Source organism: Nonomuraea sp. NPDC049725 (genome assembly GCF_040674795.1).
Taxonomy (GTDB): domain Bacteria; phylum Actinomycetota; class Actinomycetes; order Streptosporangiales; family Streptosporangiaceae; genus Nonomuraea; species Nonomuraea ceibae.
In genome coordinates, this window is sequence record NZ_JBFANJ010000012.1 from 165,672 (window position 1) to 268,081 (window position 102,410).

Genomic DNA, 102,410 nt, shown 5'->3' on the forward strand with positions numbered 1-102,410 from the left:
GTAGCGCGCCCCCGGGTGCCCCACCCGGCCGGCCCCGGGGGTAGCGGGCCGGCCGCTCGCGGTGTGGGCCACTCGGCGCCACGAGGTCGCCGCCGGCTCTGTAAGGGGCTGCTCCACAAGCGCCCGCCAACCACCCGCCCCGTCGGTCCCGCCCAGGCTCATCCGGGGAGGGGGTGCCGTCGAGAGCGTCCCCTTCGCCGGGCCGGGGCGGTGGGTGGGTGCGCTGTGGGCGAATCTGGGTGGGTTTGGGGTGGGTGGGGTGTTTGGATGGCGGAATGGAGATCTTGGTATTGGGCGGGACCGCCTGGGTGGGGCGGGAGCTGTCGCGGCAGGCGATCGAACGCGGGCACCGGGTGACGTGCCTGGCGCGCGGCGAGAGCGGGCAGGTGGCCGACGGGGCGACGCTGGTGGCCGCCGACCGGCGTGACCCCGCGGCGTACGAGCGGCTGGCCGGGCGTGACTGGGACGCGGTGGTCGAGGTGTCGTGGCAGCCGGGCTTCGTGCGCGGGGCGCTGGACGCGCTGGCGGGGCGGGCGCGGCACTGGACGTACGTCTCCTCCGTCAACGCGTACGCCTCCCACGCCACCCCGGGCGCGGACGAGTCGGCGGAGCTGCTCGCGCCCACCGACCGGGACGAGGTGGACCGTGAGCTCTACGGCGAGGCGAAGGTCGCCTGCGAGCAGGCGTCGGCGGCGGCGGCCGGGGACCGGCTGCTGGTCGCCCGCGCGGGGCTCATCGGCGGGCCGGGCGACCACAGCGGGCGTTCCGGCTACTGGGTGGCGCGGGCGGCCCGCGACCCGCTCGGCCCGATGCTGGTCCCGGACGAACCGGACAGCCCGACGCAGGCCGTGGACGTGCGTGACCTGAGCGCGTGGCTGCTGGACTCGGCCGAGAAGGGCGGTACGGGCACGTTCGACGCCGTGGGGCCGACGGTGCCGTTCGGAGAGTGGATCGAGCTGGCCCGTACGGTCGGCGGCCACACCGGTCCGGTCGTCACCGCGAGCTCCGACTGGCTGGTGGCCAACGGCGTGGGCCAGTATATGGGGCCCGAGTCGCTGCCGATGTGGCTGCCGGAGCCGGGCTGGGAGGGCTGGTCGGCCCGCACGGGGGCGGCCGCGCGCGCCGCCGGGCTCAGCCACCGGCCGCGCGCCGAGCTGCTGGCCGACACCCTGCGCTGGGAGCGTGAGCAGGGCCTCGACCGCGAGCGCCGAGCCGGTCTCAGCGCCGCCCGCGAACAGGAACTCCTGGCCGCCCTCGGCTGACGTCCCTCCCGGGCCGGCGCTTTACGGGTGGGCGCCTGCCGTAGAACGGCGCCTTCCGGGTCCGTGCCTGTCGTGGGACGGCGCCTCCCGGGGCCGGCCTGCGGTGGGTGGGCGGGCCTCCGTGTGGGGAGGGCTCGGCGTGGCGGGGTCAGCTCAGGACGAGGTCGCGGGTGAGGCGGAGGGAGGGCTCGTCGCGGGGGCCCATGACCAGCAGGGTCGTGACGGGGGACTTGTGCCAGGGTTCCAGGCGTTCCTTGATGCGGCCCGGCGGCCCGACCAGGGAGATGCCGTCGGCGAGTTCGTCGGGAATGGCGCGGAACGCCTCGTCCTTGCGCCCGGCGAGGTAGAGCGCCTGGATGCGCTCGGCGGCCTCGGCGTAGCCCATGCGGCCGATGATGTCGGCGTGGAAGTTGCGCTGTTTGGCGCCCATGCCGCCGATGTAGAGGGTGAGCATCATTTTGACCCCGTCCAGGGCGGACCGGACGTCGTCGGAGATGACGACCATGACCATGGCGGCGATGTCGAAGCCCGGGTCGCGGCCGGCGAGGGCCGGGCCGTACATCTCCTCGATCTTGCCGGGCAGGGCGAACAGCGGGAGCCAGCCCTGGCCGAGTTCGGCGGCCAGGGCGACGTTCTTGGGGCCTTCGGCGCCCAGGTAGACGGGGATGTCGGGGCGCAGCGGGTGGGTGATGGGTTTGAGCGGTTTGCCGAGGCCGCCCGGCAGGGGGAGCGGGTAGTGGGGGCCGCCGGAGGTGACCGGGTGCTCGCGGCGCCACACCTGGCGCATGATGTCGACGTACTCGCGGGTCCTGGCCAGCGGCTTGGCGAACGGCTGGCCGTACCAGCCCTCGACGACCTGGGGGCCGGAGGCGCCGATGCCGAGCAGCAGGCGTCCGCCGGTGAGGTGGTCGAGCGTCATCGCGGTCATGGCGGTGGTGACCGGCGGCCGGGCCGACATCTGGGCGATCGAGGTGCCCAGTTTGATGCGCGTGGTGCGCGCGCCGTACCAGGCCAGCGGGGTGAACACGTCGCTGCCGTACGCCTCGGCGGTCCACACCGAGTCGTAGCCGAGCCGCTCGGCGGCGAGCACCGAGTCGGTCGCGTCGTCGGCGTGGCGTTGCCAGTAGCCGAGGTTCAGGCCGAGCTTCATGAGGCGCCTCCCGAATCAAGTTCCATTTACGGGTGGCGCGGGGGCGGGTGTCAATGCGGGATCATCCGGGGACGAGTGCTTTCGTGCTCAAGGGTCTGCGGCATGTGGTGTGCGTCCTGCTTCTCCTGGTGCCTGGAGCCGAGCCGGTGGTCGTTTCCGGCGGGTCGCAGCCGAACATCGTGTTCGTCATGGCGGACGACCTCGAAGCGGGAAATCTGGCGCAATTTCCCAATATTTCGCGCCATATCGTGCAGCAGGGCGCGTCGTTCGACCGGTTCTTCGTGACGAACTCCTGGTGCTGCCCGTCACGCGCCTCGATCCTCAGATCCCAGTACGTCCACAGCCACGGCGTCTGGACGAACACGCCACCCGAGGGCGGATTCGAGCGCTTTCACGAGCTCGGCCGGGAACGCTCCACTGTCGGCACCTGGATGCGCGATGCCGGATATCGCACCGCGCTCATGGGCAAGTACCTCAACCACTACCCGGACAAGGCGGCCCCCGACGACTACGTGCCGCCGGGCTGGGACGAATGGCATGTCCCGGTGCGCAACCTGTACGACGAGTACGGCTACCGGCTCAACGCCAACGGCGACCTGGCCGAGTACGGCTGGGGCGAGCAGGACTACCTCGCCGACGTGCTGGCCGACAAGGCGCGCGACTTCATCACCGGCTCCCGGGGGCCGTTCTTCCTGTTCCTCAACCCCATCGCGCCGCACCTGCCGGCCAACCCGGCGCTGCGCCACACCGACGCCTTCGCCTGGGCCAGGGCGCCCCGGCCGCCGTCGTTCAACCAGGAGGACGTGAGCCGCGAACCCCTCTGGCTGCGCTCCCGGCCGCCGCTGGACGAACGCGAGCTCGCCGCCGTCGACCGGCGCCACCGCAACCGGATGCGCGCCATGCTCGGCGTCGACGACCTCGTCGGCGCCGTGGTCGCCGCCCTGGAGGAGAGCGGCAAACTGGACAACACGTACCTGTTCTTCGGCTCCGACAACGGCTTCCACCAGGGCACGCACAGGCTCGCGCAGGGCAAGACCACGCCGTTCGACGAGGCCATCAGGGTGCCGCTGGCCGTACGCGGGCCCGGGGTGCGCCCCGGGACGACGATCAGCGAGCTGGGCGCGACCGTGGACCTGGCGCCGACGTTCGCCGAGCTCGGCGGGGCCGAGGTGCCGCCGTTCGCCGAGGGGCGCTCGCTGGCGCCGCTGCTGCGCGGCGAGCGGCCCGCCACGCGGCGCAGGAACGTGCTAGTCGAGTTCGCCCGCCCGGCCAAGCGGTCCTCGGCCGCGCAGACCCCGGTGCCGCCCTACCAGGCGTTGCGCACCGAACGCCACACGTACGTCAGATATGCGACGGGGGAGGAGCAGCTGTACGACCTGCGGACGGACCCGTACCAGCTCCACAACCTGGCCGCGGACGCCGACCCGAGGCTGGTGGCGCGGCTGCGCGCCCGGCTCGACGGGATGCGCGCGTGCTCCGGGGCGTCGTGCCGGGTGGCCGACTCACGCGGCTGAGCACGGAGCCGGCGCGGGCAGCCGGCCCGCCCGGTAGGCGCTCGGCGGCACCCCCATCACCGCGCGGAACTCGGCGGTCATGTGCGACTGGTCGTAGTAGCCCGCGTCGGCGGCCAGCGCCGCGGCCGGCCGGCGGCACACCTCGCCCAGCACCCGACGTACCCGGTCGATCCTGGCGAACCGCTTGGGAGCCACCCCGACGCCCGCCGTGAACACGTCACGCAGATGCCGCTCGCTCACCCCCAGCTCGCCCGCCACCGCCCGCACACCGGCCCGAGACAGCAGCCTCGCCGCCGCGTCCACCAGGTGCGCGCGGTCCAGGCCGGCGCGCGGCTGCCCGGCCAGCCGCTCCAGGAACGCCGCCTCGATCCGCTCCCGAGCCCGCCGCTCCCAGCCGTCGCCGCCCGCCTGCCCGGCCAGCTCGTCCGCCAGCCGGTCGGCCCGTCCACCCCACAGCTCCCGCAGCGGCACGACCCGGTCGGCGAGCTCGTCCAGCGCCACCCCGAGCAGCGGCCGGGCCCGCCCCGGCCGCAGCCGTACCGTCACGCAGTGCGGCACCAGCTTGGGCTCCAGGTACGAGGCCCGGGTGCGGGGGCCCAGCGCGTACAGCTCGCCCGCACCGTCGGCGCCCGTGCGGAAGGCCACCGTGGCCGCCGTGTCGGGCTCGCGGACGTGGAACGAGAGGTGAGCGGAGGCGGCGTCCTTCATATGCCGATTCTTCCTAGAGTCGCGGGCGGGTGCGGCGGCACGGTGAACCCATGATCCTGATCACGGGTGCCACGGGCACCATCGGCGGCCACGTGACCCGCCTGCTCACCGGCCGCGGCGAGCCGGTCCGCGTCCTGGTCCGCGACCCGGCACGCGCCCCCGCCGGGGCCGGCGTCGTCCGCGCCGACTACGCCGACCCCCGCTCGCTCGCCGCCGCCTTCGACGGCGTCACCGCCGCGTTCCTCGCCACCGCGTTCGGCCCCGCCCTGCCCGCCCACGACCTCGCCCTGGTCGAGGCCGCCCGCGCGGCGGGCGTCAAGAAGGTGGTGAAGCTCTCCACCATCTCCGTCGCCGCGACCGGCGGCGCCGACCCCGGCGCCTGGCACCGGCCCGGCGAGCGCGCCGTCGCGGCCGGCGGCCTGGCCTGGACGCTGCTGCGGCCCGCCGGGTTCGCGTCCAACTCGCTGGCCTGGGCCGAGGCCGTACGGACGGGCGCGCCGATCCCGAACTTCACCGGCGGCGGCACGCACCCCGTCGTCGACCCGCGCGACGTGGCGGCGGTCGCCGTCGCCGCGCTCACCTCACCAGGCCACGAGGGGCGCTCCCACGACCTGACCGGGCCCGCGATGGTGAGCGTCCCCGACCAGGTCGCGACCCTGGCACGGCTGCTCGGCCGCCCCCTGGAGACCGTCGACGTGCCGGCCGCCGCAGCCCGGGACCAGATGGTCGCCGCCGGCGCCGACCCGGTGCTGGCCGACCTCGCCGCCTCGGGCTGGGCGATGCTCCGGGACGGCGGCTCGCCGGGCGTCACCGACACGGTCCCGCGCATCCTGGGCCGCCCCGCCGCCACCTACGCCACCTGGGCCGCCGACCACCTGACCGCCTTCACCGGTAACTGATCGCCGTACGTCCCGCCCGAGGAACGACCTCCCCGGCCCAGTCGAAGGCGGCCTCCTGGTCGTCCTGGGGGATGGCGGCGGTGAAGTGGACGGGCGTCCCCCCACCGGCGGGCCGCACCACCCAACCGCCCCTCTCCCTGCTCAACACCCACCGCTCGACCGCCGGGGCCGGGACCGGACGCGGCCGGACCAGCTGCCGGGCCGCCGCCGGAAGGGCCGCCCACCGCGACCCGGGCGCCGGAGCGTACCCGGTCACCCCGGACCGGGTACGGCCGGAAAGACACCACCGCAGCACCCCGGCCAAGTGCCCGAACGCTTCCCGCCGCCGCCTCCACGAGTCAGCCGATCCCGCATTCATCAGCGGACACCAGCCTCTCCGCGCTGTCCTTCTGGGCGGGCTCGAACTCCTGCACCCGCCCGTCGTCCGCCCGCAGGGCGCCCACCGCCGTCCCACGGGCCCGCCACAGCCCGGGAAAACACGGCACTGCGACCGTCAGCGTCTGCGGCTCCGGCACGGGCACCCTCCTGTCGGTCCTCTCGTCCATTGTCACCCAACGGCCGTTGGTGTCCCGGGTCTGCAGGCGAAGGGAGATCCGGTGCCGGACAGGTGGAAGGTCGCACCAGTACTTCAGGGTGGCGCCGATCCCCGCCGCGGACACGCTGACGGTCTGATGAAGCACCTCCATGAAGCACCGGGGCTCGGACACGCGCCCCCTCTCACCGGTGCGGTCCTGCTCGTCGCATCTGGCGGGCGCGGTCATGAGCGTGACCATCGCGCATGCCGCAAGCTGCGCTCGCACCAAGCTGAAGAGCATCGAGGCCGGCCTCCGATCCGTGGGTGCGCCCCGGCGGAAACGGTAGTGCTCGTCAGTCGGTGGAGGCGGGGGTTTCGGCAGCGAGGGTGAAGTGCCAGATGATCATGGTGGGGCGGTCGGTGTTGGCGGCCTGGGTGGCTTCGGGGACCACGGCGGTGAGGATCCAGGGCCAGACGTCCCACCGGGCGACCGCCTCCGAGGTGGTGAGGGGTTCGTCCGGGGCGGGAGCCGGGGGGAGGCGGGGTTCCTCGCAGGCGCGGAGCTGGAGGCCGGCGGCCAGGGCGGCGCGCAGGTAGTCGCCCACCGGGTGGTGGTAGGTGGCGATCCGCCCGGGTCGTCCGTCGGGCAGGCGCACCGTGGGGACGAAGCCGCGCGCGACCCCCTCGGGGTGCATGTCGGAGATCACGAGGTGGCCGCCGGGCCGCAGCACCCGGGCGAACTCCGCCATCGCGGGCCCGAGCGACGGCACGTGCGTCAGCGCCAGGGAGCAGGTCACGAGGTCCACGGCGTCGTCGGGCACCGGCAGCCGGTCCAGCTCGCCGTGGCGGAAGTCGCCCTGCGGCACCCGTTCGCGGGCCAGGGCGAGCATGTCGGGCGAGCTGTCCACGCCGATGACCCGGTGGCCGCGCCCGGCGAGGGCCGCCGCCATCCGGCCGGTGCCGCAGGCGGCGTCCAGGGCGGCGCCCGGCGGCAGCTCGCCGACGATCCCGGCCACGAGGGGCTCGTCGATGTCGAACAGCCCGTTCGGCCCGTCGTAGGTGTCGGACCAGATGCGGTATCCCTCGGCCGACTCGACCCGCGCGACCTCGACGGCGGCGTCGGCCAGCGCCTCGTCGGCCAGCAGCCTGCGGATCTCGGCGATGCGGGCCTCGACGAACGCGCGGTCGTGCCCGCCGGTGAAGGACCGCAGCAGGGCGGTCCCTTCGATGCCCAGCAGGTAGGCCAGGGGGTTCTCGTGGATCACCCGGGCGAGACTAGCCAGGACGTTCCGGACGTCGCCAGCTATTTACGCCGTCAGAGCGAGGGGTAGGCGCGGGCGAGGTGGTCCGTGACCGCCCGTTCGGCCTCGCCGGGGTCGCCGCCGGTGATGGCGGCGAGGATGCGCGCGTGGTCGGCCTGGAGCGCCGCGGTGTCGCCCAGCCGTTCCACCGCCTCGACCGCGTAGCGCCGCATGGAGTCGCGCAGCGACCGCATGATGGCCCCGGTCAGCCGGTTGCCGGAGGCGTCGGCGAGCGCGCAGTGGAAGGCGGTGTCGTGCTCCACGAACTCCTCCGGCGTGCGCGCCGCCGCCATCCCTGCGTAGGCGGCGGCGAGGGCCGAGGTGTCGGCGCGGGCGGTGGCGGCGTGGCCGGCGGCCCAGCGTTCGATCATCAGCCGGGTGTCGACGACCTCGCGCAGCTCCAGGGCGGCCAGGCCGAGGTGCAGCCGGAGCAGGTCGGTCAGCGCGGTGTCGGGACGGGAGACGAGCACGGCGCCCGCGTCGGGGCCCCGCCCGGCCTGGGAGGACACGACGCCGAGCGTCTCCAGCACGCGCATCGCCTCGCGTACCGACGACCGGCTGACCCCGAGCTGCTCGGCGAGCTGCCGCTCGGCGGGGAGCCGGTCGCCGGCGGTGAGGCCGTCCTCGGAGATGCGGTGCTCGATCTGCGCGAGCACGTCCTCGAACGTGCGGGTCCGCTTGACGGGACGCCAGCGGGTGTCGGTCAACGAGGCCCCCTCGGAGCGTGGCGGGGATGCGGTCCGCCGATGCCATCGGATATGGTCTGACCATACTGTGGTCCGACCATACCTGAAGGAGAGGCGTGCGAGTCGCCCTGTTCATCACGTGTGTGAACGACACGCTCTTCCCCGGCACCGGCAAGGCCGTCGTGTCGCTCCTGCGCAGGCTGGGCTGCGAGGTCGACTTCCCCGCCGCGCAGACCTGCTGCGGGCAGATGCACGTCAACACCGGCTACCGCGCGGACGGCGTACGGCTGGCGCGTCACTTCACCGAGGTGTTCTCGGGGTACGACGCGGTGGTGGCGCCTTCCGGTTCGTGTGCTGCGATGGTCCGCGAGCAGTACCCGAAGCTGGTGCGGCCCGGCAGCAGGGGAGCGGCGGCCGTCGCGGAGGTGGCGCCGAAGGTGTACGAGCTGTCGGAGTTCCTGGTGGACGTCCTGAAGGTGGAGGACGTCGGCGCATATTTCCCGCACCGGGTGACATATCACCCGACGTGCCACTCGCTCCGCGGCCTGCGCCTGGGCGACCGCCCGGCCCGGCTCCTGAGCCGCGTGCGCGGCCTGGAGCTGGTCCCGCTCCCGGCCGCCGACGAGTGCTGCGGCTTCGGCGGCACGTTCGCGGTGAAGAACCCGGCCGTCTCCGCCGCCATGGGCGCCGACAAGGTGCGCAACGTGCTCGGCACCGGCGCCGAGGTGCTGTGCGCGGCGGACAACTCCTGCCTGATGCACCTCGGCGGCACGCTCGAGCGGCAGAAGGCGGGCGTACGGGTCATGCACCTCGCCGAGATCCTGGCCACGACGGAGGCGACGGGATGAGCGGCACTTTCCTCGGCATGCCAGGCAATTTCCCGAAAAATGCCGAAAAGGCGGTCCAGAACTCGCAACTTCGCTTCAACCTCCGCAAGGCCACGCACACCATCCGGGGCAAGCGCGCGAGCGTCGTGGCCGAGCTGCCCGACTGGAAGGAGCTCCGCGCCGCCGCCAAGGCCGTCAAGGACGAGACCCTGCGCCACCTCGACCGCTACCTCGTCCAGCTGGAGGAGGCGGTCACCCGGGCGGGCGGCCACGTCCACTGGGCCCGCGACGCCGCCGAGGCCAACCGCATCGTCACCGGCCTGGTCCAGGCCACCGGCGAGAGCGAGGTCGTCAAGGTCAAGTCGATGGCCACCCAGGAGATCGGCCTCAACGAGGCGCTGGCCGAGCACGGCATCACGGCGTACGAGACGGACCTGGCGGAGCTGATCGTGCAGCTCGGCGACGACTTCCCGAGCCACATCCTGGTCCCGGCGATCCACCGCAACCGGGCCGAGATCCGCGAGATCTTCCTGGAGAGGATGCCCGAGACGCCCGACGGCCTGACAGATGAGCCCGCCGCGCTGGCCGAGGCCGCCCGGCTTCACCTGCGCGAACGCTTCCTCAGGAGCAAGGTCGCGATCTCCGGCGCCAACTTCATGATCGCCGAGACCGGCACGCTGGTCGTGCTGGAGTCCGAGGGCAACGGCCGCATGTGCCTGACGCTGCCCGAGACGCTGATCAGCGTGGTCGGCATCGAGAAGCTGCTGCCCTCCTGGCGCGATCTGGAGATCTTCCTGCAGTTGCTGCCCCGCAGCTCGACCGGCGAGCGGATGAACCCGTACACGAGCATGTGGACCGGAGCCACCGAGGGCCAGGAGTTCCACCTGGTGCTGCTCGACAACGGGCGCACGGACGTGCTCGCCGACGAGGTGGGCCGTCAGGCGCTGCGCTGCATCCGCTGCTCGGCCTGCCTGAACGTGTGCCCGGTCTACGAGCGTGCGGGCGGCCACGCGTACGGGTCGGTCTATCCGGGGCCCATCGGCGCGATCCTCACCCCGCAGTTGCGCGGCATGGGCTCGGAGCTGGACGCCTCGCTGCCGTACGCCTCCAGCCTGTGCGGCGCGTGCTTCGACGTGTGCCCGGTGGCGATCGACATCCCCGAGGTGCTGGTCGACCTGCGGGCCAAGGCCCCGCACGGGGCCGCGGAGCGGGCGGGCATGCGGGTGGCGGGCTGGGTGCTCGGCGACGAGGCGCGGCTGGCGAAGGCGCAGCGGCTGGCCGCGCGCGTACGCGGGCTGGTGCCGCGCAGGCTGCCCGGCCCGCTGTCGGCCTGGACCGACACGAGGGATCTGCCCGAGATCCCGGAAGAATCGTTCAGAGACTGGTGGGAGCGGCATGAGCGCCCGTGAGGAGATCCTCGGCCGGATCAGGCGGGCCGTCCGTGACGCGCCCGAGGTGGAGATCCCGCGCGACTACCGGACGAGCGTCCCGGTGGACGACCCGGTGGGGCTGTTCGCCGAGCGGGTGGACGACTACCGGGCCGTGGTGCACGTGCTGCCGGCGGCCGAGGTGCCGGCCAAGGTCGCGGAGCTGGTGCGGGGCAGGCGGATGATCGTCCCCGACGGGCTGCCGGACGAATGGACGGGCGGCGCGGCGGGCGGGGCCGAGCTGAGCGGCGCCGACGGCGTGGTCACCGGCTGCGCGGTGGCGATCGCCGAGACCGGCACGATCGTGCTGGACGCGGGACCCGGCCAGGGCACCCGCGCCCAGACGCTGGTGCCCGACTACCACCTGTGCGTGGTGCGGGCGGACCAGGTCGTGGCGAGCGTCCCGGAGGCGGTCGCCCGGCTCGACCCGGTCCGCCCGCTCACCTGGATCAGCGGCCCGTCCGCCACCAGCGACATCGAGCTCAACCGGGTGGAGGGCGTGCACGGCCCCAGGACGCTCGAAGTGATCGTCAGTATCTGAGCACCGCCGCGACGTCCGCCACGTCGTCGCAGAACCAGAGCTCGGCGTCCGTCATGGCCGCCGCCCTGGCCAGCGCCGAGTCGGCGCGCTCCTCGACCGGCTCGGCCACGCCCCAGGCGCGCACCTCGCCGGCGTCGGTGGAGATCTGCGTGGCGCTCTCGCCCGTCCAGACGCGGCCGGGCAGCTCGCCCGGCAGGAGCAGGGCGTGCACCCGGCCGTCGCGCAGGGCCTGGGCGACCCTGGCGAGCCCGGTGGGCCCGTTCTGCTCGCGGTGTCGGTTGAGCAGCTCGGCCCGCCTGCGGTCCAGCCAGCTGTCGAGCGCGCTCTGCACGTCGCGCTCGAAGCCGCCGTGGTCGCCGCGGTGGCCGTGCTCGACCATGAGCATCCGGTCGGCCGACTTGGTGCCGAGGTGGTCGCCGAGCAGCGAGCGCGACTTCGGCTCGCCGGCGACCAGGACCAGCTCCGCGCCGATCCGCCGCACCTGCTCGTCGATCTCGTGGGCGACGGCCGTGGCGTTCTTCTCCCAGGTCTCGTCGACGGCCCGCTCGTAGCGTTTCTGCGACCAGCCGCCCTGCGCGGTCTTCTGCAACGGCCAGGACTCGGCCTCGATGGTCGCGGTGCGCGGCGAGCCGTTGGCGTACACGCTCACCTCGGCGCCCGCGTGGTCGATGATCACGCGCAGGTGCGGCACGCTCTCGCCGCGCCGCATGAGCATGGGCGTGACCAGCGGCAGCGGCGAGACGTGCGCGAGCGGCACCGGCTGCCCGCTGAACGTCTCGGCCAGCACCACCTCACCCCCGGCGCAGAACACGGCCCGCCCGGGCGCCGGGCGCAGCACCTCGTCCTCCAGCGCCGCGGGCGGGTTCACCCCGGCCTGCTCCAGCTTGTCGCGCAGGCTCGTCCACTGCGTCGACCTGTCCCGCTCGGTGATCGCGCCCACGTACACGGACGCGTACGGCCCGCTGCGCTCATAGAGGGGACGGATGAAGTCGAGCCGCACCGGTCACCACCTCCGCTTCTCCACGCCGAGCCCGAGCGCCCGCGCCACCTCCGCGATGTTGGCGAAGCGGCGTTCCGGCAGGGCGTGCAGCATCTCCGTCACCTTGTCGGGGGCGTCCATCTCACGGGCGTGCCGCAGTAGATCGCCCTTCTTCGCCGGGAAATTGGTGTCACTGAGCCATTTGGCCAGATCGCTGCGGACATCCACCCCTTCGGCGGTGATGCCTTCCGCCGTTCCCGGCTCGCGTCCGGGCGCGTAGCTGCGGACGGACTCCTCCTCGCCGGGCGCGGGCATGGGCTCGGGCTCCTTCCACTCCTCGGCGTGCGAGGTGCCCCCACCTCGGACCAGGCCCTCGGTCTCCTGCTTCTGATGCTCATCGATGCGAGGACCGTGCTTCGAGCTTCCGCGTTCCATAGATGTCACTCCTCCCCAAAGCGCCCCTACCCCCGCTTTGGTGGACAAACATCACCAGTGTGTACGCTGCCGAGCGTGTTCGACGCTGACGCCGACATCGCCACCGAACGGCTGGTGCTCCGGTCGTTCGGCCCCCACGACGAGCGCCGGATCCGCTCGATCGTCGAGGCGCGGGTCCCCTTCCTGCCGCCCGGCGCCCCCGGCCACCTGTCGGGCGTGCGGCAGTGGCTCACCCACGGCGTGCACGAGCTGCACCGCTCCGGCCAGGGCAGGCACCTGGCCATGACCGACGCCGAAGGCCGCATCGTGGGCGCGATCAGCCTGTTCAGGACCTCCTGGGGCGCGGGCACCACCGAGGTCGGCTACGGCGTCCACCCCCTGCACCGGCGCCGGGGCTACGCCACCGAGGCGCTGCGCGGCCTGACCGGCTGGGTGTTCGGCACCACCGACCTGCGCCGCATCGACCTGACCGCCAACCTGGACAACCTGGCCTCGCTGCGCGTCGCCCAGAAAGCGGGCTTCACCTGGGAAGGCGTGCTCCGCGCCGCCGTGCTGGAGGACGACGGGCCGCACGACCTGGTCATGTTCGGGCTGCTGCGCGGCGACTCCCGGCTGCCCTCGGACACCCTGCCCCGCGCCGAACTGAGCACCGTGCGCCTCCTGCTCAGGCCGCTCGCCGAGCAGGACGTACCGGATCTGGCCGCGACCGGCGCGGACCCGCTCACCCAGGCCGGCACCGGCGTCCCGCGCGGCTACACCGAGGACGACGCCCGCGACTGGGTCACCGCCTCCGAACGGATGAGGCTGCGCGGCCACGGCGCCGCCTGGGCGGCGACGGACCGGACGACCGGCCGGTTCCTGCTCAGCCTGGACGTCAGGGACGTCGACTGGATCAACCGGACCTGCGAGGTCGGCTACATGGCCGCGCCGTGGGCCCGCGGCCACGGCTACACCGCCGAGGCCGTCGCCGCCGTCGCCCGCTGGCTCTTCGCCGAGCGGGGCTTCCAGCGGCTCCGCCTGCGCGCCGCCCCCGCCAACACCGCCTCCCTCCGCGTCGCGGAGAAAGCCGGGTTCGTCCGCGAAGGCGTCGAACGTGCCGCGCTGGGCGGCCAGGACCTGGTGGTGTTCAGCCTCATCCCGGCCGACCTGCCCTGAAGCGCCCCGCCTCCCTGTGGTGAAAAGCCGGGAGAACCGTCACTCTGGGTACGAGGGGACGGTGAGGCGCATGATCACAGTGGTCGGGTGGGACGGATCCGAGCTGTCGGCCCAGGCGGTCGACCGGCTGCGCGAGGCGACCCTCGTCGTCGGGCCCGCGGCGCTGCTCGGCAGGCTCACGCTGACCGCCGTGACCGTCCCCGACGACGCCCTCCTCGACACCCTCGACCTCCACCTCGAACAGGGCTCCGGCCCCGCCGTGGTGCTCGCCCCCGGCGACCCCGGCTTCTTCGGCGCCGTGCGCGCCCTGCGCGGCCACGGGCTCAAGCCGGACGTGCTGCCCGCCACCTCCCTCGTCAGCCGGGCCTTCGCCCGCGCCGGCCTCAACTGGGAGGACGCCCTCGTCGTCGCCCCCGCCGGGGCGCACCAGCTCAACCGCGTCGTCAACGCCTGCCGCGCGCACCCCAAGGTCGCCCTCGTCGTCGCGCCCGGCGTCGGCCCCGGCGACGTCGCCCGCGAGCTCGCCCCGACCACGCCGCGCTCCCTCATCGTCTGCGAGGACCTCGGCGGCCCCGGCGAGCGCGTCACCCACAGCCGCATGGGCGAGGCCACCACGCGCCCCTGGAAGGACCCCGACGTGGTGCTCGTCCTCGACCCGCTGCACCGGCCCAAGGAGCCGAGCTGGGTGGCGGGCGCCCGCCCCGGCCCCGCCGAATGGGCGCTGCCGCTGGAGTCCAGGCTGCCCGCGGAGGTCAGGGCGTACGTGCTGGCCAAGCTCGGCCCCCGGCTCGGCGACCTCGTCTGGGACGTGGGCGCGGGCGGCGGCGAGATCGCCGTCGAGTGCGCCAGGCTCGGCGCGGCCGTCGTCGCCGTCGAACGCGACGCCGCCTCCTGCGACCGGCTGCGCGCCAACGTCCTCCACTACGGCGTCAAGGTCGCGCTGACCAGGGGACAGGCCCCGCCCGCCCTCGAACCGCTGCCCGACCCCGACGCCGTGTTCGTCGGCGGCGGCGGCCCCGACGTGGTCGCCGCCTGCGCCGCCCGCCGCCCCCGCTCGCTCGTGTGCGCGCTCAACTCCGTCGAACGCGTCCCCACCGTGCTCGGCCTGCTGCGCGAGCAGGGCTACCGCGCCGAAGGCAGCCAGATCCTGGCCGCCAGGATCGCCCTCGAACCCGACGGCTCCCACAGCCTGGCCGCCGCCGACCCCGTCTTCGTCGTACACGCGACACCCGCGCACACAGCGTGACCTGTCGCCCACCGGCGCCCATCGGTTATCCTCGCGTGTCTTCCTCTACGCACCGGAGCACCTTCCCATGAAGCCCCCGCTCCTGCTCATCGGGCAGGGATCGAACGACGACGCCGACTCCGCGGAGTTCGGCCGGTTCGTCCACCGGCTCCGTTGCCGGCTCGACCAGACGGCCGCCGACGTCTCGGGCGGCTACCTGGAGCGTGCCACGCCCCGCCTCAGCGAGTCCGTCGCCTCCCTCGTCGCCCGCGGCCACCACCGGCTCGTCGCCATGCCGCTCAGCCTCAACCGGCTGAGCGAGGAGCTGCCCGCCGCCCTGGAGCAGGAGCAGCGCCGCCACCCCACGCTCATGTACGACTACGGCAGGCCGCTCGGCCCCGACCCCCGCGTGCTCTCCCTGCTCGCCGAACGGCTCAACGACGCCGCCACCGACATCCCCCGGCTGCGCCCGCTGGAGCTCGTCGGCGCCCGGCCCCGCCTCCGCGCCGTCGACACGCCCCCCGCCGACGGCCTCCAGACGCACGTCGAGCCCGGCGAGACCGCCGTCGTCCTGGTCGGCGAAGGCGCCACCGACCCCGTCGCCAACGCCGAGGTCCACCGGGTGTCGCGGCTGTTCTGGGAGACGCACGCCTACGACTTCATGACCGTCGAGACCGCGTTCGTGTCGCTCACCCCGCCCGGCGTCCCCGGCGGCCTGGAGCGCTGCCGCCGCCTCGGCGCCAAGCGCGTCATCGTCGTGCCCTACCTGCTGTTCGCCGGGGCCACGCTGGAGCGCGTCTGGGCGCAGGCCCTCGCCTACGGAGCCGGGCACCCCGAGCTCGACATCCGCTGCGCCGAGGTGATCGGCGACTGCGAGACCCTCGCCGACGTCGTCATCGACCGCTACGAGGAAGCACTCCAGCTCGTCCCGTGACCGGAGGTAGTGCAGTGCCCGCCGACACCGAGCCCGGCCAGTCGCCCCTCTCCGGGGTCCTCGCCGCCATCCGCCCCGCCGACCCCGCCGTCCTCGCCGACGCCCGCGCCCACCAGGACCGCCTCACCAAGCCCCGCGGCTCGCTCGGCGCCTTGGAGGACGTCGCCGTACGCCTCGCCGGCGCGGCAGGCGTCACCCCGCCGCCCATGCCCGAGCCCGCCGCCCTGGCCATCTTCGCCGCCGACCACGGCGTCCACGCCCAGGGCGTCAGCCCGTGGCCGCAGGAGGTCACGGTCCAGATGGTGGCCAACTTCCTGGCCGGCGGCGCCGTCGCCAACGCCTTCGCCGCCCAGGCCGGCGCCACCGTCACCGTCGTGGACGTCGGCGTCGCCGCCGACCTCCCGGACGATCCCCGCCTGGTCAGGCGCAAGGTCGCGTACGGCACGGCCGACCTGTCGCAGGGGCCCGCGATGACCGTTGACCAGGCCGTCCAGGCGCTGGAGACCGGCATCGCCGTCGCCCGCGACCTCGTCGCCCGGGGCGCCCGCTGCCTCATCACCGGCGACATGGGGATCGCCAACACCACGGCCTCGGCCGCCCTCATCTCCGCCTTCACCGGCCGCGACCCGGCCGACGTCACGGGGCGCGGCACCGGCATCACCGATGAGACCCACGCCCTCAAGGTCCGCACCGTCCGCCAGGCCCTCCACGCCAACGCCGTCCCCGTCGCGGGTGCGCGGCTTCCCGGAGAGGGCATGGAGGCGGTCGAGCCGGTCGAGGCGGTCGAGGCGTTGCGGGTGCTCGCCGCCGTCGGCGGGTTCGAGCATGCCGCGATCGCCGGGTTCATCCTGGGCGGCGCGGCCCTGCGGGTCCCGGTGATCCTCGACGGCGTGATCGCCGGCGCCGCCGCCCTGGCCGCCGCCGCGCTCGACCCCGCCGCGACCGACCACTGCGTGGCGGGCCACCGCTCGGCCGAGCCCGGCCATTCGGCCGCCCTCGACCATCTGGGCCTGCGCCCCCTCGTGGACTTGGAGCTCCGCCTGGGCGAGGGCACCGGCGGCCTGCTGGCCCACCCGCTCGTGTGCGCCGCCGTACGGGTGATGCACGACGTGGCCACCTTCGACGCGGCGGGAGTGACCGAAAAGCCCGTGTGATGATGGGGACACGGCAACGACCACGTGAGGTGACCAGTGTCCCGATACGGCCCGATGTTCGGTCCCGACATCACGTTCCTCGGCGTCGAGCGATGCGACGTCGGCGATCCCGCCACGTACGCGGACGCCGACGTGGTGATCATCGGAGCGCCGTTCGACGGCGGCACCTCCAACCGTCCGGGTGCCAGGTTCGGCCCGATGGCGCTGCGCCAGGCCTGCTACCTGCCGCACGACGGCTCCCGCCCGAGCCTGGCCCTGCGCGTCGACGCGCTGCGCGACCTGCGCGTGCTCGACGCCGGGGACGTGGAGTGCTACTCGGGGGACGTGGAGGTTCGCTGGCCGCGATCGAGGACGCGGTGCACCGGGTGGCGTCCTCGGGCGCGATCCCGCTGGTGCTGGGCGGCGACCACACGGTGGCGCTGCCGGACGCGCGCGGCACCGCGCGGGCCCACGCCCCCGGCCGCACCTCGATGATCCACTTCGACGCGCACGCCGACACGGGCAACATCTCGTTCGGCCACCTGTACGGTCACGGGCAGCCGATGCGCCGCCTCATCGAGTCCGGGGCGATCCGCGGTGACCGGTTCCTCCAGATCGGCCTGCGCGGCTACTGGCCCGATCCGGAGACGCTGAGCTGGATGGCCGAGCAGAACATGCGCTCGTACGAGATGACCGAGATCGTGGCGCGCGGCCTGGAGACGTGCCTGACGGAGGCGTTCGGCATCGCGCTCGACGAGTGCGACCGGATCTTCCTGTCGGTCGACATCGACGTGTGCGACCCCGGGCACGCGCCCGGCACCGGCACCCCCGAGCCGGGCGGGCTGACCGCCAGGGAGCTGCTCGACGCCGTCCGCCGGATCTGTTACGAGCTGCCCGTGGCCGGGATGGAGGTGGTCGAGGTCGCCCCGCCGTACGATCACGCCGACGTGACCGCGTTCCTCGGGAACAGGGTTATCCTTGAGGCGCTCTCCGCGATGGCCAGACGCCGTAAGGACGACGAAGGCGGGCCGCGCTGGGACCCTCGGCAGCCCCTTCTCGACGGGCGTTGACCCATGCGAAACGAATGACGCGATGAGACCCGGTAGGTTTACGTCCTAGCACACCAACCTTCGCGAACGGGAGATTCCCGACAATGGGTCCCTACCTCCTCGGCCTGCGGCTTTCCGGCCGCCGGGTCCTCGTCGTGGGCGGCGGGCGCGTCGCTCAGCGGCGGGTGCCGGCGCTGCTCGCGGCGGGTGCGGAGGTGACCGTGGTCTCGCCGAGCGTCACCCCCGCTCTCGACGATCTCATCGCCGCCGGCCGCATCACCTGGCACGCCCGCCCGTACGAGGTGGGCGACTGCGACGGCGCCTGGCTCGTGCAGGCCTGCACCGACGACCGGTCGGCCAACACGGCCGTGGCCGCCGAGGCCGAGGCCAAGCGGATCTGGTGCGTGCGCGCCGACGACAAGGACGCCTCCGCCGCCTGGACCCCCGCCTCCGGCCGGGTCGACGAGGTCAGCGTGGCCATCACCGCCGGCGGCGACCCGCGCCGGGCGGCCGGCATCCGCGACGCCGTCGTGGACGCGCTGCGCGATGGCACCGTCGACGCCCGCCGCAACCGCACCAAGCCCGTCGGCGTCGCCCTGGTCGGCGGCGGCCCCGGCGATCCCGGCCTCATCACCGTGCGCGGCCGCCAGCTCCTGGCGCAGGCCGACGTCGTGATCGCCGACCGGCTCGCGCCCCGCGCGCTGCTCGACGAGCTGGCCCCCGACGTCGAGCTCGTCGACGCCGCCAAGGTCCCCTATGGCCGCTCCCTGTCCCAGGACACGATCAACGAGCTGCTCGTCGACCGGGCCAGGGCGGGCAAGTTCGTGGTCAGGCTCAAAGGCGGTGACCCGTTCGTGTTCGGGCGCGGCGGCGAGGAGATGATCGCCTGCGCCCGGGCCGGCATCCCGGTGACGGTCGTGCCCGGCATCACCAGCCCCGTCGCCGTCCCCGCCGCCGCGGGCGTCCCGGTGACCCACCGAGGCGTGAGTCAGGAGTTCCACGTCATATCGGTGCACGTCGCCCCGGACGACCCCCGATCCACCGTCGACTGGCCCGGCCTGGCGCGCTCCCGTGGCACCCTGGTGCTCATGATGGCCGTCGAACGGCTCGCCAAGGTGGCCGAAACGCTCGTGCGAGACGGACGTCCGCCGGAGACTCCCGTAATGGTGGTGCAGGACGGTACCCTTCCGACCCAGCGGGCGGTAAGCGCCTCGCTTTCCACCGTGGCCGACCGCGTGTCCGCGGCTGGGATACGGCCACCGGCGATCGTCGTCGTCGGCGACGTCGTAAAGGTCGGCCAGGAGGTCGAGATGGTTCGAGCGGAGCGCTTGCCGTGAACACGGCCATGGATGACGGGCGCATGGATGACGGGCGCGAGGAGTCGCCGGGGGAGCAGACCCTGACCTTCCGCGCCATCACTGACGTGCCCCCGTCCGACACCGCCCCGGCGGTCCCCGACGCCCCCGGCCCCACGCGGCCCTCCCCTCCGCCCGCGGCGGAGGCCGACGCAGGCGACCAGGACGAGGCGCCCACATCGGTGTGGGACGTCCCCGTACGCCGCCCGCCCGCCGCGCCGACCTCCGTATGGGAACGCCCGTCCCGCCCCGCCCCTGCCGCCCCGCCCGCCTCCCCTGAGAGGGACGAGGATCTCTTCACGGAGACCGCCGCCGCCTCCTCCGACGACGAGGACCTTCCCGACAGCGCGGACGCTCCCGCCGAGAGCGACCACGCCCCTGAGGACGCCACGGCTGCCCTCGCCGACGAGGACGACTCCGACGAGGACGCCGACAGCGCGTGGCTGTGGGGCGACGACGAGAGCGACGACGCCCCCGACGCCGCCCCGTCCGACGAGACCCCGTCCGATGAGGCGCCGTTCGACGAGATCCCGTCCGACGCCGTCCCATCCGATGAGGACGATGCCCCGTCCGACGAGGCGGACGTGGCTGGTGACCTCGCCGGAGCCGACGCCGACGCCGACGACGGCGCTTCCGACGTCGCCGAGGACGCCTCCGACGAGGACAAAGCTGCAGCCGCCGAGGACACCCCCGATGAGACCGAGGCCGAGACCGCTTCCGCCCTGGCTGACGATGACGCCGGGGCGGAGGACGTACCCGGTGAAGCCGAAGAGGACCTGCCGCCCGAGACCGTCGAGGCGTTGACGGCCGCGCTCGGGGCGCTGCGGGAGAGCGTGGCCGGGCTGAGGTTCGGGCTCGACCTGCCGGGCGCCGAGGAGGCGCGGCAGGCGCGGGCCGACCTGCAGGCACAGCTCGAGGACTACGTGCTGCCGAGGGTGCGCACCCGGACGGCGCCGGCGCTGATCGTGATCGCGGGCTCGACCGGCGCGGGCAAGTCCACGCTGGTCAACTCGCTGGCGGAGAAGAACGTCTCCCGCACCGGGGTGCGGCGGCCGACCACCGGCGTGCCGGTCCTCGTGTGTCATCCGGACGACCGCAGGTGGTTCACCGAGGGTGAGCTGCTGGGCGGGCTGCGGCGGCTCGACAAGCCGGAGCCCGGCGCGGGCATGCGCAGCGTCGTCGTGGTCGCCACGGAGAAACTGCCGCAGGGCGTCGCGCTGCTCGACACGCCGGACATCGACTCGGTGGTCGAGGAGCACCACGAGATCGCGCACCGCATGCTCGACGCGGCCGACCTGTGGATCTTCGTCACCACCGCCGCCCGCTACGCCGACGCCCCCGCGTGGAACCTGCTGCGCCTGGCCAAGGAGCGCGGCGCCCGGCTGGCGATCGTGCTGTCCAGGGTGCAGCCGAGGGCGCGCGAGGTGGTGCTCAAGCATTTCGTCCGGATGCTCACCGAATACGGCCTGGGGGAGATCGACCGGTTCGTCATCGAGGAGTCGGCGGTCACCGACGGCAGGCTGCCCGACAGCGAGATGACCGATCTGCGGCTCTGGCTCGCCGAGCTGTCCGTCGACGACAAGCGTCGCGCGCAGGCCGTGCGCAAGACGCTCAACGGGGTGCTCGACAGTTTCCGCACCCGGGTTCCGGCGCTGGCCAAGCAGCTTGAGCTGCAGGTGGCGTTCCGCGGCGAGCTGCGCGGCGACGTCGAGGCGGCCTACATGAGCGCCCTGACGGAGATCGACAAGGCGTTCCGCAGCAGCATGATCATTCAGGGCGAGGTGCTGGCCCGCTGGCAGGACTTCGCCGGCTCGGGTGACCTGATGCGCTCGCTCCAGCTGCGTAAGCGCCCCCGTTCCTCGCAGGCGCCGGAGCGGATCACCGCGTTCCGTGGGGCGCTGAAGGCGGGGCTGGAGTCGGTGATCGTGGCCGCGGCCGGCCGCGCGGCCGAGGAGGTCGCGGGCCGCTGGCGGCACCGCGCCGAGGTGGGCGCCACGCTCTCCGAGGGGCTGGAGCGGCCGTCCGACGAGCTCGTACGGCATGCGGGCCGGGCCGTCGCGTCCTGGCAGGAGCATGTGATCGAGCTGGTCCGCACCGAGGGCGTGGCCAAGCGGTCGGTGTCCAAGCTGGTGTCGTTCGACGCCGACTCGCTGTCGCTGATCTTCATGGTGGCGATGTTCAGCGGCGGACGCACCGAAGGGGTGCCGCACCGGCTGGTCAAGGCGCTGCTCGGGGCCGAGTCGCTGCGCGGCATCGGCGCCAAGGCGCTCAGCGACCTGAGAGCCAGGATCGGCATGCTGTTCGACGAGGAGTCCATGCGTTACGTGCAGGCGCTCGACTCGGCGGGGATCCCCGACGAGTCCGCCGCCACCCACCTCTACCAGGCGACGTACAACCTCGAGGTCGCACGATGACCACCGTCACGACCAGGCCGGGGCTCGCGCCGCGGCTGTCCGCCCTCACCAAGGTCGTCGAGCTCGGCCCCGGCCGGCTGGACGACAAGCTGGTGTCCGAGGCCCAGAACCTGCTGCTGCGGGCCGGCGACCGGCTCAAGCTGTCGTCGGAGCACACCGTGGTCGCCCTCGCGGGCGGCACCGGCAGCGGCAAGTCCTCGCTGTTCAACGCCGTGTCCGGGCTGGAGCTGTCGCCCACCGGCGTGCGCCGGCCCACCACCGCCCACACTCACGCCTGTGTGTGGGGGCTGGAGGGGGCGGCGCCGCTGCTCGACTGGCTGCAGATCGAGTGGCGGCACCGGTTCGCCAGGGCGAGCGCGCTCGACAAGGGCGAGAGCCAGCTGCACGGCCTGATCCTGCTCGACCTGCCCGACCACGACTCGATCCGGGCGCTCACCGACACCGAGGCCGACCGGCTCATCGGCCTGGCCGACCTGGTGGTGTGGGTGCTCGACCCGCAGAAGTACGCCGACGCCTCCACCCACCGCCGCTACGTCACCGAGCTGGCCGGGCACGACGCGGTCACCGTGTTCGCGCTCAACCAGGCCGACCGGCTGTCCGCCGAGGAGCTGGCCGAGCTGGTCATCGACCTCAACGACCTGCTCCGCCGCGAGGGCGTCGAGCATCCGAGCGTGGTGCCCACCTCGGCGGTCAGCGGGCGCGGCATCGAGAGCCTCAAGAGCGTCATCGCCGGGGCCGTGTCCCGCCGCCGCGCCGCCATCCAGAAGCTGGAGGCCGACCTGCACCGGCTGGAGCAGCGGCTCACCCGCAGCATGCCGGTGGGCGAGGCCCTGAACGTGCCGGCGTCCGTCGACGAGGCCCGCCGCATGGGCCTCACCGACGCGCTCTGCGACGCCGTCGGCGTCCCCGCCGTGGGCGAGGCCATGGAGAACGTGTACGCCGAACGCTCCGGCCGCTGGGTCGGCTGGCCGTACCCGCGCTGGCTGGACCGCTTCCGCCCCGACCCGGTCAAGCGCCTGCGGCTGCAGGATGTGGGCGACGAGATCCGCGGCATCACCACGGGCTCGGTCAGCGCGCAGTCGGCCGAGGTGGCCAACGCCGTGCAGGCGCTGGCCGACGGCCTGACGGTCGGGATGCACCCGGTGTGGCGCAGCGCCGTGCACCGGGCGGCCCGCTCGCAGCTCGGCATGCTGCCGCGCACGCTCACCGAGGACCTCACTCAGGTCGCGCCCCGGCTCGACAGGGTGCCGGGATGGTGGCGGGCGCTCAAGGTGTGGCAGTACGCCCTGGTGGCGGCGTTCGGCGTCGGGCTGGTGTGGCTCGGGTTCGGGCTGCTGCTGCCCGAGCGGCTGCCGGCGTCGCTGCAACTGCTGGGCGACACGTCGGCGCTGCCGTGGGTGGCGCTGATGATGGCCTCGGTGCTGGGGCTGGGCATTCTGTCCGGCATCGCGTCACGTAACTTCGTGGAGCTCGGCGCGTCCCGTGAGCGGGAGCGGCTGGAGCGGGAGATGCGCCGTCGGGTGGCGGCGATCGCCGAGAAGGCGGTGGTCGAGCCGGTGGAGCGTGAGCTGGGCCGGCACCACGCGTTCTACCAGGCGATGCGCGGCCTGGCAGGCTGACGCCCGCTCCGCGCGGACGACGCGGCCCCGGCCGCTCGGCCCGGCTCGTTCCGCCTGGTCTTGCCCGCCCCGTACTCGCCCGTCCGCGATCCCTCGTCTGTGCGGTCGCCCGCCCGTGCTCGCTCGTCCGGGGCGTTCGCCCGCGTCGCCTTTCTGCGCCGTTCGCCCGTGTCGCCCCTCTGCGCTGTTGGCCCGCGTCTCCCGCCTGTGCCGGTCGTCCACAGGGCGGGTCGCGCTCCGGCGGCGTCATCCACAGAACGCGGTTCGCCCGCCTGCCGGAGGTCCCCGGCGCGGCACTGTGTTCCCAGGTCGCGGGCGTCCGGCCCGCTGCATGGGAGGCACGGAATGAACGACATCTACATCACGCTAACCGGCAACGTCGCGGCAGAGCCCAGGCAGCACACCTTCGACGACGGCGTCAAGGTGACCTCACTGCGGGTGCTCACCTCTCACCGCTACTTCGACCGGAAGACGGGCCAGTGGATGGACGGGGAGAGGGTCTGCTTCGCGATCCGCTGCTGGCGGACGCTGGCCGACAACGTCGCGCGTTCGGTCCGCGTCGGGCAGCCCGTGGTGGTCTCCGGCAAGCTGCGCATCCGGGAGTTCGGGCCAGAGGGGGATCGCCGGTTCATGCCGGAGGTGGAGGCCAGCGCCGTGGGTCACGACCTGCGCTGGGGCACCGGCACTTTCGTCAAGCCGGAGCGGGGCGGCGCCGCGTCGTCGGTGAGCCCCGAGGTGCGTGAGCGGCTCGACGAGGAGATCCAGGACTGGGCGATGGGCGCCACCCGCACGGGCTCCCGCCGGGGCGCTTTGGACTCGATCCCCGACCCGGCCGCCGACTTCCAGCCACCGGAGGGCGCCACCGTGCGCATCCTCGGCGCGGACGACAACGAGACCGAGAGCGAGGACGCCGAGTGGCCGGTTGAGGAGCGCGCCGCAGCCTGACCCCGGTTCAGGCTTCGAGGCGCGTTTCCGCCTGGGCGTCGAGGCCGGCGGCCCGGCGCTTCGCTGGGCCGGGCCGTCGCGCCTGCCAGTTGCCCGTTCCCTCGTTGCTGCCCAGCTCTCGGGGAACTCGCGCCCGCCGCAAGGGGAGGTGAAGTCGGTACGGCATGCGAGGGGTTCGGCTTGGGCCCACACGCTGAGGCCGACGCGGGACGACGCCGCCACGTCCGGGACGGGAACGCGCTGTGGCCGTCATGTCCGTGATGGTGACGGGTTGGTGGCCGTCGCGTACGGGATGGTGACCGTCACGTACAGGGTCACGCTCACCTGTTGGCCGGGGTCGGTGTCTGTTGCGGGGCTCGGCGGATCGTACGCGGCGCCAGTTCTGACAGCCCACTGGCCGTACGTGATCAGTGACCGACATGGACGAGGCTGGATGGGGCGGCGTGCGGGGCTGAGCGGTGCTGGGCCTGAAAGGGGTGGTCGGGCGGAGGGGGGATCGGCCGACGGTGCTCAGGCACCGGGGGAGCGGCCGATGGGTGCTGCCCGAAAGCTGGCCAGGGCATCTATCAGGTCCAGGTTACGCCCCGCACGATGAGTGCTCCTTTCCGAACGGTTGCTCGCGGATTGAGCAATGTCCCGTAACTAACCACATCACGTATGTGGTCGCTCCGCCCAACGTATCGTTTCCCTTCGCACATCGCACACTCCGCAATTATTGTGTTACACATCGTTAGTCAGGGAGGAGACGAGATGGCGGCGACCAGTCACACCTCGACGAAGCCTCGCGGCGGTGTGTCGAGTCTGGTCGGCCGATGGCCGCTGCTGGGCCAGGGGCGGCTGCTCGTCGCCTACGTCAGCGCCATCGTCCTGCTCGACCTCGCGGCGATCGTGTTCTTCGCCGCCTCCACCGCGATTCGCTGGCCCGACGTGCTGACGTTCGCCGCGCTGATGAGCTGCGGGGCGGTCTGCATCGAGGCGACCCGGCGGCTCGGCATGCCGGCCGGAGTCTCGCGTGACCTGCTGTCGGCGTGGTGGCTGCCGGTCGCGCTGCTGCTGCCGCCGCTCTACGCGTTGCTGGCGCCGATCGTGTTGCAGGCGTTGCTTCAGTTCCGGGTTCGGGCGACCGTGCTGCACCGGCGAGTGCTGAGCTCGGCGGCGATCGGGCTGGCCGGAGGCGCCGCGTCCCTGACGTACCACCGGCTCGTGCCTGATCCGCTGCTGCTGGCCCAGGGGAGCGGGAGCGCGATCATGCTGGCGGTGGCGGCGGCGCTCGTGTTCGCGCTGCTCAATACCGGGCTGGTGGCCGTGGCCGCGCACACCGCCAATCCCGACTCGCGCTGGCGTGAGGTGCTGTGGGATCGGGAGAGCGCACTGCTCGACGTCGTGGAGCTGTGCCTCGGCGTCATCGTCGCCATCGCGTGCGCGCTCAACCTCGCCCTGCTCGTGCTGGCGCTGCCGCCTGTCGTCCTGCTCCAACGCAGCCTGTTGCACGCCCAGCTCCAGGCGGCCGCGCGTACCGACCCGAAGACGGGGCTGCTCAACGCCGCCGCCTGGCAGCGGGAGGCCGACACCGAGATCGTCCGGGCCCGGCGCACGGGTGAGACGCTGGCGCTGCTCATCGTCGACATCGACCACTTCAAACGGGTCAACGACGCTCATGGGCACCTGGTCGGCGACCAGGTGCTGATCGGTGTGGCGGGCATGTTGCGCAGCCAGCTGCGCGACTACGACGTGGTGGGGCGTTTCGGCGGCGAGGAGTTTGTTGTCCTGCTGCCGCGTGCCGACCTGTTGGAAGCCCGGCAGGTCGCCGAACGCCTCCGCACCCGTATCGGCCGCATGTCCGTTCCGGTGGACGAGGCCCTCATCACGGTCACCATCTCAGTGGGGGTGGCGCTCATGAACGTGCACGGTGACGACCTCATAGACCTGCTGGCCGCCGCCGACCTCGCCCTCTACCGCGCAAAGGAACTGGGCCGGAACCGCGTCTGCATCCCGGCCGCGCCCCCACGCCCCCGCCTACCGGGAGAGACGTCGGCCTGACGGTCAGCGGGCGTGTGGTTGGGAACCGGCCCGCCTGAGTGCGGTGCGGGCCGGGTCGTGGCCGAGACTCGGCGGTTCGGTCGTGGCGCTGGGGTGAACGGCTGCTGGCGCTGAGGATGGTGGCTGCGTTCTGCGGCTGCAGTGACCCTGGCGCTGACCTTGGCGCTGGCGCTGGCGCTGGGGCTGCGGTGGCGAGCGCGAGGTGGCGGGCGCTGGGCGGTGGCTGCGGACGGTGAGCACGGGGTTGGTGTCGACCCGGCTGAGCAGGCCGGGGCGTGTCCACCGACAGGGTGCTGCCTGGGGAGCACCGACCGGCAGGGGTGGGACCGGCAGGGTGCGACCGGCAGGGTGGGACCGGGGTGTACCGACCAAAGGGTGCGACCGGGAGGGCGCTGACCGGCATGGGGCGACCGGAGGCGCGACCGGCGTGCGCCGATGGGGAGGGGCGCGACCGGGGGTGCGCCGACCGGGGTGTGCCGGCGGGGAGGGGTGCGATTGGGGCGCGCCGACCGGGGAGGGTGCGATCGGGGTGTGCCGCCCGGAGAGGGGGCGACCGTGGGGTGTGCCGACCGAGTGGGGGTGACCGGGGTGCTGCTGGGGTGTGGGCGGGGGATGGGGGTGCTGGGCGGCGGAAGTGTGGGGCGGGAGCCCCTAAGCTAGGTGGCATGCCGGAGTACATCTACACGCTGCAGCGCGTGCGCAAGGCGCATGGCGACAAGGTTGTCCTTGACGACGTCACGCTGTCGTTCCTGCCTGGAGCCAAGATCGGTGTCCTGGGGCCGAACGGCACCGGGAAGTCGACGCTGCTCCGGATGATGGCCGGCCTGGAGCAGCCGTCCAACGGTGAGGCCAAGCTGATGCCGGGGTTCACGGTGGGGATGCTCCAGCAGGAGCCGCCGCTGAACGAGGAGAAGACCGTCCTCGGCAACGTGCAGGAAGGCGTCGCGGAGACGGTGGCGATGCTCCAGCGCTACAACGACATCGCGGAGCAGATGGCCACCGACTACAGCGACGAGTTGCTGGAGGAGATGGGCAAGCTGCAGGAGCAGCTTGAGCACCGTAACGCGTGGGATCTCGACAGCCAGCTTGAGCAGGCGATGGACGCGCTGCGCTGTCCGCCGCCGGACGCCGAGGTGACGAAGCTGTCGGGTGGTGAGCGCCGCCGGGTCGCGCTGTGCAAGCTGCTGCTGGAGGCGCCCGACCTGCTGCTGCTCGACGAGCCCACCAACCACCTCGACGCGGAGAGCGTCCAGTGGCTGGAATCGCACCTGGAGAAGTACGCGGGCACCGTGCTGGCCGTCACCCACGACCGCTACTTCCTCGACAACGTCGCCACCTGGATCCTGGAGCTCGACCGGGGCCGCGCCTACGCCTACGAGGGCAACTACTCCACCTACCTGGAGGCCAAGGCCCAGCGGCTCAAGGTCGAGGGTCAGAAGGACGTCAAGCGCAAGAAGCGCCTGGAGGACGAGCTGGAGTGGGTTCGTTCGAACCCGAAGGCCCGCCAGACGAAGAGCAAGGCCCGTCTCCAGCGCTACGAGGAGATGGCGGCCGAGGCGGACAAGCACCGCAAGCTGGACTTCGAGGAGATCCAGATCCCGCCGGGCCCGCGTCTGGGCACCACGGTGATCAAGTCGGACGATCTCACCAAGGGCTTCGGCGACCGGCTGCTCATGGAGGGCCTGACGTTCGACCTGCCGCGTAACGGCATCGTCGGCATCATCGGCCCCAACGGCGTCGGCAAGACGACGCTGTTCCGCATGATCACGGGCAGCGAGACGCCTGACAGCGGGTCGATCGTCGTCGGCGACACCGTCAAGATCTCGTACGCGGACCAGAGCCGGGGTGGCATCGACCCGGCCAAGAACGTGTGGGAGGTCGTCTCCGACGGTCTCGACCACATCAAGGTCGGCAACGTCGAGATGCCGTCGCGCGCCTACATCGCCGCGTTCGGCTTCAAGGGGCCTGACCAGCAGAAGAAGGCCGGCGTCCTGTCGGGCGGCGAGCGCAACCGGCTCAACCTGGCGCTGACCCTCAAGCAGGGCGGCAACGTGCTGCTGCTGGACGAGCCCACCAACGACCTCGACACGGAGACGCTGTCGTCGCTGGAGAACGCGCTGCTGGAGTTCCCGGGCTGCGCGGTCATCACCTCTCACGACCGGTGGTTCCTCGACCGGATCGCGACCCACATCCTGGCGTGGGAGGAGGGGTCCAACTGGTTCTGGTTCGAGGGCAACTTCGCCGACTACGAGAAGAACAAGATCGAGCGCCTCGGCGCCGACGCGGCCCGTCCGCATCGGGTGACGTATCGGAAGCTGCACCGCGACTGATCGGCTGACGGCTGGCATTGCGCCGCACGGCAGGTCCGTAAAGGGCCTGCCGCGCGGCGTTTTCGCGTTCTGCCAGGGGTGGGCCGATCGGCAGGGCGGCAGACCGGTTCGTGCTGGATCACCGGGGCATGACTAGAATGCAGTTCTAGGATTGGCCCGAAGGGAGTCCGCATGGAGCTGGAGCTCGACGGTATCGAGATCGCGTTCGACCACACGGCGGTGGCCGCCCCCCGCATCAGGGACCTGCTGCCCATCTACCGCGACCTGCTGGGCGGCCGGCATCTGGGCGGCGGGGGCGACAACCGGGTGGCCGGTTACCGCACCTTCCAGCTGACCTACGCCAACGGCAGCAAGGTCGAGCTGATGGAACCGCTGGCCGGGTCCACGTTCTTCGACAGCTTCTTCGAGCTCACTCGCGGCCGGGGCGGCGTGCACCACCTGAACTTCCATGTCAGCGACCTCGACGCGGCCGTGGCCCGGCTGACCGAGCGGGGCTACCGGCTGCACGGCCTGAACGTGTCCGACCCGCGCTGGCGGGAGGTGTTCCTGCATCCGAAGGAGGCGCACGGGGTGCTCATCCAGCTCGCCCAGCCGGGGCCGCGCGAGCCGGGCGAGCCCCGGCCGTCGCTGGAGGAGGTGCTGGCAGGCAACGGCAGGAACGGCAACGGCATCCCCAGCCCTTGAGCGCCCCGCCCCACACCTGTCCACGTCCACCCGCCCCGCCCCACGCCCGTCCACCGTCCGCCCCGGCCCACCCATGCCCGGCCATCGTCCGCCCCACCCACCGCCTGCGCCGCCCAGTGCCGCCCCGCTCGTCCGCCCGCCGCCCACGGCGCCCGCCGCCCACGGCGCCCCACCGCGTGCGCCGGGCGGGCGGATGTCAGGCTCTTGAGTCTGAATAGAACGCCCGCCCTGCCCCACCCACCGCCTGTGCCGGGCGGGCGGATGTCAGGCCCTTGGGTCTGAGTAGAACGCCCGCCCCCCGCGTGCGCTGGGTGGGCGGGCGGCAGGCTCTTGAGTCTGAGTAGAACTAAAATCTAGAATAGGGTTCTAAATCCGACGAGATTGGGGACCCCATGAAGGCGGTACCGAAGCCGACTCCGGACACCCAGCCGTTCTGGGACGGCACGGCGGCCGGGGAGCTCAGGATCCAGCGCTGCCAGACCTGCGAACGGCACTACTTTTACCCCCGCCCGAGCTGCCCCCACTGCGGCTCGGGCGCCGTCGAGTGGGTGCGGGCCAGCGGCCGGGCCAGCCTCTACTCCTACGTGATCAACCACCGCCCGGCCCCCGGCTTCGAGGAGGGCGGCCCGTACGCGATCGCGGTGGTGGAGCTGGAGGAGGGGGTGCGGATGATGACCAACATCGTCAACACCGGGATCACCCCCGAGAACCTGCCGCTCGACCTGGACCTGAGGGTCGTCTTCGAGCGGCGCGGCGACGTGCACGTGCCGCTGTTCGAGCCCGCCGGAGGCGCCGCGTGAGCACCGACGGCATCGTCATCGCCGGCGCCGCCGAGACCGACGAGGTCGGGCGGCTGCCGCAGCACTCCACGCTGTCCCTGCATCTGGAGGCGGCCCGCAACGCGCTGGCCGACGCGGGCATGACCAAGGGCGACATCGACGGCATCGCCACCGTCGGCACACCCGGCCCGATCCAGGTGGCGCACGCGCTCGGGATCACGCCGTCGTGGCTGGACGGCACGGGCGTGGGCGGCTCGTCGTTCCTGTTCCACGTACGGCACGCGGCGGCGGCCATCCGGGCGGGCCTGTGCACCACGGTGCTGATCACGCACGGCGAGTCCGGCAGGTCGCGGGTGGGAGCGGGCAGGTTCGGGCTGGGCGCGGACTCGCTGATGGGCCAGTTCGAGCTGCCGTACGGGGTGGTGGGTCCGCCGTCGACGTTCACGCTGACGGCGTTGCGCTACATGAAGGAGACCGGGCTCACCCACGAGCAGCTCGCCGAGGTGGCGGTGGCGCAGCGGCGCTGGGCGCACCTGAACCCGCGGGCGATGTACCGGGACCTGATCACCGTGGACGACGTGCTGGCCTCGCGGCTGGTCGCCTACCCGTTCCACCTGCTGGAGTGCTGCCTGGTGACCGACGGGGGCGGGGCGCTGGTCGTCACGTCGCGGGAGCGGTCGCGGCGTGACCCGGTGCACCTGCTGGGCGCCGGTGAGGCGATGGACGCGCCGATGATCTCCCAGATGGAGGACTTCACCACGTCGAAGGGGTTCCGGCTGTCGGGCGAGGCGGCGTTCGCCGAGGCGGGCATCTCGCACGACGACGTGGACCATCTGATGGTGTACGACGCCTTCGCGCACGTGCCGATCTACGGGCTGGAGGATCTCGGGTTCGTCAAGCGGGGCGAGGCGGGCGCGTTCATCGCGGAGGGGCACACCTCGCCGGGCGGGCGGCTCCCGCTCAACACGAACGGCGGCGGCCTGTCGTACACCCATACCGGGATGTACGGGATGTTCGCCATCCAGGAGGCGGTCAGGCAGTTGCGCGGCGAGGCGGCGGCGCAGGTGCCGGGCGTGGAGGTGAGCGTGGTGCTGGGCAACGGCGGCATGTTCGCCTCGGCGGCGACGCTGGTGCTGGCCAACCGCTTGCCCTGATCCGCTGGCCGGGCATCGATCTTTCGTTCACGATGGGGGCGCGGATCCCCCAACACACGGAAGGTCGATGCCATGCGTGCACGCGCGTGGGCGGTGCTGGTCGCCGCCCTCCTGATGGCCCTGCCCGTGACCACTCCGGCGGCGGCGCAGGCGGTGGTGAGGTTCCACGCCGACTCCGGTGACTCCTGCCCGCACGGGGTCACCGGAGGCGTGCTGGACTGGCTGGAGGGCCCGGTGGTCAAGCCGACCGTGCGCGTCGAGGGCGCCCTGTCCGACACCGGGCCGCTGTCGTGGTGCACCGCGGACGGCCTGTACTCCCGGGCCACGTTCACCGCCTACGACGGCGCCGCCGTGGTCGACACCGAATCGGTGAAGGCCGACGACGGCGAGGTGTCGTTCACCTTCGAGCTGGCCGACCCGGCCGGGGTCGCCGGGATCGACCAGGTGGTGGTGCGCGTGTGCCGCTTCAGCAACACGCCGATCGGGATCAGCTACTGCGGCCCGGCCGCCACGTACCAGATGCCCTGAGGCGAGGGCTCGGCGCCGTCACTCGCCGATGGCGCCGAGCCGGGCGTGGCCCTTGAGCAGGTTGCGGGCGATGGTGCGGCGCTGGATCTCGTCGGTGCCCTCGAAGATGCGCAGCAGCCGCAGCTCCCGGTACCACCGCTCGATCGGCAGCTCCTTGGTGTAGCCCATGCCGCCGTGGATCTGCAGCACCCGGTCGACGACCTGGTTGGCCATCACGGCCCCGTTGAGCTTGGCGATCGAGGAGGCGTGCCGGGCGTCCATGCCCTCCTGCACCCGCCAGGCGGCGTACAGCGTGAGCCACTTGGCCGCCTCGATCTCCACCTGCGAGTCGGCGATCATCCACTGGATCGCCTGATACTCGGAGATCGCCTGCCCCATCGACTTGCGGATCTTGGCGTAGTCCACGGCCATGCCCAGCATGCGCTCGGCCGAGCCGATGGCCCGCGCCGGGATCATGTACCGGCCCTGCCCGATCCACTGCATGGCCAGCTCGAACCCCTTGCCGAGCTCGCCCAGGACGTTCTCCTCCGGCACCCGTACGTCCTCGAACACCAGGGAGGCGGGACCCCATTCGCCCATGGTGGGGATCGGCTCGGACTTCCAGCCCATGTCGCGGTCGACCAGGAAGCACGTCACCCCGTACGGCTCGGCCACGGCGAAGACCATGACGAAGTCGGCCTCGCTGCCGCCGGTGATGAACGTCTTCTCGCCGCTGATCAGCCATTCGGAGCCGTCGCGCACGGCGCGGGTGCGGATGTTGCGGGCGTCGGAGCCGGCGCCGGGTTCGGTGATGGCGAAGCAGGAGCGCCGCTCGCCCTCGATGGTGGGGATGAGGTAGCGCCGTTTCTGCTCCTCGTTGCCCGCGTAGAGGATGTTGTCGGCGCTGCCGCCGAAGCTGAACGGCACGAACGTCCGGCCGAGCTCCATCGCGATGATCGCGGACATGATCGGCCCGAGCGCGGCCCCGCCGTACTCCTCGGGCGTGTTGATGCCCCAGAAGCCCATCCGCTTGGCCTTGAGCCGCAGCTCGCGCAGCACGTCGGCGGGGACCCCCGGCAGGCCGGCGCGTTCGTTGCGCAGCACCTCGGGCTCCAGCGGCATGACCTCCTTCTCGACGAACGCCCGCACGGTGTCCCTGATCTGCCGTTCCTCGGTGCTGAGCGAGAAGTCCACGCCGCCTCCACATTTCTAGAACCGTCCTCTAGGAAGAGGTTCCACCGCCGGTCCGCGACGTGTCAAGAACATGATTCTAGAATTCGACGGAGTACGATGTCCTCCATGGCACGCAAGTCCTCCTGGGAGTGGAGCCGCACCGCCCAGACGCGCAAGAGCATGCTGCAGGCGGCGCGCGAGGTGTTCGGCGAGCACGGCTTCGCCGAGGCCAGCGTCTCGGAGGTGGTGGCCCGCGCCGGATCCAGCGTCGGCAGCCTCTACCACCACTTCGGCGGCAAGACCGAGCTGTTCCTGGCCCTCTACGAGGACCACCAGGCCGCCCACGAGCAGGCGTCGGCCACCAGCGTGTCGCGGGCCAAGCAGTCGGGCGTCTCCGACCCGGTCGAGCTGCTCATCGCCGGCGCCCGCGCCTACCTCGACGGCGCCTGGGAGCGCCGCGACCTGGTCAGGCTCTTCATCGACGGCGACGGCCCGCCCGGCTTCGAGCTGATCCGCCGCACCCGGGGCCGCGAGTGGGTGCGGCAGAACGCCGTGCTGCTCGGCGCCGGCGGCGACCCGCTCGACAGGTTCACGGTCGCGGTGCTGACCAGCATCATCGGCGAGGCCGCCCGCGAGGTCGCCACCAGCGACACCGAGGAGGAGGCGCGCGAGGTGGCCGAGGCGGCGATGGCCCTCATCCGCCGCCTCGACCCGCTCAAGCCCCTGAGCTGACCCCGGGGCTGATCACTGGCTGATGACTGCCCGGCCCCGGTCGATCACCACGGTCCCGTCGTCCTTCGCGGTGCGGAACAGCACGGCGGGCCCGTCCACCCAGATCGAAACCGTCAGCGACTCCCCGGGCAGGACGGGGCTGCTGAACCGCCCCGACATGGCGCGGAACCGCGCCGGGTCCGAGCCCGCCACCGCGTGCAGCAGCGCCCGCCCTGTGATCCCGTACGTGCACAGCCCGTGCAGGATCGGCCGGTCGAACCCGGCCCGCGCGGCGAACTCCGGGTCGGAGTGCAGCGGGTTGTAGTCGCCCGACAGCCGGTAGAGCAGCGCCTGGTCGGGCCGCGTCGGGTAGGTCACCTTGTGGTCGGGCGCCCGGTCCGGCGCCGCCCACTCCTCGCGGGGCCCGCGCTCGCCGCCGAAGCCGCCCTCGCCCCTGATGAAGACGGCGCTGCGGCTGGTGACGACCGGCTCGCCGCTGCCGGGATCGACGGCCAGCGCCTCGGTGGTGACCAGCGCGCCCGACCCCTTGTCGTAGATGCCGGTGACCTTCGACGTCGTACGCACCGCGCCCGCCGCCGGGAGCTCGCGGTGCAGCTCGAAGGACTGCTCGGCGTGGACGAGCATGGCCGGGTCGTAGTCGCCGAGCCGCCGCCCCGGCGCCTGGGCCGCGAGCACCGCGAACGTGGGCAGCACCCGCTGGCCCTTCTCGGTGGCGAAGGCCAGCTCGCCGGTGCCCGCGCCGACGCCGAGCGCGTACAGCATGGTGTCCTTGGCGGTCCACCTCCGCTCGTGGGGCTCGCCCTCGACGCCGACGACGGAGTGGTCGAGCGGCATGTCAGGCCTCCCGTCCGGGGATCTGGCCGTTGGTCAGCGCGTTCGGCGCCGCCTTGTCGACCAGCGCCGGGATGACCGCGCCGAGCTCGGCCGGGTCCCAGCGGCCGCCCTTGTCCACGGCCGGGCCGGCGTGCCAGCCCTCGGCCACGCTGATCACCCCGGCGCGCACGTTGAACACCCGGCCGGTGATGCCGCGCGCCTCCGCGCTCGACAGCCACACGACCAGCGGCGCGATGTCGTCGGCGTCGGCGTTCGCGCCGCTCGGGATGAGGCCCTCGGTCATGCGGGTCAGCGCGGCGGGCGCGATCGCGTTCACCGTGACGCCGTAGCGCTCCAGCTCCCTGGCGGCGATCACGGTCAGCCCGGCGATGCCCGCCTTGGCCGCGCCGTAGTTGCCCTGGCCGGGGTTGCCGTAGATGCCGGAGGACGAGGTGGTGTTGATGATCCGGGCGTCGACCGCCTCGCCCGCCTTGGCCTTGCCCCGCCAGTAGGCGGCCGCGTGCCGCAGCGGCGCGAACGTGCCGCGCAGGTGGACCCGGATGACCGCGTCCCACTCCTCGGCCGACATGTTGACCAGCATGCGGTCGCGCAGGATGCCGGCGTTGTTGACCAGCACGTGCAGGTCGCCGAAGCGCTCGATCGCGGCCCGGACCAGCCGTTCGGCGCCGTCGAAGTCCGAGACGTCCTCGCCGTTGACGATCGCCTCCCCGCCCAGGGCCTCGATCTCGGCGACGACCTCGGCGGCGGCGCCGGACGAGCCGGTCCCGTCCACCTCGGCGCCCAGGTCGTTGACCACCACCTTGGCCCCCTGCCTGGCGAACTCCAGGGCGTGGCCGCGCCCGATGCCCCTGGCCGCGCCCGTGACGATCACCACGCGGCCGTCGACGATCCCGCTCATGTGTCTCCTCGCTCCTTCGCAGACGATGCGAACAAAATTCTAGTAACCAAATCTAGAAATGGTAGGCCCAGGCCACGACGGACCTCACGCACCGACCCGGTAGCGTTTGTCCCGTGGTTCAACACTCCCTCGCACAGCGGCACGTCTTCCTTCGCATGGTGAGATTCGCGGACATCGACTCCCAAGGACATGTGAACAATGTCCGCTTCCTCGACTACCTGGAGGACGCCCGCTGGGGGATGTTGCACGTCGACCCGTTCAAGGCGGGTGAGGTGCCGTTCAAGGGCCTGGTCGTGTCCCGCCACGAGATCGACTACCGCCGCCCGCTCGGCTACCGCGCCGAGCCCGTCCGCGTCGAGACCTGGGTCACCGAGATCCGGCCGGTCCGCTTCACGCTCAGCTACGAGATCCGCGACGACGACGACCTGTACGTGACCGCGAGCTCGGTGCTCGTCGCCTACGACGTGGAGCGCGAGGCCCCGCGCCGGCTCACCGCCGACGAGCTGGCCTACCTCAAGCGCTTCGCTTGAGCGAGCCGACCCCGCGGCGCTGGCTGATGCTGGCCCTGGGGGTCAACGCGCACGCCGGCGTCACCCTGGGCCTGTCCGGGCTGCCCCTGGTCATCCCGGACATCCAACGCCATTTCGGTGTCTCCCTGCCGGTCGCCGGCATCATCGGCAACGCGCCGGGCATCGGCGTGCTGTTCGCGCTGGTGGCCTGGGGCTGGCTGGCCGACCGGCACGGCGAGCGGCTGGTCCTGGGCGTCGGCGTCGGGCTGGCCGGGCTGCTGTTCGCCGCCGTCTCACTCGCCGAGCGGACCTGGGCCGTGGTCGTGCTGCTCGCGCTGGCCGGGGCCGCGGGCTGCGCCGCCCTGGTCGGCGGCGGGCGGATCGTGCTGGGCTGGTTCGAGCCGCCCGAACGCGGCGTCGCCATGGGCGTGCGCCAGGTGTCCTACACGCTCGGCATGGCCGTCGCCGCGTTCCTGCTGCCGCCCGTGGCGCGGGCCCACGGGATCTCCGGCGTCCTCATGGCCTGCGCGGGCGTGTGCCTGCTGGCAGCCGTCCTGGCCGCGCTCTTCCTGGCCGAGCCGCCGCACGCCCGCACCCGGGTCGTCGCCGCGCCCGCCGGCTCCCCGTACAGCCGGCCCGCGCTCTGGCGCGTGCACGCCACCAGCGCGCTGCACGCGGTGCCCCAGGTGATCGTCGGCACCTACGGCGTGGCCTGCCTGGTCAACCTGTACGGGTGGGGCGGGGTGGACGCCGGGTGGCTGTTCGGCTTCGCGGCCATCGGCGGCGCGATCACCAGGGTCGCCGTCGGCCGCTGGTCCGACGTGAGCGGGCTGCGCATGGCCCCGCTGCGGCTGCTCACCTACGCCACGGTCGCCGTGCTGGCCCTGCTGGTCCCGGCCACGCTCACCGGGTCCTGGCTGGGCTCGGCCGCGCTGGCCGCGGGCGCGGTGATCACCGTCGCGGGCAACGGGCTCGCCTACCTCAAGGCGGGCGAGCTCGCCGGGCCCGCGGCGGCCGGCCGCGTGCTGGGCCTGCACAACACCGTCCAGAACGTGGTCCTGCTGGCCGTGGCGCCGCTGGCCGGACTGCTGATCACCAGCTCCGGCTACTGGGCGGCCTTCGCGGCCGGCCTCGCGTGCGCGCTGCTCTCCATCCCGGTCATCCCGGTACGCGACGAGAAGAGGGAAACTAGCTGACCTGGCGCTGCAGCCACACCGCGTGATCCGGAGGCAGCAGGCCGCCCTCGACCGGGCCGGTGGCCAGCAGCACGTTCTCGTGGGGCGGCAGCCGTACCGGACGGGTGCCGCAGTTGAGCGCGCACACCAGCGGCCCGCGCGCGAACACCAGCGCGTCCTCGTCCGAGGCGAGCCACTCCAGCTCGTACGGGATCGTGCGGACCAGCTCGCGGCGGCAGGCCAGGGCGCGCCGGTAGAACTCCAGCGTCGAGCCGGGGTCGCCGGTCTGGCTCGCCACGCTGAGCGCCGCGAACGAGCCGGGCTGCGGCAGCCACGGCGTCACGCCCTCGGGCGAGAACCCGAAGGAGTCGCCGCCGGGGGACCAGGGCATCGGCACCCGGCAGCCGTCCCGGCCCGGCAGCTTGCCCTCCGACTGGATGAACACCGGGTCCTGCCGCGCCTCCGGTGGAATGTCCTGTACCTGGGGGAGGCCCAGTTCCTCCCCCTGGTAGAGATATGCCGACCCGGGCAGCGCAAGCATGGCGAGCAATGCGGCTTTCGCCCGGGAAAGTCCGGTCCCGGGGTCGGCGGTCTCGTACCGGGTGACGTGCCGCACGACGTCATGGTTGGACAGCACCCAGGTGGCGAACGGCACCGTCGCCAGCGTCTCGTCGATGACCTTCCGGAACGCCGTCGCCGACCAGGGCGCCTGGAGCCAGGCGAAGTTGAAGCTCTGCTGCAGCTCGTCCGGCCGCACGTACAGCGCCAGATCCTCCAGGGTGTCGGTCCACACCTCGCCCACGGCCATCCGCTCGCCCGGGTAGCTGTCGAGCAGCTCGCGCCACTCCCGGTAGACGCCGTGCACCTCCGGCTGCCCCCACACCGGCGAGTCCGACATGAACGACTGGTCCTCGACGTCCGGCAGCCCCTCGGCCTTGAACAGCCCCATCGCCACGTCGATGCGGAACCCGTCGACGCCCCGGTCCAGCCAGAACCGCAGGATGTCCAGGAACTCCGCGCGCACCTCGGGGTTGCGCCAGTTGAAGTCGGGCTGCCCCGGGGCGAACAGGTGCAGGTACCAGCTCCCGTCCGGCAACCGCGTCCACGCCGGGCCGCTGAAGGTCGACTGCCAGTTGTTGGGCCGGTCGCGGAAGATGTAGCGGTCGCGGCCCTCGCCGCGCAGCGCCGCCTGGAACCAGGGGTGCGCCTCGGAGCTGTGGTTGGGCACGATGTCGACCAGCACCCGCAGCCCGAGCGCGTGCGCGTCGGCCACCAGCGCGTCGAAGTCGGCCAGCGAGCCGAACAGCGGATCGACGTCGCGGTAGTCGGCCACGTCGTAGCCGCCGTCGGCCATGGGGGAGGTGTAGAAGGGGGTGAGCCAGACGGCGTCGACGCCCAGCTCCTTCAGATGGGTCAGGCGCTCGCGCGCGCCGGCCAGATCGCCGACGCCGTCTCCCGAGGCGTCGGCGAAGCTGCGAACGTAGATCTCATAGACGACGGCGTCGCGCCACCAGGGGATGTCCATGTGGCGTGTCATGCCCGTTATGCAGGGGAGTTCACCAAGCTCTGCGCCGCGTACACGAGGTAGTCCCACAGGCGCTTGTCCTGGTCCTCGGGCAGCTCCAGCGAGTCGACGGCGTCGCGCATGTGCTTGAGCCACGCGTCACGCTCGGCCTCGCCGATCACGAACGGCACGTGCCGCATCCGCAGCCGGGGGTGGCCGCGCTGCTGGCTGTAGGTGTTGGGGCCGCCCCAGTACTGGATCAGGAAGCCGCGCAGCCGGTCTTCGGCGCCCGTGAGGTCTTCCTCCGGGTAGAGCGGGCGCAGCAGCGGGTCGTCGGCCACCCCTTCGTAGAAACGGTGGACGAGACGCCGGAACGTCTCCTCACCCCCGACGGCCTCATAGAAGGAGATCTCAGTCACGTCTCCAGCCTATGCGTTGGGGACCATGGCGATGCCCGCGGAGTCGAGCGCCGCCTTCACCCGCACCCTCAGCTCACGCGCCACCGGAGCCTGCTGCGCGGGCAGGGTCTTGGCCGCCAGGCGGAACACCAGCATGCTGTCGGAGAGCTGCTCCACGCCGAACACCTCCGGCGGCTCCACGATCTTCGACTCGCGGAACTCGGAGTCGGCCCAGATCTCCTCGGCCACCTGCTCCAGGATCAGCCGGACGGTGGTGATGTCGCTGTCGTAGCCGACCGGGACGTCCATGTAGGCGCGCGACCAGCCCTGCGACTCGTTGCCGACGCGGGTGATGGTGCCGTTGCGCACGTACCAGACCCGGCCGTCGGCGTCGCGCAGCCGGGTCACGCGCAGGGTGACCGCCTCGACCGTGCCCACCGCGGCGCCCGCGTCGATCACGTCGCCGACCCCGTACTGGTCCTCCAGCAGCATGAACATGCCGGCGATGAAGTCCTTGACCAGCTCCTGCGCGCCGAAGCCGATGGCCACGCCGAGGATGCCGACGCTGGTGAGCAGCGGCGCGATGGGGATCGTCAGCCGGTCGAGCACGGTCAGCACCGTGGTGCCGAGGATCACGATGGTGGCGACGTGCTTGAGCACCGAGCCCATCGTCTCGGCGCGCTGCCTGCGGCGCTCGTGCAGCAGGGCGTCGATGCCCTCGGGCGCGGGCCCGCGCCGGAAGCGGCTGGCCAGCGAGCTGCGGGTGGCGGCGCGGTTGACGACCCTGGTGATCAGCCGGTGCGCGATGTTGCGGATCACGAAGCCGATGATCAGGATCAGCGCGATCGTGATCGCGCTGGCCACGAACGGGGCCCAGGTCGCGTTCTGGAACCAGCCGACCAGGGCCTTGCAGAGGAACGTGTCCGCGTTGCAGATGTCCGCCATCTGGCTGCCTACCTTGTCCAAATCGGGCAGTCCGGTCGATTCCGGAGTCTTTGGCGGCGGGGACAGCACGAGCACGGAGGGGCCCTCCTAGGAAGCGGTTCGGTCGGCGGCATAGGGCCGATTCGCCCCAAAAGATACCGCCGACCGAACCGGCCGCCGTCACATCACGCCGGGGAAGACGGGGTCGCCGGGCACCTGGGCCGCGGAGGGCGGTGCCTGACGCTCCGATGACGGACGGCTCGGACGGGACGCGCACCCGGAAGCGCGTCCCGTTCCGTTTCCGGGGAGGGGGTCCCCGACGTCTCCCGGGACTGCCCGGGAGACGTGGTCTGGTTACTCTCTGTGATGGCCGGAGCCGGCGGGGTGGCCAGAGGCCCCCGGAGCCGGGGACCCTCCGCACCGGCCGCCCCGCCGGCTCCGTGGAGCCGCCGTGGGGACGGTGAACCGCGGTGGCTGCGCTCCACCGGGATCACCGCCCTGTCACTCCCCCACGGCGGCGAGCACGCGGGCGACCTTGGTCGCCGCGCCGGCCGGATCGTCGACGGTGTGCATCCGCTCCCCCCAGGACCAGCAGTACCACCAGTCCGGCAGGTCGGCGGCCTGCGCCGGCCGACAGGTGACGTTCTCGGTCAGGCTCGTCGCGTTCGGATTGATCACGCGGACGAAAACGCGTCCACTCTGTGTTCTGACCACTCGCGCGAGCAAGCCGCGGGCGTCGAGTTCGGACACCAGACGCTCCAAATGCCCGAAGTTGTCGTCCCCCACCTTTCGTCCCTCCCTGTGATTCCGGAACCGGTGCGCCAAAGATGACTCATGGCGGCGGGCGGCGCAACGCGGCCCTCTGCTCACAGGGAGTTGCCTTCTCACCCGGGGGATGTAAGAAACAGTCCGCGGTAGGACGATCCTTAACCGTAAGCTTCAGAAGAGCGTTTTCTTCCTGTCATCAATAGTCCATAGTCGTGGTTAGGCGGACTGCAACCTAGACGCTACTCAGAGTGACTAGGCTGTGAGCCGGTCAGGACTCAGCGTGAGAGGGGCCGGGATGTCCGGCAGACAGCACAGGGAAACGGAGCAGGCACGGCGGATCAGGGCCAAGGGCCTTGCCGTCGGGCGCACCGCTGCCCAGATCGCTGAAGAGATCTACGAGGCGTGCAGCGCCCAGTACGGCACGACCCGGGTCAAGGCTCAGCGGCTGGCGTGCGGCATCGCGCTGGCCGACGTCATCGAGCAGATCCGGGCGTTGTTCCAGCGTGACGACAAGGCGGCGCCGGGCATCGGCGAGACGCTGCTGTCGGCCTACGAGAGCGGGCTGAAACGCCCCGGCCCCGAATACCTGCACTACCTGTGCACCGTCTACCGGGTGGAGCCGGCCGCGCTCGGCTTCGACGGGCCGTGCATCTGCGGCCACAACCACCGGATGCCGGGCACGGTGGCCCTCGATCTGGAGGGGCGGCACGGCGCCGCGCTGGCGGTGCCGCCGGATCTGCCGAAGCCCTCGGCGCATCCGGACCGGATCTCCGACAGCGAAGAGGATGAGAACATCCTCCGGCGCACGCTTTTACAGCTTCTGTCCAGCGATCCGAGCGAGGCCAAGCTCGACGGGCCGGTGCTCGGCGCCTGTGAAGGCATCCGGCGGCGGATGGACTACACGCTCGTGTCGGCCACCGTCTCCCCGGCGATGCTCGACCAGTGGGAGGAGGCGACGCTCGCGTTCGGCCGGCAATACACGACCACGGCTCCGCTCCGGCTGCTGTGCGACGTGCTGCTGGAGCTGAGCGCCGTGCGCAACGCGATGTCGCGGCGGCAGCCGATCGACCTCCAGGAGCGCCTGTGCCGCATGGCCGCGCAGCTCGCCGGGCTGAGCGGAATGATCATGATAAACCTCGGTGACCAGCGGCTCGCCCGCTCGTTCTTCCGCACCGGGCGCACGGCCGCCGACGAGACCGGCGACCGCGCCCTGCGCGCCTGGGTGACCGCCCGCGAAGCGCTCGTCCCGCTCTACTACGGCGACGCCCGCGAAGCGCTCACGCTGGCCAAGAAGAGCCGCGACCTGGCCGGCCAGACGCCCTGCGTCGCCCAGGCGATGGCGCCGGTCGTCGAGGCCAGGGCGCTGGCCATGCTGTCGGGCACCGACAGTAAGAAGGAGGTCGTCGACCAGGCCAAGCGGGCGCTGGCCCGGGCCCGCAGCGCGTTCGCCCACATGAAGACCGACGACCAGGAGGACATGGCGTTCGGCTACACCGAGAAGCAGCTCTACTTCTACCAGGGCGACGTGCTCACCAAGCTCGGCCAGACCCTGGAGGCCGAGGTCGTCCTCGACCAGGCCCTCGACAAGTATCAGGACCACATCCTCGACCAGACGCTGATCAGGTTCGACCGGGCGCAGTGCCGCGTCATCGAGGGCGACCTCGACGACGCGATCAGGATCGGCCGGGAGGCGCTGCGGCTGCTCGGGCCCGAATACCGCACCGACTTCATCATGCGGCCGGCGATGGCGCTGGAGCAGGCGATCGTCGCCAAGAACCCCAACCACCCGGACCTGCCGGCCTTCAGGGAGGAGCTGCGGCAGCCCCGCCAGCTCCACAAGGAAGGGAGTGGCGGTGCATGAGTCTCCGGATACGCCGCTACCGCTGGTCTGACCTCGACACCATCCAGACCCTGCACAAGATCTGCCTCGCCGAGGTGGGCCTGACGCCGGGCGACGGTGTCTACTACGACGACGACTTCCCCCGCATCCAGGAGCTCTACCTGGCGTGCGGGGGCGACTTCCTCGTCGGCGAGGCCGACTCGCACGTGGTCGCCATGGGCGGCCTCAAGCCGGTCGACACGGAGACGGCCGAGGTGTGCCGGCTCCGTGTCCACCCGGCGCACCAGCGGCGCGGTTTCGGCGCCGCCATGCTGTCGGCGCTGGAGGCCCGGGCCGTCGAGCTCGGCTTCCGCTGCCTGCGCGGCGACACCACGCTCAACCAGGGGGCCGCCCTGGCCCTGTACGCCCGTCAGGGCTGGCGTGAGACCTCCCGCCGCCAGATCGGCCCGCTCACCGTCGTCTACGGTGAGAAGCGCCTCGTCCCGGCGACCGTCGAGCTGTAGCTCCGGTCCGCCCCTCCCGGACGCGCCACCTGCCTTGTTCCCCGCCTCTCCGGACGGTGCCGGAGGGGCGCGGCGATATGGAGGGGAATCGGCGTTTCGGCTGAGCCAGAGGATAAGGTTGCCCGGTCCTTCGAGTGAGGGTCTTCACTCCAGGTGGTAGAGGAACATCACCAGACGCTGCCTGTACTCCGGCGGCTTCACATCGTAGTGGCATGCTTCCTGGCATGGCAGTCGTGCCCGCTCCCCGCCCCCTTACGGGAGCCGTGCTTCTGTTGTTCGTCAGCGCCGCATGGGGGTCGGCGTTCCCGCTGATGAAGGATCTCATCGAGCGGTTACCGGTGGACGACCTGCTCGCCGAGCGCTACTCGCTGGCGGCCGTCACGCTGCTGCTCATCCGGCCCCGCTGCCTGCGCGGGCTGTCACGGGGGACGTGGGTCAACGGGATCGTCCTGGGGGTCATGTTCGGGGTCGGGCAGGCGGCGCAGGCCGTCGCGCTGGACAGCCTGTCGGCGTCCGTGTCGGGGTTCGCCGTCGGCTGCAACGTGGTGATCACGCCGCTGATGGCGCTGGCGCTGTTCCGGGTCCGGGTGCCGGTGCGGGTCTGGATCGGGGTGGGGCTCGCGCTGGCCGGGATGACCGTGTTCACGCTGCTGCGCAACTCGGAGGACCACCCTGTCGAGATGCTGGCGCTCGGCGTGACGCTCTCGGCCGCGGCGCTCTACTCGGGCCACACGCTGATGCTGGCGCGGCTGTCGAGGAAGGGCGAGGGCTTCAACGCCTACGCGCTGACCGTCATCCAGCTCGGCTCCATCGGGGCGCTGACGGGCGTGCTGGCGGTGCGCGACGGGGTCTCGCTGCCGGCGTCCGTGCCCGACTGGGCGGTGCTCGCGCACCTGTCGGTCATCTCCTGCGCGCTGGGCTTCCTGGCTCGCTCGTACGGCCAGGCGCACGTGCCCGCGGTGCCCAGTGCGGTGCTGATGTCGTCGCAGCCGTTCTGGGTGGCGGCGATCGCCGTGATCTGGTTCGACGAGGCGCTCGGCTGGAGCATGGTGGTGGGCGGCGGGCTGATGGCGGTCTCGATGCTGCTCGCGGTGCCGTCGTCCGGCGCGGTCGACGAGACCGACGCCGAGCGCCGCCGCCTGCTCGTGGTGTCGCGGCGGGCCTCGCGGGTGCTGGGCGAGCTCAAGGTCAGGCGCGGCGACCCGCTGAACCTGTCGGGCGAGGTCGCCCCGGTGCTCGTCAAGCGCTCGTGCGCGAGCATCGGGCAATGTCCGCGGACCGAGCATTCGCTCAAGGGCGTGCGCGAGCCGAGCCTGGAGCGGCTGATCGAACGCGCGACTTTGATCGTGCGTTCCAAGAATCTTTCGCCTCCCGGCTGCTGCCAATCGGTGACCTTGCTGGGCCGATGCCTGTGCGAGCTGATGGCGGAATCCGAAGAAAGGGGATCTTCTCGGCCTTTGCCCGGCTGGTTTCGCCCCCAATAGGCACAAATCACCACAAAACTAAGAGCACAACTGGCTATTATGCCCTCACTTATTCATCGTTAATCTTGATAATCGGTGGAGTGTCCGAATAATAGAATTACCCCCAGTGGAGAGGTGCACCATGAAACGCATCGCCGTCCGCAAGCCCGGTACCGCGCGGTTGGGTGGGACCTCCAGCGTCATTCACAAGGGGTGATCGAGGAAAGGTCCCACCTCGAGGTCGTGGGCGGTCCGTCCGCCCGCACGCGAGAGGCGCGGCCGCTGATGCCGATGATCGACGGGCATCGGCGGCCGCGCGGTCCTTACACCGTGGGAGCAGCGCTGCTGGCCCACCTGGTCCCGGCCGTTTTGGAACGGTCCGCCGACCTGGTGGCCCGCCACGACATCGAGATCCGCGCCGTCGCGCCCGAGCTGCGGCGCCTGGTGCCCGCCCGGCGGGTGACCGTCGACGCGGGCCTGCCCGAGGACGAGCGCATCCTGGTGCCCGCCCCCCGCCGCACGCTCCGGCTGGCCAACGGGATCGCCGAGTTCGTCCGTACGGCCGTGCCGCCCGGCCACGACCTGGCCGTCTGCAACGGCGACCAGGCCGATCCCACCGACGTCGAGCTGATCGGCGTGCTGATGCGCCGCGTGCCGCCCGCCACGCTGGCCATCACCCTCTACTCCGGCGGCCCCGAACCGCCTCCCGACACCCGTGACGCCGCCGAGCTGTGGACCCTCGTGGACCGGTGCGTGCACGAGGGGTTCCTGCACGCGGTGGCCGAGCTGGCCGGGCGCGGGCTGACGCTGTGCGAGCCGGGCGGCGAGCAGTGGTGGCGGTTCGCGCAGCGGGCCGCGACGGCGCTCGGCGGGCTCGGGCGGCGGGAGGAGGCGCGGGAGCTGTGGGAGCAGGCCCGCCGCGCCAGTCATGACCCGGCCGTGCACGCCGCGAGCGCGTACGGGCTGGCCATGCTGGACGCCCGTGACCCCGACCCCGAGCGGCGCGACCTGGGCCGGGCCCGGGGCTGGATCAACGAGGCGATCGCCATCTCGACGCTGCTGCCCGACCCGGCGCAGCGGGCGTTCAAGCTCGGCTTCGACCGTAACGGGCTGGCGCTGATCGAGTTCAGGCAGGGGCGGCCCGACCGGGCGCTGGCGCTGGTCGAGTCGGCCATCGAGCTGGCCCGCGAGCTGGGGGAGCGGCATCCGGTGCACCGCATGGTGCTGCTGGCCAACCGGGCGCAACTGCTGGCGGCGACGGGCCGGGCCAAGGAGGCGCTGGAGGACTACGCCGCCGCGATCGCGATCGACCCGATGTTCCCCGACCACTACCTGGACCGCGGGAACCTGCTGGCCAGGCTGGGCCGCGACGCCGAGGCGCTGGCCGACTACGAGACGGCGCTGCGGGTGGGGCCGCCGCTGCCGGAGGCGCACTACAACCGGGCGGAGCTGCGCATCGCCGCCGGTGACGTGGAGGGGGCGCTGGCCGACCTGGGCCGGGTCGTCGAGCTCGACCCGTCCTTCGTGGACGCCTACGTCAACCGCGCCGGGCTGCTGGCCGCGCTCGAACGCGACGACGAGGCCAGGGCCGACGTCACGGCCGGGCTGGCGCTGAAGCCGGACAGCCCGCACCTGCTCACGGTGCTCGGCCAGCTCGAGACCGCCGCCGGGCGCCTGCCGGAGGCCAGGCGGGCGCTCGACGCGGCCATCGGCCTGGCCCCCGGGCTGGCCGCCGCGTGGGGCAACCGGGGCGTGCTCCGCTACGAGGCGGGCGACCTCGCGGGCGCGGTCGCGGACCTGACCCAGGCGATCACGCTGGAGCCGCAGCCCGACCTGTACGCCAACCGCGCCGTCGCGCTGCGGGCGCTGGGCCGCACGGCCGAGGCCGAGGCGGACGACGAGCGCGCCTCCCGGTGACATCATGGCCGCATGGCAGGACGAACCGGGCGATCCGCAGGGGTGTACGCGGCACTCGGGCTCCTCTGGTGGGCCACGATCCGGCTCGCCCGGAGGGGGATGTCCTGCGGCGACTGGCCGTGCCTGGCTCCCAGCGTCGCCGCGCTCGTCCTCATCACCGCGGCGTTCCTGGCGGGGGCCGCCTGGGTGCTGGGCCGCGTGGGGGTCGCGCACGGCCGCCGGGTGGCGGTGCGGGCCGCCTGGACGCTCGCGGTTCTCCGGCTCGCCGGCGAGGCGCTGCCGTCGTGGACCGCCTCCTGGCCGCAGGCCGTCACCGCGGCGGCGGCGTTCGCGGTCGCGGGCGGCGCCGCCGGGTTCGCCACCACGCCCGGCCTGGCCGCCCGGTGGCGGCGGCTGACCGCGTTCGGGGTGCTGGCGCTGGTGCCGCTCGCCCTGATGGCGATCTGGCTCCGCGCGCCACTCTGAATGCCGCCGGAATCCGGTTACGGTGGGCGGGTGGGCTTCAACGCGCTGCTACGTGATCTGCAACGAGGAGCCGGCGCCCAGGCGGCCGGCATCAGCCGGGGCCACGGCGGCCCGCCCGCGCGCACCGTCGCCGTCAGGTCGGGGCCGCACCGGCTGCGCTGCGCCTCGCTGCTCAAGCCGCTGTACGCCTGGGTGACGGCCGGGCGCATCCCCGACGCCGAGCGCTGGCGCCGCCACGCCGAGCCTGCCGTGGTGGTCTCGTCCAACGCCGACACCCGCAGCCTGTGGCTCGCCGTCGGGCCGCTGGTCATCCTCGACGACATCTACCAGCGCACCGGCGTCGCCTGGTCGATGCACAACGGCGACCCGTCGCGGTTCGGCTCCGTCGAGGTGGCCGCCGAGGAGGTCGCCACCGCCTACGCCGCGCTCGCCCAGGCGGCGCTGGCCGGCGACCCGGTCGCGGGCGACGTGCTGGAGTGGATGCGCCGGGTGGAGGGCTCGCAGGCGTTCGGCGCGCGCGAGGTGCTGGAGGCGCCGGAGGCCGGGGTCAAGTGCGGCTGGTTCGGCGAGCCGGACGAGACGTGCCTGCGCACCCACGCGGTCGCCGTGCTGCCCAGCGGCGGCACCCGGGCCACGGTCGTGGTCGCGCTCACCGCCCAGCCCTACACCGACGCGCACGAGCGCGAGACCTACCACGCCAGGGCGGCCGAGGGGCAGCCGGTCGAGGGCGAGCACGAGCGGATAGCGGGGCCGCTGCTGCGCGCCCTGATGGCCGAGACGCTGGCCGAGCTGGGCTACCGCGACACGCCCTGACCCAGCTCGGCGACCACCGCGGCCAGCGTGGGCGGGTCGACCCGCTCGGGCAGCTCCCGGGCCCACAGGTGGCCGAGATAGGCCTCGCGCTCCTCCGGGGTGAGATCGCGCGGCTGGACCGGCGGCCGGGCGGCGTCGAAGCGCGCCAGGAAGAACGCCTCGGTCTTGACGTAGCGCACACCCAGCCAGGTGAAGTCGCGCTCGACCGCGACGTGCCGGTCCAGCACGGCCGAGCCCGGCAGCCCGGTCTCCTCGGTCAGCTCCCGCCTGGCCGCCTCCAGTGGCGTCTCGCCCGGGTCGAGCCCGCCGCCCGGCGGCTCCCACACGTCCTGGCCGCTGACCTTGTCGTACCAGTGCATGAGCAGCACCCGGCCGTCGCGGTCGAGGCAGACGACCCGGGCGGCGGGGCGGTCGCTGGTGAGCTCCATCCGGTCAGCGTTTCATGGCTCCGTCCGCTATGGCATCGGCGGCCTCGCTGATCGCGATGCCGACGATCTCCAGGCGGCGGACGAGCTCGCGCTCCTTCATCGCCTCGGCCGTCAGCTCGCCGGAGAAGATGCGCGAGATCTCGTACTGGTACATGCGCCGGATCGCGCTGCCCGTCTTCTTGGCCTCCAGCGCGTCCTGCACCACGGCCGACGGGCTGGAGACCAGGTCGCGCACCGCGTTCTCCAGCGCGTCGATGCCGACGATGACCTGGTCGAGCAGGGGCGTGAAGCGGATCTGGTCCTTCACCTGGTACAGGTGCGACTCGCGGACGAAGTCGCGCAGCGAGTCGAGCACGTCGTCGATCGAGCGTGACAGCCGGAACAGGTCCTCCCGGTCGATGGGCGTGACCAGGGCCGACTTGAGCTCCTCGACCAGGCGGCGGCGCTCCTCGTCGCCCAGGTGCTCGATCGAGCGCATCTGCTCGTGCGCGCCCGTCCTGCCCACCTCGCCGCCGATCATCGCCATGGCCAGCCAGGCGCCCTCCTTGGTCGCCGCCAGCTGGCCGAGCAGCGCTTCGGACAGCGCGCTGTCCATCCGCCCGGCCAGCAGGTCCCGGATCCGGCGCAGCCGCCTCACCCCGCAACTCCCTTCCCCGCGTACGCCGCCAGTGCCGCGAGCGCCGCGCTGGCCGGCAGCGTCAGCAGCCACGCGGTCACGATCTTGACGGCGGCGTACCAGCGGACCCGGCCGCCGCCGTGGTTGACTCCGGCGCCGATCAGCCCGCCGGCGATGGCCTGGGTCATGCTCACCGGCATGCCGAGGGCCGAGCAGCCCAGCACCGCGGCCCCGGCCGACAGCTCCGCCGACACCCCGTGCAGCGGGCGGAAGGCGATGATCTCCCGGCTGAGCGTGCGGCCCGCCTTGGGCAGGCCGTACAGGGCGCCGAGGCCGAACAGGACGGCCACCAGCGACGTGTACGGCAGCGGCGTGCCGGAGAAGCCGAGCGCGATCATGAAGACGGCGAGCATCTTCTGCCCGTCGTTGGCCGCGTACGCGACGGTCTGGAGCAGGAAGCCGGCCCGGTGCCAGTTCCACAGGCCGCGCGCGGTGGTGAGCTTGAGCAGCAGCACGGTCATCGCCCAGGCCAGCAGCCCGCCGACGACGGGGGCGGCCAGGCCGAAGGCGAGCACGAGCGCGACGGACCCGCCCGAGACCGGCAGCCCCCAGCCGAGCCCGGCCCCGGTGAGGCCGCCGACGACGGCCAGCGTGAGGCTGGTCGGCCGGCCCTTGGCGCTGAGCACGAGCACCACGGTCAGCGCGCTGACCACGGCGATGATGGTGGCGATCCGGCCGCCGGGGCCGTCGAAGGTGGCCAGCCGCGTCACGAACGTCAGCGCCACCTGGTGCGTGACGAGCGGGACGAGCGCGACGAGCACGACGAGCGTGAGGATGCCCGTGACGGGCCGGACCGTGGGCAGCTTGAGGCCGGTGGCCAGCAGCGCCCCGCCGTCGTTCATCCCGGTCACGACGGCGAACAGGCCCGCGATCGCGACCAGCACCACCGCGTCGAGCGGCACACACACCCCCTGGCAAGAAACGTCCGTAATGTCCTAATACCTACCCAAGATCGGGTGGATCAGCGCACCCGCCCGGCCGGTAGGCTCTGACCACCATGAACGCTGCCGAATACGTCCTCACGCTGTCCTGCCCGGACCGCCCCGGGGTGGTGGCCGCCGTCGCCGGCCTCCTGGCGCGGCACGGCTGCAACATCACCGAGAGCCAGCAGTTCGGCGACCGGGAGCAGGCGCGCTTCTTCATGCGTGTGCAGTTCACCGCCACGCTGCCCGGCGACGAGGTGCGCGCCGCGTTCGCCGCGCTGGCGCCGGAGTTCGGCATGCAGGTCCAGCTCCGCGACACGGCCACCAGGCCGCGCGTGCTCATCATGGTCAGCAAGTTCGACCACTGCCTCAACGACCTGCTCTACCGGGTGCGCTCCGGCAGCCTCGACATCGAGATCGCCGCCGTCGTCTCCAACCACCCCGACCTGCGCCCGCTCACCCAGTCGCACGGCATCGACTACCACCACCTGCCCGTCACCCCCGACACCAAGCCCAGGCAGGAGGCCGAGGTGCTGGCGCTGGTCGAGCACTACCGGATCGACCTGGTCGTGCTGGCCCGCTACATGCAGGTGCTGTCGGAGGACCTGTGCGCCAAGCTCGCCGGGCGGGCGATCAACATCCACCACTCGTTCCTGCCGTCGTTCAAGGGCGCAAGGCCCTACCACCAGGCCCACGGGCGCGGCGTCAAGCTCATCGGCGCCACCGCCCACTACGTCACCTCCGACCTCGACGAGGGGCCGATCATCGAGCAGGAGGTGGCCAGGGTCAACCACAGCCACTCGCCCGAGGACCTGGCCGCCATCGGCCGCGACGTGGAGTGCACGGCCCTGGCCAGAGCCGTGAAATGGCACGCCGAGCAGCGGGTTCTTCTTGACGGACACAAGACCGTCGTCTTCCCCCGCTGACGTTAACCGGCCGCCGGAGGGGGCACGGCGACGGCATGCCAGAACAACCGAACTCCACGCCGCCGGCCCAGGACCAGCCCTACCCCGGACACACCGGGCAGATGGCGCCCGAGCCGCGCGACGAGATGCGCGGCTACACCGGCCGCGGCCTGCTCGACGGCAAGCGCGCGCTGGTGACCGGAGGCGACTCCGGCATCGGCCGGGCGGTCTGCGTCGCCTTCGCCAAGGAGGGCGCCGACGTGGCCATCGCCTATCTGAGCGAGCACGAGGACGCCAACCACACCAGGAAGCTCGTCGAGGAGGCCGGGCGGCGCTGCGTGCTCATCCCCGGCGACCTCGCCGACCGCGACAACTGCCTGCAAGCCGTCGAACGGGCCGTCTCCGAGCTCGGCGGCCTGGACATCGTCGTCAACAACGTCGCCTACCAGGCCCCGGTCGACTCGCTCGACGAGCTGACCGACGAGCAGTGGGAGCACACGTTCGCCGTCAACATCCACAGCTACTACCGGGTGACCAAGGCCGCCCTGCCGCACCTGCGCGAGGGCGCCGCCATCATCAACACCTCCTCCATCAACGGGCTGCGCGGCAACAAGACGCTCATCGACTACGCCGCCACGAAGGGGGCGATCAACGCCTTCACCTACTCGATGGCCCAGAACCTGGTCGAACGCGGCATCCGGGTCAACGCCGTGGCTCCCGGCCCGGTCTGGACCCCGCTCATCCCCGCCACGTTCCCGCCGGAGAAGGTCGACGAGTTCGGCAAGCAGGTGCCGATGAAGCGGGCGGCCGACCCCGACGAGATCGCGCCCTCGTACGTCTTCTTCGCCGCCGAACGGCTCTCCTCGTACTACACCGGCGAGATCCTGGCGCCGATCGGAGGGGAGACGCTGCCCGGCTGATGAGAGTTTTCTCATCAGAGCCTCAGACTCGTCTCCTCGGAAGACGGCATGCTCGGTGCCATGAAACGTCGAGCACCCCTGGTCATGATCGTGGCCGGCGTGGTCCTGGCCGGGTTCATGGTGTACGGGTTCACGCTGGCCGCGGGCAGCGGGCCGGAGCTGGGCGGTCCCGTCGTCGTGTCACGCAGCGCCGGCTCGGAGGGCGCCGCCACCCCGGAGCGGACCGCGGCGCCGGAGCCGGCCCCGGAAACCACGCCGGAAAGCACGCCAGAGGCCACGCCGGAGGCCACCCGGGAGACCACCCCGGAGGCCACGCCGGAGGGGACCCCCGCCGGAACGCCCGAGCCGGCGGCCTCGCCGTCCAAGCGCAAGACCAAGGCCGAACCGGTCAGACCGCCGTCACCCAGACCAGGGGGCGACGACGATGACGATGACGACGGCGGCGATGACGACGACTGATCAGGCTCCGGCATGCGCGTGACCGCCAGGGGCCGGATCGTGGGCTGGATGCTCGCGGTCGTCGGCCTGGCCCTGTTCGTCTCCATCTTCGCCACCTGGACCATCCTGCTCAACCGGCTCGACGGCCGGATGGAGTCCGAGCTCAGCAACGAGGCCGAGAAGCTGCGCCGCTACGCCGTCACCGCGCTCGACCCGCAGACCGGGCGGCCGGTCGACGACGTGGCCAAGCTGATGTCCGGCTACCTCGCCTACAACCCGCCCGACCGGTGGGAGACGTTCTTCAGCATCGTCGACGGCGCCCCCGACAAGGTCAGCGGCGTCACCCCGCCCGCCCCGCTCGACAACGACGCCGCGCTCGTCGCCAAGCTGGCCACCGCGACGGAGCCGGTCGACGGCAGGTGGGAGAGCGCCGCGGGCGCCGTCTGGTACGCGGTCATCCCCGTCACCGTGGCCGGCGACCCGCGCCAGGGCCACTTCGTCATCGCGCTCTTCTACGACCAGCACCGCGACGACACCATGGACGCCATCCGGGTGCTGTCGCTGACCGCGCTGGGCGCGCTCGCGCTGGCCGGCACCGCCGGCTGGTTCGTCGCCGGCCGGGTGCTCGCCCCCGTCCGGCTGGTGCGCCAGACCGCCGAGCAGATCAGCGACTCCTCCGACCTGACCCGGCGGCTCGACGTGCCCGGCAACGACGACGTGGCCGCGCTCGCCGCGACCTTCAACCACATGCTCGACCGGCTGGAGCAGGCGTTCGCCGTGCAACGCCACTTCGTCGACGACGCCGGGCACGAGCTGCGCACCCCGATCACCGTCATCCGCGGCCACCTGGAGCTCATGGGCGACGACCCGGCCGACCGGGCCGAGACGCTCGCCCTGGTCACCGACGAGCTCGACCGCATGAACCGCATGGTCGACGACCTGCTCACCCTCGCCAAGGCCGAACAGCCCGGCTTCCTCGACATCGACGAGGTCGAGCTCGCCGACCTCACCGTCAGCGTCGTCGCCAAGGCCCGCGCGCTCGGCGAGCGGCGCTGGCGCGTCGACGAGGTGGCCGAGGCCCGCATGCCCGCCGACCGGCAGCGGCTCACCCAGGCCCTGATGCAGCTCGTCGCCAACGCCGTCCGCCACACCGGCGACGGCGACCTCATCGCCGTCGGCTCGGCCGTCCGCGGCTCCTCGGTGGAGCTGTGGGTACGCGACAGCGGGCCCGGCGTGCCGCCCGCCGACCGCGAGCGCATCTTCCGCCGGTTCATGCGCGGCTCCGGCCGCACCGGCGGGCACGACGGCGCCGGGCTCGGCCTGGCCATCGTCACCACCATCGCCGAGGCGCACGGAGGCACCGTCAAAGTGGTGGACGCCCCCGGCGGCGGGGCGTGTTTCGTCATGACCATTCCGCTCCGGGAGATGCTGTGAACCGCATTCTGATCGCCGAGGACGAGGCCAGGATCGCCTCCTTCCTGGAGAAGGGGCTGCGCGGCAACGGTTTCGTCACCGCCGTCGTCGAAGACGGCGTCGCGGCCTACGACGTCGCCAGCAGCGGCGCGTTCGACCTGCTCATCCTCGACATCGGGCTGCCGCTCAGCGACGGGTTCACCGTGCTGCGGCGGCTGCGCGAGGCCAAGGTCGCCATCCCCGTCATCATCCTGACCGCCCGCGACAGCGTCACCGACACCGTCGCCGGGCTGGAGGGCGGGGCCGACGACTACATCGCCAAGCCGTTCGCGTTCGAGGAGCTGCTGGCGCGGGTCCGGCTGCGGCTGCGCGCCGACCGGGCGCCCGAGGTGACCGTGCTGCGCGTCTCCGACCTGGCGCTCGACCTGCGGACCCGGCGGGCGTACGTGGGGGAGCGGTCGGTGGACCTGTCCACGCGCGAGTTCGCGCTCGCGGAGGTGTTCTGCCGCCACCCCGACCAGGTGCTGACGCGCGAGCAGCTGCTGAGCCACGTGTGGGGGTTCGACTTCGACCCCGGCTCGAACGTGGTCGACGTGTACGTGCGCTACCTGCGGCGCAAGATCGGCGCCGACCGGATCGAGACCGTCCGGGGCACCGGCTACCGGCTGCGGGCTTCGTGACAGGTCTCTCATGTGGTGCTCACGGTGGGCCAACCGGCGCGCCGGAAGGTGGAGACGTCCACAGGAACGGCTCCACAGGAGGCACCGATGGTACTGGCACTACGGCGGCTGATGCTCGCCATCGCGATCGTGTCCGGGCTGGGCATCGCGGGCATGTCGCTCGCCGCTCCCCACGCGCTTGCCGCGAGCACCGCGTACGTCGCCGCTGACGACGACGGCGCTGACGACGACGGCGCTGACGACGACGATGACGACGGCAGCCGCCCCCGTGGCGGCGTCGACACCGGCCAGGGCGGCACGGTCCGCGACGACGACGATGACGACGACCGGCCGCGTGGCGGGGTCGAGACCGGGCAGGGCGGCACGGCGGCCGTCGAGGGCGACGCCACCTGGTCGATCGACCAGCAGCCCGTGTCCGCGCAGAGCGCCGACGGCTCCGACGTCACGACCGTCCTGCTGGCCCTGGGCGGCATCAGCCTCCTGCTGGGCGGCGCGTACCTGGCGTCCCGGAAGCTGGGCGGGAGCTGAGGTGGCGGCGCGAGGGACGCGGGCCGCACTCGCCGCGGGCGTCATCGCCGTGACGGCCGCCGCCTCGCCGGCCGGTGCGGCGGGCACGACACTCCCACAGGCCGGTCCGGTGGTCGCCGTGGCGGACGCGGCGAACCCGGTCCGGTTACGCATCCCGGCCATCGGCGTCACCACCCCGGTCGTCCCGCTGCGGCTCGACGCCAAGGGCCGGCTGATGGCGCCCGAGCGGTTCGACCGGGCGGGCTGGCACCGGGCCGGGCCCGAGCCGGGGGAGAAGGGCGTGGCCGTGCTCGCCGGCCACGTCGACTCCCGCACCGGCCCCGCCGTCTTCTACCGGCTGCGCGAGCTCAGGCGGGGCGCCCGCGTGCACGTCGACCGGGCCGACGGCACCACGGTGACGTTCACGGTCACCGGCCAGGCCCGCTACCCGAAGAACCGCATCCCCGAAGGGAAGGTGTACGGACCGGTCAGGGGCGCCGAGCTCCGCCTGATCACCTGCGGCGGCGCGTTCGACCGCGAGCGCCGCAGCTACCGCGACAACGTGATCGTCTTCGCGTCCTAGACATCCGCCGTGCCGCCGGGGCAGCCCCCCGGCGGCACCCGCATGAGAACACCCTCACCATCGCCTCACTGACGCTTCACCGCCGCTCGCCAGGCTGTTCACCGACAGCTCAGAAAGACGGAGGAAACACCTTGCGGGCGACCACGATTCTCGGGTTCGCGATGGACCTGGCGGCGATCATCACGCTCGCCTACGGCCTGTACTTCCGCCGGCATCACCGGCGCGACCTGCTGTTCGCCTACGTGGCGCTGAACGTCGGCATCTTCGCCGTGGTGTCCCTGCTGCTCGTGCAGCGGGTGGACCTGGCGGTCGGGTTCGGCCTGTTCGGCGTGCTGGCGATCATCCGGCTCCGCTCGGACGAGATCACCCAGGAGGAGATCGCCTACTACTTCGTGGCGATCGCGCTCGGCCTGGTGAACGCCATCGCCGCGACCTGGCCGCTGACCGCGCTCTTCCTGGACGTGGTGCTGCTGACCGTCATGTACGTGGCCGACCACCCCAGACTGCTGGGCCGCACCCGCCACCAGGTGGTGACGCTGGACGTCGTGCACTCCGACCCGGCCCTGCTCCGCGCCGACCTGGAGAGCCGGCTCGGCGCCCAGGTGCTGCAGTGCTCCGTCACCCAGGTGGACTACGTGAGGGACGTGTCCGTGGTCGACGTGCGCTACCAGGTGCCGCAGCCGCGCGAGACGAAGGCGGGGGCGTGGCGATGACGGACGCGGGGATCGTGCTCGCCGGGGTGGCCGCGGGGCTGCCGCCGGTCACGCTGGAGGAGGTCCTGGCGACCTCCCGGCTGATGTCCCGGGTGGACCGCAAGTATCTGGTGAGCGCCGCCACGATGGCCCGGCTCGCGGCCGAGCTCGGCGACCGGTTCGCGGTGCTGCGGATCGGCGGGCGGCGCCAGTTCCGCTACACCTCGACCTACTTCGACACCCCCGACCTGCTCACCTACCGCCAGCACCGGCAGGACCGCCGCCTCCGCTACAAGATCCGTACGCGCACGTACCTGGACGGCGGCGGCCGGTGGCTGGAGGTCAAGCTCAAGGGCGCCTCGGGCAGCACCGACAAGCACCGCATCCCGTACGACACGGGCCCGTCCGACGCGCTCACCCAGGAGGCGCTCGACTACGTCGCCGACACGCTGGCGGGCGGGCTGCGGCTGGCCAGGCCGGAGTCGCTCGGGCCGGTGCTGTCCACCGACTACCGCCGGGTGACGCTGGTCGACCGCTCCGGCTCGGCCCGGCTCACCTGCGACACCGGCCTGGTCTGCGGCGACGGGCGGCGCGCCCTGGCCACCCGGCACGACCGGGTGCTGCTGGAGTCCAAGTCGGCGGGCGGCGACGCGGCGGCCGACCGCATCCTGCGCCGCCTGGGCGTGCGGCCGGTCAGCGTCAGCAAGTACTGCCTGGGCGTGGCGGCGCTGCACGGCGTCACCGCCAACCCGTGGCACCCGGTGCTGCGCCACTACTTCCCCAGGCAGCCCGCCCGTCAGGGACGGTAGCGGGCCTGGGCGTCCCGGCTAGAGGCGCAGGTGCTTGGCCAGGAACGTGAGCGTGTCGGCCGACAGGTCGACGCTGCGGCTGATCGAGCGGGCGCCGTGACCCACCTCGGTCTCGTTGCGCAGCAGGATCGGCCGGTCACCCGTGGACGCGTGCTGCAACGCCGCGCACATCTTCCACGCGTGAAGGGGATGCACACGCGTGTCGGACTGGAAGACCGTGAACAGCGTCGCCGGATAGTTCACCGACTCCACGACGTGATGGTAGGGCGAGTAGGCCAGCAGCCAGCGGAACTGCTCGGGGTCCTCGGCGGACCCGTACTCCACGTTCCACGTCGCGCCGAGGCCGAAGCGCTCGTACCGCACCATGTCGAGCAGCGGCGCCGAGCAGACGGCCGCCGCGTACAGCTCAGGACGCTGCGTCAGCGCGGCCCCCACCAGCAGGCCGCCGTTGGAGCCGCCCGAGATGCCGAGCCGGTCGGCCGTGGTCACCCCGGTTGCGATCAGGTGCTCGGCCGCCGCGTGGAAGTCGTCGAACACGTTCTGCTTGTTGCCGAGCATGCCCGCCCGGTGCCAGTCCTCGCCCTCCTCGCCGCCGCCACGCAGCTGGGCGATGGCGTAGACGCCGCCCGCCTCCACCCAGGCCAGGATCGAAGCCGAGTAACCAGGCGTCATCGACAGCCCGAAGCCGCCGTAGCCGTACAGGATGGTCGGGCGCGGACCCGAGCCGGACACCGGCGAGATCACCAGCATGCGCACGTCGGTGCCGTCCTGCGACCGGTAGACCACCTGCTCGGTGCGGACCGGCGGCACCTCGACAGCGCCCGGCGAGGCCGCCCACAGCGTCGTCTCGCCCGTGCGGGCGTCGTAGCGCTGGATCGACGGCGGCGTGGTGTTGTCGGTGTAGCCGAACCACGCCTCGTGGCCGCCCTCCGGCCGCTCGGCCAGGCCGCCGATCGTGCCCAGGCCCGGCGTCGGCACCTCGCCCAGCCGCTCGCCCGTCTCCAGGTCGTGCACGGTGATCTCACTGATCGCGTGGCGCGTCCAGCTCACCAGCATGACCGGGCGCTCCAGGTCGTCGAGGATCGCGAAGTCCGCCAGCACCGCCTCCGGGTCCTGCGGGATCAGGTCGCGCCAGCCCTCGAACCCCGGCTCGGCCGGATCGGCGACGCACACCCGGGCACGCGGCGCGTCACGGTCGGTGTGCACGTACAGCCGGCCGTCGCGGCCGAACACCAGCCCCGTCTGCGCGTCGACGCCCTCCTGGACCACGCGCAGCTCCGGCCGCTCCGGCGGCGAGAGCGTCAGGTCGGCCACCCACAGGTCGTTGCGCGGCGCCGTGCCCTCGCTGGCCGACACCTGCAGCCAGCGGCCGTCACGCGACACCGAGACGCCGTAGTAGTTGGTCATCTTCATGCCGTCGCCGAAGATCAGCACGTCGTCCTCGGTGGACGTGCCCACCCGGTGCAGGTAGACGCGGCGGTGGAACTGCCGCTCGTTCTCCGGCACCTCCGTGGCGGGCAGCCGGCGCACGTAGTAGTAGGCCTCGCCGCCCGGCAGCCACGCCACCGGTGAATAGCGGCACCGGTCGATCGGCCCCTCGACGCGCTCGCCTGTCGCCACGTCCAGCACGTACAGGACCGACTCCTCGGTGCCGCCCACCGAGATCTGGTAGGCCAGCAGGCGGCCCTCCTTGTCCGGCTGCACCGTGTCGAGCGTCGTCAGCCCCGTCGGGTCCAGCGCCATCGGGTCGACCAGCGCCCGCTCCGCGCCGTCGCCGTCGGCCACGTAGTAGACGGCGTGCTCCTGGTCCGGCGTGCGGCGGCTGAAGAAACGGCGCTCTCCCCGCCACGCCGGCGTGCCCACCGACCCCGAACGCAGCAGCTCCCCGATGCGCTCCTTGAACCGCTGCGGCTCCGCCTCCCGCTTGAACAGCTCAGCCTGCGCGAGCAGCCATCTCTCCGTCTCCGGGCTGTCCGGATCCTCCAGCCAGCGGTACGGGTCGGGCACCGGCGTGCCGTGGACCAGATCGACGGTCTCCTCGCGGGGGGCGGCTGGATAGGGCTCTCGCGTCATGCTCGAACCCTACGGCAACGGCGAACGCTCCGGGGATGGCGTAAAGCCCAGGTGATGCGGGCATAAAACGTACCGTGCGTCCCTCTGGTCATTCCGGCTGGAGGTTAAGGGGTGGCGGGGACCACGCGGGAAACGCCAGACTGCTGACAGGACGGTGCCGTGGTGTCCATCCGCTGGACCGTCCGGCGGAGGTCCACGTGACGGTAACGTCCAAGCCCCAGGAGGGGCGAATAGCCGGGACATGCCACGGCATGTCTCCTCTGGTTCGCGCGCAGCGGGGAGAGGCCCGATGATGCGCCAGGTTCTGCTGCTGAACGCCACCTACGAGCCCCTGACCACGCTCTCGCTGCACCGCGCCATCGTGCTCGTGCTGCGGGAGAAGGCCGACGTCGTGCACCGCGACGGCCGCGGCGCCGTGCTGCGCTCCGCGACCTGCACGCTCGACGTGCCCTCGGTGATCAGGCTCAGACGATACGTCCGCATCCCCTACCGGTCCCGGATCCCGCTGACCAGGGCCGCCCTCATGCGGCGCGACGACTACCGCTGCGCCTACTGCGGGCAGCGGGCCGAGACCATCGACCACGTCATCCCCAGGTCCAGGGGAGGACCCCACTCGTGGGAGAACTGCGTCGCCTCGTGCTCGCAGTGCAACCACCGCAAGGCCGACAAGTTCCTGGAGGAACTGGGGTGGACGCTCCGCGTCGCCCCGGCGGTGCCACGGGGCGCCCACTGGAGGCTCATCGGCGCCTCGCTCGTCGGCGACCCCCAATGGGCGCCCTACCTGGAAGCGGCGGCATGAGCCCCCTACGTGCCCTCGCCCCGCCCTGACGCCCTGCACTGACGGCCTGCACTGACGGCTTGCCCTGCGCCCTGGCACCATGCACGCATGTGGACCATCACGACCGACGTCGAGGCCTACGCCCGCGAGGCCGAGCCGTTCCTGCTGACCGACCCGGTCGGCAACACGGTGCTCCTCACCGTGCTCGCCGACCTGAGGCAGGGCATGCCCGCCGACGGCGCCCGCTTCGGCTGGTGGACCGACGGCGGGCAGGTGCGGGGTGCGGCCTTCCGCACCCCGCCCCGGCCCGTCTGCCTCGGCCTCATGCCCGCCGAAGCCGTCCCCCCGCTGGTCGAGGCGCTTGGCGGCGACATCCCCGAAGTCGTCGGCCCCCTCGAACTCACCCGGGCCGTAGCCCGCGCCCTCGGCCGCACCGGCGACGTGCTCGCCGAACGCCTCTACCGGCTCGGCGCCCTCACCACCCCCGACGTGCCCGGCGCCGGTCGCCTCGCCACCGGCGCCGACCTGCCCGTCCTCATCGCCTGGACCCAGGCGTTCTTCGCCGAGGTGCGGCTCAACGCCGGCGAGGACCTCGTCACCCACACCGCCCGGCGGCTCGCCGCCCGCGAACTGTTCCTCTGGGAGGACGACGGCGCCCCCGTCTCGCTCGCCGCGCTCTCACCAGCCGCCGGCGGCGTCTGCCGCATCGGCCCCGTCTACACCCCGCCGTCCCGGCGCAGACGAGGGTACGGCGCCGCCGTCACCGCCTTCGCCAGCCGCACCGGCCTCGCCGAACGCTGCGACCAGGTCGTCCTGTTCACCGACCTGGCCAACCCCACCAGCAACGCGATCTACCGCTCGATCGGCTTCCAACCCGTCTCCGACTACGCCCAGGTGACCTTCCAGGCTTAACCTGGTGGCATGCCGCGATACGACTACCGCTGCCGCGCCTGCGGCTCCACGTTCGAGCTGTCCCGCCCCATGTCGGCCGCCGACGACCCGGCCACCTGCCCGGACGGCCACGCCGACACGGTCAAGCTGCTGTCCACCGTCGCCATGACCGGCTCCGCCGCCACCCCCCGCCCCACCGGCGGAGGCGGCGGCTGCTGCGGAGGCGGCTGCTGCGGGTAGCCCCCACGGTCACAGCGCCGACGCCGTGACCGCCCCCACGGCCAGCTCGGCGACATGCTCCACCGTCGCCACCCCCGTCTCCATCGTGGGGCTGCGCTCCGACAGCACGGCCACCAGCACCTCGTGCCCGTGCACCACGAGCCGCCCCACGCTGTTGACCGTCCACAGGCCGTCGTGCGCGTCGGCGGGCAGCCAGCCGTTCTTCAACGCCACCCGCTTGCCCGCCGCGCTCACCCCCCACGCCTGCGACGGCTCCACCGACGACATCAGCCCCAGCGCGTACCGCCGGTTCGCCGCCGACACCGGTCCCGCCGGATCGGTCAGCCGCTCCAGCACCCGCACCTGATCCGACGCCCGGCTCAACGTCGCCCCCCAGTACAGGCCCGCGCCCGGCGTCGTGTGCCGCACCCCCTGCGCGTGCAGCATCCGGGCCAGGCCCCGCCGCCCGCCGATCGTCAGATACAGCTCGTGCGCGCAGTCGTTGTCGCTGTAGCGGATCATGCGCGAGGCCAGCGTCCGCTCGTACGCGTCGAGCCCGCGACGCTCACGCTGCCGCCGCAGCAGCAACGCCAGCAGGATGTCCACCTTCGCCACGCTGGCCAGCATGAACGGCTCCCGGTCCCGGAACGCGTACCGCACGTTCGCCGTCCGGTCGAACACCGCCACCGCCACCCGGCCCGGCCGGCCCGCCACGTACCGGCCGAGCGCCCGATCCAGCCGCTCCCGCTCCCGCGCCGGCAACGCCTCCTCGGCCACCACCACCCGGGGGACCTGTTGGGCCACCACCCCCTGCGCGACGGGACGCGGCGCCCCGGCCCGCCCCTGGGCGCAACCGGACACGACGACCAGCAGGACGCCTATCAGCGAGAGCCCCCGAGCGCGCATGCACGCGAGCCTGCCACCCCCGATGCCAACCCCCGGGGTCCCCAACGGTCAAGCCACCCCCACGTTTCCCCCGCACCGGGCCCCTCCCTCGACGGGCCCCACCCCACGAGCGCCCGGCCCGGACGACCGCCCGAGAGGGAGCCCGAGCCTCGGGCGGGGCGGCGCATACGGGAGGGGCTGGCGGCCGCCTCCGGAGGAGCCCGCGAGTCGGAGCTACGCGCAGGGGCCGCACGGGGGGCCGTACGGAGGGGCCGCGCGCCAGGGCCAGTTCCGGGGCAGGGCCGCTCCCCTGGGAGGGCACCGCCTTCGCGGCCCGCGCCCCAGGCCGGGTGGCGCGGACGGCGGGAGGCTCCGGGAGGAAGGGGTCGTCCCAGGGGCCCATCCTTAGGGGCTCAGCCACGGCTACCCCGGCCAGGCGTCACGGCTGAAAGGCTGCGGCGCGCCTGAGGCGGGGGCGCCGCAGCCCAAGACAGGGCCGTTAGGCCGGGATCTGGGTGGGCCTGGGGCGCTTGCGGCGCTGGAAGGGGAGGAAGCGGTCGGCGAGGTGGGGGCGGGAGGGGGTCAGGGTGGGCTCGACGGCGATGATGCGGTCGAAGCGGAACGCCCTGATGCCCCGGCGCATCCGGCAGACGCCGACGAGGTACCAGTGTTCGCGGTGCACCAGGCAGGTGACGGGCTCGACGTCGCGGCTGGTGACGGTGCCGGAGGCGTCGCGGTAGTGGAGGCGGACCATCATCCGGCTGGTGATGGCGTCGGCGATGAGCCGGGCGCGGGAGGCGACGTCGACGGGGAGCGGGTCGGTGAGGGTCGCGAGCGTGGTCGCGATGACGGCGTCGTCGAGGTCCAGATGGTCGAAGGCGTGCTGGAGGCCGCGCCTGGCGGTGACGGCCTGGGGGCCCGATCCCAGGTGTGCGAGGGACAGGGCGAGGGCGGCGATCTCGGCGGTCGTCAGCGGGCGGGTCTGGGGCTTCACGACTGTAGCCATACCCCAAGAATAGGTAACGCCACCGACAGTTTTCGAAAACCTGTACGGCATCGCCGTACAGGTTGACGAGGTCAGCGGGAGAGCTGCGACAGGTCGCGGGACGCGCCGGTGGAGGCGGACGTGGTCATGGCCGCGTACGCCTGGAGGGCGGCGCTGACCGGACGCTGGCGCTCGCGCGGCCGGTAGCCGCCGAGGTCGGCGAGCAGCCGTTCGCGGCGGGCGGCCAGCTCGGCCTCGGGGACGCGCAGCTCCAGCTTGCGGGCCGGGATGTCGATGTCGATCAGGTCGCCGTCCTCGACGAGCGCGATCGCGCCGCCCTCGGCGGCCTCGGGGGAGGCGTGGCCGATGGACAGGCCCGAGGTGCCGCCGGAGAAGCGGCCGTCGGTGACGAGCGCGCACGCCTTGCCCAGGCCCTTGCCCTTGAGGAACGAGGTCGGGTAGAGCATCTCCTGCATGCCGGGCCCGCCCTTGGGGCCCTCGTAGCGGATGACCACCACGTCGCCCTCCTTGACGCGGCCGCCGAGGATGCCGTCGACGGCGTCCTCCTGCGACTCGAACACGACCGCGGGCCCGCTGAACTTCCAGATCGACTCGTCGACCCCGGCGGTCTTCACGACGGCGCCGTCGCGCGAGATGTTGCCGTAGAGGACGGCCAGGCCGCCGTCGGCGGTGTAGGCGTGCTCCAGGTCGCGCACGCATCCGGCGGCGCGGTCCAGGTCGAGGTCGTCCCAGCGGTTGTCCTGCGAGTAGGGCTTGACGGTGCGGACGTTGCCCGGCGCGGCGTGCCACAGCTCGACGGCCTCGGGCAGCACGGTCGGGGAGGCCGGGTCCCAGGCGGCGAGCGTCTCGCCGAGGGTGCCGCCGTTGACCGTGGGCACGTCGCGGTGGAGCAGCCCGGCGCGGTCGAGCTCGCCGAGGATGGCGGGGATGCCGCCGGCCCGGTGGACGTCCTCGATGTGGTACTTGTTCGTCGCCGGGGCGACCTTGCACAGGCACGGCACGCGCTGCGAGATCTCGTTGATCTCCTTGAGGCCGAAGTCGACCTCGGCCTCGCGGGCGGCGGCCAGGATGTGCAGGATCGTGTTGGTGGAGCCGCCCATCGCCACGTCGAGCGCCATCGCGTTCTCGAAGGCGTCGCGGGTGGCGATCGAGCGCGGCAGCACCGACTCGTCGTCGTCCTCGTAGTAGCGCCGGGTGATCTCCACGAGCGTGCGGCCAGCGTCCTCGAACAGCTGCTTGCGGCGCTTGTGCGTGGCCAGGATCGTGCCGTTGCCGGGCAGGGCCAGGCCCATCGCCTCGGCCAGGCAGTTCATGGAGTTGGCGGTGAACATGCCGGAGCACGAGCCGCAGGTGGGGCAGGCGTTCTCCTCCAGCTCCAGCAGCTCGGCGTCGGACACCGACTCGTCGGCGGCGGCGATCATCGGGTCGATGAGGTCGAGCTTGCGGCCGGGCGTCTTGCCCGCCTCCATCGGCCCGCCGGAGACGAAGACCGTGGGGATGTTGAGCCGGAAGGCGGCCAGCAGCATGCCCGGCGTGATCTTGTCGCAGTTGGAGACGCAGATCAGCGCGTCGGCGCAGTGGGCGTTGACCATGTACTCGACGGCGTCGGCGATCAGCTCGCGCGACGGCAGCGAGTAGAGCATGCCGCCGTGGCCCATCGCGATGCCGTCGTCGACGGCGATGGTGTTGAACTCGCGCGGGATGGCCCCCGCCTCGCGGATCGCCGCGGACACCACGTCACCCACGTCGCGCAGGTGCACGTGACCGGGGACGAACTGGGTGAAGCTGTTGGCCACCGCGATGATCGGTTTCCCGAGGTCGCTCCCGGCTACGCCGGTCGCCCGGAGCAGGGCCCGGGCACCGGCCATGTTCCTGCCGTGGGTGACTGTACGTGACCTGAGGGCGGGCATCGGCGTTCTCCCATCGCTAGCGTCTACACATGGTACGGCCAACCGCTCGGTAGCTGAGACGGTTGTCCACAGCGCGGACACCAGCGACGGGTGGAGTGTCAGCCCTCGCCGTAGCGCGGAGGCAGCACCTGCTCGGCGATCTCGTAGATCCGGTCGATCTCCGTGTCGGTCAGCGCGCGCTCCCGCTTGGTGATCCACCTGCGGGCGCGGCCGCCCTCGTAGACGTCGACGCCGCGGATCGTCATGATCTTCCAGGGCACGGGCGGGCCGTAGATCGCCAGCGACGGCGTGACCGAGACCTCCCGGCCGTAGGACTTGCTGATCAGCTCGCTGGCCTGGGCGGCCTCCCACTTGGCCTCGGTGATGCGGGGCTTCATGTCGAACGGGCCGTGGAAGAGCTTCTTGCCCATCTGGACCCGTACGGGAAGGCGCTTGTCCCACTTCTCCGAGTCGACCGCGTAGACGCCCGTGGGGCCGACCACGAGGTGGTCGATCTGCGCCTCGCTGCCCGGGATCGCCCTGGCGTGGAGCGTGCGGTAGCCGCCGCGCTCCAGCTTGCGCAGCTGGGCCTCCGTGCGGCGCTCGGCCACGGAGGACCGCCGCCACGCCGGCACCGTCGAGTTGGAGCGGGCCCGGTAGACCGTCTCCAGGATCGCCGCGACCACGGCCGCGGTCGCGCCCGCGCGCCAGTCGCTCACCAGGAAGCCCACGACGACGCCGACCGCGAGCGCCACCAGCGCCCTGTTGCGCAGCCGGCGGAACCTCGGCTGCTGCAGCAGGCTGCGCACGGACGCGCGCTCGACCGGCGCGAACGTGGAGGTGGGCGCCGAAGGTTTGGCGGCGGCGGTCTGCTCGCTTTCGGGTCTGTCGCTCACCCAGATGGGAGAGGTGTTGTGACCGTCTTCACGCTGAGGGTCGGAGTCCACGCAACTCACCGTAGCCCGAGGTTTCGATCGATTCCTAGTGTTGCCTTGTCCATAGTTTTATGGCCCAGCTCACCGTGTTCTACGCCCGATTTCCGGGTACTTATACCTTCCTCTCTAGAGAGGTGCGCCCCGGCTCCTGCAAGATTACAGGTGGCCGTGCGACCGGCGGAGGGCGTACAACCATGCGCATGCGTACGGTGCTGATCCAGACCGACACCAGCGTGGCCGCCGAGCTCGCGCCGGGCGAGACCGCCACGTTCGGCCGCGGCGCCCAGGACGTCCCCGTGGACATCGTGGTGGCCGACCGGGCCGTGTCCAGGCTCGCCGGGCGCATCCAGGCCGTCGAGGACTACTGGCTCATCAGCAACCTCACCCCCGACCGCACCTACGTCGTGGAGAACCCCGAAGGCGGCGGCGAGTTCGTCAAGGTGCCGCCGCGCCGCCTGTCGATGCCGGTGCCGTTCGAGTTCTCGCGGGTGATCCTGCCGGGTGAGCACGGCACGACCGGCTTCCTGGTGTTCGCGCCCGAGCACCTGTACGGGACGGCCGCCGCGCCGGCGGCCACCGGCGAGGCCACCCGGGGCGTCTACCCGCTGGACAGGACCGCCAAGTACTTCCTCATCCTCGTCGCGCTCTGCGAGCCCCGGCTGCGCGACCCGTCCAGCACCGTCGTGCCCACCGTGCCCCAGCTCATCGAACGCCTGGCCGGTCACGGCCTGACCAGGAGCGGCGTCAACTTCCACATCGACTACCTGGCCAGGACCAAGCTCCGCGTCAAGCAGGCCGACGACGCCGGCAAGGCCGACTGGCAGCGGGCCGCGCTCATCAACCTGGCGCTCCGCTTCGACCTGGTCAGGGACGCCGACCTGCGGCTGCTGCCGGGGCCGTCAGCGGCGGGCGGTCACTTGGCCTGATACTGGTCGCGGTAGCGCAGGACCTCCTCGACGTGCTTCTTCCACTTCGACGGCACGCCCATGTCGCGGCGCACCGGGTCCACGCCCGTCACGAACAGCGCCGACAGCCGGGCCGCCGGGTCCATCGGCACGTCGGCGACCTTCGGGCCGAGCGCGCAGAAGAACCGGCCCATCGCCGGGATCGACAGCTCGGGGCTCAGCGGCGGCTTCGGGATCGGGTCCTCCAGGCCGCCCGGCTGCCAGTGCTGCAGCACCGAGGGCGTCCAGCGGGCGATGCCGTACTCGTTGCCTTCCGGGTCGCTCAGGTCGGGGTCGAAGTCGCTCTGCACCTTGAGGATCGCGGCGATCAGCGCGGGGGAGAGCCCGTCGACGTCGTGGCACCAGGTGCCGGCCTCGATGATCAGCTCCCGGTACTGCGGCGGGATGCCGGCGTCGGTGCGCAGGCCCGCCGCCACCGTGCTGCCCGTGCTGCCTGTGCTGCCCGTGCTCGTCGTGCCGCCCTGGGGTGTCCCGCCGCCCGGGGTGCGCAGGGCGAGCACGGCGGCGGTCACCGCCACGGCCAGCGCCAGCGCCGCCCCGGCGACCGTGACCACGCGCATCCGGTCGACCGGCCGCTTCTCCAGGATGTCGGGGGCGGGGGGCTCCGGCGGCTCGCCGGCGGCGGGCCGGAACGGCGGCACGGTGTGCTCCGGCCCCGCCTGCTCGCCCCCGGGGCGGGGCTCGTGGAGTCCGTGGATGGCGGACGGGGTCGTGGGGGCGCCGCGACCGCCTGACGGCTCGCTCGCGGCACCCGGGGGGATCGTCTCCACGGGCGGCTGGACCTCGGCGGCGCCGTGGCCCTCCGGCGGCCCGGCCGGGGCGACCGGACCGGCGGGGAGCTGGCCGGCCGGGGGAGGATCGGCCCGGGGAGGATCGGCCGGGAGCGGATCGGCGGCGAGCGCGGCGGCGAAGGCGGCGGCGGTGGGCCAGCGGCGCTCGGGGTCCGGGTCGATGGCCTTCATGACGGCCGCGCCCACGTGCTCGGGGACGTCGGGCCGCAGCCGGTGGGGCGCGAGGCGGACCGCGCCTGAGCCGGGGATCCGGCCGGTGAGCAGGTGGTAGGCCATCGCGCCGAGCCCGTGGACGTCGGCGCGCCGGTCGGGGGAGCCGTCCATGCGCATCTGCTCGGGCGCCATGTAACCGGGCGACCCGGCCGCGATCGTGTGGCTGGTGGCGTCGGCGAGGGAGCGGGCCACGCCGAGGTCGGCCACCATCAGCCGCTCGCCGCCTCCGGCCAGCGAGCGGAACAGCACGTTGGACGGCTTGAGGTCGCGGTGCACGATGCCCATCCGGTGCAGCACCTCGACGCCCTCGGCGACCTCGCCGATGATGCGGACGGCCTCGCCGACCGGCAGCGGCCCGTCACGCAACCGGCCGGACAGCGAGCCCATGTCGGCATAAGTCATGACGAAATACGGCCGCCCGTCGGGCAGTTCGCCGATGTCGTGCACCTGCACGATGCGCGGCGAGTCGGCCTGCCGCAACAGCCGCGCCTCCTTGACGAACCGCTCGCGCACCTCCGGCTCGGCCGCCCAGTTGTCGGCCAGCACCTTGATCGCCACGTACGAGTCGAGCCGCTCGTCCATGGCCAGCCAGACGGTCGCGAAGGCGCCCGAGCCGAGGGGGCGTTCGACGGGATACCGGCCGATCGTCTCTGGAGCTACCACCGTGATGTTGACCTCGTCTTGGGGATCTTGTGTCAAGACTCTCATGGGAGGGTCTGGCCGGACAGACGAACCGGGATTACGGTCTTGGTGTGGACAGCGCGCTGGAGATCCTGCTCTTCCTCGTCGGGATGTCGCTGGCCCTGTTCCTGCTGATCAGCCTGCTGGTCATGGTGCCGGGCCGGGGCTCGGCACGCAGGGCGGAGGCGGCGCCGGTGTGGTTCGGCGGGCCAGGGCGCGGCGAGCACGGCGTGAGCACGTCCGGCCTGGTGCTGGTCGACCGGCCGCCGAGCTGGCTGCCCGAGCCCGGCGCCGACTGGGCGACGGCCGCCGAGACGGCCGAGCCCAGCAGACGGGTCGGCGGCGCGTCGGCGGGCTGGTGATCGCGATGCGCACGCTCACCGCCCCGCAGGCCGACGACGTCAGGCGCGCGCTGCTCGCCGCCGAGCGGCGCACCGGGCTGCGCTTCGGCCTCTACCTCGGCCCGCCCCGCGGCGGCCGCCGCCACTTCGCCGAGAAGCTGCACGCCGCGCTCGGCGCCGAGTCGCCCGACGCGGTCGTCGTCCTCGTCGACGTACGGGGCCGCGCCCTGGAGATCGTCACCGGCGAGAACGCCCGCCGCCGCCTCCCGGACGCCGCCTGCCGGCTCACCGGCATGTCCATGGCCACCGCCCTCGGCGCCGGCGACCTCGTCGGCGGCATCCTGTACGGCATCGGCGTGCTCGCCGAACAGGCCACCGCCAGACGGTAGGCGAAGGCGCCACCTGCGCCCCCGCGGAAGGCGGCGCCCTCATGCTCCTTCCTAGCCGAGGGGGCCGCCGGGGTCAGCCTGGAGGGTTTCAGGGGGTCTGCTGTTCCAGCAGCTCGACGATGTGCCGGCTGACCCCGGCCAGCAGCGTGGCCGGGCCGAGCGGCGCGGCGGCCACGGCCGAGAACAGCGACGGCAGCCCAGGCAGCGGGAAGCCGTCGTCCTTGGCCGCCGCCGCGCCGACCGGGTTCTTGTCCAGGACGGCCCGGCTGCGCTCCCACGCCTCCAGCACCTCCTCCGGCGACGGCACCCCGAAGCCGTGGCCCACCGGTGCCGCGTGGCGCAGCCGTACCAGCGGGGTGTCCGCGAACGCCAGCGCGGTGCGGGCCCGCACGTGCAGGTCGGCGCGCGGCTCCGGCTCGATCCAGTCCATGGCCGTGCAGGGGTTGCGGCAGCCCGCCACGCAGACGGCGAGCGCCCCGGCGACCTGGCTGTGCTGCCGGTCGAAGTACGCGCGCCAGCCCTCGGCGGGCTCACCGGCGACGCGGAGGGTCCGGTTAGTGGCGGACTGCTCGGACTTGGTGTGGTCGCAGTCGCGGTCGCCGATCACGCCGAACCTGCTGCCCGTCGCGCTCAGCCCGGCCGGCCAGCGCGCCGGGTCGCCGGCGTGGCCGAGATGCGGCTCGAAGGCGAGCAGCGGCAGGTATTCGGCCGCGATGTGCACGGCGGCGATCATCGGGCTCAGCTCGCGCCGGTGCCACCGGACGGCGATGACCTCGAGCAGCAGCTCGTAGGCGGGGCGCAGCGACTCCAGCGCGCCCCTGGGCTGCTCGCGCGGCGTCTGCGGCATGTGGCAGGCGCGCGCCTGGCGCCGCAGCCCGGCGGGAACCGCCTTGGCGTCGGCGGCGAAATCCTCGGCGTCGAGTGACAACAGCCGCTGCCCGAACTCGCAGACCTCGGCGATGCGCTCGCCGGGCGCCAGCGCGCCGAGGTCCGCGAAGGCGTAGCGCCTGGCCAGTGCGATGAACAGGTCACGGGTCGTCTCCACTTGATCACCCTCTCACGGTGCGCGAACCATCCTGAAACCTTAGAGATGGCCGCGGGCGCACCGGCACGCTGGACTGTCAGCCATGGACATGCATTGGACTGTGTCAAGTTACGTGCACCTCGACGACGAACGCGACGGGAGCTGATCACCACGTAGTCTGGGCAGGGTGTCCGTTGCGTCGCGTGGAGTCCTGTTCGGTGTCGCGGCGTACGTCCTGTGGGGGTTGTCGGCGCTCTACTGGCCGCTGGTCGAGCCGACCGGGCCGATGGAGATCCTGGCGCTGCGGGTGGTCTGGTCGCCGGTCGCGATCGGCCTGCTCGTGCTCGCCCTCGGCCGCGCCCGCCGGGTGCTGGAGATCCTGCGGCGGCCCCGCGACGTGGCGCTGCTCACCCTGGCCAGCCTGCTGACCTCGGTCAACTGGGCGCTGTTCATCTGGGCGACGATGAACGGGCACGTCGTCGACGCCTCGCTCGGCTACTTCATCACGCCGCTGGTCAGCGTCGCCTTCGGGGTGATCGTCTTCCGGGAGCGGCTGCGGCCGTGGCAGTGGGCCGCGATCGCTCTCGCCGCCGTCACGGTCGTCGTCCTGACGATCGAGTACGGGGGGCCGCCCTGGATCGCGCTGGGCCTGGCGGTGACGTTCGGCAGCTACGGCCTGATCAAGAAGCGGCTGGCCGTGGGCTCCATCGAGGGGCTCATGGTGGAGACCGCGGTGCTGTTCCCGTTCGCCCTGGTCTGGACGGTGTGGCTGCAGGCGTCGGGACAGGCCACGTTCGGGCACGTGTCGTGGGCCAACACGCTGCTCGGAATCGGCTCCGGGTTCGTCATGATGGTGCCGATGCTGCTGTTCAGCGCCGCCGCGACGAAGATCCCGCTGAGCGTGACCGGCATGCTGCAGTACATCGAGCCGATCGTGCAGTTCCTCGTCGGGCTGCTGGTCTTCCGCGAGCCGATGCCCGCCACCCGCTGGCTGGCGTTCGGGCTGCTGTGGGTGGCGCTGGCGGTGCTGACGGCCGACGGGCTCAGGCCACGGGGTCGGGGTCGCGGCGCTCGCCCACCTCGAGCGCGCTCCGCTCGATCATCTCGAACTGCCGCATCAGACGTTCGAGGTCAGGAGGGGACACCGTGAACGTGTCGTGCACGGCCTCGCCCGCGGCCGTGTAGCTGAGCTCGTGGCCGCACGCCCCGTCCCACACGCCGGTGATCACCCGCATGGCCGGGGGCAGCCGGTCGACCTGCACGCGGCGCACCTTGACCCCGGCCTCGATCTGCTCGCGGGCCAGCGCGTCGAGCGCGTCGGTCCACTCGTGGTAGATGAACACCCGGCGGATCTCCACGCCCCGCCTGAGCGCCTCGACCTGCGCCTGCCAGTATTGCCTGCCCACGGGCTGGAGCCACCACGACAGGTCGACCGACGGCACGCTGGTGACGCACATCGACTCGCGTGACTGCTCGATCAGCTTGAGGAACACCCCGGCGTCGCCGTAGGGGGCGCGGAAGTGGCCGCGCTCCAGGTCGGCGAGCGTGCGCAGGCACTCCTCGAAGGCGTTGCGGCAAGCGTCCTCGGCGGGGGTGCCCTTGTACTCGCGCTCGACGTGCTTGGCGGCCCGGAGCATGGGCTCCATCAGGTCGGGCAGCCAGGGGATCTTCTCGATGGTGGAGACCATGTGGCCGACGCGGGTCTCGTGGTCGATCCGGCGCTTCTCCCGCAGCAGGGTCTGGATCTGCAGGGTGATGACGCCGCCGATGAGCCCGGCCACGGTGCCCAGCGCCTGAGCGGCGTCCTCACGGACGTAGAAGATCACCGCCAGGAGGACCGACAGGCCGGTGCCGATGATCAGGACGGGGTCGACGATGATCGAATGCCTTTTGGCGGGCCTCTTCACCAGGGGGCTCCCAGGGCAGGGCGTGGGGGGACAAGGCGCAAATATAGTCGATCATGGTGAAGGTCACGGGCAGGGTGCCCGGATGCACTGTATGTCGCCCGGCGGCTCCGACACGGTCGGTTCGCTGGTCGGCTCCTCGGACGGCGGGGTGGTCGGCTGCTCCGTCGGCTCGGGCTCGGGCTCGGGGTCGGGCGGCGGAGTGGGCGTCGTGGTGGGCGTGACGGTCGGGCCGGCCGTCACGGTGGACGTGGGCGTCGGGGTGGGCGTGGACTGGCTGGGCCGCGTGCCGGGGGAGCGCTTGGACGGCGGCGCGAGCTTCGTGCCCGGCGACGGCGCGGCGCCGGTGGTGACGCCCGCCGACGCCTGCTGGGTGAGCGCCGGGACGACGCCCTGCTCGCCGCCCGCGGTCTGGGCCGGGCGCAGCCACACCCCGCCCGCGACGGCGGCGCTGACGATCACGGCGGCGGCCACGGCCAGCACGGCCGGGGCCAGGCGGCGGCGGCGCGGCTCCGCGAACGAGGCGGGGGCGTCGAAGGCGCGGCGGGCGGCCTCGGCCATCTGCTCGGCCGACTCCCAGCGCCGCTCGGGCGCCTTCTCCAGCGCCTTCGCCACGACGTGGCGAGGCCCCGGCGGCACCTCCGACGGCAGCGTGGGCGTGGCCGCGTGCAGGTGCTTGTAGATGATCTGGACGGGCGTGTCGCCCTCGAACGGCAGCCGGCCGGTCAGGCACTCGAAGCCCACCACGCCCAGCGCGTAGACGTCGACCGCGGGCGTCACCTCGCTGGCCGTGGCCAGCTCGGGCGCGCAGTAGCCGGCCGAGCAGAGCATCGCCCCGGTGGCGGTGAGCTGACCTGCCGAAGCCGAATGCGCGATGCCGAAGTCGGTGAGCGCCACCGAGCCGCCTGGCCTGATCAGCAGGTTGGCCGGCTTGACGTCGCGGTGCACGATGCCCTGCCGGTGGGCGGCGGCCAGCGCGTCGCCGACCTCGGCGATCAGCCGCATGGTCGCCGCCGGGCTGAGCGGGCCGCGGCTCAGCACCCGGTCGAGGGACTCGCCCTGGACGAACTCCATCACCAGGAAGCTGAGCCGGCGCTCGCCGATCTCGCAGGTGCCGTAGTCGTAGACGTCGACCACGCCCGGATGGCGGAGCGTGGCCATGGCCCTGGCCTCGTTGTGGAAGCGCCGCAGGAACGTGGCGTCCTCGCTGAGGGCCGGCATCAGCACCTTGACGGCGACGGTGCGGCCGAGGACCGTGTCGTCGGCACGCCAGACCTCGCCCATGCCGCCACCGCCCAGGCGGCTGGTCAGCGTGTAGCGGTCGTTGAGCGTGGTCCCGGAACCGAGCACGTTATCGAGGCTAACACCGCCGCTCGGCTGCACACGCCCTTTCGCCGCCGCTCAGAACGCGCCCGTCGTGGCGCCCCTCAACCGGCGAACACGGGCGACAGCTCTGGCCAGCGCTCCGCCGCGCACAGCACCGGCGGGCGGTCGAGCGGGGCGGGCAGCACGACCTCCCGGCCGCCGCCGATCGGGCGGCCGGTCCAGACGTCCACCCAGTCCCCCTCAGGGAGATAGGCGGAAATCTCCGAAACATCGGGATCGGTCACCGGCGCCACCAGCAACGCGTCCCCCAGCTTGAACTGCAACGGACGCCGCCACACCGCCGGATCGCCCGGATGGTCGAAGAACAGCCCGCGCATCAGCGGCGCCCCGTCCAGCGCCCGGCGCGCCTGCTCCGCCAGGTAGGGCACCAGCCGCTCGCGCACCTCCACCAGCCGCCTGAACACCGGGATCACCCGCTCGTCCCCGGTCTGCGCCGCGACGTTCCACGGCGTCCGGTCCCGGATCGGCGTGCGATGGTGGTTGAACTCCGAGTGATACTGCATGATCGGCATGAACGCCGCCGCCCCGGCCGCCCGCAGATAGAGCTCCGCGTCCGGCACCGGGCCGGAGAACCCGGCCAAATCCCAGCCCCAGTAGACGATCCCGCACGCCGAGGCCGTGATCCCCGCCCTGACCGAGGAGCGGAACGCCTCCCACGTGGAGTCCTCGTCCCCCGCCCAGAACGCGCCGTGCGCCTGCGACCCGGCGAACCCGGCCCGGCTGAACGTCACCGGCGCCTTGCCGTGCCGCCGCAGCAGGTCGCCGAACGCCCGCGCGTAGTGCACCGGGAACAGCCCGTTGCCGTCGTCGCCCCGGCGGCCGTCGGCATAACGCAGGTCGTGACCCCAGGCGTGCTCGCCGCCGTCGGTCTTGAACCCGTCGATCCCCACCTCGTCCACCAGGTACGCGCGCTTGGCCGTCCACCAGTCGCGCACCCGCGCCGACGACAGGTCAGGCATGAGCGCCAGCGGGAACCACCAGCCCCGGTTCCGGTACGGCCGGCCGTCGGCCTCCTTGACCCCGTAGCCGCGCTCGACGAGCTGCCGGGCGTCCACGGCCGCCTGGTGGCGCGGGTGCGGGCGCGTCTTCTGCAGCGGGATCTGCCACAGCAGCACCTTGACGCCGCGTTCGTGCAGCTCGTCCACCATGCCCTTCGGGTCGGGCCACGGCCCGTCCGCCGGGAAGGTGTAGTCGGCCAGCCGGTGCGGCTCCTCCGACGCCTCGTAGCGGGCCCCGCGGAACGCGGTGAACGTCGTCTCGTCGCTCCACGCCTCGATGACCAGCGCGCCGACCGGGATGCGGTGCTCGCGGTGCCGGTCCATCTCGGCCATCACGCGCTCCTGCGTGTTCCACTCGTTGCCGCTGGCCCACAGGCGGAACACCCACGACGGCAGCTCCTCCGGCCGCCCCACGTCGTCCAGGAAGCGCCGCAGCACGTCCGCCGGGGCGCCGCCCTCGTACAGCTCGACGGCCAGCTCGCCGTCCGGGCCGAGCTCCGCCTCGACGCGCAGCCGGCCGGGCACGCTCGCGCCCACGTCGTACCAGGTCCGGCGGCTCGTGACCACGTGGAGGCCCCACGTCGCCCGCGCGCCGACGACCAGGGCGAACGGCATGGGCAGGTACGTCCTGCCGTGCGCGCCCTGCGCCTTGTACTGCTCGAACACCACCGCGTCCAGCTCCCGGCCGCGCTGGTCCACCGCGTCGAACCGCTCGCCGAACCCGACCACGTGCTCGCCGTCGCGCAGCTCCAGCTCGAACCGGACGCGCAGCGGCCCGTCACCGTCGGCCAGCCACCGCACGCTCCCCGGCACCACCCGGTCGCCGCCGCGCACGTCCAGCTTGCCGCCGGCCGCGCCCCACACCGCCGCCGTCACCTCGAACCACCGGGAGGCACGGGTCCGCCCCTCCCCGTCGGCGGCCCGGAACCGGTAGGCGTAGCGCCGCCCGGCCTCCAGCGGCGGTGTCCGCACCGCCCACGACCCGGCGGCGGCCCGCGCGGCCCGCGCCTGCGCGGCGGCCAGGTGCCCGCCGTCGGCGCCCGCCTCCCGCGCGCCGGGGCCGCCCTGCGGCGCGAGCGCGAGCTCCAGCGGAGCCCCGCCGTCCGTCACCCACTCGCACACCACCGACGCCACCGCGGGCGACGCGCGCACGCGCAGCTCCACGGCCTCACCGGCGAGCGGGCGCGCCGGGACGCGCTGGTCCTCGGTGACCGCGTACGGGTGCCCGGACCCGAAGGGACGATGCCGGATCATGCCCGCACCCCCAGCTCGTCGGCGAGGATCAGGTACATGCCGTGCGACCACAGCAGCGGCGTGGCCACCGGGCCCCACCGGTCCAGCCACTCCTGTCGGCGTTCCGGCCAGAGCAGCAGGCCGGGCACCTGCTCGGGCAGGTCGCCCGCGGGCGTCGCCTGCGCGGCCATCCAGTCGAGGTAGCGCCGCGCCTCGCCGGAGCGCCCGGCCCGCGCGTGGTTCCAGCCGAGGAACCCGGCCAGCAGCACCCACCGGCCGCCGCCGTAGAAGGTGTCCTCCAGGTAGCGGTACACGCCGCCGTCGCGGGCGAGCTGCCGCTCCACCTCCGCCACGGTCGCCGCCCCCACCGGGTGCCCGGCCGCGTACAGCCCGAACGGCTCCACGCACGCCAGCAGGCTGCCGTCCACGGCGTCGCTGCCCAGCCACTTGCGCAGGTGCCCGCCCGGGGCGACGCCCTCGGCGGCCACCAGCGCCGCGACGCCCGCCACCGCCGCCGAGGCGGCCTCGGCCTCGGCCGCGCTCAGCACGTCCAGCTCCAGGGCCGCGCGCAGCCCGGCGTGCACCGCGCCGAGCGTCGCCACGTGCCGCTGCTCGACGTGCTCCTCCCACCAGTCGTAGCAGGGCCGGTCCCAGAAGGCCGACAGGTAGCGGGCGGTGGCCCGTACCCCCTTCTCCACGCCCGGGACGGCGCGCCCGTGCCGGGCGGTGTGCTCGCGCAGCGCCCACAGCCAGGTGCCGTATCCGTCGAGCTGGAAGTCCCACCACTCGTCCGTGCCGTCCACGCCGTCCAGCGTGAACCGGGTGGGCAGCATCTCGGCCTGCGCGACCGGCTCCCCGCGTGCGGCGCGGGCGACGAGCGCGTCCACCTGCCCGGCGCGGTCGCCGACCACCCGGGCGCTCCAGGCGTGGAAGGCGTCGGCCCCGGCCACGTCGCCGTGCCTGCTCACCCCCTCGGCGATGAACGAGCCGTCCCGCAGCCACGAGTAGCCGCGGTAGGCGGAGAAGGTCGGCGAGGCCGGATAGGCGCCGGTGGACGACTGGAGCCTCTGGATCACGTCGAGGCTGTGCGACACGAGGGTCACGGGAACTGGTCTCCTGAAAGGGTCGGGGATCTAGCCGAGCAGTGCGTCGACCTCGGCGGCGGCCGCCTTGAGCGCGTCCGGCACCGGCTTGCGGCCGGAGGCGGCCTCGCTCAGCTCCTTGGTCACGGCGTCCTGCATCTCCTGCTGGCGCTTGATGACCGGCGGCAGCGCGATCGACTCCAGCGCGTCGAAGACCGCCTGCCGGTTGGCGGGCTTCGGGTCCTTGAGGTAGCCGGCCAGCACCTGCTGGTCGGCGACCGGCGGCAGCTCCCACGACGAGGCGATGCGGGTGGCGGCCGCGACGTCGGACGACGACAGGAAGCGGGCCCAGGCGTACGCCTCCTTGCCCAGCTTGGTCGTGGACGAGACGGCGACCGCGTTGTGGAAGACCGCGCTGGCCTTGCCCGCGTCACCGGGCTCGACGACGACGTCCCACTCGAACGGCACGTCCTTCAGCCCGGCGAACTGCCAGATGCCGTTGTGCCACATCGCGAGCTTGCCGGACTTGAACAGGTTCGTGTCGTAGTCGGCGGTGCCGCCGATCTCCGCCTCGGTGGGCATCGTCCTGCCGACCTTCGACACCAGCCACTCGGCCGCCTTGACGCCCTGCGGGCTGTCGAAGGCGGACTTCTTGCCGTCGGCCGACAGGAACTCGCCGCCGGCCTGCTTGAGCGTCTTGTAGAACTCGAAGAACTGCACCGGCTGGAAGTCGCCGTAGACGCCCTTCTTCTTGTCCGTCAGCTTCTCTGCCGCCGCCTGCTCGTCCGCCCACGTCCAGTCGGCGGTGGGCAGGTCGACGCCGGCCTTCTCGAACAGGTCCTTGTTGTAGAAGAGCACCACGGTCGAGAACGACGCGGGCAGCGCGTACTGCTTGCCGTCGCGCTTGAAGGCGTTCAGCGACTCGGCCGCGTACGCCGACAGGTCGCCGTCTCCGCCCACGGCGCCCAGGTCGAGCAGCGAACCGGCGCCGGCGTAGGTGACGAAGTTCTCGTAGTTCAGCTCGAAGGTGTCGGGCGCGGTGCCGCCCGCGATGCTGGTCTGGAGCTTGGTGAAGTACTCGTCGAACGGCGCGGTCTCCACCACGACGTCGATCGACGGGTTCTGCTTCTCGAACGCGGCCACGATCGCGTCGAGGTCCTTCACGTGGTCCGGCGCCGCCGAGAACGTGAAGTAGCGCAGCGTCGTCCTGCCGCCCTCGCCGCTCGGCGCCTTCGTGGCCGAACCCTGGGAGCAGGCGGAGGCGAGCAGCGCGGCCGCGAGCGCGGCGGCCACCTTGGTACGTGTCTTCATGGGGGGTTTCCTTTACTTGAGCCCGCTCTGCGCGACGCTGGCGATGACGTGTTTCTGGGCGAAGACGTAGAGAACGAGGATCGGCACGACGCTGATCACCGAACCGGCCATGACCACGTCCCACTCGGTGGTGAACTGGCCGTGCAGCGTGGCCAGGCCCAGCGGCAGCGTCATGAACTCGGGCGACTTGATGATGATCAGCGGCCACAGGTAGCTGTTCCAGCTGGCCATGAAGCCGAAGATGGCGAAGGTGGCCAGGGCCGGGCGGATGAGCGGCAGGACCACGTACAGAAAGATCCTGAAATGTCCGGCGCCGTCGAGCACGGCCGCCTCGTCGAACTCCCGGGGCACCTGCCGGATCGCCTGCCGCAGCAGGAACACCCCGAACGCCGAGGCGATCGTCGGAGCCAGCAGCGCGAAATAGGTGTCGACCAGGTTGAACATCCGCATCTCGATGAACAGCGGCACCACCAGCACCGGCAGCGGCATCATCAGCGTCGCCAGGTAGACCGCGAACAGCGCCCCCCGCCCCGGGAACGGCAGCCGGGCGAACGCGTACGCGGCCATCGCGCTGGTCACGAGCTGCAGCAGCGTGGACGCCGCGCCGATCCACGCGCTGTTGGCCACGATCCGCCAGAACGGCAGCGTCTCCAGCAGCTTGCCGTACGCGTCCAGGCTCGCGCCCTCCGGCGTGAAGTCCGGCGGCACCGCCAGCACCGCGTCGCTCGGCGTGATCGAGGTGATGAGCGCCCACGCGAACGGGAACAGCATCACCACCGCGCCCAGCCCCACCGCCAGATAGCGCAGCGCCCTACCCATAGGTCACCCACCGCTTCTGCCCGCGGATCTGCACGATCGTCACCAGCAGCACGAGCGCGAACAGCAGCCACGACAGCGCCGAGGCCGCCCCGCCCGGCCGTAACGGAACGTCAGGTCATAGATCTGCGACACCACCACCTGCGTCGCCCCGCCCGGCCCGCCTCCCGTCATGATCTTGACCTGGTCGAACACCTGGAACCCGTTGATCAGCGAGATCACCACGACGAAGAACGACGACGGCGACAGCAGCGGCAGCGTGATGTGCCGGAACCGGCGCACCGCCGACGCCCCGTCGACCATGGCCGCCTCCTGGTACTCCTTCGGGATCGCCTGCAGCCCCGCCAGCAGGATGATCATCACGAAGCCCAGGTCCTTCCACGCCGAGGCGAGGATCACCGACGGCATCGCCCAGGCCGGATCCGTCCACCAGCCCGGCCCGCTCACCCCGACCAGCCCCAGCGCCCAGTTCACGATCCCGCTCGCCGGGTTCAGCAGCCACTTCCACATCAGCGCCACCACGACCCAGCTCGTGATGACCGGCAGGAAGTAGATCCCGCGCAGCAGGCTCCGGCCCGCCATCGCCCGGTTCAGCAGCAGCGCCAGGCCCAGCCCGCCCAGGTAGACCAGCGGCAGGTAACCGGCGATGAAGTACAGCGTGTGCCCGAACGCCGCCCGTGTCCCCGGATCGCCGATCAGCTCCACGTAGTTGCCCAGGCCCACCCAGCGCATCTCCGTGATCAGATCCCACTCGTGCAGGCTCGTCCACAGCGACGCCACCATCGGGACCAGCGTGTACAGGGTCAGCGGCACCAGGCTCGGCAGCAGGAACACCGCGACGGTCCCCGCGTGACGCCACCGCCGTCGCGGCGCCCTCCGCCCGTGCGTGGCCCCCGCCTCGGGCGGGGCCGCGGTGAGTGTCATCAGCTCGCTCCCTCTCCGGTACGCGCGCCGCGCGCGAGAACGCCCGCGCGGTCACGGACGGCGCTCACGGCGTGGTCCCGATGAGGCGGGCGCGCACCAGGCGGCCCTGCTCCCCGGCGGCCCCGGCCGCGTCGAACGGCGTCGCCAGCACCAGCGCCGCCGCCCCCTGTGCCCAGCTCGTCTCGTCCCAGCTCTCCACCTCGACCGCGATGTCCCGCCGCCCCGGGTAGAGCTGCGCCCGAAGCGCCCGATCGAACCCCACCTGCCAGAACGGCCACTCGGCGGTGCCCTCGCCGAGCACCACCACGACCTCCGGGTCCACCACGTTCACCAGCCCGGCCGTGGCCCGCCCCAGGATCTCCCCGGCCCCGGCGAACACCTCCCGCGCCACCGCGTCCCCCCGCACGGCCGCCCTCCCCAACGCCGCCACCGCCCCCCCGGCCCCCTCTCCGAGGGGGTCGCCCCCCTTGAGAGGCCCGCTTTCCATGAAGGGGGTGCCCTCGCCGTGGGGTGATCCCTCTGAGGGGGTCTTGGCGCGGGCGGCGGCGAGGAGGCCGGTGGAGCCGACGAAGGCCTCCAGGCAGCCCCGGGCCCCGCACCCGCACGGCGGCCCGGCGGGGTCCACGCACAGGTGGCCGAACTCGCCGGCGCCCCCGCGCGCCCCCCGGTACACGCGCCCGTCGGCGACGATGGCCGCGCCGACGCCGCGCCCGATGGTCAGCACGAGGAAGTCCCGGTGCGTCCGCCCCCTGCCGTACAGCCGTTCGGCCGCCGCGAGCGCGTTGACGTCGTTCTCGACGAGCACGGGCAGGTCGAGCCGCCGCCGCAGCCGTTCGCCGACGGGCATGGCCTGCCATCCCAGCGTGGGCGCGTTGACGGTGCCGACGCCCTGGTCGTCGACGGAGCCGGGCACGCCGACGCCGACGCCGAGCAGCGGCGGCCCGCCGGTGATGGCGGTCAGGACGGAGGCGACGGCGTCGGCGAGGTCGCCGGGGGCGTCGGCGGCGGCGGGGTCGAAGGGCCGCACCCAGGACCCGAGCACCTCGCCGTCCAGCCGCACGTCGACGAGGACGAGGTGGTCGGCGGTGACCTTGACGCCGAGGGCGCGCCCGGCGCCGCCGACGAGGCCGAGCCGCTGGGCGGGCCGCCCGCCTCGGGACGGCTTGAGGTCGAGCTCCTCGACCATGCCGTGTCCCATCAGCTCGCGGGTCAGCTGCGTGACGGTCGCGGGGCTGACGTCCAGCTCGCGCGCGATCTCGCTGCGGCTGAGCGGCCCGACGGTGCCGAGCAGGGCGAGGATCGCGGTCCTGGTGAGGTCGCCGCGGTCGCTTCCGGCCATGCCACCACTTTCTTTAGTCATAAAGTTAGTGGTGAAGAATATGAGCCCGAGGCCGCCCGCCTGTCAAGGGACAACAGAAAACCCCGGAAGGCGCACGGCCTTCCGGGGTCTGCGAGCGGGGGACCAGGAGTGGACTAGGAGGCGTCCCTCGCCTGGTTGCGCAGCGCGCGGCTGACGCCGTCGGCGCCCTCCAGGATGAGCCGGCGCAGCGCCTGCGGCGGCTGCTCGGCGGCCAGGTAGTCGCGTGCGGCCTGGACGGTTGCCTCCTCGATGATCAGCGTCGGGAAGCAGCCGACCGCGAACGTCGACGCCTGGTCGAACGTCCACTCCCGGTAGATCCGCCCCACTTCGGCGAAGTACTTCTCCCGGTACGGCTCCAGCAGCTCGGGGTGGTGCGGGTCCTGGAAGCCGCCGATCGTCGTACGGGCGATGTGGTTGGCCAGCTTGCCGCCGATGATCCGCTCCCAGGCGGCGGCCTTGGCCTCGGCGGTGGGCACGGCGGCCCGGCACTGCGCCGCCGACCGCTCGCCGGTGGCCGTCGGGTCGCGCTTGAGCTCGGCCTCGATGTCGGCCTCGCCGAGCTTGCCGCCCACGACGAGCGCGTTGACCAGGGTCCAGCGCAGGTCGGCGTCGACGGTCAGCCCGTCGGGCACCTCGGAGCCGTCGAGGATGGCCGCCAGCATGGCCAGGTCGGCCTCGGAGGTGGCCACCGGCGCGAACGCCTGGAGGTAGGCGAGCTGGTGGTCGGAGCCGGGCTCGGCGGAGCCGATGAGCGAGCGCAGCGCGTCGGCCAGCAGGGCCAGGCCCTCGCCGCGCCAGGCGGGCTCGGCGTACTGCTGGACGGCCTGGCGGGCCTGCCGCAGCACCGCCTGGAGGACCGTGAGGTCCTTGACGGTGGCGATGCCCGAGATGACCAGCTTGACGTAGTCGCGGGTGGACATCTCGCCGTCGCGGGTCATGTCCCAGGCCGCCGACCAGCACAGCGCGCGCGGCAGCGACTCGGTGAACGCCGCGATGCCGCCGTCGACGAGCGTGCGCAGCGACCGCTCGTCGAGCCGGATCTTGGCGTAGGTGAGGTCGTCGTCGTTGACGAGGACCAGGTCGGGCTGCTCCTCGCCGATCAGCTCGGCCACGGTGGTGCGGGCGCCGACGACGTCCAGCTCGACCCGCTTGGTGCGGGTGAGCGCGCCGTCGCGCAGCGCGTACAGGCCGATTGCGACGCGGTGCGAGCGCAGCGTCGGGTAGTCGGCCGGGGCCTCCTGCAGCACCTCGAAGGAGGTGAAGCGGCCGTCGGCGACCTCGAACGACGGGCGCAGCGTGTTGACCCAGGAGGTCTCCAGCCACTCCTTCGACCACGACGACAGGTCGCGCCCGGAGGTCCGCTCCAGCGCGCCGAGCAGGTCCTTCAGCTCGGTGTTGCCCCAGGCGTGCTCGGCGAAGTAGTCGCGCACCCCGGCCAGGAAGTTGTCCAGCCCGACGTAGGCGACGAGCTGCTTGAGCACCGAGGCGCCCTTGGCGTAGGTGATGCCGTCGAAGTTGACCTCGACGGCCTGCATGTCGGGGATGTCGGCGGCGATCGGGTGGGTGGAGGGAAGCTGGTCCTGGCGGTAGGCCCAGGCCTTCTCCACGTTGGCGAACGTGGTCCACGCGCCGCCGCCCCACCGGGTGGCCTCGGCCTGCGCGAGCACGGACATGTAGGTGGCGAACGACTCGTTCAGCCACAGGTCGTCCCACCAGCGCATGGTGACCAGGTCGCCGAACCACATGTGGGCCATCTCGTGCAGGATGGTCTCGGCGCGCCGCTCGACGACGGCGTCGGTGACGCGGGAGCGGAAGACGTAGTCCTCCAGGAACGTCACGCAGCCGGCGTTCTCCATGGCTCCGGCATTGAACTCCGGCACGAAGAGCTGGTCGTACTTGCCGAACGGGTAGCGCACGCCGAACACCTTGTGGAAGAAGTCGAACCCCTGCCGGGTGACCTCCAGGATGTTGTCGGCGTCGAGGTGCTCGGCCAGCGAGGCGCGGCAGTAGACGCCCAGCGGGATGCCGTCGTGCTCGGAGGTCACCTTGTGGTACGGGCCCGCGACGAGCGCCGTGATGTAGGTGGACATGACCGGCGTGGCGGGGAACGTCCACTGCTTGGCCGCGTCGCCTGCTGGCTCGACGCTGCCCGCGGCGGCGTTGGAGACGACCTCCCAGCTCTCGGGAGCGCGCACGGCGAGCTGGAAGGTGGCCTTGAGGTCGGGCTGGTCGAAGCAGGCGTACATGCGGTGCGCGTCGGCCGTCTCGAACTGGCTGTGCAGGTAGACGTTCTGGTCGACGGGGTCGACGAAGCGGTGCAGGCCCTCGCCGGTGCGCATGTAGGCGCACTCGGCCTCGACGCGCAGCTCGTTGGCGGCGGCGAGCGAGGGCAGCGGGAAGCGGCCCTTGTCGGCGTCGTAGCTGCCGGGGTCGAGCTCCTCGCCGTTCAGCGTGACCTTGCGCACGCGCGCGCCGTGCAGGTCGACGAAGGTGGAAGCGCCGGGGCTGGTGCTGCCGAAACGGACCGTGGTCACGCTGTCGAAGCGCTCGTCCCCCGTCGTGAGGTCGAGTGCGACCTCGTACGACTCGACCTTCAACAGCCGGGCCCGCTCGCGCGCTTCGTCCCGGGTGAGGTTGCCTGCCAAGTTGCGCTCCTTTTCACCACTTCGTTGGGGTTTGTCGGTATCCTGCCACGCCAGGAATAGGACGCCGACCTCCCCAGGTTATGACCACACATGACTGAGAAGACTCCTGTGGATCTCTGGTTCGATCCTTTCTGCCCGTTCGCCTGGGCGACGTCGCGGTGGCTGGTCGAGGTCGAGAAGGTCCGTCCCGTCGAGGCGCGCTGGCACATCATGAGCCTCAACGTGCTCAACGAGGACAAGGACGTCCCGGAGGCCTATCGGGAGCAGATCGCCAAGGCCATCGGCCCGGTGCGCGTCGTCGCCGCGGCGGCCGCCAAGTACGGCGACCACGTCGTCGGCCCCCTCTACACCGAGCTCGGCACCCGCCTGCACAACCAGCGCGGCATCGACCGGCTCGACGACCTGCGCGCCACCGTCGAGGACGCCCTCGCCGGCGCCGGCCTCGACCGCGAGCTCGCCGCCGCGATGGACTCCGACGCCCACGACGAGGCCGTACGGCGCTCGCACAACGAGGGCATCGGCCTGGTCGGCCAGGACGTCGGCACGCCGGTCATCCGCGTCGGCAGCAACGCGTTCTTCGGCCCGGTGATCAACTCCATCCCCAGGGGCGAGGACGCCGGCCGGCTCTGGGACGGAGTCCTGCTCGTGACCGGCTTCGAGAACTTCTTCGAGCTCAAGCGCACCCGCGACGGCTCGCCGCGCTTCGACTGAATACCCCCGCGCCGGTAGAAGAAGCTGCGTCCGGGGGTGGCAGTGCTCATCCCCGGATCCGTGGCCGCCTCGCATTGTGACGCGGAGCACGCCAGGATGGCGTCATGCGTCAGCTTTACATCGGCGGTGCCTGGACCGCCTCCGTCTCGGGAGAAGCCGTCGAGGTCGTCAACCCGGCCACCGAGGAGATCATCGACCGGGTGCCCGCGGGCGCGCCCGGAGACGTCGACGCCGCCGTGCGCGCGGCCGCGCGGGCCTTCCCCGGCTGGTCGTCGCTGCCGCCCGCCGACCGGGCCAAGCCGCTGGCCGCCGCGGCCGAGCTGATCGTGGAGCGCGCCGACGACATCGCCAGGACCATCGCCGCCGACATGGGCTCGCCGCTCGGCTTCGCGCTCAAGGTGCAGACGCTCATGCCCGCCGGCGTCCTCGCCTCCTACGCCCAGCTCGCCGAGACCCACCCGCGCGAGACCCGCGTCGGCAACTCGCTCGTCGTCAAGGAGCCGGTCGGCGTCGTCGCCGCCATCACGCCGTGGAACTACCCGCTGCACCAGATCGTCGCCAAGGTCGCCCCGGCGCTCGCGGCCGGCTGCACGGTCGTGCTCAAGCCCAGCGAGGTCGCCCCGCTGGCCGCCTACGCGCTGGCCGACATCCTGCACGAGGTCGGCCTGCCGCCCGGCGTGTTCAACCTGGTCAGCGGGCGCGGCCCGGTCGTCGGCGAGGCCCTGGCCGCCCACCCGGCCGTCGACCTGGTCTCCTTCACCGGCTCCACGGCGGCCGGCCGCCGGGTCGCCACGCTGGCCGCCGACGGCGTCAAGCGCGTCGCGCTGGAGCTCGGCGGCAAGTCCGCCAACCTCATCCTGCCCGACGCCGACCTCACCGCCGCCGTCAAGGCGGGCGTCGCCAACTGCTTCGTCAACGCCGGCCAGACCTGCTCCGCCTGGTCACGCATGATCGTCCACCGTGACCAGTACGACCAGGCCGTCCGCCTGGCCGTCGAGGCCACCGCCAAGTACACCGTCGGCGACCCGTTCGACGAGGCCACCAGGATCGGCCCGCTCGTCTCCGCCGCCCAGCGCGACCGCGTCGTCCGCTACATCAACCGGGGCCACGAGGAGGGCGCCCGGCTGGTGGCCGGCGGCACCGAGCGCCCGTTGCCCCGCGGCTTCTACGTCGAGCCGACCGTCTTCGCCGCGGTCGAGCCCGGCATGACGATCGAGCAGGAGGAGATCTTCGGCCCGGTCCTGACGATCATCCCCTACACCGCCGAGGACCAGGCCGTCGAGATCGCCAACGGTACCCCGTACGGGCTCTCGGGCGCGGTGTGGGCGGGCACCGAGGAGCGCGCGGTCGCCGTGGCGCGCAGGCTGCGCACCGGGCAGGTGGCCGTCAACGGGGGCCGGTTCAACCCGATGGCGCCCTTCGGCGGCTACAAGCGCTCCGGGATCGGCCGCGAGCTCGGCGAGCACGGCCTGGAGGAGTTCTTCGAGGTCAAGGCGATGCAGCTGTAGGGCTAGTAGAGCCCGCCGGTGGCGCGGATGCTCTGCCCGGTCACCCAGCCTCCGTCCGGCCCGGCCAGGAACGCGATCACCGACGCTACGTCCTCGGGCCGGCCGAGCCGGCCCAGCGAGGTCAGCGCGACCGTCTGGACCAGCGCCTCCGGCGGGTTGGACGAGCGCAGCATGTCGGTGTCGGTCGCGCCGGGCAGCACCGTGTTGGCGGTGATGCCGCGCCCGCCGAGCTCGCGCGCCGCCACCTTGGCGAACTGCTCGACCGCGGCCTTGCTGGCGGCGTAGACGGCCACGCCGGGGGCGGCCAGCTTGGTGTTGAGCGTCGAGACGTTGACGATGCGCCCGCCGTCGCGCATCACCCGGCCCGCCCACTGGATGGCCAGGAACGTCGCGCGGGCGTTGACCGCGAACACCCGCTCGTAGACCTCGTCCGTCACCTCGGAGATCAGCGCCTGGCCGGTCTCCGCCGCGTTGTTGACCAGGATGTCGAGGCCCGGCAGCCGGGCCTCCGCCTCGGCGAACAGCCGCAGCAGGTCGTCCTTGTCCGCCTGGTCGGCCTGGACCGCGTGCGCGCCCGTCTCCTTGGCGACCCGCTCGGCCGCCTCCCTGTCGTGGCGATAGCTGAACACCACGCTCGCCCCGTCGGCCGTCAGCCGCTCCACGACCGCTCTGCCGATGCCGCGTGAGCCGCCCGTCACCAGTGCGCCCTTGCCGGAAAGCACAGTCATACGGCCAACTTACGCCTTTTGCATGATCTTGCGAGCCTCGTTCTTCGGCAGCCGGTCGACGTACAGCTTGCCGTCGAGGTGGTCGGTCTCGTGCTGGAAGCAGCGCGCCAGCGAGCCCCTGGCGGTGATCCGGACCGGCCGCTCCAGCCGGTCGACCCCCTCGACCGTCACCCCGGCCGCCCTGGCCACCGGCGCGTAGATCGGGCTGCCGGTCCGCCGGTCGGGCACCGACAGGCAGCCCTCCTCGTCCAGGACCTCCGCCGGGTCGTCCACGGTCAGCACCGGGTTGATCAGGTGGCCCTTGCGCCCGCTGATGTCGTAGACGAACAGCCGCCGCGACACGCCGATCTGCGGACCGGCCAGGCCCACCCCGTCGACCGCGTACATGGCCTGGAACATGTCGTCGATCAGCTTGCGCAGCTCGCGGTCGAACGCCTCGACGGGCTCGGCGGGCGTGCGCAGGACCGGGTCGCCGATCGAACGGATCTCGCGCATGGCGGCTCCTCTCGTAAGGACTACTGGGCGGTGCCGACCCTTACTCTAGCGAGCGGGCGCGGGCCAGGAGCCGCGTCGGCCGGGCTGTGGAAGACTGGTGGCGTGCGTGTCTACATCGGTGCCGACCATGCCGGCTATGAGCTCAAGAACCATCTCGTGTCCTGGTTGAAGGACCACGGGCACGAGGTGACCGACTGCGGTCCCTTCGTCTACGACGCCGAGGACGACTACCCGGCGTTCTGCCTGCGGGCCGCGGAGGGCGTGGCCGGCGACCCGGGCAGCCTCGGCGTGGTCATCGGCGGCTCGGGCAACGGCGAGCAGATCGCCGCCAACAAGGTGCGCGGCATCCGGGCCGCGCTCGCCTGGAGCGACGACACGGCCCGCCTGGCCCGCGAGCACAACAACGCCAACGTGATCGCCGTGGGCGCGCGCATGCACTCGGCCGACGAGGCCACCGGCTTCGTCGAGACGTTCCTGGCCACCTCGTTCTCCGGCAGCGAGCGCCACAGCCGCCGCATCGCCCAGCTGGAGACGTACGAGACCATCGGCCAGCTCCCGTCGCTGCCCCAGGAGTAGCCCCGAGGGCGGCTAGGAGCGGCGCCGGGCCTCGCGCCTGGGCGTCTCGTCACGCAGGGGCCGCCGGTCGGCGGCCTCCTGCTGCTCCTTCGACGGGCGCGACACGTCGCGCGCCCGCATCGCGGTGATCGCGGTGATCTGCAAGCTCTGCAGGGCCATGCCCCCGACCCTACGTCAGAACGTCAGCCCCGCCCACGGCTTCGGGCTCCACGACATCGCCGTCGTCAGCGCCCGCACCGCGCCCGGGGTGCGCTCCTCCAGCAGCCCCGCCGCGTGCTGCTCGGCCAGCGCGCCGTCGCCCAGGTAGGCGGAGCCCAGCGACGCGACCTTGAGCACCAGGTCCGGCTCGTCGTCCACCGGCTTGCACGCGGCCCCCGAGGTGTCGGCGGTCAGCCGCCAGCGGCGGGCGTTCCACGGGCACACGTCGTCCTCGACGTCGATCACCACGTCGACCGGCGCCGCGTAGGAGCGCGACACCAGCGCCTCGCCCACGTCGACCAGGCGCACCCACAGCTCGTCCGTCCAGCGGGCGCGCAGCCGGCGCGAGTCGGCCATCAGCGCGAACAGCGGGTCGTCCACCGGCCGGCTGTCGACGACCACCTTGGCGACCAGGTCACGGTCGAGGACGCTGCGCCACAGCAGCGCGCAGGCGGCCGGATCGGCGGCGAACAGCTCGTGCAGCTTCAGCTCCCCGTCGGGCACGCCGCTGGCGTCCATGCCGGGCCTGATCCGGAACGTCGCGTAGCCGCGCACCCCCTGGTCGTCCTCGGCGATCACCGAGCGGAGCGCGCCCGCGCCCTGCTGGTCGAACTCCTCGTCGGCCAGCGCCGCGTCCCAGAACTCCGCCCGGCGCTCGTACATCCCCGGACGCCGGGGCGACACGGCGGCGAACAGCGCCTCGAAGTCGCCGCGCGCCTCGGCGGGCTTGACCACCCGCAGCCGCAGCGACGGGTCCTGCGGCGCGTCGCGCACGAACGCCGAGCCGGCCCTGTCGATGGTGAACGACATCAGCTCCGCCGCCCTGCCGTAGCCGAACCGGCCGTAGATGGGCGCCTCGGAGGCGTAGAGCGCGGCCACCGACTCGCCACGCTCGCGCACGTCGGCGAGCTGCCTGCGCATCAGCGACGACAGCACGCCACGGCGGCGGTGCGAGGGGAGCACGCTGACCGCGGTCACCCCCGCGACCGGGAGCACCCCGCCGGGAACCGTCATCCGCAGGCTGTACACCCCCGTGCAGCCCACGATGGTGTCGCCGTCGAACGCCGCGAGCGTGCGGTCGAACTCGGTCTGCTTCTTCCAGCGGTCCAGCTGGCGGGGATGCGGGGTCCAGCCGAACCCCTCGCCCAGCACGTCGGAGAACGCCGGCCACTCGGCCTCGGCTATCGGGCGGATCTGAAACGTCATCCGTCCACCGTACGAGGCGCCGCCGCGCCTCGGCCACCGGGTATCCGGTCCCGATGATCAAGGCTCTGGTCAAGTGGGCTGCCCAAACATGGTCCAGACCGATACAGTCAGGCGCATCATGAGTTCCCGTCCGGCGCCGCTGATCCCGCCACGGCTCCGCGCCCTGCTCGTGCGGGTGCCGCTGCTGGTGCAGGCCGTACGGCTGGTGCGGCGCCCGCTGGCCCGCGACCGCAACCTGCTTCTCACGCTGACCGTGGTGTCGCTGGTCATCGGGCTGCTGGCCGCCGAGGTGTCCACGGAGTGGTTCTCGCCGTCGCTGCTCATCCTCGTCACCCTCGTGGGCGGGCTGCAACTGCGGCTGCGCAGCCTGGTCAAGCTGCTCGTCGCCGTGGCCGTCGCGCTCGGCTACGTGGCCACGCAGCTCGGCCCGGGCAGCGTCGGGCTCGGCCTGCTCGTGACGACCGGCTTCACCACGGTGCTGGCCGTGCTCATGGCCCGCACCCGGGGCAAGCTCGGCGTGCAGGGACTGCGCGGCGACGCGATGCTGCTGGAGCTGCGCGACCGGCTCAGGAGCCAGGGCGAGCTGCCGCCGCTGCCCAAGGACTGGGGCGGCAAGGTGGTGCTCAAGCAGGCGGGCGGCTCCTCGTTCGGCGGCGACTTCCTGGTGTCGCTGCGCGACGGCGACCGGGTCGACATCGCGCTCGTCGACGTGTCCGGCAAGGGCGTCGACGCCGGCACCAGGGCGCTGCTGCTGTCGGGCACGTTCGGCGGGCTGCTCGGCTCCGTCGACGACTTCCTGCCCGCGTGCAACGCCTACCTGCACCGCCAGCGCGGCGACGAGGGCTTCGTCACCGCCGTGCACGTCCGGCTCGACCTGGCCACCGGCGACTACACGATCACCTCGGCCGGGCATCCGCCGGTCGTCAAGTTCGACGCCGGGACCGGCAACTGGCAGGTCGCCTCCGCCAAGGGCGTGGTGCTCGGCGTGGTGCCCGACCTGCACTGCGAGCCCGACAGCGGCACCCTGCGCAAGGGCGACGCGCTGCTGCTCTACACCGACGGGCTCATCGAGCAGCCGGGCCGCGACATCGACGCCGGGCTCGACCGGCTGCTGGGGGAGGCCGAGCGGCTGCTGCCCTCCGGGTTCCGCGACGGTGCCAGGGCCCTGGTCAACGCCATGGCCTCGGGCCACAACGACGACTGCGCGCTGGTGCTCATCTGGCGTCCGTAGTGACGAATCACACGGGTGCGGTCGTGATCGTGGTCACTGGCCGCCGGCCCGGCATCCTGAGATCGTCATAGAGTCGCGGGCTCCGGGGGAACGGCGCGGCTCCTCCGGGGCCCGCCCGCACACCACCAGCCCGCTCACAGCCAGTCCGCTCACAGCCAGCCCGAGTCGCTGGCGATGCGCACCGCGTCGACCCGGTTGCGCGCGCCGGTCTTGCACATGATCCGCGACAGGTGGTTGCGCACGGTGCCCACCGACAGGAAGAGCTCGTCGGCGATCTCCGCCGACCGGGCGCCGCCCGCCGCGATCCGCAGCACGTCGATCTCACGCCTGGTCAGCGGATTGACCGGCGACTGCAGGGCGGCCACGGCCAGCTCGGCGTCGATCGCCCGGCCGCCCGCCGCGATCCGCCGCAACCCCTCGGCGAGCTGCTCCGGCGCCACGTCGAGCGTCATGAACCCGCGGGCGTGCGCCGCCAGCGCCCCGCGCACCTGCCCCGGATGCGGCTGGGCCGACAGGATCAGCACCGCGCACCCGGGCGCCTTCTCCCGCAGCGCCTCCGCCGCGCCCAGCCCGCCCACGCCCGGCAGGTCGGCGTCGACCACCGCCGCGTCCGGCTCGCACTCCAGCGCGCGAGGCAGCACGTCCTCGGCGCTCGCCACCTCCGCGACCACCCGCAGGTCCGGCTCGGCCTCCAGCGAGGCCACCAGACCACGCCGCACCAGCGCCAGATGCTCGGCGACCAGGATCCGGATCAAATCGCTCCCTCCGTCACGTCCCAGGGTGATCGTCCGACTGCGGACTGTCAACGGCGGTTCATGCGCAGCCCCCGTCCAGGTGTGCGGAGTTCGACTACCCTTGGGTAGGTCGGGACTTCCGTCTTCCCTGGAGCGCGCGTACATGGATTGGCTCTTCGTCGCGGGCATCGTCATCTTCTTCATCGGACTGATGGCGTCCATCGCGCTGCACGAGGTCGGCCATCTCGTGCCCGCCAAGCTCTTCGGCGTCCGCGTGACGCAGTACATGGTCGGCTTCGGCTCCACCGCCTGGTCCTGGCGTCGTGGCGAGACCGAGTACGGCATCAAGTGGCTGCCGCTCGGCGGCTACATCCGCATGATCGGCATGCTGCCGCCCCGGCCCGGCGACGACCCGACCAAGCTGCGCGGCAGCTCGACGGGCCCGTTCCAGAGCCTCATCGAGACCGCCAGGGAGGCCGCCCAGGAAGAGGTGCGCCCCGGCGACGAGGAGCGGGTCTTCTACCGGAAGAAGTGGTGGCAGAAGGTCATCATCATGTCCGGCGGCCCGGCGATGAACTTCGTGCTCGCCTTCGTCCTCTACACGCTGCTGTTCGTCGGCATCGGCATGCCCACGCTGGTGCCGGTCGTCTCGCCCGACACCACCACGTGCGTGATCCCGGTCAGCGAGCAGCGCACCGAGTGCCGGCCCGGCGACCAGGCGACGCCCGCGGCGAAGGCCAAGCTCAAGGTCGGTGACCAGCTCGTCTCCTTCGACGGCCAGAAGATCGGCTCGTGGGCCGACGCGACCCGGCTGATCCGCTCCCACGGCGCGGGCGAGGTGGCGCTCGGCATCGTGCGCGACGGAAAGCCGATGACGCTCGACGTCACGCTCATCGCCCAGGACCGGCCCAAGCCCGACGACCCCAAGGTGATCGAGAAGAACGTCGGCTTTCTCGGCGTCATGCCCACCGAGGTCATGCAGCAGCAGAGCATCGGCGCGGTCGCCGGCCACATGGCCGAGCTCACGGGCAGGGTGGCGCAGTCGCTGGTCAACCTGCCGGAGAAGATGGTCGGCGTGTGGCACGCCGCCTTCTCCGGCGAGGAACGCGACCCCGAGGGCCCGGTCGGCGTCGTCGGCGCCGGGCGGATGGGCGGCGAGATCCTCGCCTCCGACCTGACCGGCATCCAGAAGTTCCACATCTTCGTCAACCTGCTGGCCGGCTTCAACCTGGCGATCGGCATGTTCAACCTGATCCCGCTGCTGCCGCTCGACGGCGGCCACATCGCGGGCGGCCTGTGGGAGGGCCTCAAGCGGGCCTACGCCCGGGTCCGCCGCCGCCCCGAGCCCGCGTACGTGGACATCGCCAAGGTGCTGCCGCTCACCTACGCGCTCGCCTTCGTCATGATCATCATGGCCGGGCTGCTGGTCTACGCCGACCTGATCAACCCGTTGAGGCTCACCGGATGACCGCGGGCCCGCTCGACGAGCTCCGGCGGCTGTGCCTCGCGCTGCCGGAGACGACCGAGCGGCTCAGCCACGGCGAGCCCACCTGGTTCGTGCGGGGCAAGAAGACGTTCGTCATGTACGCCGACCACCACCACGACGACCGCCTGGCGTTCTGGTGCGCGGCCCCGCCCGGCGTCCAGCAGGAGCTGGTGGCCGAGGACCCGGCCCGCTTCTTCCGGCCGCCATACGTGGGCCATCGCGGCTGGCTGGGCGTCTTCCTGGACGTGGACGTCGACTGGGCGGAGATCGGCGAGATCGTCGCCGACGCCTACCGGCAGGTCGCGCCCAAGTCCCTCATCGAGCGGATGCCCCCGACCGGCTGAGCACCCTGGCGACCTGGTCCGGGTGGGTGAGCTGCGGATAGTGCCCGGCTCCGGCGATCTCGGTCACCGGATGCCCCGGGTCGGCCGTGAGCGGGTCGGCCGAGCCCGTCACGATCTCGACGGGCACCCGCACCCGTGTCAGCAGCGCCCGCGCGGCGTCCCGCCCGGCCGAGGCCGCCCGCAGCGCCGCGACCACGCGCCGCGCCACCCCCGGGCGGCGCAGGTCCAGCGCGGCGCTCGCCACCTCCGGTCCTTCGGGCACGCCCAGCGTGGCGGCCAGCCGGGCGGCGGACATGCGGCGCAGCAGGGGCGCGGCCACGGCAGAACGCGCCGCCCATGACGCCGGAGCCTGGAGGAACGCCGGAGCCACGAGCACGAGCCCGCCCACCCGCTCGGGATGCTCGACCGCGAACCGCAGCGCGGGCCCGCAGGCCAGCGAGTGCGCCACCAGCGTCGGCCGCGTCCGCACGCTGCCCATCAGCCCGGCCAGCCACGCCTCCACCGGCCGGTCAGAAGGCGCGGACCGCCCCAGCCCGGGCAGATCGGGCGCGAGAACCGGCCCCGGCAGCAGGGCGGCCACCCGCGCCCACACGTCGGCGTTCACCGGCAGCCCGTGCAGCAGCACGTGCCCGGGGTCGCGGGCGTCCCCCATCACCCACGTACGGTCCCGGAACCCGTACGGGCGCAGCCACGGCGTCGCCGCGCCGAAGCGGGCCGCCACCAGGTCGTCCGCCCAGGCGCGCAGGGCGTCGGCGACCGGCGGCATCTCCAGGCCGGCCCGGGCGGCGAGGGCGCGGGCCGAGGCCGTCGGATAGCGGTCCGGCGACAGGAACGACAGCGTCTCCGGATCGGCGCCGGTGAGCGCCCGCGGCAGCCGCCGCACCAGGCCGACGGGGATCGTCCGGCGCGGCGCGCGCACGCCGAGGTGCCGGGCGACCAGGCCGATCAGCTCGGGCAGCGGCGGGGTGTCGTCGTCGAGCACCCAGTGGTCCTCGCCCGCCGGGGCGGCGGGGATCTCCGCCAGGAAGCGCGTGAAGTAGTCCATCGTGACGACCGGCAGGAAGACGTCCGGGCCGCCGGGCAGCGCCGGGAGCCGCCCGTTCCACAGGTCTCCGACGAGGGAGGCCAGGCCGAGGTGCTGGCCGGGGCCGATCACCGTGCTGGGGTTGGCGACGGTCAGCGGGACGCCCAGCTCGCGCGCCCTGGCATGAACGGCGAGGTCGGCCTCGGCCTTGGACGCCTCGTACGCGCCCAGCCGGGCGTAGTCGGGGCGGACGCCGCTCACCCGGTAGCCGCTGATGTGCACGAGCCGCCGCAGCCGGGGGAGCGTGGCGGCCCATTCGAGCACGTGGAGCGCGCCGGTCACGTTCACGGCGCGAGCCTCCTCGACGCCGAGGCCGAACGCGAAGCGCGCCGCGGCGTTGTAGACGTCGCGTGCCTGGGGGAGTCCGGTGAGCGGGCGGGTGAGGTCGGCGGTGACGACGTTCAGCCCGCCGGTGGCGACGCCCCGCTCGGCCAGCCACGGGGTGAGGGTGTCGGTCCGCACGGCCGCCGCCACCCGCTGCCCGCGGCCCAGCAGCTCGGCGACGAGTGCCCGGCCGACGAAGCCGGTCGCGCCGAAGACGATCGCGTCCAAGAGAGCTCCTCAATAGATCGGTCTACATATTTTCTGGGCGTGAAAAGAGCCGCCTCCGTGGCGGGGAGGCGGCCCCGGGGGTCAGCGCAGGAGCCCGGCGAGCACGGCGGCGACGCGGTCCAGCGGCTCCCGGCTGCGGTGCGCCTTGGCCAGCAGCAGCGCCCCCTCGATCAGCGCCAGGACGGTGACGGCGAGATCGTCGGCGTCCGGTCGCCCCGCGAGCCGCGTACGCAGGGCGGCCTCCCATGACGTGTAGACCTCCGAGCACGCCTGCTGGAGCGGGTCGCTGGCGGCGGCCATCTCGAGCGCCACGGTGGCCACCGGGCAGCCCTTGCGCCAGCCCGACTCCTCCAGCCGGTCGCCCAGCAGCCGCAGCACCTCGTCCACGGCCAGATCGTCGAAGGCCGACCCGATCGCCGCCCCGGCCCGCCGGATCGACTCGCCGACCAGCTGGTCCTTGCCCTCGGGGAAGTGGAAGTACAGCGACCCTCGCGGCGCCCCGCTGGCGGCGATCACCTGATTGAGCCCGGCATTGGCATAGCCGCCCGCCTCGACCAGCTCCTGGGTCGCCTCCAGGATCCGCAGCCGAGTCTCGGCCCCCTTCTTACCCATGCCGAAAAACTAGACCGATCTACATATTCTGTCAACGCCGAGCCGGCCGGCCACGTCAGTGCATCGAGATGTGGACGTGGTCGTAGTGGTTCTCGGTGATGCTGCCGCGGTTGGACATGGCGTTCCAGCCGGAGCCGTGGTTGATCCGCTGCTTCCAGATCACGTACTTGACGCCGAGCTTGTCCCGGTTCTTCACGGTCCATTCGGCGATGCGGTCGCCGAGGGCGTTGTTGGCCGCGGTGGGCATGGAGCCGCCGGCGCTCATCATGAAGTCGCAGGCCCGCCCCAGCGGATGCTCGCCGCTGGAGCCCGAGCGGAAGCACCCGACGCTGAACGGCAGCTTGAAGCTCTTCTCGATCTGCGCCTTCATCGCCCGGGTGCGGGCGGTGATGTTGTCGGTGCCGCTCGGCAGCTGCGGGGCCCAGGTGCCGTCGGAGCGCCGCCCGGTGCTGAACGGGATCAGGTCCTCCAGCTTCTTCTCGATGTCGCCGATGACGCCCTCGGCCTCGTCGCGCTGCTTGGCCACCTCGGTCGTGTCGGCGCTGAGCCGGCGGGCCAGGGCGGCGGCCGCGTCGGCGGCCTTCTTCTGCTCGTCGCGGGCGGCGGCGACGCCGGCCACGATGGCCTGCTGCTCGGCGGTGAGCTGTTCGACCACGGCCGCGCTGGCCCCGTCGGGCGGCACCATGTAGTAGGGCAGGCCCAGCGTGCCGCTCTGGTAACGAAGTCTGGCGAGCTCGCCCACCTTCAGCTGGGCGGCGGCGAGCGCCTGGTCGGCGGCGGCGAGCCGCTTCTTGGCCGCCTCGGCGGCCTCGCGGGCCTTGGCGAGCTCGACGCGTTTGGCGTTGTAGCGCTCGATGAGCTGGTCGACCTTCTTGTTGAGCTGCTTCAGGTCGCCGCGGAGCTGGCTCTCGGACGGCTTGGGCTCGGCCGCGGCCGGTGCTGACCAGGTGGCGAACGTCATCGCTGCCGCGGTGACGACGCCGATGGCAAGTCGCGTGGGGGACGCTGACGCCACGTGCGGGGTTTCCTCTCCCTCTGCCGGCCGGGTTAGCTGACGGGTTCGGGCATGGGAGTCGCTTCCCTACCACCGAAGTGGATTCACCCCAGGTGCGGATGGGTCCCCGGCTCCCGGGCAACTCGCCCGGGATTAGGCGTACACGGTGCTATGACCGCGCTTGAAGGGATAGTAGTGGTAGATCACGAGTAATGCGACATCAATCGGAAATCAATTAGTGATCTACCTGTGATCGAAGCATGCGTGCCGCCTCTTCCGGGAGCACGTCGTTGACGAAGGCTCCCATGGCCGACTCCGATCCCGCCAGGTACTTCAGCTTGCCCGGCGCCCGCCGGATGCTGAACAGCTCCAGATGAAGATAGCCCAGCTCACGGTCCTGCCGGACCGGCGCCTGGTGCCAGGCCGAGATGTACGGCATCGCGACCCCGAACAGCCCGTCCAGCGCGCGCAGCACCGAGGTGTAGAGCGGGGCGAACGCCGCCCGCTCGGCCTCCGACAGCGCCGCCAGGTCCGGCACCCGGCGATGCGGGTAAAGATGCACCTCGAACGGCCACCGCGCGGCGGCGGGCACGAACGCCGTCCACAGCTCGTTGGCGGCCACCACCCGGGTGCCCGCCTCCCGCTCGGCCGCCAGCACGTCGGCGAACAGGTTGCGCCCCGGCCGACGCCCCGCGTAGCGCCTGGCGGCGCCGAGCTGCAGCTTGGTGCGCGGCGTGACGTACGGATAGGCGTAGATCTGGCCGTGCGGGTGGAAGAGCGTGATGCCGATCTCCTCGCCCCGGTTCTCGAAGCAGAACACCTGCTCCACGCCCTCGATCGAGGACAGCTCGGCCGTGCGGTCGGCCCACGCCTCCATGACCAGCTCCACCCGGTCGTCGGAGAGCTGCGAGAACGACGAGGAGTGCTCGGAGGTGAAGCACATCACCTCGCACCGCCCCACACCCGGCCGGACCTCGCTCAGCCCGCCCACGTCCGCGTAACTGCCGAGATTGCGGGAGAACGACGGGAACCGGTTCTCGAACACGACCACGTCGTAGTCGTCCGCCGGGATCTCCGACGCCCGCTCTGCGGACGACGGGCACAGCGGGCACTCGTCGGCCGGAGGCAGGAACGTGCGCGTCTGCCGGTGCCCGGCCACCGCGATCCACTCCTCGGTCAGCGGGTCGTAGCGCAGCTCCGACGCCACCGGCCGGGGATCGAGCGGCCGCCGGTCGATCGCGCTCCGGTCGGCGTCGTCACGCCGGTCGAAGTAGATCAGCTCCCGGCCGTCGGCCAGATGGGTGATGGTGCGCTTCACTGCGAGCCCTCCGCGATGATCAGTTCGCCGGCGCGTTCGGCCAGCTCCGTACGTGCCTCCTGGGGCAGCCCGGGGTCGCTGATGACCACGTCGGCCTCGCGCAGCTCCGCGATCGTGCTGATGCCGACCGTGTTCCACTTGGTGTGGTCGGCGGGCACGACCAGCCGGTGCGCGGCGTTGACCAGCTCCCGGTCGGTCTCGGACTCCAGCAGGTTGGGCGTGGTGAACCCGGCCCGCACGCTCATCCCGTGCACCCCCAGGAACAGGGTGTCCACGTGCAGGCGCCGGATCGCGGCCACGGCCACCGGGCCGACGAGCGCGTCGGAGGGGGTGCGGACGCCGCCGGTGAGCACGACCGTGCGATCGGCGCGCGGATTGCGGTGGAAGACCTCGGCCACGGGGATCGAGTTGGTGATGACGGTCAGCTCCGGCACCCCGATCAGGTGACGGGCCAGCGCCCACGTCGTGGTGCCGGCCGACAGGGCGACCGCGGTGCCGGGCCGGACGAGCTGGGCGGCGCGCCGCGCGATGGACTCCTTCTCCTGCTGCTGGCGGGCCGACTTGGCGGTGAACCCCGGCTCCTCGGTCGAGCCGGGGCCGAGCGTCGTGGCACCGCCGTGCACCTTCTCCAGCAGCCCGCGCTCGGCGAGCACCTCCAGGTCGCGGCGGATCGTCATGTCGGAGACGCCGAGCTCGCGCACGAGCTCGGCCACCCGGACCCCGCCTGCGCTGCGGACGCGTTCGAGAATCGCCTGCTGACGCTGCTGTGCGAGCACGCCCCCGCTCCTTCCAACAGATTCCACCAAATTATGACACGAATATGTTGGGGAATGTTAGGTCACCGGGACGCTTGTCCAGCGCCCCGATGCGGGAGACATTGAGAGAGCCCCATCACCAGGAGGGATGCGACATGGCCAAGCGCGCACGCAAGGGCAAGGCACGCAAGAAGAAGAAGGCCAACCACGGCAAGCGCCCCACGGCGCGCTGACTCACCCGGGCAGCTCGCTCAGCGCCTCGTCGATCCGCTCCTGCGGCAGCGTGAAGTCCGTCATCTCGCCCGACAGGTAGCGGTCGTAGGCGGCGAGGTCGAAGTGCCCGTGCCCGCACAGCGCCGTCAGGATGACCTTCGCCTCGCCGCTCTCGGCGCACCGCCGCGCCTCGGCGATGGTCTCGGCCAGCGCGTGCGTCGGCTCCGGCGCGGGCACGATGCCCTCCGTCCTGGCGAACGTCACCCCGGCCTCGAAGCACTCGGTCTGCGACCGGGTCACCGCCTCGAACAGCCCGAGCTCGTACAGGTGCGACAGCAACGGCGACATCCCGTGATAGCGCAGCCCGCCGGCGTGGATCGGGTCGGGCACGAACCCGTGGCCGAGCGTGTGCATCTTGAGCAGCGGCGTCAGCCCGGCCGTGTCGCCGAAGTCGTAGGCGTAACGGCCGCGCGTGAACGACGGGCAGGCGGCCGGCTCGACGGCCCGCAGCACCGGCCCGCCCTCCCCGGCGAGCTTGCCGCGCAGGAACGGGAAGGCCAGCCCGGCGAAGTTCGACCCGCCGCCGGTGCAGCCGATGACCAGGTCGGGCCGCTCGTCGAGCTGCGCCAGCGCCTCCTCGCCGATCACCGTCTGGTGCATCAGCACGTGGTTGAGCACCGACCCGAGCGCGTACCGGGTGTCGGCCGCCCCGGCCGCCGCCTCGACCGCCTCGCTGATCGCGATGCCCAGGCTCCCCGGCGAGTCGGGGTGGCCGGCCAGCACCTTGCTGCCGGACATCGTCACCGGTGACGGGCTCGCGTGCACCGTCGCGCCGTACACCCCCATGAGGGAGCGCCGGTAGGGCTTCTGGTCGTAGGAGGCCCGTACCATCCAGACCTCGCACTCCACCCCGAACTGGGCGCACGCGAACGCCAGCGCGCTGCCCCACTGCCCCGCGCCGGTCTCGGTGGTGAGCCGGCGCACGCCCTCACGCGCGTTGTAGTACGCCTGCGGGACCGCCGTGTTGGGCTTGTGCGACCCGGCGGGCGAGACGCCCTCGTACTTGTAGTAGATCCTGGCCGGGGTGCCCAGCGCCCGCTCCAGCCGGCGCGCCCGCACCAGCGGCGTCGGCCGCCACAGCCGGTAGACGTCGAGCACCTCCTGCGGCACCGGCACGAACCGCTCCTGGCTCACCTCCTGCCCGATCAGCTCCATCGGGAACAGCGGCGCCAGATCGTCCGGCCCCACCGGCTCCCGGGTGGCCGGATGCAGCGGCGGAGGAGGCGGCGCGGGCAGGTCGGGAACGATGTTGTACCAGTGGCTGGGGATCATCCACCCAGTCTGCGCCGCCGCGCGCCACCGTTCCAGTCGCCTTCCCGCATGGCCAGCCGGCCCGGATGATCGGCCCGTACGAGCACGTCCGCCGTCTCGGCGGGCCGCACCTCCCGCTCGTAGCGGTCATATGCCGGCAACCGCCACCGTTCGGACTCGGGCGTGCGCCGCTCCAGCGCACCCGCCGACAGCCACAGGTGCACGCTCAGCTCGACCGGCAGCCCCCGCCCCAGCAGCAGCGTCCCGTCCAGCAGCAGCACCCCGCCCGGCGCCAGCGTCTCGTACGGCAGCCGGAAGGCCCGGTCGATCCGGCTGTCCCACAGCGCCGGCAGCACCCGCCCCGAGCCGCCCGGGCCCAGCGGCTCCAGCACCTCCCGCAGCAGCCCCTTCACGTCGAGCCAGTCGTCGTAGAACACGTCAGGATCGGTCCGCCCGTGCTCCAGCCGCAGCGACGCAGGCCGCAGGAAGTCACCCACCGACACCCGCAGCACCTGCCGCCCGCGCACCCGCAGCGGCGCCGCCAGCCGGTCGGCCAGCTCCCCGGGCGCCGCCGCCGGAGCCCCGTCGACGACCACCCGCGCCCAGCCGTCGCCCGGCCCCGCCGCGATCGCCTCGGCCAGCTCCTCGACCAGCGCCTCCATCGAGATCGGTCGTGCACGCATCACGTCCGAGCCTACGGGCTCCGATGCGCGTGCTCCCGCGTTCCTGGACCCGGCCCGATCACTCGGCCACGATGAGGCCATGACGCAGAACGGATCGGCGCAGCGGCCCGCGACGGACGGGGACAAGGGCCGTCAGCTGAACTGGCCGGCGACCGTGAGCGCCCTCGCCGCCTCGGTGGCGGCCGTGGTCGCGCTGATCGCGTACCTGGCCCCGCCCGCCGCGCAACCCATCGACAAAAAGACTTCGCCCCCGTCCGAGTCCCCTTACTCCCCGTCGCCCGACCGGGAGCCCAGCCGCCCGCCTTCGGACCCGCCGCCCCCCGACCCGGAAACCACCCGTGCTGACCCCGTCACGTCCGTGGTGCTGCCCCCGGTTCCCCCCATCGGCTGCGCCGAGGCGACGGCCGCACTCAACGCCTACAGCCGGAACGCCGGCGACACACGCAGCAGCCATGCAGGCGCGGCCCAGCAGGCGTACTCGGAGCTGATGGGCGTGGCCCTGAACGCCCAGGGAGCGGTCGGGCAGAAGGTCACCAGGCTGGCTTGGGGGTTTCGTGAACTGAACTTCCGCCTGACCGGCATGGTCATGGACGACCCGGGCGAGGTGCTCACAGGCATCCGGACCGACATCGCGGAACTCAACAGACTGTGCACCCCCGCCTGACACGGCAGGGGGCCCGAGCTGGCCTTACGGCTGTGGAGCGGACGACGGGAATCGAACCCGCGTAGCTAGTTTGGAAGACTAGGGCTCTACCATTGAGCTACGTCCGCGCGAACCGGTCGAACTCTGGTCTAGACTTCATCCGGTCGTCAGGGCGTAAGCGTACCGGAGTCCCGGAGCGTGTGCGTACCCGGCGCCGACGGGGCGTGGCGCAGCTTGGCAGCGCGCTTGCTTTGGGAGCAAGAAGTCGCAGGTTCAAATCCTGTCGCCCCGACCAGCTCAAAGGCCACCTCCAATACGGAGGTGGCCATCTGAGTGACTAAGCCCTCAGGATCAGCGCCACTCGAACCAGACACGGGGAAGGCGCTTACGAGCGTCCTCCAGAGCCTCGGGCGTCCGTGCGCGGATGTTGATGTCCGCGACACTGCCGGGGCGGTGCCACCAAGCCCGTGCAGCACCTGGTGGCAACTCTCCGCCGTTCACGTGAGGGCTGAGACATACAAAAAGGTTGTCGTCCGCGTACCACCGACTGCCTGGCGCACACGGTGATGGCTCACTCGGATACGGGGGGAGGAGAAGAAGCCGGAACATCTGGTCCACGAGGGGAACCTCGTCCCGGCAGAGTTCGCCCCAGATGCCCAGATCGCATTCAGTTCCATAAGTGTTGTAGAGCGACTCGGTCAGGACGAGTTCGATGCAGTCCAGGGAAAGCCGTTCCATCCACGCGATCCCACGGATTCTGTGATCCGCGCACCCGCAACTGGGAAGATGCGCCACGGGCGGGTCGTCCAGGTGGAGATCCGCGAGCCGGACACCGCATTCCCACACGCCCTGGTTCTCAACGTGATACGAGAGTAGATTCTCCGGCTCGCAGACACCAAGCCTGTCCAGCGGCTCCAGCCGGTGCATGGTGCCGCACAGGTCCTCGCGCAGCCCGAAGAGGGCGTACGCCTCTCTCAATGCCGTGGGAAGACGGAAGCCAAGGCGCTCCTCCACAGCGGCGAGTTCGGAGCCGTCATAACCATCGCCGGTCCGGATCGGGGCCGACGACCAGGCAGCGGCGAAGCCCTGGATGAACTCCCATGCTCTCGTCCGGTCAAGGACTCCGGCCGCAAGCGCTGAATGAAGATCGAAGTGCCCTGGCATCCAAGCATGGTAGGCGGCCGAGGGAGGAGCGGAACATCCGTTTGGCGAAGTTTCCCTCCTCCCGATCGACCGGAAGCCTCATGTGTCGATGATGCGGTCCATGGCGATGGCACCGGCCTGCAGCACCGGGCGGATCTGCTGGCGGTAGACGGCCTCGGTCACGGCTGTGCTGCTGTGACCGACGAGCCGCGAGATCTCTTCAAGCGGGATGCCGTTGTCCGAGAGCAACGAGATGAAGCTGTGGCGCAGCACTCGTCGCGTCCGTTCCTTCGGGTTGATCCCTCGGTCCCCTTGATGACGATCTGAAGGCACGCCATGCGTTGGCCGCGCCGAGTTGGGGCCCAGCGGCCGACGTGAAGACCAGAGGACATTCCCGTCAGCTGGCGGCGTAGCTCTACCGTTGTGCCGCCTTGAGCGCAGTCAGCACTCCAGCAACGGGCCGGAAGCGCGAGCGTGCGGGGCTTGCGGCCCCCGGTGTCGCCGCCGGCACACAGGCAGCGTCAGACGGCCGTGTGCGGCGGTACGGGGGGCGGCGGCAGGTCCTCCCGCCAATTACACATGGGCGTGCGGAACTCCGAAGGACGATCAACGGCGTGCTGTATCGGGCCCGCACCGGCCTGCCCTGGCGTGACCTGCCCGAACGATTCGGCTCCTGGATCACGGTCTACA

103 protein-coding genes, 2 tRNA genes and 1 riboswitch are annotated in these 102,410 nt (G+C 72.4%); of the genes, 56 read left to right on the forward strand and 49 right to left on the reverse strand.

Annotation, left to right across the window (positions count from 1 at the left end; genetic code table 11):
- The first annotated feature begins 275 nt into the window (after nucleotides 1–275).
- On the forward strand, nucleotides 276–1,262 hold the full coding sequence (locus AB0J53_RS29780; protein ID WP_364178605.1) for an NAD-dependent epimerase/dehydratase family protein: 987 nt from the start codon (nucleotides 276–278) through the stop codon (nucleotides 1,260–1,262).
- Nucleotides 1,263–1,410: 148 nt separating this feature from the next.
- On the opposite strand, the gene AB0J53_RS29785 is transcribed toward AB0J53_RS29780, so the two are convergent.
- Nucleotides 1,411–2,412, reverse strand: coding sequence for an LLM class F420-dependent oxidoreductase (locus AB0J53_RS29785; RefSeq protein WP_219503852.1), 1,002 nt, complete (start codon nucleotides 2,410–2,412; stop codon nucleotides 1,411–1,413).
- Nucleotides 2,413–2,495: 83 nt separating this feature from the next.
- Between AB0J53_RS29785 and AB0J53_RS29790 the strand changes: the two genes are divergently transcribed.
- Complete coding sequence (locus tag AB0J53_RS29790; protein WP_364178609.1) at nucleotides 2,496–3,926, forward strand: sulfatase; 1,431 nt, start codon at nucleotides 2,496–2,498, stop codon at nucleotides 3,924–3,926.
- Here AB0J53_RS29790 and AB0J53_RS29795 read toward each other — a convergent pair.
- Nucleotides 3,915–4,634, reverse strand: coding sequence for a helix-turn-helix domain-containing protein (locus AB0J53_RS29795; protein WP_364178612.1), 720 nt, complete (start codon nucleotides 4,632–4,634; stop codon nucleotides 3,915–3,917). The two genes, AB0J53_RS29790 and AB0J53_RS29795, sit on opposite strands and share 12 nt — an antisense overlap.
- Nucleotides 4,635–4,684: 50 nt before the next feature.
- Here AB0J53_RS29795 and AB0J53_RS29800 point away from each other — a divergent pair, with 50 nt between their 5' ends.
- Nucleotides 4,685–5,533 (forward strand): NAD(P)H-binding protein, encoded by an 849-nt coding sequence (locus tag AB0J53_RS29800; RefSeq protein WP_364178615.1) that lies wholly within the window; start codon nucleotides 4,685–4,687, stop codon nucleotides 5,531–5,533.
- Here AB0J53_RS29800 and AB0J53_RS29805 read toward each other — a convergent pair.
- The 4 genes from AB0J53_RS29805 to AB0J53_RS29820 form a co-directional block, all read right to left on the reverse strand.
- A complete protein-coding gene (locus AB0J53_RS29805; RefSeq protein WP_364178618.1) occupies nucleotides 5,520–5,678 on the reverse strand; it encodes a hypothetical protein in 159 nt (52 codons plus the stop codon). The two genes, AB0J53_RS29800 and AB0J53_RS29805, sit on opposite strands and share 14 nt — an antisense overlap.
- A 193-nt stretch (nucleotides 5,679–5,871) precedes the next feature.
- Nucleotides 5,872–6,348 carry a hypothetical protein gene (locus tag AB0J53_RS29810; RefSeq protein WP_364178621.1) on the reverse strand — a complete coding sequence of 159 codons (477 nt, stop codon included), beginning with the start codon at nucleotides 6,346–6,348 and terminating at the stop codon, nucleotides 5,872–5,874.
- 52 nt (nucleotides 6,349–6,400) lie between these two features.
- Entirely contained in the window at nucleotides 6,401–7,312 is a 912-nt protein-coding gene (locus AB0J53_RS29815) for a class I SAM-dependent methyltransferase (protein WP_364178624.1), read from the reverse strand.
- A gap of 50 nt (nucleotides 7,313–7,362) precedes the next feature.
- On the reverse strand, nucleotides 7,363–8,055 hold the full coding sequence (locus AB0J53_RS29820; protein ID WP_364178627.1) for an FCD domain-containing protein: 693 nt from the start codon (nucleotides 8,053–8,055) through the stop codon (nucleotides 7,363–7,365).
- Between the two features lie 95 nt (nucleotides 8,056–8,150).
- Here AB0J53_RS29820 and AB0J53_RS29825 point away from each other — a divergent pair, with 95 nt between their 5' ends.
- The 3 genes from AB0J53_RS29825 to AB0J53_RS29835 are packed head-to-tail and all read left to right on the forward strand — an operon-like array spanning nucleotide 8,151 to nucleotide 10,829.
- Nucleotides 8,151–8,882 carry a (Fe-S)-binding protein gene (locus AB0J53_RS29825; RefSeq protein ID WP_364178629.1) on the forward strand — a complete coding sequence of 244 codons (732 nt, stop codon included), beginning with the start codon at nucleotides 8,151–8,153 and terminating at the stop codon, nucleotides 8,880–8,882.
- Nucleotides 8,879–10,270, forward strand: a complete 1,392-nt coding sequence (locus AB0J53_RS29830) for a lactate utilization protein B (protein WP_364178632.1) — start codon at nucleotides 8,879–8,881, stop codon at nucleotides 10,268–10,270. Before AB0J53_RS29825 ends, AB0J53_RS29830 begins: the two co-directional genes overlap by 4 nt.
- Nucleotides 10,257–10,829, forward strand: a complete 573-nt coding sequence (locus AB0J53_RS29835; protein ID WP_219503890.1) for an LUD domain-containing protein — start codon at nucleotides 10,257–10,259, stop codon at nucleotides 10,827–10,829. The genes AB0J53_RS29830 and AB0J53_RS29835 overlap by 14 nt, the downstream gene beginning before the upstream one ends.
- Here the strand turns inward: AB0J53_RS29835 and AB0J53_RS29840 are convergent.
- Both AB0J53_RS29840 and AB0J53_RS29845 read right to left on the reverse strand, forming a co-directional pair.
- A complete protein-coding gene (locus tag AB0J53_RS29840) occupies nucleotides 10,819–11,829 on the reverse strand; it encodes a Vms1/Ankzf1 family peptidyl-tRNA hydrolase (RefSeq protein ID WP_219503893.1) in 1,011 nt (336 codons plus the stop codon). The genes AB0J53_RS29835 and AB0J53_RS29840 overlap by 11 nt on opposite strands.
- A 3-nt stretch (nucleotides 11,830–11,832) precedes the next feature.
- A complete protein-coding gene (locus AB0J53_RS29845; RefSeq protein WP_364178635.1) occupies nucleotides 11,833–12,243 on the reverse strand; it encodes a DUF2795 domain-containing protein in 411 nt (136 codons plus the stop codon).
- Between the two features lie 75 nt (nucleotides 12,244–12,318).
- Between AB0J53_RS29845 and AB0J53_RS29850 the strand changes: the two genes are divergently transcribed.
- The 16 genes from AB0J53_RS29850 (at nucleotide 12,319) to AB0J53_RS29925 (ending at nucleotide 31,587) form a co-directional block, all read left to right on the forward strand.
- Nucleotides 12,319–13,398, forward strand: coding sequence for a GNAT family N-acetyltransferase (locus AB0J53_RS29850; protein ID WP_364178638.1), 1,080 nt, complete (start codon nucleotides 12,319–12,321; stop codon nucleotides 13,396–13,398).
- 70 nt (nucleotides 13,399–13,468) lie between these two features.
- Complete coding sequence (locus AB0J53_RS29855; RefSeq protein ID WP_364178641.1) at nucleotides 13,469–14,644, forward strand: SAM-dependent methyltransferase; 1,176 nt, start codon at nucleotides 13,469–13,471, stop codon at nucleotides 14,642–14,644.
- 67 nt (nucleotides 14,645–14,711) lie between these two features.
- Entirely contained in the window at nucleotides 14,712–15,557 is an 846-nt protein-coding gene (locus AB0J53_RS29860; protein WP_219503903.1) for a sirohydrochlorin chelatase, read from the forward strand.
- A gap of 14 nt (nucleotides 15,558–15,571) precedes the next feature.
- The gene (cobT, locus tag AB0J53_RS29865; protein WP_364178644.1) at nucleotides 15,572–16,711 is read left to right on the forward strand and encodes a nicotinate-nucleotide--dimethylbenzimidazole phosphoribosyltransferase; all 1,140 of its coding nucleotides are present in this window, start codon (nucleotides 15,572–15,574) and stop codon (nucleotides 16,709–16,711) included.
- A 36-nt stretch (nucleotides 16,712–16,747) separates the two neighbouring features.
- Nucleotides 16,748–17,185 (forward strand): arginase family protein, encoded by a 438-nt coding sequence (locus AB0J53_RS29870; protein ID WP_364178647.1) that lies wholly within the window; start codon nucleotides 16,748–16,750, stop codon nucleotides 17,183–17,185.
- Nucleotides 17,077–17,760, forward strand: a complete 684-nt coding sequence (locus AB0J53_RS29875) for an agmatinase family protein (RefSeq protein WP_364178650.1) — start codon at nucleotides 17,077–17,079, stop codon at nucleotides 17,758–17,760. Before AB0J53_RS29870 ends, AB0J53_RS29875 begins: the two co-directional genes overlap by 109 nt.
- Before the next feature lie 83 nt (nucleotides 17,761–17,843).
- Nucleotides 17,844–19,076, forward strand: a complete 1,233-nt coding sequence (cobA, locus tag AB0J53_RS29880) for a uroporphyrinogen-III C-methyltransferase (protein WP_364178653.1) — start codon at nucleotides 17,844–17,846, stop codon at nucleotides 19,074–19,076.
- Between the two features lie 23 nt (nucleotides 19,077–19,099).
- A complete protein-coding gene (locus AB0J53_RS29885; RefSeq protein ID WP_364178656.1) occupies nucleotides 19,100–21,508 on the forward strand; it encodes a GTPase in 2,409 nt (802 codons plus the stop codon).
- Nucleotides 21,505–23,127 carry a GTP-binding protein gene (locus tag AB0J53_RS29890; protein WP_364178659.1) on the forward strand — a complete coding sequence of 541 codons (1,623 nt, stop codon included), beginning with the start codon at nucleotides 21,505–21,507 and terminating at the stop codon, nucleotides 23,125–23,127. Before AB0J53_RS29885 ends, AB0J53_RS29890 begins: the two co-directional genes overlap by 4 nt.
- Before the next feature lie 345 nt (nucleotides 23,128–23,472).
- Entirely contained in the window at nucleotides 23,473–24,072 is a 600-nt protein-coding gene (locus AB0J53_RS29895; RefSeq protein WP_219503930.1) for a single-stranded DNA-binding protein, read from the forward strand.
- 750 nt (nucleotides 24,073–24,822) lie between these two features.
- A complete protein-coding gene (locus tag AB0J53_RS29900; protein ID WP_219503935.1) occupies nucleotides 24,823–26,112 on the forward strand; it encodes a GGDEF domain-containing protein in 1,290 nt (429 codons plus the stop codon).
- A gap of 665 nt (nucleotides 26,113–26,777) precedes the next feature.
- Nucleotides 26,778–28,442, forward strand: coding sequence for an energy-dependent translational throttle protein EttA (ettA, locus tag AB0J53_RS29905; RefSeq protein ID WP_219503938.1), 1,665 nt, complete (start codon nucleotides 26,778–26,780; stop codon nucleotides 28,440–28,442).
- A gap of 171 nt (nucleotides 28,443–28,613) precedes the next feature.
- Nucleotides 28,614–29,126 carry a VOC family protein gene (locus AB0J53_RS29910; RefSeq protein WP_219503955.1) on the forward strand — a complete coding sequence of 171 codons (513 nt, stop codon included), beginning with the start codon at nucleotides 28,614–28,616 and terminating at the stop codon, nucleotides 29,124–29,126.
- A 392-nt stretch (nucleotides 29,127–29,518) separates the two neighbouring features.
- Complete coding sequence (locus tag AB0J53_RS29915; protein WP_364178665.1) at nucleotides 29,519–29,926, forward strand: OB-fold domain-containing protein; 408 nt, start codon at nucleotides 29,519–29,521, stop codon at nucleotides 29,924–29,926.
- A complete protein-coding gene (locus tag AB0J53_RS29920) occupies nucleotides 29,923–31,059 on the forward strand; it encodes a thiolase (protein WP_364178668.1) in 1,137 nt (378 codons plus the stop codon). Before AB0J53_RS29915 ends, AB0J53_RS29920 begins: the two co-directional genes overlap by 4 nt.
- Nucleotides 31,060–31,131: 72 nt before the next feature.
- Nucleotides 31,132–31,587, forward strand: a complete 456-nt coding sequence (locus AB0J53_RS29925; RefSeq protein WP_364178671.1) for a hypothetical protein — start codon at nucleotides 31,132–31,134, stop codon at nucleotides 31,585–31,587.
- Nucleotides 31,588–31,605: 18 nt separating this feature from the next.
- Here the strand turns inward: AB0J53_RS29925 and AB0J53_RS29930 are convergent, their stop codons facing one another.
- Nucleotides 31,606–32,760, reverse strand: coding sequence for an acyl-CoA dehydrogenase family protein (locus AB0J53_RS29930; protein WP_219503961.1), 1,155 nt, complete (start codon nucleotides 32,758–32,760; stop codon nucleotides 31,606–31,608).
- A 105-nt stretch (nucleotides 32,761–32,865) separates the two neighbouring features.
- On the opposite strand from AB0J53_RS29930, the gene AB0J53_RS29935 reads away from it, so the two are divergent.
- On the forward strand, nucleotides 32,866–33,471 hold the full coding sequence (locus AB0J53_RS29935) for a TetR/AcrR family transcriptional regulator (RefSeq protein WP_219503963.1): 606 nt from the start codon (nucleotides 32,866–32,868) through the stop codon (nucleotides 33,469–33,471).
- Between the two features lie 12 nt (nucleotides 33,472–33,483).
- Here the strand turns inward: AB0J53_RS29935 and AB0J53_RS29940 are convergent, their stop codons facing one another.
- Both AB0J53_RS29940 and AB0J53_RS29945 read right to left on the reverse strand, forming a co-directional pair.
- The gene (locus AB0J53_RS29940; protein WP_364178675.1) at nucleotides 33,484–34,305 is read right to left on the reverse strand and encodes a MaoC/PaaZ C-terminal domain-containing protein; all 822 of its coding nucleotides are present in this window, start codon (nucleotides 34,303–34,305) and stop codon (nucleotides 33,484–33,486) included.
- 1 nt (nucleotide 34,306) lies between these two features.
- The gene (locus AB0J53_RS29945) at nucleotides 34,307–35,203 is read right to left on the reverse strand and encodes an SDR family oxidoreductase (protein WP_219503968.1); all 897 of its coding nucleotides are present in this window, start codon (nucleotides 35,201–35,203) and stop codon (nucleotides 34,307–34,309) included.
- 155 nt (nucleotides 35,204–35,358) lie between these two features.
- Between AB0J53_RS29945 and AB0J53_RS29950 the strand changes: the two genes are divergently transcribed.
- Both AB0J53_RS29950 and AB0J53_RS29955 read left to right on the forward strand, forming a co-directional pair.
- Nucleotides 35,359–35,733 carry a thioesterase family protein gene (locus AB0J53_RS29950; RefSeq protein WP_219503980.1) on the forward strand — a complete coding sequence of 125 codons (375 nt, stop codon included), beginning with the start codon at nucleotides 35,359–35,361 and terminating at the stop codon, nucleotides 35,731–35,733.
- Complete coding sequence (locus AB0J53_RS29955; RefSeq protein ID WP_364178679.1) at nucleotides 35,730–36,908, forward strand: MFS transporter; 1,179 nt, start codon at nucleotides 35,730–35,732, stop codon at nucleotides 36,906–36,908. The genes AB0J53_RS29950 and AB0J53_RS29955 overlap by 4 nt, the downstream gene beginning before the upstream one ends.
- On the opposite strand, the gene AB0J53_RS29960 is transcribed toward AB0J53_RS29955, so the two are convergent.
- The 4 genes from AB0J53_RS29960 to AB0J53_RS29975 all read right to left on the reverse strand — a co-directional run bounded on the left by AB0J53_RS29960 (nucleotide 36,901) and on the right by AB0J53_RS29975 (nucleotide 40,463).
- Nucleotides 36,901–38,424 (reverse strand): alpha-amylase family glycosyl hydrolase, encoded by a 1,524-nt coding sequence (locus AB0J53_RS29960; protein ID WP_246644514.1) that lies wholly within the window; start codon nucleotides 38,422–38,424, stop codon nucleotides 36,901–36,903. The genes AB0J53_RS29955 and AB0J53_RS29960 overlap by 8 nt on opposite strands.
- A gap of 5 nt (nucleotides 38,425–38,429) precedes the next feature.
- Entirely contained in the window at nucleotides 38,430–38,810 is a 381-nt protein-coding gene (locus AB0J53_RS29965) for a globin (RefSeq protein WP_308125712.1), read from the reverse strand.
- A gap of 9 nt (nucleotides 38,811–38,819) precedes the next feature.
- On the reverse strand, nucleotides 38,820–39,734 hold the full coding sequence (locus tag AB0J53_RS29970) for a mechanosensitive ion channel family protein (RefSeq protein WP_219503983.1): 915 nt from the start codon (nucleotides 39,732–39,734) through the stop codon (nucleotides 38,820–38,822).
- Between the two features lie 480 nt (nucleotides 39,735–40,214).
- Nucleotides 40,215–40,463, reverse strand: a complete 249-nt coding sequence (locus AB0J53_RS29975; RefSeq protein ID WP_308125713.1) for a hypothetical protein — start codon at nucleotides 40,461–40,463, stop codon at nucleotides 40,215–40,217.
- A 313-nt stretch (nucleotides 40,464–40,776) separates the two neighbouring features.
- On the opposite strand from AB0J53_RS29975, the gene AB0J53_RS29980 reads away from it, so the two are divergent.
- The 6 genes from AB0J53_RS29980 to AB0J53_RS30005 all read left to right on the forward strand — a co-directional run bounded on the left by AB0J53_RS29980 (nucleotide 40,777) and on the right by AB0J53_RS30005 (nucleotide 47,482).
- A complete protein-coding gene (locus tag AB0J53_RS29980) occupies nucleotides 40,777–42,342 on the forward strand; it encodes an XRE family transcriptional regulator (RefSeq protein ID WP_219503991.1) in 1,566 nt (521 codons plus the stop codon).
- Nucleotides 42,339–42,824: a GNAT family N-acetyltransferase gene (locus AB0J53_RS29985; protein WP_357590138.1), complete on the forward strand. Its 486-nt coding sequence runs from the start codon at nucleotides 42,339–42,341 to the stop codon at nucleotides 42,822–42,824. The genes AB0J53_RS29980 and AB0J53_RS29985 overlap by 4 nt, the downstream gene beginning before the upstream one ends.
- Nucleotides 42,825–43,087: 263 nt before the next feature.
- Nucleotides 43,088–44,308 carry a DMT family transporter gene (locus AB0J53_RS29990; protein WP_364178685.1) on the forward strand — a complete coding sequence of 407 codons (1,221 nt, stop codon included), beginning with the start codon at nucleotides 43,088–43,090 and terminating at the stop codon, nucleotides 44,306–44,308.
- 192 nt (nucleotides 44,309–44,500) lie between these two features.
- Nucleotides 44,501–46,204 carry a tetratricopeptide repeat protein gene (locus AB0J53_RS29995; protein WP_364178688.1) on the forward strand — a complete coding sequence of 568 codons (1,704 nt, stop codon included), beginning with the start codon at nucleotides 44,501–44,503 and terminating at the stop codon, nucleotides 46,202–46,204.
- 12 nt (nucleotides 46,205–46,216) lie between these two features.
- Nucleotides 46,217–46,669, forward strand: coding sequence for a hypothetical protein (locus tag AB0J53_RS30000; RefSeq protein ID WP_364178691.1), 453 nt, complete (start codon nucleotides 46,217–46,219; stop codon nucleotides 46,667–46,669).
- Between the two features lie 30 nt (nucleotides 46,670–46,699).
- Nucleotides 46,700–47,482, forward strand: coding sequence for a hypothetical protein (locus AB0J53_RS30005; RefSeq protein WP_364178694.1), 783 nt, complete (start codon nucleotides 46,700–46,702; stop codon nucleotides 47,480–47,482).
- Here the strand turns inward: AB0J53_RS30005 and AB0J53_RS30010 are convergent.
- Genes AB0J53_RS30010 through AB0J53_RS30020 form a run of 3 tightly spaced genes read right to left on the reverse strand, consistent with a single transcriptional unit; the run spans nucleotide 47,464 to nucleotide 49,488 of the window.
- Nucleotides 47,464–47,910 carry an NUDIX domain-containing protein gene (locus tag AB0J53_RS30010; protein WP_364178697.1) on the reverse strand — a complete coding sequence of 149 codons (447 nt, stop codon included), beginning with the start codon at nucleotides 47,908–47,910 and terminating at the stop codon, nucleotides 47,464–47,466. The genes AB0J53_RS30005 and AB0J53_RS30010 overlap by 19 nt on opposite strands.
- A 4-nt stretch (nucleotides 47,911–47,914) precedes the next feature.
- Entirely contained in the window at nucleotides 47,915–48,547 is a 633-nt protein-coding gene (locus tag AB0J53_RS30015) for a DUF47 family protein (RefSeq protein ID WP_219504010.1), read from the reverse strand.
- On the reverse strand, nucleotides 48,544–49,488 hold the full coding sequence (locus AB0J53_RS30020; RefSeq protein ID WP_364178700.1) for an inorganic phosphate transporter: 945 nt from the start codon (nucleotides 49,486–49,488) through the stop codon (nucleotides 48,544–48,546). The genes AB0J53_RS30015 and AB0J53_RS30020 overlap by 4 nt, the downstream gene beginning before the upstream one ends.
- A 95-nt stretch (nucleotides 49,489–49,583) precedes the next feature.
- Here AB0J53_RS30020 and purU point away from each other — a divergent pair, with 95 nt between their 5' ends.
- From purU to AB0J53_RS30065, 9 genes are all read left to right on the forward strand, one after another.
- Nucleotides 49,584–50,435, forward strand: a complete 852-nt coding sequence (gene purU, locus AB0J53_RS30025; protein WP_364178703.1) for a formyltetrahydrofolate deformylase — start codon at nucleotides 49,584–49,586, stop codon at nucleotides 50,433–50,435.
- Nucleotides 50,436–50,470: 35 nt separating this feature from the next.
- Entirely contained in the window at nucleotides 50,471–51,334 is an 864-nt protein-coding gene (locus AB0J53_RS30030; protein ID WP_219504016.1) for an SDR family oxidoreductase, read from the forward strand.
- A gap of 60 nt (nucleotides 51,335–51,394) precedes the next feature.
- The gene (locus AB0J53_RS30035) at nucleotides 51,395–51,793 is read left to right on the forward strand and encodes a hypothetical protein (RefSeq protein WP_364178706.1); all 399 of its coding nucleotides are present in this window, start codon (nucleotides 51,395–51,397) and stop codon (nucleotides 51,791–51,793) included.
- A gap of 12 nt (nucleotides 51,794–51,805) precedes the next feature.
- On the forward strand, nucleotides 51,806–53,206 hold the full coding sequence (locus AB0J53_RS30040) for a HAMP domain-containing sensor histidine kinase (protein ID WP_364178709.1): 1,401 nt from the start codon (nucleotides 51,806–51,808) through the stop codon (nucleotides 53,204–53,206).
- Nucleotides 53,203–53,865, forward strand: coding sequence for a response regulator transcription factor (locus tag AB0J53_RS30045; RefSeq protein ID WP_219504024.1), 663 nt, complete (start codon nucleotides 53,203–53,205; stop codon nucleotides 53,863–53,865). Before AB0J53_RS30040 ends, AB0J53_RS30045 begins: the two co-directional genes overlap by 4 nt.
- Nucleotides 53,866–53,952: 87 nt before the next feature.
- A complete protein-coding gene (locus AB0J53_RS30050) occupies nucleotides 53,953–54,393 on the forward strand; it encodes a hypothetical protein (RefSeq protein ID WP_364178712.1) in 441 nt (146 codons plus the stop codon).
- 1 nt (nucleotide 54,394) lies between these two features.
- Nucleotides 54,395–54,955: a class F sortase gene (locus AB0J53_RS30055; RefSeq protein WP_364178714.1), complete on the forward strand. Its 561-nt coding sequence runs from the start codon at nucleotides 54,395–54,397 to the stop codon at nucleotides 54,953–54,955.
- A gap of 161 nt (nucleotides 54,956–55,116) precedes the next feature.
- Entirely contained in the window at nucleotides 55,117–55,668 is a 552-nt protein-coding gene (locus AB0J53_RS30060) for a DUF4956 domain-containing protein (protein WP_219504108.1), read from the forward strand.
- Nucleotides 55,665–56,456, forward strand: coding sequence for a polyphosphate polymerase domain-containing protein (locus AB0J53_RS30065; RefSeq protein ID WP_364178811.1), 792 nt, complete (start codon nucleotides 55,665–55,667; stop codon nucleotides 56,454–56,456). Before AB0J53_RS30060 ends, AB0J53_RS30065 begins: the two co-directional genes overlap by 4 nt.
- A gap of 18 nt (nucleotides 56,457–56,474) precedes the next feature.
- Here the strand turns inward: AB0J53_RS30065 and AB0J53_RS30070 are convergent, their stop codons facing one another.
- Nucleotides 56,475–58,529: a prolyl oligopeptidase family serine peptidase gene (locus AB0J53_RS30070; protein ID WP_357590151.1), complete on the reverse strand. Its 2,055-nt coding sequence runs from the start codon at nucleotides 58,527–58,529 to the stop codon at nucleotides 56,475–56,477.
- 292 nt (nucleotides 58,530–58,821) lie between these two features.
- Here AB0J53_RS30070 and AB0J53_RS30075 point away from each other — a divergent pair, with 292 nt between their 5' ends.
- The 3 genes from AB0J53_RS30075 (at nucleotide 58,822) to AB0J53_RS30085 (ending at nucleotide 60,438) form a co-directional block, all read left to right on the forward strand.
- Nucleotides 58,822–59,328: an HNH endonuclease gene (locus tag AB0J53_RS30075; protein WP_219504114.1), complete on the forward strand. Its 507-nt coding sequence runs from the start codon at nucleotides 58,822–58,824 to the stop codon at nucleotides 59,326–59,328.
- Between the two features lie 87 nt (nucleotides 59,329–59,415).
- Entirely contained in the window at nucleotides 59,416–60,219 is an 804-nt protein-coding gene (locus tag AB0J53_RS30080) for a GNAT family N-acetyltransferase (RefSeq protein ID WP_364178717.1), read from the forward strand.
- Nucleotides 60,220–60,228: 9 nt separating this feature from the next.
- Nucleotides 60,229–60,438 carry a zinc ribbon domain-containing protein gene (locus AB0J53_RS30085; RefSeq protein ID WP_219504038.1) on the forward strand — a complete coding sequence of 70 codons (210 nt, stop codon included), beginning with the start codon at nucleotides 60,229–60,231 and terminating at the stop codon, nucleotides 60,436–60,438.
- A 9-nt stretch (nucleotides 60,439–60,447) separates the two neighbouring features.
- Here AB0J53_RS30085 and AB0J53_RS30090 read toward each other — a convergent pair whose 3' ends face one another.
- The 4 genes from AB0J53_RS30090 to AB0J53_RS30105 form a co-directional block, all read right to left on the reverse strand.
- The gene (locus AB0J53_RS30090) at nucleotides 60,448–61,323 is read right to left on the reverse strand and encodes a serine hydrolase (RefSeq protein ID WP_364178720.1); all 876 of its coding nucleotides are present in this window, start codon (nucleotides 61,321–61,323) and stop codon (nucleotides 60,448–60,450) included.
- Between the two features lie 478 nt (nucleotides 61,324–61,801).
- Nucleotides 61,802–62,308, reverse strand: a complete 507-nt coding sequence (locus AB0J53_RS30095; protein ID WP_357590159.1) for a WYL domain-containing protein — start codon at nucleotides 62,306–62,308, stop codon at nucleotides 61,802–61,804.
- A gap of 71 nt (nucleotides 62,309–62,379) precedes the next feature.
- Nucleotides 62,380–64,218, reverse strand: a complete 1,839-nt coding sequence (gene ilvD, locus AB0J53_RS30100) for a dihydroxy-acid dehydratase (RefSeq protein ID WP_364178725.1) — start codon at nucleotides 64,216–64,218, stop codon at nucleotides 62,380–62,382.
- Between the two features lie 98 nt (nucleotides 64,219–64,316).
- Nucleotides 64,317–65,093 carry a nuclease-related domain-containing protein gene (locus AB0J53_RS30105; RefSeq protein WP_308126235.1) on the reverse strand — a complete coding sequence of 259 codons (777 nt, stop codon included), beginning with the start codon at nucleotides 65,091–65,093 and terminating at the stop codon, nucleotides 64,317–64,319.
- Between the two features lie 239 nt (nucleotides 65,094–65,332).
- Here AB0J53_RS30105 and AB0J53_RS30110 point away from each other — a divergent pair, with 239 nt between their 5' ends.
- Complete coding sequence (locus tag AB0J53_RS30110) at nucleotides 65,333–66,058, forward strand: winged helix-turn-helix domain-containing protein (RefSeq protein ID WP_364178728.1); 726 nt, start codon at nucleotides 65,333–65,335, stop codon at nucleotides 66,056–66,058.
- Here the strand turns inward: AB0J53_RS30110 and AB0J53_RS30115 are convergent.
- On the reverse strand, nucleotides 66,046–67,800 hold the full coding sequence (locus AB0J53_RS30115; protein ID WP_364178730.1) for a serine/threonine-protein kinase: 1,755 nt from the start codon (nucleotides 67,798–67,800) through the stop codon (nucleotides 66,046–66,048). The two genes, AB0J53_RS30110 and AB0J53_RS30115, sit on opposite strands and share 13 nt — an antisense overlap.
- A 53-nt stretch (nucleotides 67,801–67,853) precedes the next feature.
- Between AB0J53_RS30115 and AB0J53_RS30120 the strand changes: the two genes are divergently transcribed.
- Both AB0J53_RS30120 and AB0J53_RS30125 read left to right on the forward strand, forming a co-directional pair.
- Nucleotides 67,854–68,144 (forward strand): hypothetical protein, encoded by a 291-nt coding sequence (locus AB0J53_RS30120; RefSeq protein WP_219518701.1) that lies wholly within the window; start codon nucleotides 67,854–67,856, stop codon nucleotides 68,142–68,144.
- A 5-nt stretch (nucleotides 68,145–68,149) separates the two neighbouring features.
- Nucleotides 68,150–68,512 carry a DUF5130 family protein gene (locus AB0J53_RS30125; protein WP_364178733.1) on the forward strand — a complete coding sequence of 121 codons (363 nt, stop codon included), beginning with the start codon at nucleotides 68,150–68,152 and terminating at the stop codon, nucleotides 68,510–68,512.
- 88 nt (nucleotides 68,513–68,600) lie between these two features.
- On the opposite strand, the gene AB0J53_RS30130 is transcribed toward AB0J53_RS30125, so the two are convergent.
- Complete coding sequence (locus AB0J53_RS30130; protein ID WP_219518708.1) at nucleotides 68,601–69,557, reverse strand: hypothetical protein; 957 nt, start codon at nucleotides 69,555–69,557, stop codon at nucleotides 68,601–68,603.
- 166 nt (nucleotides 69,558–69,723) lie between these two features.
- Here AB0J53_RS30130 and rarD point away from each other — a divergent pair, with 166 nt between their 5' ends.
- Entirely contained in the window at nucleotides 69,724–70,686 is a 963-nt protein-coding gene (gene rarD, locus AB0J53_RS30135; protein ID WP_357590167.1) for an EamA family transporter RarD, read from the forward strand.
- On the opposite strand, the gene AB0J53_RS30140 is transcribed toward rarD, so the two are convergent.
- The 9 genes from AB0J53_RS30140 to pepN all read right to left on the reverse strand — a co-directional run bounded on the left by AB0J53_RS30140 (nucleotide 70,580) and on the right by pepN (nucleotide 83,195).
- Nucleotides 70,580–71,443 carry a hypothetical protein gene (locus AB0J53_RS30140; RefSeq protein ID WP_219518718.1) on the reverse strand — a complete coding sequence of 288 codons (864 nt, stop codon included), beginning with the start codon at nucleotides 71,441–71,443 and terminating at the stop codon, nucleotides 70,580–70,582. The two genes, rarD and AB0J53_RS30140, sit on opposite strands and share 107 nt — an antisense overlap.
- 63 nt (nucleotides 71,444–71,506) lie before the next feature.
- On the reverse strand, nucleotides 71,507–72,790 hold the full coding sequence (locus AB0J53_RS30145) for a serine/threonine-protein kinase (protein WP_364178737.1): 1,284 nt from the start codon (nucleotides 72,788–72,790) through the stop codon (nucleotides 71,507–71,509).
- Nucleotides 72,791–72,867: 77 nt separating this feature from the next.
- Nucleotides 72,868–75,078 carry a TIM-barrel domain-containing protein gene (locus AB0J53_RS30150; protein ID WP_364178740.1) on the reverse strand — a complete coding sequence of 737 codons (2,211 nt, stop codon included), beginning with the start codon at nucleotides 75,076–75,078 and terminating at the stop codon, nucleotides 72,868–72,870.
- Nucleotides 75,075–76,160, reverse strand: a complete 1,086-nt coding sequence (locus tag AB0J53_RS30155) for a glycoside hydrolase family 15 protein (protein WP_364178743.1) — start codon at nucleotides 76,158–76,160, stop codon at nucleotides 75,075–75,077. Before AB0J53_RS30155 ends, AB0J53_RS30150 begins: the two co-directional genes overlap by 4 nt.
- Nucleotides 76,161–76,190: 30 nt before the next feature.
- Nucleotides 76,191–77,450, reverse strand: a complete 1,260-nt coding sequence (locus AB0J53_RS30160; RefSeq protein WP_364178745.1) for a sugar ABC transporter substrate-binding protein — start codon at nucleotides 77,448–77,450, stop codon at nucleotides 76,191–76,193.
- A gap of 12 nt (nucleotides 77,451–77,462) precedes the next feature.
- Entirely contained in the window at nucleotides 77,463–78,269 is an 807-nt protein-coding gene (locus AB0J53_RS30165; RefSeq protein WP_219519792.1) for a carbohydrate ABC transporter permease, read from the reverse strand.
- A gap of 39 nt (nucleotides 78,270–78,308) precedes the next feature.
- Nucleotides 78,309–79,190 (reverse strand): sugar ABC transporter permease, encoded by an 882-nt coding sequence (locus AB0J53_RS30170; protein WP_364178749.1) that lies wholly within the window; start codon nucleotides 79,188–79,190, stop codon nucleotides 78,309–78,311.
- Nucleotides 79,191–79,254: 64 nt separating this feature from the next.
- Nucleotides 79,255–80,529 carry an ROK family transcriptional regulator gene (locus AB0J53_RS30175; RefSeq protein ID WP_364178751.1) on the reverse strand — a complete coding sequence of 425 codons (1,275 nt, stop codon included), beginning with the start codon at nucleotides 80,527–80,529 and terminating at the stop codon, nucleotides 79,255–79,257.
- A 134-nt stretch (nucleotides 80,530–80,663) separates the two neighbouring features.
- Nucleotides 80,664–83,195, reverse strand: coding sequence for an aminopeptidase N (gene pepN, locus AB0J53_RS30180; RefSeq protein WP_364178754.1), 2,532 nt, complete (start codon nucleotides 83,193–83,195; stop codon nucleotides 80,664–80,666).
- Nucleotides 83,196–83,285: 90 nt separating this feature from the next.
- Between pepN and AB0J53_RS30185 the strand changes: the two genes are divergently transcribed.
- Nucleotides 83,286–83,906 (forward strand): disulfide bond formation protein DsbA, encoded by a 621-nt coding sequence (locus tag AB0J53_RS30185; protein WP_364178757.1) that lies wholly within the window; start codon nucleotides 83,286–83,288, stop codon nucleotides 83,904–83,906.
- 104 nt (nucleotides 83,907–84,010) lie between these two features.
- Entirely contained in the window at nucleotides 84,011–85,414 is a 1,404-nt protein-coding gene (locus AB0J53_RS30190; protein ID WP_364178760.1) for an aldehyde dehydrogenase family protein, read from the forward strand.
- Between the two features lie 2 nt (nucleotides 85,415–85,416).
- On the opposite strand, the gene AB0J53_RS30195 is transcribed toward AB0J53_RS30190, so the two are convergent.
- Together AB0J53_RS30195 and def are read right to left on the reverse strand one after the other, a co-directional pair.
- A complete protein-coding gene (locus tag AB0J53_RS30195; RefSeq protein WP_364178763.1) occupies nucleotides 85,417–86,142 on the reverse strand; it encodes an SDR family oxidoreductase in 726 nt (241 codons plus the stop codon).
- A gap of 9 nt (nucleotides 86,143–86,151) precedes the next feature.
- The gene (gene def, locus AB0J53_RS30200; protein WP_364178766.1) at nucleotides 86,152–86,637 is read right to left on the reverse strand and encodes a peptide deformylase; all 486 of its coding nucleotides are present in this window, start codon (nucleotides 86,635–86,637) and stop codon (nucleotides 86,152–86,154) included.
- A gap of 102 nt (nucleotides 86,638–86,739) precedes the next feature.
- Between def and AB0J53_RS30205 the strand changes: the two genes are divergently transcribed.
- Nucleotides 86,740–87,213 (forward strand): ribose-5-phosphate isomerase, encoded by a 474-nt coding sequence (locus AB0J53_RS30205; RefSeq protein WP_364178769.1) that lies wholly within the window; start codon nucleotides 86,740–86,742, stop codon nucleotides 87,211–87,213.
- A 12-nt stretch (nucleotides 87,214–87,225) separates the two neighbouring features.
- Here the strand turns inward: AB0J53_RS30205 and AB0J53_RS30210 are convergent, their stop codons facing one another.
- Both AB0J53_RS30210 and AB0J53_RS30215 read right to left on the reverse strand, forming a co-directional pair.
- A complete protein-coding gene (locus AB0J53_RS30210; RefSeq protein WP_219515938.1) occupies nucleotides 87,226–87,372 on the reverse strand; it encodes a hypothetical protein in 147 nt (48 codons plus the stop codon).
- Between the two features lie 15 nt (nucleotides 87,373–87,387).
- Entirely contained in the window at nucleotides 87,388–88,617 is a 1,230-nt protein-coding gene (locus AB0J53_RS30215; RefSeq protein ID WP_364178772.1) for a GNAT family N-acetyltransferase, read from the reverse strand.
- Nucleotides 88,618–88,735: 118 nt separating this feature from the next.
- Here AB0J53_RS30215 and AB0J53_RS30220 point away from each other — a divergent pair, with 118 nt between their 5' ends.
- Nucleotides 88,736–89,848, forward strand: a complete 1,113-nt coding sequence (locus AB0J53_RS30220) for a PP2C family protein-serine/threonine phosphatase (protein WP_364178775.1) — start codon at nucleotides 88,736–88,738, stop codon at nucleotides 89,846–89,848.
- 149 nt (nucleotides 89,849–89,997) lie between these two features.
- Here AB0J53_RS30220 and AB0J53_RS30225 read toward each other — a convergent pair whose 3' ends face one another.
- Complete coding sequence (locus AB0J53_RS30225; protein ID WP_219515962.1) at nucleotides 89,998–90,603, reverse strand: response regulator transcription factor; 606 nt, start codon at nucleotides 90,601–90,603, stop codon at nucleotides 89,998–90,000.
- Between the two features lie 142 nt (nucleotides 90,604–90,745).
- Here AB0J53_RS30225 and AB0J53_RS30230 point away from each other — a divergent pair, with 142 nt between their 5' ends.
- Together AB0J53_RS30230 and AB0J53_RS30235 are read left to right on the forward strand one after the other, a co-directional pair.
- On the forward strand, nucleotides 90,746–92,050 hold the full coding sequence (locus AB0J53_RS30230; protein WP_219515970.1) for a site-2 protease family protein: 1,305 nt from the start codon (nucleotides 90,746–90,748) through the stop codon (nucleotides 92,048–92,050).
- Nucleotides 92,047–92,412, forward strand: a complete 366-nt coding sequence (locus tag AB0J53_RS30235) for an MmcQ/YjbR family DNA-binding protein (protein ID WP_364178780.1) — start codon at nucleotides 92,047–92,049, stop codon at nucleotides 92,410–92,412. Before AB0J53_RS30230 ends, AB0J53_RS30235 begins: the two co-directional genes overlap by 4 nt.
- Here the strand turns inward: AB0J53_RS30235 and AB0J53_RS30240 are convergent.
- From AB0J53_RS30240 to AB0J53_RS30270, 7 genes are all read right to left on the reverse strand, one after another.
- A complete protein-coding gene (locus AB0J53_RS30240) occupies nucleotides 92,384–94,048 on the reverse strand; it encodes an alpha/beta fold hydrolase (RefSeq protein ID WP_364178783.1) in 1,665 nt (554 codons plus the stop codon). The genes AB0J53_RS30235 and AB0J53_RS30240 overlap by 29 nt on opposite strands.
- 81 nt (nucleotides 94,049–94,129) lie before the next feature.
- Entirely contained in the window at nucleotides 94,130–94,660 is a 531-nt protein-coding gene (locus AB0J53_RS30245; RefSeq protein ID WP_364178785.1) for a TetR family transcriptional regulator, read from the reverse strand.
- 55 nt (nucleotides 94,661–94,715) lie between these two features.
- Complete coding sequence (locus tag AB0J53_RS30250) at nucleotides 94,716–95,675, reverse strand: hypothetical protein (RefSeq protein WP_364178788.1); 960 nt, start codon at nucleotides 95,673–95,675, stop codon at nucleotides 94,716–94,718.
- Nucleotides 95,676–95,682: 7 nt separating this feature from the next.
- A riboswitch (cyclic di-AMP (ydaO/yuaA leader) is annotated at nucleotides 95,683–95,824 on the reverse strand.
- A 65-nt stretch (nucleotides 95,825–95,889) separates the two neighbouring features.
- The gene (galT, locus tag AB0J53_RS30255) at nucleotides 95,890–96,972 is read right to left on the reverse strand and encodes a galactose-1-phosphate uridylyltransferase (RefSeq protein WP_364178791.1); all 1,083 of its coding nucleotides are present in this window, start codon (nucleotides 96,970–96,972) and stop codon (nucleotides 95,890–95,892) included.
- A complete protein-coding gene (locus tag AB0J53_RS30260; protein ID WP_364178794.1) occupies nucleotides 96,969–97,748 on the reverse strand; it encodes a DeoR/GlpR family DNA-binding transcription regulator in 780 nt (259 codons plus the stop codon). Before AB0J53_RS30260 ends, galT begins: the two co-directional genes overlap by 4 nt.
- A gap of 213 nt (nucleotides 97,749–97,961) precedes the next feature.
- On the reverse strand, nucleotides 97,962–99,272 hold the full coding sequence (locus AB0J53_RS30265; protein ID WP_357590195.1) for a TrpB-like pyridoxal phosphate-dependent enzyme: 1,311 nt from the start codon (nucleotides 99,270–99,272) through the stop codon (nucleotides 97,962–97,964).
- Nucleotides 99,269–99,934 (reverse strand): uridine kinase, encoded by a 666-nt coding sequence (locus tag AB0J53_RS30270; protein WP_364178797.1) that lies wholly within the window; start codon nucleotides 99,932–99,934, stop codon nucleotides 99,269–99,271. The genes AB0J53_RS30265 and AB0J53_RS30270 overlap by 4 nt, the downstream gene beginning before the upstream one ends.
- A gap of 79 nt (nucleotides 99,935–100,013) precedes the next feature.
- Between AB0J53_RS30270 and AB0J53_RS30275 the strand changes: the two genes are divergently transcribed.
- On the forward strand, nucleotides 100,014–100,598 hold the full coding sequence (locus tag AB0J53_RS30275; RefSeq protein WP_364178799.1) for a hypothetical protein: 585 nt from the start codon (nucleotides 100,014–100,016) through the stop codon (nucleotides 100,596–100,598).
- 33 nt (nucleotides 100,599–100,631) lie between these two features.
- Here the strand turns inward: AB0J53_RS30275 and AB0J53_RS30280 are convergent.
- Nucleotides 100,632–100,705: transfer RNA gene (locus tag AB0J53_RS30280), tRNA-Gly, on the reverse strand.
- Between the two features lie 90 nt (nucleotides 100,706–100,795).
- Between AB0J53_RS30280 and AB0J53_RS30285 the strand changes: the two genes are divergently transcribed.
- A tRNA-Pro gene (locus AB0J53_RS30285) sits at nucleotides 100,796–100,872 on the forward strand.
- 56 nt (nucleotides 100,873–100,928) lie between these two features.
- Here AB0J53_RS30285 and AB0J53_RS30290 read toward each other — a convergent pair.
- Nucleotides 100,929–101,741: a hypothetical protein gene (locus AB0J53_RS30290; protein ID WP_364178802.1), complete on the reverse strand. Its 813-nt coding sequence runs from the start codon at nucleotides 101,739–101,741 to the stop codon at nucleotides 100,929–100,931.
- 78 nt (nucleotides 101,742–101,819) lie between these two features.
- Nucleotides 101,820–101,993: a hypothetical protein gene (locus AB0J53_RS30295; protein WP_364178805.1), complete on the reverse strand. Its 174-nt coding sequence runs from the start codon at nucleotides 101,991–101,993 to the stop codon at nucleotides 101,820–101,822.
- Between the two features lie 299 nt (nucleotides 101,994–102,292).
- On the opposite strand from AB0J53_RS30295, the gene AB0J53_RS30300 reads away from it, so the two are divergent.
- Nucleotides 102,293–102,410, forward strand: a 118-nt coding sequence (locus AB0J53_RS30300; protein ID WP_364178815.1) for a transposase, incomplete at its 3' end; no start/stop codon positions are given.

Excerpts from the sequence above, each read along its gene's own strand:
- AB0J53_RS29895 (WP_219503930.1), top strand. The coding sequence starts at position 23,473 with ATGAACGACATCTACATCACGCTAACCGGCAACGTCGCGGCAGAGCCC.
- AB0J53_RS29940 (WP_364178675.1), bottom strand. The coding sequence starts at position 34,305 with ATGCCGCTCGACCACTCCGTCGTCGGCGTCGAGGGCGAGCCCCACGAG.
- AB0J53_RS30235 (WP_364178780.1), top strand. The coding sequence starts at position 92,047 with ATGACCGCGGGCCCGCTCGACGAGCTCCGGCGGCTGTGCCTCGCGCTG.
- AB0J53_RS30000 (WP_364178691.1), top strand. The coding sequence starts at position 46,217 with ATGGCAGGACGAACCGGGCGATCCGCAGGGGTGTACGCGGCACTCGGG.
- AB0J53_RS30265 (WP_357590195.1), bottom strand. The coding sequence starts at position 99,272 with ATGATCCCCAGCCACTGGTACAACATCGTTCCCGACCTGCCCGCGCCG.
- AB0J53_RS30175 (WP_364178751.1), bottom strand. The coding sequence starts at position 80,529 with ATGGCCGGAAGCGACCGCGGCGACCTCACCAGGACCGCGATCCTCGCC.
- AB0J53_RS29900 (WP_219503935.1), top strand. The coding sequence starts at position 24,823 with ATGGCGGCGACCAGTCACACCTCGACGAAGCCTCGCGGCGGTGTGTCG.
- AB0J53_RS29960 (WP_246644514.1), bottom strand. The coding sequence starts at position 38,424 with ATGACACGCCACATGGACATCCCCTGGTGGCGCGACGCCGTCGTCTAT.
- AB0J53_RS30125 (WP_364178733.1), top strand. The coding sequence starts at position 68,150 with ATGCGCACGCTCACCGCCCCGCAGGCCGACGACGTCAGGCGCGCGCTG.
- AB0J53_RS30270 (WP_364178797.1), bottom strand. The coding sequence starts at position 99,934 with ATGCGTGCACGACCGATCTCGATGGAGGCGCTGGTCGAGGAGCTGGCC.
- AB0J53_RS30050 (WP_364178712.1), top strand. The coding sequence starts at position 53,953 with ATGGTACTGGCACTACGGCGGCTGATGCTCGCCATCGCGATCGTGTCC.
- AB0J53_RS30245 (WP_364178785.1), bottom strand. The coding sequence starts at position 94,660 with ATGGGTAAGAAGGGGGCCGAGACTCGGCTGCGGATCCTGGAGGCGACC.
- AB0J53_RS30075 (WP_219504114.1), top strand. The coding sequence starts at position 58,822 with ATGCGCCAGGTTCTGCTGCTGAACGCCACCTACGAGCCCCTGACCACG.
- AB0J53_RS30220 (WP_364178775.1), top strand. The coding sequence starts at position 88,736 with ATGAGTTCCCGTCCGGCGCCGCTGATCCCGCCACGGCTCCGCGCCCTG.
- AB0J53_RS30190 (WP_364178760.1), top strand. The coding sequence starts at position 84,011 with ATGCGTCAGCTTTACATCGGCGGTGCCTGGACCGCCTCCGTCTCGGGA.
- AB0J53_RS29845 (WP_364178635.1), bottom strand. The coding sequence starts at position 12,243 with ATGGAACGCGGAAGCTCGAAGCACGGTCCTCGCATCGATGAGCATCAG.
- def (WP_364178766.1), bottom strand. The coding sequence starts at position 86,637 with ATGCGCGAGATCCGTTCGATCGGCGACCCGGTCCTGCGCACGCCCGCC.
- AB0J53_RS29890 (WP_364178659.1), top strand. The coding sequence starts at position 21,505 with ATGACCACCGTCACGACCAGGCCGGGGCTCGCGCCGCGGCTGTCCGCC.
- AB0J53_RS30210 (WP_219515938.1), bottom strand. The coding sequence starts at position 87,372 with ATGGCCCTGCAGAGCTTGCAGATCACCGCGATCACCGCGATGCGGGCG.
- AB0J53_RS29985 (WP_357590138.1), top strand. The coding sequence starts at position 42,339 with ATGAGTCTCCGGATACGCCGCTACCGCTGGTCTGACCTCGACACCATC.
- purU (WP_364178703.1), top strand. The coding sequence starts at position 49,584 with ATGAACGCTGCCGAATACGTCCTCACGCTGTCCTGCCCGGACCGCCCC.
- AB0J53_RS29810 (WP_364178621.1), bottom strand. The coding sequence starts at position 6,348 with ATGCTCTTCAGCTTGGTGCGAGCGCAGCTTGCGGCATGCGCGATGGTC.
- AB0J53_RS30215 (WP_364178772.1), bottom strand. The coding sequence starts at position 88,617 with ATGACGTTTCAGATCCGCCCGATAGCCGAGGCCGAGTGGCCGGCGTTC.
- AB0J53_RS30095 (WP_357590159.1), bottom strand. The coding sequence starts at position 62,308 with ATGGCTACAGTCGTGAAGCCCCAGACCCGCCCGCTGACGACCGCCGAG.
- AB0J53_RS29935 (WP_219503963.1), top strand. The coding sequence starts at position 32,866 with ATGGCACGCAAGTCCTCCTGGGAGTGGAGCCGCACCGCCCAGACGCGC.
- ettA (WP_219503938.1), top strand. The coding sequence starts at position 26,778 with ATGCCGGAGTACATCTACACGCTGCAGCGCGTGCGCAAGGCGCATGGC.
- AB0J53_RS30275 (WP_364178799.1), top strand. The coding sequence starts at position 100,014 with ATGACGCAGAACGGATCGGCGCAGCGGCCCGCGACGGACGGGGACAAG.
- AB0J53_RS30195 (WP_364178763.1), bottom strand. The coding sequence starts at position 86,142 with ATGACTGTGCTTTCCGGCAAGGGCGCACTGGTGACGGGCGGCTCACGC.
- AB0J53_RS30090 (WP_364178720.1), bottom strand. The coding sequence starts at position 61,323 with ATGCGCGCTCGGGGGCTCTCGCTGATAGGCGTCCTGCTGGTCGTCGTG.
- AB0J53_RS30085 (WP_219504038.1), top strand. The coding sequence starts at position 60,229 with ATGCCGCGATACGACTACCGCTGCCGCGCCTGCGGCTCCACGTTCGAG.
- AB0J53_RS29800 (WP_364178615.1), top strand. The coding sequence starts at position 4,685 with ATGATCCTGATCACGGGTGCCACGGGCACCATCGGCGGCCACGTGACC.
- AB0J53_RS29855 (WP_364178641.1), top strand. The coding sequence starts at position 13,469 with ATGATCACAGTGGTCGGGTGGGACGGATCCGAGCTGTCGGCCCAGGCG.
- AB0J53_RS30035 (WP_364178706.1), top strand. The coding sequence starts at position 51,395 with ATGAAACGTCGAGCACCCCTGGTCATGATCGTGGCCGGCGTGGTCCTG.
- AB0J53_RS29795 (WP_364178612.1), bottom strand. The coding sequence starts at position 4,634 with ATGAAGGACGCCGCCTCCGCTCACCTCTCGTTCCACGTCCGCGAGCCC.
- AB0J53_RS30030 (WP_219504016.1), top strand. The coding sequence starts at position 50,471 with ATGCCAGAACAACCGAACTCCACGCCGCCGGCCCAGGACCAGCCCTAC.
- AB0J53_RS30160 (WP_364178745.1), bottom strand. The coding sequence starts at position 77,450 with ATGAAGACACGTACCAAGGTGGCCGCCGCGCTCGCGGCCGCGCTGCTC.
- AB0J53_RS30165 (WP_219519792.1), bottom strand. The coding sequence starts at position 78,269 with ATGGGTAGGGCGCTGCGCTATCTGGCGGTGGGGCTGGGCGCGGTGGTG.
- AB0J53_RS30290 (WP_364178802.1), bottom strand. The coding sequence starts at position 101,741 with ATGCCAGGGCACTTCGATCTTCATTCAGCGCTTGCGGCCGGAGTCCTT.
- AB0J53_RS30080 (WP_364178717.1), top strand. The coding sequence starts at position 59,416 with ATGTGGACCATCACGACCGACGTCGAGGCCTACGCCCGCGAGGCCGAG.
- AB0J53_RS29925 (WP_364178671.1), top strand. The coding sequence starts at position 31,132 with ATGCGTGCACGCGCGTGGGCGGTGCTGGTCGCCGCCCTCCTGATGGCC.
- AB0J53_RS30040 (WP_364178709.1), top strand. The coding sequence starts at position 51,806 with ATGCGCGTGACCGCCAGGGGCCGGATCGTGGGCTGGATGCTCGCGGTC.
- AB0J53_RS30170 (WP_364178749.1), bottom strand. The coding sequence starts at position 79,190 with ATGACACTCACCGCGGCCCCGCCCGAGGCGGGGGCCACGCACGGGCGG.
- AB0J53_RS30010 (WP_364178697.1), bottom strand. The coding sequence starts at position 47,910 with ATGGAGCTCACCAGCGACCGCCCCGCCGCCCGGGTCGTCTGCCTCGAC.
- AB0J53_RS30065 (WP_364178811.1), top strand. The coding sequence starts at position 55,665 with ATGACGGACGCGGGGATCGTGCTCGCCGGGGTGGCCGCGGGGCTGCCG.
- cobA (WP_364178653.1), top strand. The coding sequence starts at position 17,844 with ATGGGTCCCTACCTCCTCGGCCTGCGGCTTTCCGGCCGCCGGGTCCTC.
- AB0J53_RS29835 (WP_219503890.1), top strand. The coding sequence starts at position 10,257 with ATGAGCGCCCGTGAGGAGATCCTCGGCCGGATCAGGCGGGCCGTCCGT.
- AB0J53_RS30230 (WP_219515970.1), top strand. The coding sequence starts at position 90,746 with ATGGATTGGCTCTTCGTCGCGGGCATCGTCATCTTCTTCATCGGACTG.
- AB0J53_RS29915 (WP_364178665.1), top strand. The coding sequence starts at position 29,519 with ATGAAGGCGGTACCGAAGCCGACTCCGGACACCCAGCCGTTCTGGGAC.
- AB0J53_RS29830 (WP_364178632.1), top strand. The coding sequence starts at position 8,879 with ATGAGCGGCACTTTCCTCGGCATGCCAGGCAATTTCCCGAAAAATGCC.
- AB0J53_RS29945 (WP_219503968.1), bottom strand. The coding sequence starts at position 35,203 with ATGAGCGGGATCGTCGACGGCCGCGTGGTGATCGTCACGGGCGCGGCC.
- AB0J53_RS29970 (WP_219503983.1), bottom strand. The coding sequence starts at position 39,734 with ATGGCGGACATCTGCAACGCGGACACGTTCCTCTGCAAGGCCCTGGTC.
- AB0J53_RS29885 (WP_364178656.1), top strand. The coding sequence starts at position 19,100 with ATGGATGACGGGCGCGAGGAGTCGCCGGGGGAGCAGACCCTGACCTTC.
- AB0J53_RS30060 (WP_219504108.1), top strand. The coding sequence starts at position 55,117 with ATGGACCTGGCGGCGATCATCACGCTCGCCTACGGCCTGTACTTCCGC.
- ilvD (WP_364178725.1), bottom strand. The coding sequence starts at position 64,218 with ATGCCCGCCCTCAGGTCACGTACAGTCACCCACGGCAGGAACATGGCC.
- AB0J53_RS29860 (WP_219503903.1), top strand. The coding sequence starts at position 14,712 with ATGAAGCCCCCGCTCCTGCTCATCGGGCAGGGATCGAACGACGACGCC.
- AB0J53_RS30150 (WP_364178740.1), bottom strand. The coding sequence starts at position 75,078 with ATGATCCGGCATCGTCCCTTCGGGTCCGGGCACCCGTACGCGGTCACC.
- AB0J53_RS29785 (WP_219503852.1), bottom strand. The coding sequence starts at position 2,412 with ATGAAGCTCGGCCTGAACCTCGGCTACTGGCAACGCCACGCCGACGAC.
- AB0J53_RS29910 (WP_219503955.1), top strand. The coding sequence starts at position 28,614 with ATGGAGCTGGAGCTCGACGGTATCGAGATCGCGTTCGACCACACGGCG.
- AB0J53_RS30070 (WP_357590151.1), bottom strand. The coding sequence starts at position 58,529 with ATGACGCGAGAGCCCTATCCAGCCGCCCCCCGCGAGGAGACCGTCGAT.
- AB0J53_RS29950 (WP_219503980.1), top strand. The coding sequence starts at position 35,359 with ATGGTGAGATTCGCGGACATCGACTCCCAAGGACATGTGAACAATGTC.
- AB0J53_RS30110 (WP_364178728.1), top strand. The coding sequence starts at position 65,333 with ATGCGTACGGTGCTGATCCAGACCGACACCAGCGTGGCCGCCGAGCTC.
- AB0J53_RS30185 (WP_364178757.1), top strand. The coding sequence starts at position 83,286 with ATGACTGAGAAGACTCCTGTGGATCTCTGGTTCGATCCTTTCTGCCCG.
- AB0J53_RS29780 (WP_364178605.1), top strand. The coding sequence starts at position 276 with ATGGAGATCTTGGTATTGGGCGGGACCGCCTGGGTGGGGCGGGAGCTG.
- AB0J53_RS29980 (WP_219503991.1), top strand. The coding sequence starts at position 40,777 with ATGTCCGGCAGACAGCACAGGGAAACGGAGCAGGCACGGCGGATCAGG.